The sequence below is a fragment of the Pontibacter sp. HSC-14F20 genome (genome assembly GCF_019599265.1).
Taxonomy (GTDB): Bacteria; Bacteroidota; Bacteroidia; order Cytophagales; family Hymenobacteraceae; genus Pontibacter.
In genome coordinates, this window is record NZ_JAHZTC010000002.1 from 173,015 (window position 1) to 288,357 (window position 115,343).

Sequence of the window (115,343 nt, forward strand, 5' to 3'; positions counted from 1 at the left end):
TGAGCGATCAGGCAAAAGTAAACCGTCGGGAAAGCAGGTGTGCTGCAAAAGCCATCGGGAGATAAGCTACCGTCAGATCCAGCACCGTAAACCAGACAGGGGAGGGAAGCATGAACACGCTGGCTATACCTCCGGCCAGGAAGAATACCCCGATGGCCATGGCAAACTTAAACTTATGTGTTGCGGCAATTGTGGCAGCCAGAAAAGCACCTGCCAGCGTACCGAGCGCGTGGGCCAGAAAAGGAAACAGAAAGTGCTTCGGCTCAAACAAATGCATAGTCGCCTGCAGCCCTTCAGAGGTGGTTACGTCAGCCCCGTTTGGAGGTGGTATAATAGTGCCACTCACGGAGATCAGAGCCATGTTAACAATACTGCCGACTACGATGCCTGCCATAATGGCCAGGATGTTGCGAAGGATGGGGTGCATAGGGTAGTGAGGTTAGGTATAGAGGTGAGTTGTTTTATACTTTATAACGGCTTTTAATTTTATTTATGGTTAAGCCTAGGCTTATCTATTTGTACATCTGGTAAGTTTCTGTGCTGCTGGTTTTCGCAACACCATAATCTTCGTCATCCCGGAAGTTCACCACACCTGATTTTATTGTTCTTTCATCTTCTCTAAGTTCCTGCGCTAGCTTTCCAATTTCCCTTGCAATTTGCTCTTTTTTAGCTGGACTTAAGTCATCAAATTTTGGGTCAATTAGTGATACAGTCAATTCATTATTGTTTTTGATGTTTATTTCAACTTCCGCTGTTTTATATTTTTCAGCGATAGATTTTTTAAGTTGATTCATGTATTTAAACTCTCCACTCATTTCTGAACAGCTGAATAAGGTAATTAGGAGAATCGTCAGAATTGCGGATTTGTATTTCTTCATTTTGATGATTTTAGCTCATTGGTAAAATTTAGAGGAACTAACGCCCAACGTTACTAATGTAGCAGAAGCCCGAAGCGTAGCAAGGTTAAGGCTGAACTGGGTTGGAGTTTGTGTTGTTTTTATTTTTTTGCCCGTCCCACATTTCCTGAATCCGGCCCCAGCATTCAGTAGCCCATTGCTTCAACTGGTCAAGTGTTAGAGATTCATCATTGCAATCAAAGATTTGGTAATCTGTTGCTGTTAAAGTCAATTCACCACCAGCAATTTCTTTAGAACTATTGCAATGAAGCACATAAGTAACTGGTCGGGAATAGGTATAGCTTTGAACTTCAAGCCCCAACTTCCCCATTGTCTGAGGGGCGTTTGTTGTTCTTTTCTCAGTTTCTCGAAGTGCAAGAGGCTTCAATTTGCTGGCTTCATCATCTTTGAACAGAAAGTACTCACACTGTAGATTACTACACCCTGACAACTCAACTTTTATTTGGTATTCCAATACGGCAGGGTTCCATACCTGTCCCCAAGGAATCACAAACTCCAAAGTCAAAGCTTCCCTGTCTTTGCTCACACTCTTTATTTCTAAGTCGTGAAACATTGAAAACAGTTCTTCTATTTCTTGTTGTCTATTCATGATTCCAATACATGCTGACGGCTTTGCCTAATAAGGTTTACGAGGTAGAGACTAAGCATAACTTATAGGCTGGGCTGGGCGCAATTTTTTATTATTTATAGAGCAGCTAATTAATCCCGCTGCAAATAATATTGCACCTCCTACAAATGGGAAACCTGCCCCGACTATATCTTCAAGAAGTGGAGAAAACAAAAATGGCAAGCAATAAAGCATTCCTAATGCTCCTAGAGCCATTGAGATACAAGAGCCAATCAAAGCTAATTTCTTCATTTTCATTTGTATAATCTGTTCTACATTTCTTGTTCCCACTACTTTTTTTCTTAAATCTTCCGTGTTGAATCTCGCATACTGGTCGATTTGCCAGTTCTTTATCGGTTGAGAAGCAAATCCAGTTTTGAAGTCTTTATAGAATGTTTGCCATTTATGAGGAAGTAGTAAGAATCCGTATTAGAAGATAGCAAGACTTGGGATTGAGATATTACCATTGCCTATCATAAAAGCCTGCATTCTTATTTCGTCAACCGGACTCATTTTGTAGTCCAGAAGCACGTGTTTAAGATCGTGAGATTCATAACCAGGGACAAGCCTTAATTTATTTTTGGATAAGCACTCGGCAATATCCTTTCCTAGCATCCCTTTTTCTAACTCATGAAGCTTATCTACTTTCTTCTGATATTTTTCAATATTACTGAAGCGCTCAATTAACCAAACAGATAAGTGAAAAGAGAGAGTAATTATTAGTTGAGGAAAGTTAGATATCTTCTTCATTTCTCTTGTTTAAAATTAGGCCTGACAAGTGTATAACAGGAGTACCTACTCCTGCTATCTGCGCTATGTTTAGAGTAGTGTTTGCCTTTGAATCAGGGCAGAATATAATGAGCCTCCGTTACTTTTATCTAGCTAATATAGGGATTTGCTATTGATTATCTAGTGGGCTCCCGATTTGTCCGACACACGAGTGTCATGCTCTTCAGTCTTGCTGCTTCTGTGCCCGAGCAGTGTCCGGATATACCTCAGGTTGTTGCCTGCTCCAAAAGATGTGTGGCAAAAAAGTACCAGAGTGTGTGCGGTGTGACCTTAGCCTTGTTACCGGTCCGCTCAACGTATGTCCGGAAGGCCGGACTAAATTAAGAAAATCAAGGTATAAGACCACCTGCTCAGGTATAGCCCAACAAAAAAGCCATACCCTTTACAGGTATGGCTTTTCAATTACTCAGGTATAGGGTATAGCATCTAGGCTTCCGGCATCAGGCGTACCACCATCCCGTCGAAGTCGGATTTTATGCGCAACTGGCACGAGAGCCGACTTGTTGGGGTGACGTGTGGCAACGTTTCGAGCATATAGGCCTCGTCGTCACCAGGCTCGGGTAATTCACCGCTTTGCAGTACCTCCACGTGGCAGGTGGCGCAAATGGCCATACCACCGCAAATGGCGGGTACGTCCAGCTCGTTCGCTTTCATCACTTCCATCACCGAAAGGCCCATGTCAGTAGGTGCCTCCAGCGTCACGCGGCTACCGTCGGGCAGCTCCACGTGTATGTTAATCAGTTCCTCCATTAGCTTAGCTCCTGTATGCCGTTTACAGTGGTGTACTTGAGCACAAACTTCTTGTCCGGATAAATAACATTGTAAGCACTCTGAGCCATCAATGCCGATTCGTGGAAGCCGCACAGAATAAGCTTAAGCTTGCCCGGATAAGTGTTGATGTCGCCGATGGCGTATACGCCCGGTATATTGGTAGAGTAGTCTACGGTGTTCACCACAATGGCGCCTTTTTCCAGTTCCAGTCCCCAGTTCTCGAGCGGACCAAGCTTCGGCACCAGTCCGAAAAGCGGAATAAAATAGTCGGTCTCGATCTGATGCTCGGTCTGGTTGTCGATGAGTACGGTCACGCCGTCCAGTTTGCCATTACCCTGCACTTGCGTCACGTTCGACTTCAGCAGCAATTTTATCTGCCCTTCTTCAGCCAGGGTCAGCACTTTTTCAGCAGATTCCGGAGCTCCCCTGAAGGTAGAGCCACGATGAACGAGCGTCAGTTCTTCAGCCACACCAGCCAGGTATATCGCCCAGTCCAGGGCAGAGTCGCCGCCGCCGGCCAGCACCACTTTTTTACTGCGGAACAATTCCGGGTCGCGCACCATGTAGGTCACGCCTTTTCCTTCAAAGCTTTCGAGGCTTTCGATGGCTGGTTTGCGCGGCTCAAAAGAACCTAGTCCGCCAGCAATGGCTACTACCTTGCAGGCAATTTCAGTGCCCTCGGATGTGCGCACAATGAATGATCCGTCTTCCTGCTTTTCGAGTTCTTCCACACGCTCTCCCAATGTGAAAGTAGGGTGGAAAGGCTCGATCTGCTTCATCAGGTTATCTACCAGCTCACCGGCCAGTATCGACGGGAAACCAGGTATATCGTAGATCGGTTTTTTAGGGTATATCTCGGCTAGCTGTCCGCCTACTACTGGCAGGGCATCTACCACGTGGCAGCGCATCTTGAGCAGACCCGCCTCAAATACAGCAAACAGGCCCACCGGACCTGCGCCCACAATACATATATCAGTTGTTATTCTGTCCATTTAAAATTGTCTTTTGATCAATCAATTTTCTACCGTAAAGATACGGCCCTGTGTTAAGCATCCATAGCAATTTCTATTATAAAATGGGGCGACTCACAGCATCAGCCGTAAACCGCCCCATTCCTGCAGAACCAGATGTGATCAAATAAGTGCTTTGTCCAGCATATCGCCCAGGTCGCTCACGCCTAAGGTGAACATGAACAGTACGACAGCCAGTATGATTTTAACCACCACAGGTATAGCGAAGCCCAGGTGTCGCTTCAGGTATAGGTTAGCAGGCGGTAGATAGACCAGCGAGAGCAACAGGTATACGAGACCGGGAACGGGGTGCACCAGCACCAGGTTCAGGACACCAACTGCTGCGACTACCAGGCCGAAAAACCAGCCGAGTAGGGAATAATTTAAGGTATGTGCTCTCATAATGTTATTGTTTAACTTCCTGCAAATGGGGTTCCGAAAATACCAACAGCCAACTCTGCCCAAATGAGGAAGAAGGCCAGTAGAATGAGCCCGATGATGACGAGCCGGGATTCGGTATTTCTAACTTTCCGGATCACCAACTCAGCCATAAGTCCGGTACTAAGCAACAGGATGCCCATGATTACAAAATCACGCAGATCCCATTCTACTTCGTTGGTGAATTGCATGGCGATGAACGGGATGAGGAGCAGAAACGCTACTGTGAGCACAATGCTGATTAATCTTTTGTTTTGCGTTACCATATCTGTTTTTGTTTATGATGAAAATGCTTTGTTTTTCTGAATTCTGAAAAGTTAAAAGTCCAGCAGCATCAGGTCGATCTTATCAAAAAGTTCGGCCACACCCAGCGCCGACCAGATGATAATAATCCCTATGAAGATTCTGACAACCAATGGGATAGTATAGGCCGTTGACTCTCTCAGAACAGCAGCCATAGGAGGGAAGTAGGCAAGTGATAGCAGGATAATAAACAGACCATAGCCGGCATCGTTGCCCCAGAAAGTATTGATAAAACCGATCGCCAGAAAGAGGAAGCCAAACAGCCAGCTGAAGATACTTCCGATATGCAATGTTTTTTCCATAAGGTGTTTTGGTGTTATGATGAAGAGAATTTTAGGACTGCTTATTCGAACCCGAAAATGAGTGGAAAGAGGAACACGACCAAGATGGTCCAGATAAAGTACACCGGAATGTAGAGCACAATGGAACGCCCGACCTCGGTAATGGCAGCCTTTCGGGTGGCTGCTTTAAAGAGCATGACTGTAACGATGAGAAGGTGAACCAGCATGAGCACATTTCCGCCCATCACAGCTACTCTGTTTGGCGTAATCCCCCATTCCGAAATCCGGAAGGAAATAGCCGACAGCGCGATGCCATTCACGACCACCGTCACGACTGAGAGTAGCAGCAAAACCCACACACCCGAAGCATTGCCTGACCGGTTTGAGCTCTCAGCCACCGAGAAGAAAATCAGGGCCATCACCCCGATCAGGAGCACGTTGAACAACAGCAGAAACTCCCGGTCGTTGTAAGGGTCCTTGCCAGAATAGATGATGGCCCCCAGGTAGATGATCAGCATCACCAGCACCAGCGGACTGAAAATCTTGGCAATCACCGGCGACACTTTGTTCACCAGTTGCGGGTTGTTCTGGGTCAGGTAGGCCGCGACGATGGGAACAGCCGGCAAACCAAAGGCTACAATGTATTCAAAGTAAAACTCCTCGATCCGGAGCCCGATCAGCGCAAACAAGCCAATCGTTATACCTGTCATCATGCCACCGGCTATCACCAGCAGCGCCGACATTACTGCCAGGTCGCCGTTGAAGCGCAGGTAGCTGAGGCGCTTGTCGGCCAGGTGAAGTTCGTTGCCGGTGAATGAAACCCCCAACAGGACCCATAGTAATAAAGGCAAATGAATGCAACCCAGCACCAGGGTGTCGCTCTGGTTGTCGGGTAGTAAGTTGATGTAAACCAGGCAAACGGCCGTGATGCCACCGATAAAAGCGATTCGGTTCGCCGGTAGGTTGTTCCGCCAGGCGAAGTAGGCCATCAGGGGCGGCAGCACAAAAAAGCTGAGGTTACGCGGGTAGTAAAACGCTTCGCTGATCGGGAAAATGGCGGGCAGCTTAACGAGTATACCTGCTACAAGCGCCGCAATCACCACAAACAAAAATTCCCGGTTGAAGCGCCAGAAAACATCCTCTGCTTCGTAGTTCAGTCTTTCGTGCCAGAAGCCAGCCAGCGCTGTATCCTGTACCTGCGGGTAAATGCCGCTGAACTCCTGCTTAAATCCTGTCTTGTTGGACCGGTACAGCTTCTCCAGCTGCCCGGGGTTGTCAAGGTGCGATAGTATTTGCTCTTTCATAGGGTTATACCTGTAATGTTTTTTATCGGAATAAATGCAGTGAAAAGGTCTAGTCCCACAGCGTACCGGCCAAACCTAGTACAGAGCCGAGCCAAAGACCTACCACATAAATCAGCACACTCAGCACCACTGCGATGCCCTTGTGCAGGCCGAGACTGCGGTGATAATGGAGGAGCATGTAGTTAATAAAGCCGCCAAGTGCACCAGCCATTGTAACAACGAAGAGTGGCCGCAGCATCCACAACTTCCCCCAGGCCGGGTCTGGAGATTGGACACCCGCCAGAAAAAGTGCGATGAGGGCTAATCCGAAGGCGGCGCCTGTCAGGGCGCGTCTACCTGCTGCAGCGGGCTGTGCAGGTTGGTTTTGATATTCATTTTGCTGTACCATGTTACTGCTGTGTTATAGTTTATACTTCTTTTTATTAGTTATTAAAGTACTTTGAACTTCAAAGTAAAGCGACAAAAAAAATTAATCGCTCTGTCTGTTGTTTAAAATCAATTGTTCCAAAGCATCCAGGTGACTTTTGAAAGCTTCCCGACCGGCATCCGTTGCGTGGTAGGTGGTGTTGGGTTTACGGCCAACAAACTGTTTTTCTACTTGCAGGTACCTGGCTTCTTCCAGCGCCCGCAGGTGACTGGCCAGGTTGCCATCGGTCAGTTGCAAGGTTTCTTTCAGGGTATTGAAATCCACCCTGTCGTCCACCAGCAGCACCGACATAATGCCCAGTCGCGCCTTGCTTTCGAAGGCTTTGTTTATATTTTCCAGATACTCTTTCACCGGTCTGCTAGCGTTCGTATTTAAAGTACACCAGCGCGCCATACACTATGTGCAACATGCCAAAACCCACGGTCCAGAGCATCAGGCCATAGCTGACATATACACTGGCAATCAAGCCGATAATAATCTGTATGATGCCCAGGTAGCGAATATCACCTAAGGTATACTTGCTACCGTTGAGCAGGGCCAGGCCGTAAAAAACCAGCATGGCAGGTGCTACCAGGTATAAGATGCCATGGTAAAGCAGGACAGTACAGAAAACACCACCAGCAGCCAAAGGTATAGCCAGGTTCACCAGCAAACGCTTCGACTGGTTGTCCCAGGTGCGTTGGTTCTTTTTGCGGGCATTGCGCGCCGTAAAATAAGTGGCGGTACCAAAGGCCAGCACCAATACCCCAACCGCTACCGCCAACACAAAAAAGATATTCTCACGACTGAATTTACTGGCCAGATCGTTGTAATAATTGATGTTGTGCTGCGTAAAGTACCACTTTACCAAAGCCGCACCGGCAAGTGCCGACAAGCCTGCAAATACGCCGGACAATCCGCTCAGGGAGATAAAGCGGGAGGAGCGATCCATGATGCTGCGGATCTCGTGCAGGGCTTGTAACTGGTCTTGCTGTTGATTCATTGTAAAGTACTTTGAGTTTCAAAGTTAATACGGGTTTACGTAAAGTCAAGCCCTGAGGCTAAATATATTCTTAAAATATATACCAGGTAGTAAGATTTCTGCTCAGGGGCTGTAAAATTGGTTGGGAGATAAGATATTGTAATTTGGAAATCTACTCAGTCAGGTATAGCAAAACGGGAGTTTAGTGGTATGAATGCGCTTTCGATGTTCCCTGCGACCACCATGTCCGAAGGAACAGTTTTAGGGATGACCACACCTAGCTGCTCTTTTAGACATCCAAATCACGAAGCTTTCTATAGTTGATGTCCACAACCCCGTGTATTACTAGGCGATTCGCGCGGGTCTGGAGTCCCGCAACAGTTGGGGGTAGGGGCCCTCTATTAAATTCGGATTGATAAATTCGAATCAGCTGTCCCTCTCAAAAAAACTATAGCTGCCCGAGTCAGCTATACCTGTCCTGAAAGTAAGAGGCATTGTCCATACACTCAGGTATACAGTCAATGCCGTGCAGGTATAGCCTGAATTTTGAGGATAGTTATTTCTCCATTTCTTTCTGTTTAACTGCTTTTTTGCCCTTTTCTGACTCCCATAGGGCCACGAAGGGTTCTTCATCTGCAGCCCAATAACCCCTTTTCATGAAGCCGGTATTAAAGCCAAAAGCCGCCTTGCCGGCAGCATCCATCGACAGGATACCCCGGTCTCCCTTCAGTTTATCGGCATGTAACTCAATGGCTTTGTCAGTGGCCGCATGCAGGGAGTTGCCAGCGTATTTCATCATGGCGTATACCTCGTGGGCCAGTACGCCGCGCATAATCGCCTCGCCTTCGCCGGTACAGCTGACGGCGCATACTTTGTTCGCTGCAAAGGTGCCTCCGCCGATAATGGGGGTATCGCCCACACGGCCCTTGAGTTGGTCCGTCAGGCCACCGGTGGAGGTAGCTGCAGCCAGATTTCCGTTTATGTCCAGGGCGACAGCGCCCACAGTGTCACTCATGGAACCGGGCATGGTCTTCTTGACCTCTAATCTCTTATGCTGTTTCTCCCGCCAGGCTTCGTCTTTTTCCGGTGTCACAAAATACTCCGGTCCTTTTAGTGGCAGGTTGTTAGCGAGGGCATATTCTTCGGCACCCGTTCCTACGAGCAGGCAGTGGTCGCACTTTTGCAGGATAACTTTTGCCAGGGTAATAGGATGCTGCACATAACGCACACCGCCAACAGCTCCAACCCGCAGGGTATTACCGTCCATAATGGCGGCGTCAAATTCGTTTTCTCCGCGTTGCGTCAGGCTGGCGCCACGCCCGGCATTAAACACCGGGTTGCGCTCCATGCTGTTGACAGCCGCTTCTACTGCGTCCAGGGCGCTACCGCCTTTTTCCAGCACATCATACCCATCCTTCAGGGCATCTGCCAGCCCCTGTCTGTACAGTTTTTCGGTTTTTTGGTCAAGCTCGCTGTGTTTTATAGATTCTGCGCCACCGTGTATGGCTATCGCAAATTTTTTCATCGCTGTTCTGTTGTTGAGTAAGTTTTGCAAAATCAGTCGTTCTGCACAAGGCATCTACGGGAATTGCGGAACGGCTGTTAGGTTTTGTATTTTTAATAAGTGTCTTCTTCCAGTGAAGACTGGCGCCTATGCTCGATAATGCGAAAACTCTCCACCATTTTTACTGACTCCGGAATGTCTTCCGAAAAAAGCGCGATGAAAGCTCCCTCCGGAGCATATTCCATAGCATGTGCCAGGGCGCGCGTTTCCTGGTTTATCTCCATGAGCTTCATGTCCGGCTTCACAGCCACAATGCCCTGCTTGATCAGGCTGTTGATCTCTTGTCCGGATTTGCCGCGCAGGTCCTTGTCCTGCCGGATGATAATCTCGTCGAAAGTCTCGGCGGCAATCCGCCCAATCTGCACGGTGTCTTCTGGGAGGCGGTCTCCTATACCTGCTATGATGCCAATTTTATAACTGGCGTGCACATTGTCTATAAAATCGGCAATGGCCTCCATACTCGCGATGTTGTGGGCATAGTCGATGAGCACTTCGTAGCGGGGCAGTTTAAACAGGTTCATGCGGCCCGGCGTGGTTTCAGCAGAAGGTATAAAAGTGCGCAGCGCCGTCCTGATCTCGGCTATTTCGAAGTGGTTGATATACCCGGCCAACGTAGCAGCCAGCACATTCTGAATATTGAAACGTGCCCGGCCACCAAAGGTCAGCGGAATGTCCGCCACGCGGTCTACCCTGATCTTGTAGGTGTTTTTGAAGATGGAAATATACCCGTTCTCGAGCACGGCCGCCAGTCCGCCTTTGCTGATGTGCTGCAAAATACGTGGGTTGTATTCGTCCAGACTAAAGAAAGCTACTTTGCAGGAAAGACCGGTAGCCATTTCAAATACCAGGTCATCGTCCGCGTTGAGTACCGCAAAACCGTTCTGACAAACCGTCCTTGGAATCACCGCCTTTACTTCAGCCATTTCCTCTACCGTGTTGATGTCACCCAGCCCCAGGTGATCCGCTGAAACATTGGTCACAATACCGATGTCGCACTGCCGGAAGGCCAGGCCCGAGCGCAGCATACCGCCCCGGGCACACTCCAGCACCGCATAGTTCACCGTTGGGTCTTTGAGCACGAACTCACTGCTGTAGGCACCAGTGGTATCACCCTTAATGATTTTCTTGTCCTGTATGTAGATGCCGTCGGTGGTGGTATACCCTACCTGGTAGCCTTTGAACTTGAGCATGTGCGCTACGAGGCGGGTGGTAGTGGTTTTGCCGTTGGTACCCGTAATGGCCACTATAGGTATACGGGTCGGGTTGCCGTGCGGAAATAGCATGTTGATGATCGGTTCGGCTACGTTGCGCGGCAAACCGTCGGTAGGGGAGATGTGCATACGCAGCCCGGGAGCGGCATTCACTTCGATCACTGCTCCCCGGGTTTCTGTTAGTGGGATAGCAATGTCGGTTGTCATCACATCAATACCGCATACGTCCAGCCCGATAATGCCCGCGATGCGCTCTGCCATGAGCACATTGTAGGGATGCACGATGTCTGTTACATCCGTGGCAGTACCGCCGGTGCTGAGGTTGGCCGTGCTTTTCAGGTATAGCACTTCGCCATCTGGCAGCACCGATTGTAGTGTCAGGCCTTTTTCTTTGAGCAGACTGCGCGTATGCCTGTCTATTTTGATGTGCGTGAGCGCCTTTTCATGTCCTATACCTCGCCGGGGGTCCTTGTTGACTTCTTTAACCAGTTGCTGTATCGTGGAGATGCCATTGCCGGTGACCATGGCCGGTGTGCGTTTGGCGGCCGCAATGAATTTGCCATTGATGACGAGCAGGCGGTAATCGTCGCCTGTGATGAACTGCTCTGCCATCACTTTTTTAGAATAGCGTTGCGCTTCTGTCAGCGCCCGCTGCGCCTCTTTCCAGGTATGGATATTGACGGTAGCACCTTTTCCCTGGTTACCGTCCAGCGGTTTTACGACCACCGGATAGCCCAGCTCATTTACCGCAGTTTCAAGTTCATCGGCGTCACTCACAATGCTGCCCTGAGGAACCGGTATGCCGGCATCTTCCAGAATGAGCTTGGTGGCGTTTTTGTTACCGGCATTCTCTACAGCGAAAAAAGAAGTGCGGCAGGTCATGGCCGCCTGTATGTGTTTCTGGTGTATGCCATACCCCAGTTGGATAAGACCGCTGCGGTGATTGTTGATATAAGGTATACCTCTGCTTACCGCTTCCGACACAATGGCCTCTGTGCTTGGACCGAAGTACTCATCCTCGCGAATCTGGTGAAGCCTGGCGATGTCCTGCACTATGCTGGGTTTCTTGCCTTTGGCCATCAGCTCAGCTATGCGTACCGCGGCGTGGGCGGCATATTCTCCGGCCCGCTCCTGCTGGTAAGAGAACAGCACATAATCTACACCCGGTGCTGGCCCGGCATAGCGCCTGCCATAACCACTGTCCATACCGGCCAGCGTCTGAAGTTCGAGGGCAATGTGCTGCACTACCTTGCTAAAGGTAGTGCCTTCGCGAACGAGTCTGAAAAAGCCGCCGGGTGTTCCTTTTGACGAGCGATGCTCATACATACCCGGAAAAAGCTTCTCCAATCGCTCCTGGAAATTTGGCACTTCATTGGTTAGTACATCCTGTAACCCTTCCAGATCGAGCTTCAGGACAATAATTTTAGGATGCTTGATAGACCAGTAGTTAGGTCCACGCATGATCCTCAGTTCTAGTATTTTCATTTGCTTTCACACTTCAGGTTTGAACCTGTGTCAACAGGTCGCAGGCCACAAGGGCTATGCATAAGATTAGTACGGATTAACAGTGGTTTGGGGGAACTCCGGAGGATGAAATGAACACTTATCTCTTTAAATATGAGTAGTAGTTACGCCTACCTGGTGCAACAAAAGATAAGTACCTACTAGCCTACCGTATTAGTACGCTTTTTTGAGTTAATGAGTGTTTTGAGCCCGTTAACCTAAGAACCCTTCTTCACCTTCATCGTTTAATTAGTGCATTCATTGTATAAAATTATATTCAATAAATCATATTATTATATTAAGCTTAAAGCTATGGCAAGAGATTATCAGGATGACTATGGCAGAGGGGGGTTCCGCTCACAAGATCGTGACCGCCCTGACCACGTGGAGCGTGGTTTTTTTAACCGTATGGGCGAAAAGATCAGCGGCGCCTGGGAGCGGATAACCGGAGATGAGGACGTTCAGAGTTATAGAAGCAATACACATCGGCCTTATTCAGGGGAGCGTGACCGTGGGGGATACCGTTCTTCGCCCTACAGCTCGGACACTACGGGAAGCCATGAGCAGGGCAGTCGGTATGGGCAGTCACAGTTAGGCAAATATAGCCCGCAACGTTCTGAAGACAGCAGCTACGGCGGCCCCTACTCATCCGGACAAAGTGGAAGCAGCAGTGGTTACAGCGGCCGTATGTCTGATTATGGAAACTCATCTCAGCAGCGTGGCCAGGCAGGGGGCGGAAGTGGTTATGGTAGTTTGCAGAGGTATGGCTCGGCGTCATCGCAGGATGGCAGTTATGGGCGCAGCGGCTCTGGTTCCAGCGGGGGAGAGTTTGGCGCTTCTTCGTATCCAAACCAAGGCAATGCACAGCGCAGTTACGGCAGCTCATCTGGTTACGGAGATACATCTGCAGGCTACGGGCGAAGTTCCATGGGCTTCCCGCGCGGCTCTGACTATGGCAATGGCGGCTCCGGGTCTATGGGAGGCGGTTACTTCGGAAGTGGGGCAGGACCCTGGAGCGGCGGACCTTACGGAGACACTGGCACAGCCGGCTACAGTCAGCAGCGTGGTTCTGGCAGCAGTTCCGGGCAAAGCACCCAAAGCAGAAGTGATTCCATGAGCGGCTACAGCAACTCCGACTACGAATATTCCCGACAGGAGCAGCTGCGCCGGGGGCAGTCAGACCAAAGCTACGGCAATGACTGGAACAGATAGCAAACTACGCTTATATTAAACCAAAAAGGGACCGCTGCAGGCGGTCCCTTTTTGGTTTACTTGGCTATCATCTGTCTGGCGTCTTCTACTGTGTCCGCTGACCTGATCAGGCGGTCCAGGCCCAGGATCTCAAATACGTTCCGGATCTTAGGAGGCATGTTCACCATGACCAGTTCCATCTCCTTTAGTTTGCAGGCTTGGAAAGCGGCCAGCAGCACACCAAGCCCAGCCGAAGATATGTAGGTTAGCTCACTGCATTCAATCAGCACAAAGCCCGATGAGGTAGCAATTGCCTCTTCCAGTGCATTGTCGGCATATACAGACGAACTGGCATCAAGCTCTCCCTTGAATCGAAGCAATGCTCCTTTGCCAATTGTATCTGTCGTAGCGTTAAAAGTTTCCATCTATCGTTGTTTTCCTGTTCTACCGATCTCCGTATTCCGGGCTCCTGTGTCCGTTCAGAGAACATTGATTTTGTTATTGCCTCTCATACGCAAAAATGCAATTCGGGCTGTCCTGCTTCAGGGGGTTGTGCCTTTCTAAAGGTATAAGAAAATCTGTCCCTATAAGCTTTGCGTACTTTTACTAGTACATCTTGTCCTTTGTTTCTGGTTAGTTCCGTAGTAAATACGTATACATATCAGTAGTAAATACTGAATTTTTACTATTGCATCAAATTTAAGTTAAATGTAGGTCAGGTGCGATTGTACATTCAGTTATTTATGATGAAAATTGTTGACAAGTGGGTGCGATAAGTTAAATCACCATTCCACCGGATGCACTACATGATGACTACTTTACAACGTATCCGGTTTTTTCGCTCCCATCCTTAACCTTGGAATTGCCGGACAGAAAGGTTAGTAAAAATAACCTTTGAACCAAACTTAAAACATGATAAACCTAATAATCACTGATGACCATAAAATAGTACGGGATGGCCTGAAAGCACTGCTGCAGGACCACAGTGCCGTGCGTGTGGTAGGTGAAGCTGCCAGTGGCAGCGAATTGCTTGATCTGTTGCCTCAGGTGGAGGCCGATATTGTACTGATGGACATCAGCATGCCAGGTATGGATGGCTTCGATACGGCTGCCCATATTCTCAAACGCTACCCTGAACTCAAAATAGTAGTCCTTTCGATGCTGAGCCACGAAAAATACGTGAACCGCATGATGGAACTCGGCGCATCGGGTTATATTCTGAAAAACGCAGGTAAGGACGAACTGCACTGTGCCCTGCAACTCATTGCACATGGATGTCGCTACATCAGCCCGGATGTAACACTGGAACTGCTTCGCAAAATAAAACACTTGCCAGGCCACCTGCAATCCCCAAACGGAAACGGGGATGAGCACCGGGAGCTATCCAAGCGTGAGCTCGAAGTGCTGTCTTTGATCGGGGAGGGCTATACCAATGCCGAAATCGCTGAAAGGTTATTTACCAGCAAACGCACTGTCGAAACTCACCGACAAAACCTGCTCGACAAAACCAAGTCCCGGAATACGGCTGCGCTGATCAAGTTTGCCCTGCTGCGGGGCCTGATAGCATAAGCAGTCAACGTCACGACATCAGGCAGGCGCATTTATCAGAAGGCACTCAACTGTCAGGTAAATCTTTCGGTTCTTGTAATGCACGCGGGCTATGGTAATTTCGTATCTTGAAATGAAACCATAGCCCTATCGCGCACATGAACCAAAACCGAAGCGTCGCACGACTGCTGTATGCTGAAGAAATAGACATGGGCGGCATGCCGCTTCGGCAGCCCTTGCCCACCGGTCAGGTAGAGCAGCACGATCCTTTTCTGCTGTTGCATCACCATACCACTACCGTCCTGCAGTCAGATTATCTATACAAATTAGGGGTAGACCCGCATCCGCACCGTGGTTTTTCGCCGGTTACGTTCGTGTACCAGGGCGGCGTGCACCATCGTGACTCCAGGGAGAACGATAGTGTGGTATATGCCGGTGGCACCCAGTGGATGAATGCCGGACGCGGGATCGTGCACAGTGAACGCCCGCCGCTTGAAATGCAGGAGCAGGGTGGTGTGCAGGAGATCGTGCAGGTATGGGTGAATACACCAAAGGCACTTAAAATGGAGCAGCCGGCTTATTTTGCTTTGCAAGCTGAAGACACCCCCACCACTACGGAAAATGAAGGTCGCGTGCAGATTGCAGTGGTGGCTGGAAATTACAAAGCCATTACGGGGCCGGTTAGCACCCCAGGCCCCGTGATGGCGCTCCGCCTCACGCTGCAGGCCGGAGGCCAGTGTGCTATACCTATACCTGCTGATCACAACGCCATGCTATACCTGCTGGACGGTCAGGTTATGCTCGAAGGCTACGGTCTGGTTGATGCTCTAAACCTGGCTCTCCTGAACCAAGATGGCGAAACCTGCACCATAACCGCCCACCAAGACACGCGTCTGTTGTTCCTTTCCGGAAAGCCGCTGGATGAGCCACTGGCCATGCACGGACCTTTTGTGATGAATAATCAGACCGAAGTCATGCAGGCTATGCGGGATTACCAGATGGGTAAGATGGGGATGCTGTTCGAGTAATTGCCATTAACCACTCCGCACAAAGTGACTTCACCCGTACATCATTCAATGGAGCAGGCCTGTCCGGGAAGGTTGACAGAAGTGTTGCAAATGGAGAATATGGACAAAATGAAGATGAGTAGATTCGCTATAAAAACGGCTCTCCTACCTGGGAGGGCCGTTTTTGTTTCTATCCGGCGTGTACATCGGAAATAAACTGTATCACTTTGGCTATGTTATAAGTATATTGTAGTTAAGCTTTTTCGAGCGGGTAACCCGGTGCAGTCCTTTTAGGATAGAGCACTGTGGTTGCGACCGACCGAAAGCAGCATATAAGCAGTAGAACAGGCGATACGTTAACAATTGTGTATTTCGTTGTTCACTGCTTTTATTGTACTACGCAGCAGAATTGCTTATCAGTATCCTGCAGAATCATAAACCAGTAGCAATTACATATGAAAGCATACAGCAAGTGGTATCATCCATACGAGATCAACGAAAAGTATCAGAAACGTGTCGCCTATTTCAGCATGGAGTTCGGGATACACCAAGCGCTCAAAACCTATTCGGGTGGCCTTGGTTTTCTGGCGGGTTCGCACATGCGCAGCGCCCACGATCTGCGCCAGAACATGATCGGTATAGGTATACTCTGGAAATACGGCTACTATGATCAGGTTCGCAACGATGACCAGACCATGCGCGTGCAGTTTCAAAAGAAGTACTATACCTACCTCGAGGACACGGGCATTATGGTGACTGTAATGGTGAACGGCCATCCGGTAAAAGTGAAAGCGCTGGTGCTGCGCCCCGAAGTGTTTGGCACGGTGCCTATGTATTTTCTGACGACAAATATACCTGAGAATGATCACCTGGCCCGAACCATCACCTTTCATCTCTATGATAAAGAACCATCGACCCGTATTGCGCAAAGCATAGTGCTGGGTATAGCCGGTGCCAAGGTGGTGGAAGAACTGGGTGGTGCCGATATTTATCACATGAACGAAGGGCATGCCTTACCACTGGCTTTTCACCTGCACGAGAAATTCGGAAACACCGATGATATGCGAAAGCGCATTGCGTTTACGACCCACACCCCCGAAAAAGCCGGTAACGAAGTGCACGACATTCACCTGCTCTACAACATGTCTTTCTTCAACAACACATCACTGGAAGAGGCGCGTCGTATGACGGGGATGCATGGCAATTTCTTCGATTATACCTTGGCAGCCCTGCGCATTGCAAAAGTAGCCAATGGGGTATCGCAGCTGCACGGCCAGGTGGCCCGTGGTATGTGGTACGAGAGTGGCAATGTGTGCGAGATCAAGGCGATCACCAATGCCCAGAACGCCCGTTTCTGGATGGACAGTGGCATGCGGCAGGCTTTGGAACGCGATGATACCCAGGCGCTGGTGCAGCGAAAGGCAGATATGAAACAGGAGCTTTTTGACACCGTGGCAGACCAAACCGGCAAATTGTTCCGAAAAGATGTGCTCACAGTGGTATGGGCGCGCCGCTTTGCTGCCTACAAACGTGCTGACTTACTGGTGCACGACATTGAGCGGTTTTTTGACATGCTCTCGCAGACAGACCAGCCGGTGCAGGTGATCTGGGCCGGTAAACCGTACCCGTTTGATGAAGGTGCTGTGAGCGTGTTTAATAGTCTGGTAAACCTTTCGTACCAACGCAAGAACCTCGCCGTGCTGACGGGCTATGAGATCGGCTTGTCCCGCAAACTGAAGCAGGGCGCTGATGTGTGGTTGAACACACCCCGCCGTCCGCGCGAAGCTTCTGGTACGAGCGGTATGACGGCTGCCATGAATGGTGCCGTGAACTTGTCGGTGCTGGATGGCTGGCTACCGGAATTTGCCCGACACGGCGAAAACAGCTTTGTACTGCCCATAGTGGACAATAGTCTGTCGGATGCCATGCAGGATGAGATTGATCATAAAAATCTGATGAGCATTCTCGAGAATGAGGTGATACCGACTTATTACAAGGACCGGGGCAAGTGGATGAACATTGTGAAGCAGAGCATGCGCGATGTGATGCCGTTTTTCGACTCAGATCGGATGGCGCATCAATACTACGAACTCATGTACTAATTGATTTTTAGAAAAAGGAATACCTGACAAAGGATTATAGTCTATTGATGAATAAAAAGAGCTGCTCTATACCAGAGCAGCTCTTTTGCATATTGGAATAAAAGGTCTTTTGTCTAAAAACTCCTTTATCAAAAAAAGTCTGATTCCAATTATCTGCCAAATCGGGTTCCAAAGAAGTCCCCTTGTTTCCAGCTTGGTCGCTGCGCTGCGTTGGCTACCTGGTAGCTAATCAGGAAGTTCAGCTGTACATACCTTTTGCCGGCGTTGAAATCGAAGGTACTGGTGATTTCGTCCTGTGGCAGGTGGTAGTGTACCTTGCGCCATTGCTCTACCTGCTTGTTCAGGTTGTTTTGTCCGTCTTTGGTCTTGTTGCCATACTTAATGTGCAGGGCAGGTATACCTTGCATCACAAAGCTGTACTGGTCACTGCGGATAAAACGCATTTGCTCTGGCTCCGGATCATCTTCAACCGTCATACCTAAATGGTTCGCAGCTGTGGCTACTTCATTTTCCAGGGTAGAGTGGTTCGCTCCCAGTCCTACAACCGACAAAAGCGGCGCAATGATCGTTGGCATATCGGTGTTGATGTTGGCCACGATCTGCTCTGCCGGCACGGTCGGGTAACGGGCGAAATAGGCGGAACCCAACAGGCCCATTTCCTCGGCAGTTACCATAACAAACAGTACAGAACGCTTCGGTTTTTCTTTTAGTCTGGAGTAGATTTTCCCGATTTCGAGCACACTGGCCACGCCGGAGGCATTGTCGTGGGCGCCGTTGTAGATGGAGTCACCGTTTACGGCACGACCTATACCTACGTGGTCGAGGTGGGCGCTGTGCACCACATACTCGTTCTGAAGCTGCGGGTCAGATCCGGTTATTTTGCCGATAACGTTGTGGCTTTCAAAATCTTTGTAGTTGGAGGTATAGCTGGTGCGCAGTGTGCGGTTAAGTGGAGCAGAGGCAGGTTTACCCTGCTTCAGCTGCTCGCCAAGCTTAGCCATTTCTATACCTGTTCCTTTTAGCAGTTGCTCAAAAGTGGCTGCGTTGATATTGCCCAGTACCCGGATTTTGTCAGAAACATAGTTGCGTGATACAGCCACTTTACCGTTCGGGTCCATGACGCTATACGTACCGCGCGCCAGGTTTGCGACACCAGCTTTCGGGTTGTCCGTTGCCACAATCACGCCCACGGCGCCTTTCTCGGCAGCGATCTTTAACACCGTCATCATGTCGCGGCTGTAGGCCGACACAGTAGAAGGGAAACTGGCAGGAGCGCCGCGCATGACCACCACAATTTTGCCGGTCACGTCTATACCTGCGTAATCATCATAACCCAGGTCAGGTGCGCTGATGCCGTAGCCGGCAAACACAAGCGGAGCCTCCACACGCACCTCCGGCTCTTCGGCATGCGGGTAGATGGAGAAGTCTTTGCCATAGGTCAGTTGCAGTTCGCTCCCTGTGGAGTCGGCAATGGTCATGCTGGCCTCTTTGCCGGGGAATGACTGGCGCAGACGTACCAGTTGCAGATAAGTGCCATTCTCACCACCGGGTTCTATACCTGCCTTCTGGTAATGCTCCACTACATAATCCACAGCCATCTGGTAACCTTCGGTGCCGGGCTTGCGACCTTGCAGCCGATCATCAGCCAGGTACTTGATGTGGGCTTTTATGTCATTGGTCTTTACCTTTTTAAGAGATTTTTCGGCAGGCTTGTCGAGTGCCAGCGACTGGGCGGAGGCGCTCCCTTGCAGCAGGAGGCCACATGAAAGAGCTAAAATCAGAAAGCGTTTCATTCAGATCAGATTGGTTGTGTCACCAAATATAAGAGAAATGCAGCATAGCGCCTACCCTATACCTTGTCTACAGGTATAGGTAGGCCGGTATGCGGTTATTTTTTTTGATTTTTACGATGCTCCATTCTGCGCAGGATCAAGGTCAGTATCGTGAGGAGCAACAGAAAAAGAAGCAGACTCAGCATCTTCATGCCCTTACTGTTTGGCGTTTGCTCAGTGGGAATCTGCGCATATGTTACTCAGCTTTGGCTTCTTCCTGATGCACGAGGTAGCTGGTCAGTTTGTCCCACTGCAATCCCTGAAAACCGGCCCAGCCACCCTCTGCGATCAGGGTATTGAGCACGGAACGGTCGCCGGATTCTTCGCCCTGGTTGTTGATGTATTCGTTCTTCCCGATTTCAGAGCCAATCAGTCTGGTGCCCTGCAACTCTACCCGAAAGGTACTGCTGGCCTCTTTGGTGAAAAAATGCTCGGTAACTTCCTCTTTGTTTGTAGGCGGGTTGGGTTTCTCGCTGGGATGTACCATAAACTCAGCCAGGTTATCCTCTATGCGGATGCTGGATATATTTACCCAGTTCGTTACATTAGAGGCAGGCAGCGTGATCTTTACGAAATAGCCCATCTCCGGGATCACAGCCGTCGTTTTCCGCCCCCGATCGTCATGCAGTTCGAAGGTGGAATTGATGCCCTCCAGATTAGACCAGAGGTTCACATTGAAAAGCTTCTTTTTTGATTCCTCAAAAGCCGCCTGCGCACTGGCCACGTCCGGGTAGTCCTGCTCATTCTGGTAGACTTTATCCTTGGCTTCCTCGCCCTTCAATACTTTAACTTCTTCTTTTACTTTATCTATTATTTTCTTGATACCCATAATCAGATCGATTTTACCGTGTTAATTGAACAAGGTATATACGTGATGCCCGCCATATTTAGCAGGAGGACTGCATTAAATTTCTTTAGTTAGATGACATTTTTTCAACCCCCGGATAAAAGCAACAGAGCGCCACCTGCTCTAGGTAGCGCTCTGTTTTGTGTAACTCCTGCCGCAGCTCAATATTTGGAAAGTTTTAGTTTGCCGGTCCTTCCCTGGCCGTCGGTGCAGTACAGCATGTAGATGCCTTTGTTGAGTTTAATATCCCTGAAATCAAGGTGCAGGCTGTTCTCTGAGACTTCCGGTATTGTACTTGTCCTGTACACGAGCCTGCCCGCCATGTCGTAGAGCACCAGCTCCTGAACAGTTGTCATACCCTGCGGCAGTTGTAGTGTAAGCTCGTCTCGGAAAGGATTCGGGTACGCGCTGATCTCCCGTTTGAGCGGTGCATCCCGGACTTCTGAAATTGCCTGAGCCGAGGCTGTGGCTATACCTGAAACAACGTAAGGAGAGAGCCTGTTGCCAGGTATAGGCCGTTCGAATGTACCATTCGGGAGCTGCCAACCTACTGCCAGGTGGTCACCGCCGCCACCCTCCAGATGGATTGCTTCAATGTAATAGCGCTTGCCAGCCTCAAGCGTGATCTTAGCAGACTGCTGACTCGGCGACTTCAGCCATTCGCGCTCATACGTCCAGCCTGGCACCGAAGCGATGCGCACCTTTTGGGCCGGATTTTCGGATGTGCTCAGGTATAGCTCGGCCACATCATCTCCCGCTATCCAGAAGGTATACTGGCCGGTTAGAGGAGCGGTCACATAGCCTCTGATCTGCTGCCCGTAATTAGTGCCTACATTAACCGGCGCCTCGAAAACAGAGAGCTCCGAGGTACTGGTCGGGGCAGTGTGGACCGGTACTACACTTACACTGCTGCCATGCACATTCGCCCAATAGTGGCGTGTGATTTTACCGGCAGTTGTTGGCGGCGTGCTGCCAAAAGGAGAGAGTCTGCTGCCAGGTATAGGCCGCTCTAACGTGCTGTTCGGGAGCTGCCAACCAACGGCCAGATGGTCACCGCCGCCACCCTCCAGGTGCAGGGCCTCAATGTAGTAGCGCTTACCTCCTTCTAAAGGGATCTTAACCGATTGCTGCCCCGGCGACCTGCCCCATTCCCGCTCGTAGGTCCAACCGGAAACGGTGGCAATGCGCACCTTCTGAGCAGGATTGTCTGTTGTGCTCAGCCACAGTTCTGCAAAGTCATCGGCTGCGATCCAGAAGGTATACTGACCCGACACCGGCGCTGTCACATAACCCCTGACACGCTGACCATAGTTTGTACCCACATGGGCAGGCGCTTCAAAGCTGATGATCTCGCTCACGCTGGTAGGTGTGGTGCTGACAGGTATAGCCGCCACGCTGCTGCCGTGTACGTTTGCCCAGTATTCTCTGGTGATCTTACCGGAGCCGGGGATGTCGCTGCCTCCAGTAATGTTGACCGTCACAGGGTTGGAGGTGGAAGTATGCCCCTGATTATCGGTGGCTTTTGCCGTAATGCTGTAGCTGCCCGCCGTTGTGGGCCGCCAGGTATAGCTGAAAGGTTGTGTGCCGGAACTGCCGATGACAGTGTTGCCGGCCAGGTACTCAATTTTCGTCCAGGTGCGGGCCAGGTCTGTGAAAGTTACTTTCAGCTCCACATTGCTGCCTGCTGCAAAAGAGGAGTTGTTGGCAGGCGACGAAATAGCAACTGGTCTGATCGACGAGGTGCCACAGTCGGGGTACAGGTCAACGAAAGTGGCAGTAGACAGCCCCGCAGCATCTGTTACCTTCAGGTTGATCCGGTAAAAATAAGTTTCCCCGTCGCAACCAACCGGTGTGATGGTGGCAGAGGTGGACGGGTTGGTGTCGACTGCTTCGGGGTGGGTATGGGTATTGTGATGCAGTTCCGTCTGCCACTCGTATTTCAACTGGGCTGCCGTGTGCTCCCGGTCTGTTACATTGGCTGTCAGCTTGTATACCGTGCTTTGCGTCATCGGGTATTTTGTGCTGGCGGCTGGGCTGGTGATCTGCACGGTAGGCGGTGTGTTGTTCAACGAGATGTTCAGATTGGTTGTGGTACTCAGGCCTCCTGCATCTGTCACTTTCAGCACCACCTGGTAAGAGGCAAGGCCAGATGCGTTAAAGGTATGGCTCGGGTTAGCCTCTGTAGAGAAAGCGGTTCCGTCCCCGAAATTCCACTCATACCGGAGCGCCTGTCCCTCCGGATCGGAAGAGCCCGAACTGCTGAACCTGACGGTGAGGGGACTTGGACCAAAGAGTTTGTCAGCTGAAGCCACTGCTTTAGGAGGCTGATTGGTGCCCGCGCCGTAGCTGATCTTGCGCAATTGTGCCGCGTAGTTGATGTAGTAAAGTCCACCCGATACCGGGTTAGTGGCTATGGCTACCACAGCGGCTCCGTTATCAACAAAGTTGCTGATCGATTTGGGATTATCTGATGCATCAAACGTGGAGGACTTGATCCAGCCCCCTACATAATCACCAAAAAAATAAGTGTTCTTGTACTGCGCCGGAAAATCATTGCCGGTATACCAGATGCCCCCCGTTACAGAGCCACCTCCAAACTGCGGTCCGGAGACAGGAGAGTTCGCCGCACCGATGTTCACCACCGTGGCATCCTCGCCTGTGAAAGTGCCGGTACGGGAGCCACCGCCTTTTTGCACGTGCAGCCAGTCAAAAGCCGGACGGGCATGTACAAATAACCTGAAGCTGGAAGCAGGTATAGTTACATTCCAGTTGCAGGGGTTGCCGAAGTAGGGTTGTGTGGTGCGTCTGGGTGGCAGGATGAGTTCCCGGTACAGGAAATACGGCTGGGTACAGCTACCCTGCCCGTATAGTGGGTTCTGGGCCGTTTGCGTGTTATATACCAGCCGGTGGTAGTGCCACTCCTGTTGCTCCAGCCCCTCATAAATGGGCCAGCCGAAGTTCATGCCCGGTCTTGGGGCAACGTTTATCTCTTCGTAGTTATACCAGCCCACATCCCCAATGTACAGCGTGCCGGGATTACCAGCACCGCCTGAGCCTGGTTTAATTGTAAAACGGAAAGGGTTTCTAAAACCAAGCGCCCATACCCGGGAGGCCGGAGACCGTGGGGCAGAAGAATTGTAGAAAGGATTAGAGGATAGTCCGTTACCGGTTGCCGGGTCTATGCGCAGAATTTTGCCATTGAGTGAGTTGACCTGCTGTGCCCGGTGGGCGCCAATATTGTCACGCTCTGTTATAATGCCGTCCCGGAGCGCCTGGGGCACATACGTGTCGTTAGGGTTGGCGGGGTCATAGCCTGTGTCTACGTAGCCAGCCGAGCCCGCATCACCGGTCGAAACCAGCAGGGAGCCATCTTCCCCAAATACCAGAGATCCCACCCCATGGCCCATGTAAAGTATAGGTATACCGCTGGAGATGGCCTCGCCGATCAGGATCTTGCGGGTACTCAGGTCGGTTGTCTTGCGGTTGTCTGAGGAGCGGGCAGTGTAACGGGTCAGGCGACCGATGGTGGCGTTGTTATACTCATTGGCTGAAGCGCTGTAGCTGCCGGTGCCGTGGTAGAGCAGGTGGTGCCTGTCGACCACATAAAGCAGGTAGAAATAGCCATTGGAGTCAAAATTGGGGTCCAGCGCAAATCCCAGCAGACCATGGTCCACCCAGTTGCCTACCTCTTCGCTGATGTCGATCAACGGCACAGGAAGTTTCTGCCCGTTCTCCACGATCCATACCTTACCAGCCTTTTCCCAGACATAAATCCGGTTTCCGTCTTTTGAAAAAGTGAGGCCTACGGCAGCATCCCAGGTGCCACCTATCTGCACGTTGGTAAAGCCTGAAGGCTGGGCATGCAGTGTGGCTGAGATTAGTAGCGAAAGAAGCAGGTATAGGCTGATGGTGTAAAACCTGAAGTGATGTAGAGTGGAGGAGGTATACCTGATGTGCAGACGCAATCGGGAGCAGCCTCTGGAAAAGACGCTGTGTGTGTAATCCTTGTTCATAAGGTAAAAATTAGGGGTAATCGTAATGGTATGTAGGCAGGTGCAAAACGTATACCGGCGATTCTGAGGGCATCGTATTGCCAGTGTTATACCTGACAGCGGTCAGGGTAGGAGCGTAGGGAGCGGCAGTTCTATTATAGTCATCATACCACCACTTCAACAGTATACTTATATCAGACTATATATTTGAATAGTTTAAAATACTATTCAAATAACTATAATAAATACGCTGTTATGAGTCTATTGTTTCAGCAGCAGGAGGCAAAAAAGAAGCCCTTCCACCAAAGGCAGAAGGGCTTGCAGGGGAAGGGTTTAGGTATAATCAGAGATGCTCGGAACGCTACCTTCAGGTATAGCGGAATGTAGGTTAAGATCGAGCTTGTTTTGCTGGTGCTTCTCCTTCAACCAGTGGTGTTACGTCCTCGTCCTCTTCCAAAGACCAGCCTGTTTTGAGGCCGATGATAAACCAGGCCAGGGCCAGTACACCACCCGCAAAGATCGTGTCACCGATCACACGCAGCCAGCGCAGGATGTTCATGGTGTCGGTCTGCATGAACTCCATGGAGCGGGCATACCACAGGCCGTACTCTACACTCGCCCAGGTCTGCATCAGACCGATTGGCAACACGCTGATCAACACCATCAAAATCAGACCGATGTTAATGGACCAGAAAGCGAAGCTGATCACACCGTCTTTCCAGCGGCGGCGGGCAGACAGGCCTTTGAGTACGAAGAGCATCAAACCGATACCCAGCATACCGTATACCCCGAACAGGGCGGTGTGGGCGTGCACTGGAGTCGTGTTCAGGCCTTGCATGTAGTAGAGCGCAATCGGCGGGTTGATCACGAAACCGAACACACCGGCGCCTATCAGGTTCCAGAAAGCCACGGCCACAAAAGAGTAGATCGGCCATTTGTAAGCTTTGATCCAAAGCGTGAGTTTACTGATCTGCAGGTTATGGTAAGCCTCAAAACCAATCAGCACCAGTGGCACTACTTCCAACGCACTAAAGGTCGCACCCAAGGCCATTACCGCAGTCGGTGTACCGCTAAAGTATAAGTGGTGGAAAGTACCGATAATACCGCCAAACAGGAAGATGATGGTCGAGAACAGTACCGTAGCCGTAGCCATTTTGGTGTCTAGCAGGCCCATGCGTACGAACAGGAAGGCGATTACCACGGTAGCGAACACTTCGAAGAAGCCCTCTACCCACAGGTGCACGACCCACCAGCGCCAGTACTCGGCAATGGCCAGATTAGTGTGTTGCCCCCACATCAGGCCAGCGGCGTAGAAAATAGCAATGGCCGCTGATGAGATCAGGAACATACCCAGCAGGTGGCGTCCTTCTACGTCGTTGCGGAAGGCAGGCAGGATGGCGCGTACCATCAGGGCCAGCCACAGGAACAAGCCCACCAGCAGGAAGATCTGCCAGAAGCGACCTAAATCCACATACTCATAGCCTTGGTGACCGAACCAGAAGTTCTCAGTATAGCCTAGTTTCTGCATGATGCCGTACCACTGACCAGCCAATGAACCCGCCACAATGATAAGCAGGCAGACGAACAGGAAGTTTACACCCAGCTTCTGGAACTTTGGCTCATGACCCGACACGGCAGGAGCTATGTACAGACCAGTAGCCAGCCAGGAAGTCGCGATCCAGAAGATGGCCAGCTGTACGTGCCAGGTACGGGTGATGGAGTAGGGGAGATATTCCGCCAGCGGGAAGCCGTAAAGCGCCTGCCCTTCCACACCATAGTGCGCCGAAACAACCCCGAGCGTCACTTGCACCAGAATTAAAGCGGTCACAATCCAGAAGTACTTCAGCGTAGCCTTCATGGAAGGGGTTGCGGTTAGTCCCAGCAAGGGGTCCTGCTTCGGCAGTTTGGAGTGGTCGATCTCTTCTTCTTTGTTAGAAGCATAGTAGTAAGCCAGCATCCCTACCCCCGCGATCAGGATGATCACCGAAAAACCCGTCCAGATAATGAGGTCGGAGCTGGGTTCATTGGCTACCAGTTTCTCTGCAGGCCAGTTATTGGTATAGGTAATTTTTTTGCCCGGACGTTCCGTCACGCAGGCCCAGGAAGTCCAGAAGAAGAAGGTGTTTAGCTTCTCCATGCGCACCGGGTCCTCCACGGTGTTGTCCTTCATGGCATAGGCGTCGCGGTGTTTGGCCAGCGCCGGATCGTTCATGAACAAACCAGTATAGTGCATGCCCACCTCTGCGATTGCTTCCGCTCTCAGGTCCGAGATGGTCAGTATACCTGTCTCCGGGTCGTAGGTGTTGGCTCGGATCTGCTTCTGCAGACGGGCCTCGAGCATGGCTTTTGTCTCTTCGTCCAGGTCGTCATAGAGCACACCTTTTTCCTGCTGCGCCCAGTAATCCAGGAAGTACATGGCCTCTTTGTGCAGCCAGTCGGCGCTCCAGTCTGGTGCTATGTAGGCCCCGTGGCCCCAGATTGATCCTAATTGCTGGCCGCCCGTGGACTGCCATACGTTCTGCCCGTCTTTGATGTCATCTCCGGTGAAAAGCACTTTACCGGATGTGGTGACTACCTTGTCAGGTATAGGCGGCGCCTCTCTGTATATCTCGATACCGTAGTATCCGAGAACGGCGAAGGAGCCGACAATCACGGCAATGAACCCCAGCCATAAGTTTCTGTATTTCATAAAAGGTAAAAGTTTGAGTGGTTTATGTAGAGTTAAAATTGAAATTCAAGAAGTGTGGCCTGAATAGTCATATTTTCAGAAAGCTCGCTGACGATGAAAGCTCTATCAGGTTCATGCTCCACCATGCCCTGCCTGCTCAGCGGTTGCCCCAGCACACACACATTATACCAGCAAGCCGTTCCATGCCATTTCCGCTTCGTTGATTTTTGGACCATCGCAAAGGTCTTACCGGGTAGCAAGTAGAAAAATGACATAGGTCATTAATAAAAGATACAAAAGTCTTCTATTAAAATACAAGCTGGAAATATCTTTGTGCAGGGTAGGAAATGCCATGCAAGCTATACCTGAAACACTCTCATTATTATATATAGAGTTTCATTAAATATTAATTCATGAATAAATCAGAGAAATCGCAGCAATCCGGTAGTTCGCATGATAAAGCCAGTGACAAGGCTTTGCTCACTACGGATCTTACAGCCTTAGCCCGCGGGCTGAAGGAGGAAGAGAACTGGCAAAAAATCGGGCGGGGCTCCAGGACGATCTTTAAGTCGGACACGTTGCGGATCCTGCTGAACGTGATGCAGGCAGGCTCTGAAATTAAAGCCCACCAGGCACCGGGCCCCATCAGTGTTCAGGTGATCGAAGGCCGGATCAGCTTCAACACGGAAGCCGAGTCTGTGGAACTGAGCAAAGGGCAAATGCTGACACTGCAGGCGCATGTGCGACATAGTGTAGAGGCGCTTGAAGAGACAGCTTTTTTGCTGACGGTGTCTCCGCTTCCTGCAAGTGTTCAGTCGAAGTAAAAAACTTAAAAGAATTTAGAGGGCAATGGCATGCTGCCATGCGGAAGCAAAAAAGATGACGAAGGTCACTATTAAAAGAGATAAAGGTCTTTTATTGAAGAACACCCAGAGAATACCTTTGTACTGTAAATGAAAGCCAAACAATACCAATTAAACAGAAGTTCGGCACCCGGAAATGAGAGCACAAAACCATAGGCTAACACAGGGAACGGACTACTATTTTACTAAACAGATAAACATCATTTAACTCAAAAAACAAAATCCAACCATTATGAAATCTATCAAAACCGCTGCTTTTATTTTCCTGGCTGCTCTGGTATTCTATAGCTGCTCTTCTGACAACACCACCACTACTGAAACTAAATCGGAGTCTGGCCTGGCCCATCAGGCACCTCCCGCTGCTGTAGAAGATGACGGAAAAGGTATAGGACCCATCTCGTCAGTAGAAGTTGGAGCTGAAATAGACGAAGCACTGGCTGCTGAAGGTAAATCCATTTTCGAAGGCAAATGCTCCGCCTGCCACCAGTTGTCTGACCAGAAAATTGTAGGACCTGGCCTGCAGGGCGTGACAGAGAAACGCAAGCCGGAATGGATCATGAACATGGTGATCAACCCTGAAGAAATGACCAAGAAAGATCCGACCGCCAAAAAGCTGCTGGCAGAGCACTTAACTCAGATGACCAACCAGAACATCAACGAGGCCGATGCCAGAGCTCTACTGGAATTCTTACGTCAGAACGACAAAAATTCTTAATCAAAAAAAAACAGCAAAAACTATAATCATCATGAAATCATTATTCTCAACCATCAAAAAAGCGGCTCCTGCCGCGGCCTTTACGCTGGCACTGGCCGGCGGCGCGGCCCTGCAGGGTTGCAGCAGCGGACCTGGCGAAGGTAGTGCCACAGCTGCTGGTGTTGCCTCAGACGCTGCGCAGGCAGTGTATGTAGCACCGGGCAAGCATGACGAGTACTACTCTTTCCTGTCTGGCGGTTTCAACGGACAGATGTCTGTGTATGGACTTCCTTCCGGCCGACTGCTGAAGATCATCCCGGTGTTCACGCAGCACGGTGAGAACGGCTACGGCTACAACGAAGAGTCGAAAGCCATGCTCAACACTTCACATGGTTTTATCCCTTGGGATGACCTGCACCACCCCAAACTGTCCCGTACAAACGGTATGACAGACGGTCGCTGGCTGTTTGCCAACGGTAACAACACCCCGCGTGTAGCCCGTGTCGACCTGTCTACTTTCGAGACTGTAGAGATCATGGAGATTCCAAACTCTGCCGGTAACCACTGCTCGCCATACCCAACTGACAACAACGAGTACGTGATTGCAGGTACACGCTTCTCTGTGCCACTCGACATGAAAGGCGGTACAGCTGACGTGAGCATGGACGAGTACAAGGACAAGTTCCGCGGCTCTATCTCCTTTATTAAAGTTGACCAGGAGAAAGGCGACATGGAGCTGGACTTCCAGATTCTGGTACCTGGTTTTGACTACGACTTGGCAAACGGTGGCAAAGGCCCGTCTTCTGACTGGGTGTTCTTCACCACTTATAACACAGAGCGTGCCGGTACCCTGAAGGAACTGGGTGCATCGCAGAACGACCGCGACTACCTGGCTGCTGTGAACTGGAAACTGGCTGCCAAGTATGCCGCAGAAGGCAAGGCGAAGGAAATGCCAGCTTACTACTATCACAACAAAATGGACAAGGATACACACATTGCCAAGTCTACTATCAAGAAGACGGTTCGCTACCTGCTCCCGGAAGATTGCCCGGGCATGATGTACCTGATTCCGGCACCTAAGTCACCACACGGCATCGACGTGGACCCAAGCGGCGAGCACATGGTAGTAAGCGGAAAACTGGCTGCCACCATCCCGGTGTTCTCTTTCTCTAAAATGCAAAAGGCGATCGAAGACAAGGCCTTTGACGGTGAGATCAACGGTATCCCAGTGTTCAAATACGAGTCTGTGCTGAAAGCAGAAGTGCCGGAGCCAGGTCTTGGACCATTGCACACCGAGTTTGACGGAAAAGGCAACGCCTATACCTCTATGTTCGTGTCTTCTGAAGTTGTAAAATGGAAACTGAGCGACTTCACTGTAGTAGACAGAATGCCGGTTTACTACTCAGTTGGTCACTTGATGATCCCTGGTGGTGACACCCACACACCGGACGGCAAATACCTGGTAGCCATGAACAAGATCACCAAAGACCGCTACCTGCCAACTGGTCCTGAACTGGCACACTCTGCCCAGTTGATCGATATCAGCGGCGAGAAAATGCGCATGCTCCTGGACTTCCCGACCGTAGCTGAACCGCACTACGCACAGGCCATTAAAGCGGAGAAAGTAGCGCCTAACAGTGTGAAATTCTACGACCTGGCCAAGAACAAGCACCCACATGCGGTGAAGAAAGAGGCTGACGCCAGCGTGACCCGCGAAGGGAATGTTGTAAGAGTGAAAATGACGGCCATCCGTAGCCACATGACCCCGGATAACATCGAAGGCGTGCAGGTAGGCGACACCGTACTCTTCCACGTGACCAACCTCGAGCAGGACTGGGACGTACCGCACGGATTCGCGGTGATGGGCGCCAACACAGCCGAAACCCTGATCATGCCGGGCGCGACACAAACGCTGCGCTGGGTACCGAAGAAAGCCGGTGTGTTCCCATTCTACTGCACCGACTTCTGTTCTGCACTCCACCAGGAAATGCAAGGCTACATCAGAGTATCTCCTAAAGGCTCTCCTGTACCAATTTCCTTCTCAACAGGCAAAAAGAAGCCTGCCGCTTAACCAACTGGGATAAGCCGGGCAATACAAAAGCGGAGGTTGCCCAAAGCAGCCTCCGCTTAATTTTTAATTTTCACCTTAAAATAAACAAGGATGAAAGCTTACCTCAAAGTGCTGATGATGATAGCCTCGCTGTCTCTCGGTTTATTATTCCTCTTCCCGATGTGGAAAATCTACCTGCTGGCTCCCCAGTATCCCGAGGGGCTGGAGATGCACATCTGGGTAAACAAAATTTCAGGTGATACGGACGGAGCGCTCCAGAACTTCAATATTCTAAACCACTACATTGGTATGGAGCCAATCCACGCAGACTCGTTCGCCGAACTTAAAATCATGCCTTACATCGTCATCTTCTTTATGGTGACAGGTATACTGGTAGCCCTGCTGGGCAAAAGAAAACTGGTTCTTTCCTGGGTTGTGCTGCTGATGATAAGCGGCGCCGTAGGTATAGCCGACTTCTATATGTGGCTCAATAAATTCGGCACCAACCTCGATCCGACTGCCCCGATCAAAGTACCGGGTATGACATACGTTCCGCCACTGCTCGGAAGCAAAACGCTGCTCAATTTCGACGCCTTGTCGCTGCCTGCCTGGGGTAGCTTAGGCATAGGGCTGGCAATATTACTGGGAGGTCTGGTGTACTTCTTCAGCCGCAGTACAGTGCAAGTGAAAAGTGCAAAAAAAGTGATGGCATGAAATCACTAAACTTATACCTGAGTTGCCTGGTGCTGTTGTTTGTGCTCCTGCTGGCAGGTTGCCAGGTAGAGCCACAACCCATCGCCTACGGCGAGGTAAACTGCGCCCACTGTCAGATGACAGTATCAGACAACAGGTATGGCGCTGAGATGATCAATGACAAAGGCAAACCGTTTTACTTCGACTCAGCCGAGTGTCTGGCCCTGTACCTGGACCAGAATCCGGATCAGGCAGAAAAAGCGGCCTATGTGCTGGTAACAGATTTCACTAAACCCGGTGAACTGATGGATGCCCGTAGCGCCAGTTTTATACAGAGCAAAGAGCTCCCAAGCCCGATGGGCATGTACCTGACCGCCGTGGCAGATGAAGCCACAGCTACCAGAATGCAACAGGAAGTAGGCGGTCGCCTGCTGAACTGGGAACAGGCCATGACAAGCGTTAAAAGCAATGAGAAACCTGAGTAAATTTCTAATAGTTTGCACCGCATATGCTTTGGTGTGCCTGCTGGGAAGCCCTGCTGTTTTCGGCGACACACTAAAGGTATGCACCACCTGTAAGTACCATTCCGTGAAAGAAGCCGTGCGCCAGGCGAAAGCCGGCGACATTGTGCTTGTGGATGGCGGCGTGTACAAGGAATCAGGTATAGAGATCACCCAGCCTATTAGTCTGATCGGGCGCAACAACCCCGTGATCGACGGCCAGAACAGCGGCCAGATCATTACCATCAAATCTTCCAACGTGAAACTGGAAGGCTTTACAGTGCAAAACGTGGCCGTGAGCTACATGCGCGACGACGCTGCCATCCGGGTGGCCGACCGCCAAAATATCCAGATACTGAACAACACGGTGCTCAACACCTACTTTGGCATATACCTGCAAAACGCCGACAACAGCGTGGTGAAAGGCAATATAGTGAAAGGAGAGAACACCGGAAAGATAGAATCATCGCTGGGCAATGCCATACATGTGTGGCGCACTGACGGTGCCGAGATTAGTAACAACAGGGTAGAGGGACACCGCGACGGCATCTATTTTGAGTATGTAACCAACAGCCAGGTGCACGAAAACATCAGCGAGCGCAACAACCGCTACGGGCTGCACTTTATGTTCTCGGACGGCAACGTGTATACCCAAAATATTTTCCGGGAAAACGGGGCCGGTGTGGCAGTGATGTATACCCGCAACATCCGGATGGAGCACAACACCTTTGAAGATAACTGGGGCGCAGCCGCTTACGGACTGCTGCTGAAGGATATCTCGCAAAGCGTTATCCTAAACAATACCTTCCGCAGAAACACCACCGGCATTTACATGGAAAGCTCCAGCCGGCTCGACATCACCAGCAACGATTTTGACCGCAATGGCTGGGCCATACGCCTGTTGTCGAGCTGCATTCAGGATACTTTCCGTCTCAACAACTTTACCGGCAACTCCTTTGATGTGAGCACCAACGGCAGCCCTACCATGAACCTGTTTGAGCACAACTACTGGGACAAATACAACGGCTATGACCTCGACAAGGACAAAGTAGGAGACGTGCCCTACCGGCCGGTGAGTCTGTACTCGATGCTGGTAGAACGGGTGCCGCCATCGGTTATGTTTATGCGCAGTTTTATGGTTGACCTGATGGATAGTATCGAGCGGGTACTGCCGAGTTTTATACCTGAGAGTCTGGTCGATGAACGGCCTTCAATGAAGAAAATAGATCATGATAGCGATAGAAAACTTGTCCAAAACTTACGGTAAGCTGACCGTGCTGAAAGACCTGACGGTACACTTTGAAGGTGGCCGTGTGGTGTCCATCATTGGCCCTAACGGGGCAGGCAAGACCACCATGAGCAAGTGCATTCTGGGGATGGTACTGCCCGACAGCGGCGACATCAAATTTAACGGCGAAAGTGTGCTCAGGAAGTACGCTTACCGCAGCCAGTTCGGTTACATGCCCCAGATCGGCCGCTACCCCGAGAACATGAAAATCCGCCAGGTGATTGAAATGGTGCGCGACATCCGTAAAGGTGCCGCTTCTATAGACGAAGAATTAATAGGCTTGTATGGCCTGAAAGATATGTATGATAAAAGGATGGGTGCGCTGTCGGGCGGCACGAAGCAAAAAGTGAGTGCGGCACTGGCTTTCATGTTCGACCCGCAGGTGCTCATCCTTGATGAACCAACCGCCGGCCTTGATCCGATTTCGGCGGAGATCCTGAAGTGTAAAATCCTGAAAGAAAAGAAAAAAGGCAAGCTGATCCTGATCACCTCGCACATTATGAGCGAAGTAGAAGAGGTGGCTGACGAAGTGATGTGCCTGATGGATGGAGCAGTGAAGTTTCACGAGACAATTTCCGGTATCAAACACCACACCAACGAGGAGCGCTTGAGCCGCGCAATTGCCAAAATTATGAACGAGGAGGACTAAACCATGAACAAGCTCATCAAGTACGTGCTCTATGACATTGTGCGCAACAAGATCATTGTCGCTTATACGCTGTTTCTGCTGCTGCTCTCCATCGGTTTGTTTCACCTGGGCGGCAGTCCGGATAAGGGCCTGCTGAGCCTTTTGAACCTGGTGCTTCTGACGGTGCCTTTGATCAGCATCGTCTTTGGCACCACCCACTTCTACAACTCCTACGAGTTCATGGAATTGCTGGTCTCCCAACCTATAAAGCGCAGCAAGATCTTTCTGAGTGAGTACCTGGGCGTGTCGCTCTCCCTTTCGGTTGCCTTCGGGATCGGGGTAGGCGTGCCGGTGCTCTTGTTTGCTCCCGGCGCCACCGGTTTATTCTTGTTGCTCACGGGCATCTTTGTCACCTTCATTTTTGTGGCCCTGGCCTTTCTGGCCTCTGTGATTACACGCGACAAGGCCAAAGGCATCGGTATAGCGCTGCTGCTCTGGTTTTACTTTGCGTTGATCTACGACGGGCTGGTGCTCTTTGTCCTCTACTCCTTTGGCGACTATCCGCTGGAGAAGGCGACCCTGGTGCTCACAGCCCTCAACCCGGTGGATCTGGGGCGGGTGCTGGTGCTGCTCAACCTGGACGTATCGGCGATGATGGGTTACACAGGGGCTCTCTACAAGAGCATCTTTGGCAGTGGCTGGGGCATTGCCATTGCCTTTGCCGTGATGGTGCTCTGGGTGCTGCTTCCGCTGCTCAGTGCCAGAAGGGTCTTCCAGAAAAGAGATCTTTAGGTATAGCAGTCCGCCGTAGTAGATGGGAACATTGCTATTTTTATAAACAAAAGAGCGCAGGTCAGTCGGCCTGCGCTCTTTTGCTTTTACGAGTCAGGATTTTCGGGCGGCGACAAGAACGGGTGCTCAACCACAGCGCGCTACCATAGCTAAGAATTATACAAAAAATGGAAAGCATTGAAAATGGGTATATACTTCACTGTCCGCGCCTAAAAAAAACCGGATAGGATACGGTGCGTACACAAGCCAAGAATGTTTAACAATACTCACCTTAAGCACCAAAAACTATGGCAAATCAGTCCCAACCATTAAACACATTACTGCATGGTCTACTACCGAAGTCTGTCAGATATGGTATAGCAGCCTTGTTCTGCGGCACTTTGCTTTTTAGCTGTTCATCAGGAGACAATGAAAATAAGACTGCCGAGTCGCAAGAACAAACCGGCCTGGCGCACCAGCAGGAGCAAGCGCCTGTAGAAGATGACGGCAAAGGTATAGGCCCTATTTCTTCTATTGAAGTAAGTGCAGATATAGATGAAGCCCTGGCTGCTGAGGGAAAAACGATATTTGAAGGCAAATGCTCCGCCTGCCACCAGTTATCTGACCAGAAAATTGTAGGACCTGGCCTGCTGGGCGTGACAGAGAAACGCAAGCCGGAATGGATCATGAACATGGTGATCAACCCCGAAGAAATGACCAAGAAAGATCCGACCGCCAAAAAGCTGCTGGCGGAACACTTAACTCAGATGACCAACCAGAACATCAACGAGGCCGATGCCAGAGCTATACTGGAGTTCTTACGCCAGAATGACCTGCAGGCACAAGGAAAATAATCTAAACCCCAAATATCATGAAAGTACTAAACCAGAAATTAAAAGCAATAGCACCCCGGCTAGGCTTTATGCTGACGCTTATTGCAGGTGTGGTACTGCAAGCATGTGGAGGAGGAGACGAGAGTAAGAAATCGGACACAGTTGATTCTGATGCCGCTGCTGCAGTATATGTTCCACCAGGACAACACGATGAATATTATTCTTTTCTATCCGGAGGCTTTAACGGGCAGGTTTCCGTCTATGGTCTTCCTTCGGGCAGGCTACTGAAGGTTATACCTGTATTTACCCAGTTTGCTGAAAACGGGTATGGTTATAACGAAGAAACAAAGCCAATGCTGATGACATCGCACGGTTTTATACCTTGGGATGACCTGCACCACCCGAAACTGTCGCGCACCGACGGCATGGCAGATGGCAAGTTCCTGTATGTGAACGGCAACAACACGCCTCGGGTGGCGAAGGTAGACCTGACGACTTTTGAGACCGTGGAGATCATGGAGATTCCGAACTCTGCTGGTAACCACTGCTCACCATACCCCACCAACAACAACGAATACATTCTTGCCGGTACCCGTTTTTCTGTTCCTCTGGACATGAAAGGTGGTATAGCCGAAGAAAGTATGGAAGATTATAAAGACAAGTTCCGCGGCTCAATTTCTTTCATCAAAACAAATGAAGATGATGGCCACATGGAGCTGGACTTCCAGATATTGGTACCTGGTTTTGACTATGACCTGGCAAACGGTGGCAAAGGACCTTCCGGTGACTGGGTATTTTTCACGACCTACAACACAGAGCGTGCAAACACTCTGAAAGAACTGGGTGCCTCTCAGAACGACCGCGACTACCTGGCCGCGATCAACTGGAAGCTGGCAGCCAAGTATGCTGCCGAGGGCAAAACACATGAGATGCCGGCCAACTATTACCACAACACGATGGACCACAATTCTCATATCGCCAAATCTAACGTGGTTAAAAAGGTGCGTTACCTGCTGCCGGAAGAATGTCCGGGTATGATGTACCTGATTCCGGCACCAAAGTCGCCGCACGGTATTGACGTAGACCCAACCGGTGAGTACATGGTAGTGAACGGAAAGCTGGCCGCTACGCTCCCTGTTTTCTCTTTCTCTAAAATGCAGCAGGCTATTGAAAACAAGGATTTTGATGGTGAAGTAAACGGTATACCTGTGTTCAAGTACGAATCTGTACTCTATGGTGAAGTACAGGAACCCGGCTTAGGACCGTTGCATACCGAGTTTGATGGCAGAGGAAATGCTTACTCAACTATGTTCGTTTCATCTGAAGTGGTGAAGTGGAATGTGAAGGACCTGAAGGTGTTGGATAGAATGCCGGTATACTACTCGCCGGGTCACCTGATGATTCCGGGTGGAGATACAAAAGAGCCGGATGGCAAATACCTGGTGGTAATGAACAAAATTACCAAAGACCGTTACCTGCCAACCGGACCAGAACTGCTGCACTCCGCCCAGTTGATTGACATCAGCGGCGATAAAATGAGGATGCTGCTCGACTTCCCGACCCTGGCCGAACCGCACTACGCACAGGCTATTCAGGCAGATAAAGTGGCACCTAACAGCGTTAAGTTTTTCAAACTGGATGAGAACACCCACCCGGAAGCTGTGAAGAAAGAGGCTGACGCGAGTGTGACACGGCAGGGCAGGACAGTGAAAGTGAACATGACTTCCATCCGAAGCCACTTTACGCCAGATAATATTGAAGGGGTGCAGGTTGGTGATACGGTTATTTTCCATGTGACCAACCTCGAGCAGGACTGGGATGTACCGCACGGATTCGCGGTGATGGGGGCCAACAATGCTGAAACCCTGATCATGCCCGGCGCCACGCAATCGCTGCGCTGGGTACCGAAGCAAGCCGGTGTGTATCCGTTCTACTGTACGGACTTCTGTTCTGCACTCCACCAGGAAATGCAGGGCTATGTGCGGGTTTCACCGAGAGGATCTAACGTTCCTATAAAATTCTCGACCGGCCAGAAGAGACCGGTTCCTCCGGCTCAGGCAAGTGTAAACTAAATCAGCTGATACAACTGGACAGCGGAGTTTGTTAAAACCAGGCTTCGCTGTTCTTTTTATACCTTCAAACTAATCAGAAAGGATGCGCATATACCTGAGAGTACTAATGGTAGTGGCAGCATTGTCACTCGGCACACTGTTTTTCTTCCCGATGTGGAAGATATACCTGGAGGCACCACAATATCCCGAGGGACTGGAGCTGCACATCTGGATAAACAAACTGGGCGGAAGCTCTGAGAGCGTACTGCAAAACTTCAATATCCTGAATCATTATATCGGGATGGAGCCCATTAATCCGGATTCTTTTGCCGAACTCAAATACATGCCTTATATTGTTATATTCTTTATGGTGACGGGCGTGATTGTGGGGCTGCTGGGTAAAAGAAAGCTGGTGCTGTATTGGGTTATTTTGCTGGCCATAGCGGGTGCTGTCGGAATCGCTGACTTCTACCTCTGGCTGCACAAGTATGGTACCAACCTCAGTCCGAATGCTCCCATCAAGGTGCCGGGTATGACCTATATTCCACCACTGATTGGGCCCAAGGAACTGCTCAACTTTAACGCGCTGTCGTTGCCGGCCTGGGGGAGCCTGGGCGTCTTCCTGGCTTTAGTAATAGGCGGACTCGTATACCTGTTAAGCAGGCGCAAAGTCAATTCCACTTAATCCAACAATCTTTGACATGATAAACAGAACAACCCTTTACACACTGAGCCTCCTACTTGTACTTCTTGGAGCGGCAGCTTGCTCAGTGGAGCCAAAACCTGTGCCCTATGGTGAGGCGAATTGCACCCATTGCCAGATGACCGTGTCAGACAACAGGTATGGCGCTGAATTAGTCAACGACAAAGGCAAACCGTTTTTCTTCGATGCGGCCGAGTGCCTGGCATCTTACGTAATAGAACAGCCTGAAGTAAGTGATAAGGCTGCATACCTTTTAGTAACAGATTTTACCAATCCGAATACACTGATCGAGGTAGAGAAGGCGCATTTCCTGCAGAGCAAGGAGCTGGCCAGCCCCATGGGTATGTTCCTGACGGCTGTGGCAGATGAGGCTACTGCCACCAAAATGCAGCAGGAGTATGGAGGCCGCCTCCTGAACTGGGAAGAGATTAAAGAAGCTGTCAGAAATAATGAGAAACCTCAGTAATCGTATTGTAGTGTGGCCGGCATGCGCATTTGTGCTGCTGCTGACGAGCCTGCAGGCTTTTGGTGGAACACTGAAAGTCTGTACAACCTGCGCCTATACCTCTGTGAAACAGGCCGTGCGCCAGGCAAAAGCCGGCGATGTGGTGCTCGTAGATGGCGGCGTATACCTGGAGTCAGGTATAGAGATCACCCAACCCATCCGCCTGATCGGGCAAAATAACCCCGTGATCGACGGCAATAACAGCGGGCAAATCATTACGGTGTCTTCCGACAACGTAACGGTACAGGGCTTCACGCTGCAAAACGTGGCCACCAGCTATACCCGCGACGATGCTGCCATCCGGGTCAGGCAGCAGAATAACATCCAGATCCTCAACAACACCATCCTGAAGACTTACTACGGAATATATCTGCAGTACTCGGACGGCATCATCATCAAAGACAATGTGGTGAAAGGGGAGAACGTTGGCAGAACAGAGTCGTCGCTGGGCAATGCCATCCACGTGTACTATACCGATGATGTGCAGATAATCGGGAATGACGTGCAGGGCCACCGCGACGGGATATACCTGGAAACCGTGAAAAACAGTACCGTAGAGCGTAACACCAGTCACCAGAACAGTCGCTATGGCCTGCACTTTATGTTCTCGGACGGCAACGCCTATACCCATAACACCTTCCGCAGGAACGGGGCCGGTGTGGCGGTGATGTATACCACCAATGTGCGGATGGAGTATAACGTTTTTGAGGATAACTGGGGGGCTGCCTCTTATGGGCTCCTTCTGAAAGAGATCAACAACAGTGTCATTTACAACAACACTTTCCGGCGAAACACCACCGGTATCCACATGGAGAGCTCGAGCCGCCTCGATATCAAAAACAACGATTTCGAGCGCAACGGCTGGGCGATCAAATTAATGACCACGTGTATAGACGATACGTTCCGGTTGAATAACTTTACCGGCAACTCTTTCGACATTAGCACCAACGGAAATGCGCAGCACAACTACTTTGAGCACAACTATTGGGACAAGTACACGGGCTACGACCTCGATAAAGATGGTGTAGGGGATGTGCCTTACCGGCCGGTGAGTCTGTACTCGATGCTGATCGAACGGGTGCCGCCCTCAGTTATGCTGATGCGTAGCTTTATGGTAGACCTGCTGGACAACATGGAAAGAGTATTGCCGAGTATAATCCCACAAAACCTGGTGGATGAGCACCCGCTAATGAAGAAGATAGATCATGATAACAATAGAGAATTTAAACAAAACCTACGGCAAACTGCAAGTGCTCCGTGGCGTGAGCGTTGAGCTCGATAAAGGCAAAGTAATATCCATTATAGGCCCGAACGGGGCAGGTAAGACCACCATGAGCAAGTGCATTCTGGGGATGGTACTGCCCGACAGCGGCGACATCAAATTTAACGGCGAGAGTGTGCTCAGGAAGCACGCTTACCGCAGCCAGATCGGCTACATGCCCCAGATTGGCCGCTACCCCGAGAATATGAAAATACGGCAGGTGATTGAAATGGTGCGCGATATCCGCAAAAAGTCTGCCGTTGATGATGAGCTGATTGGTCTGTACAGGCTGGAAGAAATGTATGATAAAAGGATGGGTGCGCTGTCGGGTGGGACGAAGCAGAAAGTGAGTGCGGCCCTTGCCTTCCTTTTCGATCCGCAGGTACTGATTCTGGACGAGCCGACCGCCGGCCTCGACCCATTTGCAGCCGAAATTCTGAAAGGCAAAATCCTGAAAGAGAAAAAGAAAGGCAAGTTGATCCTGATCACCTCGCACATTATGAGCGAAGTAGAGGAGGTGGCTGACGAAGTCATGTGTCTGGTAGACGGCAATGTGATGTTTTATGAAACGATCTCTGAACTGAAGGCACAGACGCAGGAAACCCGCCTAAGTCGTGCGGTCGCTAAAATAATGCGTGAGGGATACAAACCATGAACAAGCTCATCAAGTACGTGCTCTACGACATTGTGCGCAACAAGATCATTGTCGCTTATACGCTGTTTCTGCTGCTGCTCTCCATCGGATTGTTTCACCTGGGCGGCAGTCCGGATAAGGGCCTGCTGAGCCTTTTGAACCTGGTGCTTCTGACGGTGCCTTTGATCAGCATCGTCTTTGGCACCACCCACTTCTACAACTCCTACGAGTTCATGGAATTGCTGGTCTCCCAACCTATAAAGCGCAGCAAGATCTTTCTGAGTGAGTACCTGGGCGTGTCGCTCTCCCTTTCGGCTGCCTTTGGGATCGGGGTAGGCGTGCCGGTGCTCTTGTTTGCTCCCGGCGCCACCGGTTTATTCTTGTTGCTCACGGGCATCTTTGTCACCTTCATTTTTGTGGCCCTGGCCTTTCTGGCCTCTGTGATTACACGCGACAAGGCCAAAGGCATCGGTATAGCGCTGCTGCTCTGGTTTTACTTTGCGTTGATCTACGACGGGCTGGTGCTCTTTGTCCTCTACTCCTTTGGCGACTATCCGCTGGAGAAGGCGACCCTGGTGCTCACAGCCCTCAACCCGGTGGATCTTGGGCGGGTGCTGGTGCTGCTCAACCTGGACGTATCGGCGATGATGGGTTACACAGGGGCTCTCTACAAGAGCATCTTTGGCAGTGGCTGGGGCATTGCCATCGCCTTTGCCGTGATGGTGCTCTGGGTGCTGCTTCCGCTGCTCAGTGCCAGAAGGGTCTTCCAGAAAAGAGATCTTTAGGTATAGCAATGTATTGACCGGGAATGTATACAACAAAAATCCCCGTCTTGCGCAAGGCGGGGATTTTTGTTGCTGTTATGCTATTGCTGATTTGACTGTTGCGGAGTCGATATCGTGTCAACTTCGAAGGCTGCTGTATCGTCCTGCATGTCGAGTTGGGGGCTTATCTCTTCGCCTGAACCAATCTCTACACTTTCATCCGTCGTTTCGGTGTTGCGCGTGTCTGTTTCCCGGGCGGTGTCGCGCGTGGTGTTGTCAGAGTTGCAGGAAAAGAAGAATATGCCGGCAAAAATTATAAGTGTCTTTTTCATAGTCGTATGTATTGTTGTAAAGTCATTAAAACGAGTATAAAGCGTGTTCGTTTCAAACTATAGTGCTGATAATCAGATACAACTTTGTGATAAACGCATAAAAAAACCGCCCCGTCCGACTGGTTAAGGCCAGGGACAGGGCGGTTTTGAATTAGAGCGAACTGAAATTACGCGTTATCGGTTGCGTACCATTCTGCAAAGGACTTTTCTGTTTCCCAGAGCTTGAGGCTGTGCAGGGCCACTTCTTCCGGCAATAAGTGCCCTAACCGCTGCTTGAAATCGATCAGCATATTCTCGCAGGTCGGCTGAAAAGGCGTGAGCACCAGTTTATGATCCAGTTGGCGCAATGCCTCAACCAATTCCTGCGGCGCGTCCTGGCGTAGCAGGAGCGCATGGTCAATCGGGTCGATGAGTGCTTCCTGTACAATCTTTTTCAGGTTCTTAAAATCCATCACCATACCATCATTCGGGTGTGACTCGTCCACGATGGGCGTGCCGATAATCGTTACTTCTAACCGGTAAGAATGTCCGTGAATGTTTCGGCAACCGCCCTGGTAGTTTTGCAGGGCGTGTGCGGCTTCAAAGGTAAACAGACGGGTTAATCGTATTCTGCTCATGTGCTGTTATATCTTCTGATTTGCCAGTTGCAGCTGGTCTTCGGCCTCCAATAATTCATCCAGTAACAGCACACGCTTCTCGAGTTGATCTTTGAAAAGCGTCGGCACGAGTTCTTTGTAATAAGCTATACCTTGTTGTAGGTTTTGCCAGAAACTCTGCAGGTATTTTTCCTGTTTATCCGTCATGGTTTCCTGCAGCTCGGCCTTCTTGTTTTTCCAGTATTGCACATACATGTTGAGCTCGTTGATAAACACATGCGGGCGATAGGTGTGGTTGAGCACATTTACACGGCCGTAGATATGGTCGACCATTTCCTGCAGTTTAAAAATGTTGGAGAAATAAGCCAGGTTCGGTCCCGGGCAAATGGCAACAGGACGAGACGCAACAGCTTTGCGGGCTATACCTAATTTTACCAATGCCGTGTTAGCCAAGCCTTCGCAGAGGCACTCTTTTTCAAGCACTTTGGCTTCTCTTGCTTTGTATTCTGTTTCTGTCAGCCCCAATCCCTGCAGCTCCACCAGTTTGTTGCGCTGGTATTTGCGGGAGGCGGTGCAAATCGGCTCTTTGGTAAACTCTGTGTTTGAAACCAGGTGCTTCTTTTCGCAAGGACTGCCCGGCTTGCCACGCTCGATGCGCGCCAGCGTGAGTGCCTCAGAACTGGTGCCACGCAGGGAGTTGAACGGTACACCAAGCGGCGAGATCGGACTCAGGTATAGATCTTCTTTTTTCGCACGGGCCAGCTTCTCCATGGTTTCGGCGTCGACTGTCGTGGCTTCGGGTACGAGCAAAAACGGCGTGCCCCAACCGGCAGCATCCATACCATAATGTTCCAGCAGAAAGTTGTGCTCATCTGATGTGCCGATGCCTCCCTGCACGGTGATGTGTGTAACAGGCGCTTTTTCAGGTATAGGATTGCCTTTGGCCGCAAGGCTGTTGCTGAACAAGGTATAGAGCTCGTCCTGCATCCCCTGCCGATTTTGCTTGAACTCTTCCAGGATTGGGCCGAGCAGATAACCGTCCGTTGAGAAAGCGTGGCCACCACAGTTCAGACCAGACTCAATGCGGAACTCCGATACCCAGATGCCTTTTTTAGCCAGTATCTTGCCCTGCACAAATGCCGAGCGGTAATCACTTACCTTGATCACCACCTGTTTTTCCAGGTAGCCGTTCTTGTCCGGGAAAAAGCACGGGAACTGCTCCAGGTAACTGTAGAGGCGCATGTTCATACCTGCTGAGAAAATAACCGAAGCGTGCACCGTGCTTTTTGCAAATCCACGCAGCGCGGCCAGCGCGTCGGAGTACTCGGTCGGCAGCGGGTTACCGTCTTTGTCGTAATTGGTTTTGTCGAGCTTGGTCATGATGTTCACATCGATGCTTCCGGGCACCACGGCTTGGCGCAACTCATCCTGCATGATCTTCTTCAGCTCCGGATTGCTGGTCTGCAGCATTTTTCTGTACATCGCTTTCAATGGTGCATTGTCGGGCAGCAACAAAAAATATTTGGTCAGGCGCGACTCCGAATCAAAGGTCTCTTCTTTCAGCGACTGTACCTGGAATTTTACAATGCGGTCGGCCAGGTTCAGGTAGGCTGTGATGCGACGGGCGCGGTAGTCTTCTTCTTTCTGCGAGATCGGCGTGAACGGCTCCTGGTATACCTGGCTGTAATACTCACGCATCTGCTCAATCAGGGTGTCATCGCTGAGCGAGACTACAGAAGAGATTCCATACTGCGCCACTTTCATAGGCGAGTCGATGGAAAAGGCCAAACCCATAACCGGGATGTGGAAAGTGTGCGGTGTGTTTTTAATCATGAATGAAAGTGCTGTATCGGTTTGATTTTGTTTTACTTTATATGCTTTCGGTCATTTCTACTGTAGAGAGTTAGTTTATAACCCCCGCCGTTTCATTTCCGCCTCCAGCAAGCTCAGCTCGCGGCCCATTTGCCCGGCGATCGAGGTGTTTTCCTCCGCCCGGCGAATCATGTAAGGTAGGGTAGTGGCCACATCGCCGTAAGGCAGGTATTTGGAAGCATTGAAACCGGCGCTAGCCAGGTTGTAGGTCAGGTTGTCGCTCATGCCGTAGAGTTGAGAAAAGTGAATGCGCTTGTGGTGGTCGGCTATACCTTGTCGGTTAATCTGGTTGACAAGGTAGCGCGTGCTGGCCTCGTTGTGCGTGGCCGCGCACAGTTCAACGCGGTGCAGGTTTTGCAGACAGATATCGATGGCCCCGTCAAAACTGCGGTCGGTGTCGGCTTTGATGTGGAAGACCGGACTTGGATAACCATGCTCGGCTGCACGTTCCTGCTCTTTTTCGATGTAAGCTCCGCGCACGATTTTTATACCCAGAATCACATCATATCCTTCGCTTCTTTTAAGCAGATCGGTAAGGTAGGCGATACGGTCGGTGCGGTACATTTGCAGCGTGTTGAACACGACGGCACGGCGCTCGTTGTAGCGCAGCATCATCTTTTCGGCCAGCTCGTCCATGGGTTGCTGCAGCCAGCTTTCTTCCGCATCGAGGTATACCGTAATATTGGTTTCGTAAGCGGTCTTGCAGATCAGGTTCAGTCTGTTTTCGGTACGCAGGAAAGCGGCCTGTTCTTCTGAAGTCAGTGTTTCGCCTTCCTGCACTTTCTGGAAAATCTCGCGGGAGCCTAAACCTGTCAGCTTTACGCTGATGTAGGGAATCTCACCGGTTACTTTTGCCAGCCGGATATTACGCATGATCTCATCGAGCACATGGTCGAAACCGGATTCGTCTTCCTTGGCTTCGGCGGCGTAATCGAGCACGGTGTATACCCTGGCGTTGGCCATGCGTCGGATGGCGCGCTGGGCCTGCTGTGCTGTTTCGCCCCCACAGAAGTGGCTGTAGATTGTTTTTTTAACCAGACCTTTGATCGGGAGTCCCAGCTTGAGTGCCCAGACCGAGGCCATACCGCCCAGCTTCACCAAAGTGGGTTTGCCCATCATCTTGAAAAGAAAATGCGCAAGTTTAAGCTCTTTGTCCGTCTTGTTGCTGAAAGCGATCTTCAGGTCGTTCGGGTCGAAAACGCTTGTCTGTTGTATGATTGTCGTACTCATATATGTTGCAATTCTTTGGATTTAAGTGTTTCTGATTCAGGTATAGCTTTTTGATTAGCCAGCAAAGTGCGGAGTATCGGTACAGCCATCAGCGCAACGCCCACGGCTATACCTGTGCCCGACACCGCAAAGGCCACAAACCAGGGCTGTAGCGCCTGCATGATCTGTGCATGCGGCATCTCAGGCGACTGCACTTCCAGTACTGCCTTGCCCAAACCAGCTCCGATCAGAGCCACCCAGAACACCACCAATGACCCGTTGCTCAGGTATAGCCCGCGCATGATCGACTTTTGTGCAGCAGTGCTGAAACGGCCGTAAAACCGAATGCAGGCATAAGTGGCCGAAGCGAGCAATAGCATGGTGTTGATGCCGATGGTAGCCCCCATGGTGTGCGCTACCGTAATGTGCGTGCCGTGGGTATAGAGGTTGATAGCCGGCACCGACATGAGGATGGCCATAAACAGGTTCAGGAAAATCCAGCCGTCTGCTACAATCAGAAAACGGTAGGGCAGGAGGGCGGCGTTTTTACGGGCTTCGGAAAGGCTGCTGCGCCAGGTCCAGATAATCCTGCCGAGGATCAGGAGCTCGGTCATGCTCACAATATAAGCGGTGTAGCGGATGGTGCTGCTCACGGGCAGGGCGTAGATGTGGTGGCCCCAGTTGAACATCAGGTTGAAAAGCCCCAGGAAAAAGAAAGCAAAGGTAAGCGGCTTTCGGGCCAGGCTGTCGTCTCCGCTCAGGCGGGTCATCACGTAAAAAGCGCCGCCGTTGATGAGCATGTTCCAGGAGCCCACCAGCGAACCATAGGACTTCCACTGCACAGCCATGTCGCGCACCAGGTGGTCACCGAAGTAAGGCAGCACCCACAGGTAGGACTCCGTGAAAGAGAGTATAAAAAACACGATTCCCGACAACCACATCCAGCGGTAGATCGGCCAGGGACCTTTTGTTTTTTTGATATGGCGGTAGAAATGCACACCCAGCAGCACAAACGAAATAGCGATAGGTATAGCCAGCACAGGCGGGTACTCCCAGTACTCACGCCCCCCGAAAATACCCGCCACGTAACAGCCCATAATGGTAATCGCGGCCGTAAACAAAAGCAGATAATGCAGGTGCCCCAGGGTATAGCTTCGGATGGTTTTGGAAGAGCCGGAGGTATAGAAATAGAGTCCGCCAATGGCGGCAAAAAGTATCCAGAAAACAACCGATGATACATGCAGCGGGCGAAGCTTGGTGAAAGGCAGCAAGTCGCGCAGCTCCTGCGGAAACAGGTATAGCAGGCCACCCAGCACACCAAAAAATACGCCGGCCAGCAGAAACACCAGGCCCGTAGCCAGAAAGAGGGAGCCGAGTCGCCTATTCATGATTGGTGGTTTTCAGGTGAATCTGTCCGAAGCCGTCTATCCGGAAATGCTGGCGGGAGGCTTTACCCGTCTGGTCGGCGTGCTCCAGAAAAGCAACCAGTGCGGTGAGTTCCGTTTCGCTCAGTTTGAAGTTGGGCATGGTGCCCGTACCACCCTGCATAATGGCTTTGGCATAGGGTGCGCCTTTCTCCGAAATCACGTTGGTGAGGTCAGGACCCAGGTAGCCGCCCAGTCCGTAGAGCTGGTGACAGGAAGAACAGTTGTGTTGCTGCCAGAGCCCTTTTCCCTGAATCGCCAGGTCCTGTTTGCCATCCAAAGGCACAGCAGGCACATCGGCCACATAAACGAAACCAGTGAATAAAAGGAAGGCTATAAAAAGGCTGGCGTAGATGCCAGCTTGTGCGTGAGGGCTACCAAATATCCGGTGCAGCATGGCAGGTAAATTTGAGCTTAGTTGAAGGCACAAGTTAGTGCTGTTACTACACCCCGGAAATGAGTATCGTTAGTCTAAATAGTGACATAGATCATTTTCTGTGTATTTGTTTTTACAGCAGGTATTTGTCTTGTTAAATATTGTATGTGAGTGACTTAAGTCATTTTATAATGTGGTAGGTATGGCTAGACTTGCAGTAAAATTAAACTACTCGTCATATGAACACCCCAGATATACTTACTCCCGAACTGATCAACCCGCTGACTTATCAGAGTTTTAAAAAACTGGTGGATACCCTCGTGGCAGAAAACCAGACGACAGGCCCTGAGCAGACCGAAGAACGCATTGCTTATACCAAACTCAACCAGCAGCGCATGAAGCGGGTGGAGAAGCAATTTAAGATCGATCCTGAACTGCTGGCGGCCCTGCAACAGCCGCGTTCGGAGTGGCATTGGGTGGTGCTGGTGGAGTCGTGGTGCGGGGATGGCGCGCAGCAAATACCGGCATTTGCAGCCATTGCAGAGGCGGTTCCTACCATCGAGCTGACGATTATCCTACGTGATGAAAATCCGGCCTGGATGGATACCTGCCTCACTAATGGCAGCCGCGCTATACCTAAGCTGATCTGCTTGGATGCCGAAACCAACGAGCGCCTCTTTACCTGGGGACCAAGGCCGCTGGCCATACTCGAGCAGGTGCTGCGGTTTAAGGAAAAAAATCAGAATGCGACGAAAGAGGAAATAGGTACGCTGGTGCATACCCTGTATGCCAAAGACCGCAGCCAGTCGCTGCAGCAGGACCTGCTGCGATTGGTGCAGATGGCTATACCTGCAAAAGGGGAGGAGCAGGTGCTTTCTTGAAGTATACCTGACAAAGGCGTTCTCGACAATGGACTCAGTTTGTATGATTAAGAGCTAGACCTCGCGTACAGTCTATAAACCGTAATCTCCTTTGTCAGGTAACATTAGCGTCGTTTGTCTTTTGTCAAAAAAATCCATTGTCAATCAATAAATAAACGTCTTATGAAACTGATGATCATTGCTATTTTCCTGGCCAGTTTAACCTCCATGTGCGGCACTGAGCGCGACCTGGAAACAGAACATACTGAAGTGATGCACGAAGAACAGGTCCTGGCCCTGAACGGTACCGAACGCTGGAAAGCCGACGAGCCAACTAACCGCCACATGGCCCAGTTGCAGGGTATGGTGCAGGAGTTTAACTTGCAGGCCGAAAACAATTCGGCAGCAGCTTATAACGATCTGGGTACTTCGATGAAAGCAGAAATGCAGGAACTCTTTAAAGACTGCCGCATGAAAGGCCCTGCTCACGACATGCTGCACGTATACCTGATGCCATTGGTGGAGGATGTGAATATGCTCGCTGAAAATGATGAGCACGAATCTGAAACAGCCTTTGCGCGTGTAAGTGCGCGGCTACAGGAATACAACCAGTACTTTGAATAAACGATGACCGAAGTCAGTCAAAAGCCACAGCAGTTACCACAAACAGGACAGGATACCCTGGTGCGGGCACGCATCGCGCTGGGGTATTCTGTCCTAGTGGCAATGCTGGGGCTTTTTTTGCGCTGGCTGATGGTGTCGCCTGTGACGGGCGTCAACTTTAAATATTTCCTGCATGCGCACTCGCATGTGGCCTTGCTGGGATGGCTCTACTGCGCCTTTTTTGCTGCCTTGCTTTACATTTTTCCGGTGGCTGCCTCTGCTGATCGCAAGTCGTTCCGATGGCAGTTCTTTCTGACGCAGGTATCGGTGCTGGGTATGCTGTTTACCTTTCCGGTACAGGGCTATGCGCTATTTTCCATCATCTTCTCGACGATGCACATTTTACTCAGTTACTGGTTTGCCCGCAGCTACTGGAAGCATGTGCAACTTAACGTCGACACCGGCACACACGCCACTTCCCTGAAGTACATCGGGGTGGCTCTGCTGTTTATGGTCGTGTCTTCCATCGGTCCCTGGGCCATGGGGCCGATTATGGCGAAGGGCACCATTGGCGGTGAACTCTATTACTCGGCCATCTATTTCTACCTGCATTTCCAGTACAACGGCTGGTTTACCTTTGCCGTGCTCGGGCTTTTGTTCTGGTTTCTGGAGCACCACCAGGTATACTTCAACCGCAGCTGGGCCATGCGGGCTTTCTGGTTACTGGCGCTGGCCTGTCTGCCGGCCTATGCGCTCTCGGTGCTGTGGACCAAACCGGCGGACTGGGTATACGCCATCGGGTATGTGTCTGTGGCGATGCAACTGGGGGGCTTGCTATACCTGACAAAAGTGGTGCGGCAGGTATGGGTGGAGGCGTTGCTTTTGCTCAAGCCCTGGGTTCGTGCTTTGGTAGGTATGGCACTGGTATTTTTTGTGCTGAAACTGGCCCTACAAACCGCTTCTGCCTTTCCCTACATGGCGGACCTGGCCTATAAACTGCGCTACTTCATCATCGGCTATTTGCACTTGTCGCTACTCGGTTTTGTGTCGCTGTTTGTGCTGGCTTTCCTGTTGCAGCAAGGGCTCTATCAACTCGGCCGATATGGCGGTATCGGGTTGACGCTTTTTCTGGCAGGCTTCTTCTGTACGGAATTGATGCTGTTCGGGCAGGGCACTTTGCTCTGGCTGGGGCTAATGGCTTTGCCGTCTTTCAACTGGCTGATGTTCTGGGCGAGTGTGCCGATGCCGCTGGGGTTGGCGCTGTTTTTTCTGGGGCAGCGGGGGCTACAACTACCTCACCGCACTATCGCATAAACATTTTGTTAGCAACATGAGCCCTTCTTCTCACAAATGTGGTCGGTCGTTACATTGTCGCTATGGTGTCGCGGAGTAGAATTAATTGTCTCGCCATCGTCATAACCTGCCCATGAATGTTTTACCTTTTTTACTCTACTTTTAAAACCTTTACAGGTTCAATGTGCGCCGCTCGAATGGTTTGGGACAGGACAGTCAGAAGCCCGACTATGGCAACCAAACCAAAGCCTAGACTTACATTTATAAAACTTAATTCAACAAGACTGCTGCCTAAATCTTGTCTAATTAAATCACCGCCAAACAAGCCAGCCGGAACACCAATTAGTCCGGAAATAAAAATAAGAATGCCAAAATTTTTGGTAACTGTCCAAACCAGTTCTATGTTGCTCGCTCCCATTACTTTTCTTATACCCAGTTCTTTAGTTCGTGTTTCTACGGAGTAACTTGCTATACCTAAAATGCCCAAACCAGCGATTATCATCACGATAAGGGCAAAGAATCCGAAAAAGCTTATTCTTTCTCCACTGCTTGAATAATCATCTCTTAAATTCTGAAGATTTGCTGTTTTCTCAGGAAAATGGTTGTTCCATAAGGATTGAATGGCTTGGGTCGCTTCCAATTCTGTATTTGGAATTATTTTAATGGTCAAAGCGGCTATTTCATTTGGCAAATACCGATACACTAAAGGGATTGTCTCGCCAATAATTTCATTGGGCATGATGCCAATGACTTGTACATAGGCAGAATCCAATGCGAGCGTTTGCCCCACTAAAGTCTCCGATTCAGACTCCAATAATTTTGCGGCAGCTTCATTCACTAATACATATTGCTCAGTACTTTGGGGTATATCTTTAGGGAAATTCTGCCCCGATTTCAAGCTGATACCTTCTGTTTCAATTGTTTTTGGGTCAATACTTACGTAATTCATTTCCAGAATTTTATCCTTTAATGTTACAGAAGATTTGCCCATTTTCATCGGTTTATAATACCAGTTAGTAGCCAAGGTCGTTTCTACCTGGCTTAACTGGCTTATTTCGTTTTGCAGGTTTTCATATTTTTCACCTTTCAAATCAAGTGTCAGGACATTGGGTGACAGGGTTGAGCTAATGATTGCATGGTTTTTTATTTCATAATCGGCTAATATGACAACCAATATCATTAGCATGATAGTCACTGAAAACTGTACGACAATCAAAGCTTTGTAAATGGCAACACTCTGAAACAGCTTAATATTCTTCATTTTACGCAAAACCTGTATAGGCTGAAACGCTGACAATAGCCATGATGGAAGTGCCCCTGCGACTAAGCCTGTGATGACAGCGTAGGTTAATAAGCCTAATATTAAGTATGGATCATAAGAAAACGCTATATCCATTTCTGGTAGGTAGTGCATTAAAATTTCAACACATGGCACTGTAAACAACAAAGCAAACAGGGCAACAAGGGTCGATTCTATTAAAAACTGACCAATAATTTGGCCTCTTGTTGCGCCTATCGTTTTGCGAATACCCACTTCCCGCGCTCGGGAGAAGGCACGCGCCAATGTCAAGCTGATGTAGTTGAAAGCAGATAAAAGGGTTAAGGCTAGAATTAAAAATAGCTGTGTTTTTATACCCGTCCAATCGACGCCCGCATTGTAGTCATTCTTAATATCTTTGTTTCGGGGGGTAATAGCCTCTATGGATTGGGCCAGAAATTGAAGATTGCTCTTATCCAATTTCCGATTATAGTTTTGGAGCGTGGTGTTGAGCTGCCTTAAATCATCTTCTGTTTTTAAGCGGGCATAAATGGCGACACTCTTGAAGTCTCCCCAATTTTGTGAAATATCAGGGATTGCTCCTTTTTTTTCAAGCATTACAGTAGCATTAATAGAAAGCATTGCCTCAATGGGTAGATGTGTTTCTAAAGGCGGGTCCTGGATAATTCCCTCAACGGTATAGGAGCCTAAATTTTCAAATTGAACAGTTTGTCCTAAAGCATTGGCGTTGCCAAACATCTTTACCGCTGTTTTTTCAGTTAAAAAAAGTGAAGTGGGTTTATTGCTAAGGCTTTGTGCATTACCTGACAACAATTTAAAGCCAAAAACATCAAAAAAAGAAGGCTCCGAAAATTTTATGTCAATAGGTACATCACCACCGTCAGTTTGCAGGTTATATTTTCCTGCCAGGCGTACTTTTACTGTTTCTTCAACAAAGGAGACGTTTTCCACTTGAGGTGCCAACGGCAATGGAGCTGTTGCCCATTTGGTTTGTTCTCCCTCATTTGTTTCCTGCGTGAGTATCCTTACTAGTTGATTTAATTCCGGATGAAAATGGTCTGTATCGTAAGTGGCTTTTAGGCCTGTAAAAAGAACAACACCAACCGCCATACTAAGGGACAAGCTCAGGATATTGACCAATGAAAAAAGTTTGTTTTTCCAGAGTATCCGTATGGCGATTTTTAGATTATCCTTTATCACGACGTAAAATGTTTTGAATGAAAAGAGGCTACATACTAAAGGAGATCCCTCTCAATTTGGTGTTACTTTTATAAGCTTATCTCGCTAATACTATGCTTTATGCCCCTTCAGACTTAAGTAAATGGGTTTGTAGAAGTAAGAATATGAATGATTTAGAATAGCAACAACTAAATGTGATTAAATACCCTAAAAATGTGATGAAACCTATGAATGTGCAGGATTAAGGAAGCCCATATTGCACAATAGACTGAAAAGTACTTACAGCCGGAGACTGAGGCACTTACTTTATCTTAGTGGGTGTTGGCCTTACCAAAATAACTGGCTACCTGCACCTGTCCTTACTCGGTTTGTGTCGCTGTTCATGCTGGCTTTCCTGCTACAGCAAGGCCTCTACCGATTCGGCAGGTATGGCGGTATTGGGCTGTCGCTTTTTTTGGTCGGCTTCTTTTCTACGGAATTAATGCTGTTCGGGCAAGGCACTTTGCTCTGGCTGGGGCTGACGGCTTTGCCGAGTTTCAACTGGCTGATGTTCTGGGCGAGCGTGCCGATGCCGCTGGGGTTGTTCTTTCTGGGGCAGCGGGGGTTGAAGGTGAGTGGGGTGATTGTCCTAATCTTAATACAGAGCGTTCTTCTTTTAGAATAACCTACTAGAAAACGTATGTTATATAATTAACTCAAGTTGCGTGATACTTCACGGGTTATAAAAAAATCTGTTCTGCCAGCGGCTGCTGTACGTTTTAAAGTTTGCGAACCTCCTAAACCGTAACAGCCATGACAGAACAGACCATTACAATATACTGCTTCATCGACGATTTCTTCCATGCCGTTGGCAGAAAAGATGATGCGCATTGCAAAATAAATGACGCCGAGCTCCTGACCACGGCTCTGCTCTCAGCCCGCTACTTCCATGGCAACCTGTGCTCGGCCTACGGCTACATGTAGGCCCACCACGGGGTGAGAAAGATCGACAAGTCGGGCTTTACCCGCCGTCTGCACGGCCTCAAGGAGCAGTTGCTGGCCCTTTTCTCAGCCCTGGGGCAAAGTCTGAAAGAGCTCAACACCACCTGCGCTTACCTGATCGACTCCTTCCCGGTGGCTGTGTGCGACAACATCCGCATCCCCTGCTGTCACCTGCTCCAGTCAGAGGCCTATAGGGGCAAGTGCGTCAGCAAGCGATGCTACTTCTATGGTTTCCGCATCCAGGTCATCACCACCTTGGACGGGGTGCCGGTCCAGTTCTACATTCATGCCGGCTCTTTTGCCGACATCACCGCCTTCAAAGCCATGGAACTGGACCTGCCCCAGGACAGCCAACTTTATGCCGATGCCGCCTACACCTGCTATGAGGTGGAGGACCTGCTCGGGGAATGCGAGCAGATTGAGCTCCGCTGCTGCCGCAAATCCAACAGCAAGCGCAAGGACGAACCACATATAACCTTTCTCAAGGATTACTACCGAAAGCGTATTGAAACCACTTTCTCAGGCATTACCGGCTTCTTCCCTAAGAAAATCCATGCCGTCACAGCCGAAGGTTTCATCCTAAAGCTCATCCTCTTTATCTTCGCCTATACCCTAGCTCAGGTCATTGACTAGCTCGCAACTTGGGTTAATTAGGGTTAGAAGCTTTCTTTATTTTCAATTAAACCTTTTTCGGTAGCCCAACTTTGGAGTTTCTCAAGTCTTAGCTTTACCTTTTCTGGTAAGTGCTCAATGGTCTGAGCATGGTAGATAGTTAATCTCTGCCTCTTGAAATTTTCAAATCCCTGCCCCTCTATTTGAAACTTGTCCATTTCAATAATTTGGTTTTCTATATCTTCTTCACTCAAGTCAGGGTGGTTATTTACCCACTCAAGGAAGCTTTTAGTTTCAGTATCATTTAAGGAAATTTCATCTAAAACTTTTAAATAACCATCAGGGAGATATTGGGTCAACCTATCTCTATTAGTGTAGATATATCCTTTAGTATGGACGTAGTTGTGCAAATACGCAAGATTAAGTAACCTTTCTTTAATATTTAATTCGTCTTAAAATTTTTTAATGTTATTGTGTCTGACAAGTATTTTCCAAATATCTTGTATTCTTGGTGTATCTGCTTCTTTTATATCAGCAGACCTTCATTTCTTTACAATTATGTGTCCTGCATCATTTATGTTGTAATAAACTGATAAAAGACCTAGCTCAAGCGCACTTCTTAAAGAAGCCATTGCTTGCTTATAGAATCCAAAACATATTAGGTTAAAGGATATCTGTAACTCATCCCAAGATTCTTCATAAGGGAAATTATGACCTGACCAGAAGCTCTCCATGTTTGTTGGAATTACATTGTGAAGAGAATAGTACATCCATAAAAGTTCTTCAATTTTATACCTAGTATCTGGATTGAGGTTAATAAATTCTTTTGTCTTATTGTAGACCTCAATACTTTTATCTGGACTATATGCAAATGGATGGAGCATGTTAACTTTTGTTGCTAGTGGCTGCTACTTAGAATCCACTCAAATGTTTATCTACCATAGATAAGAAGATGTTCTTGACTGGGATAGTTAATTTTCAATACATTTCCTGTTGTACCCTGAATGTATTTAACGAAGCTAATATAGTTCTTTCTTTATAATAGCCACGTTCAAACATTAAACAAAAAAACAGGAGCGCCTATACCCAGACGCTCCTGTTTCATTTCCACTCAATTCAATCAACTACACCCCAAACTATTCCCACAGTTTAGGCATTTGTAGCAGGTGCCGGAGCGGATGGTGATGTGGCCGCAGACGTTGCAGATGGGGGCGTCGCCCATCATGCTGGCCAGCACTTGCTGAGTCTGCTCCATCAGCACGGTGCGGCTTTGGGTCATCAGAGTATAGCCATTGGTTTTCACATCGGTGGCCGGCTCGGGCTGGGCCGCTGGCGTGGCAACGGCAGGTATAGCCGGGGCGACTGGCGTGGCCGGTTCCAAGTTCTTCTCACTCGGCACATGCACGAGGTCTTCGCGCTTCAGGTACTCGTAGCCGAGGAGGCGGAAGAGGTAGTCGAAGACCGAGGTGGCGGACTTGATGTTGGGATGCTCCACGCGGCCCGCCGGCTCGAAGCGGGTGAAGGTGAAGCGGTTCACGAACTCTTCCAGCGGCACACCATACTGCAGCCCCAGCGACACCGCAATAGCGAAACAATTGAGGATGGAGCGGAACGAAGCGCCTTCCTTGTACATGTCGATGAACACTTCGCCGAGCTCACCGTTCGGATACTCGCCCGTGCGGATGTACACGGTATGGCCGTCAATCTTGGCTTTCTGGGTGAAACCGGTGCGCTTGTCCGGCAGCTTGCGGCGCTCCACCATGTGGGCGAGTTGCTTGCGGAACGGCTCGTTGGCGGCGTCTTCTAGAATGGCTTTGGCCGCCTGCAACACTTGTTCGGCACTAATGCTGTTGTCGGTCTGCGGTAATTCCGTGTCTGGTGCTTTGTCGGTTTCAGCTTTTTGGCTACTCGACGAGAGCGGTTGCGAAAGCTTGCTGCCGTCACGGTAAATCGAACAAGCTTTCAGGCCCAGTTCCCAGGACAGGTGGTAGCAACGGGCCACTTCTTCGCGGGTGGTTTCGTTGGGCAGGTTGATGGTCTTGGAGATAGCCCCGGAAATGAACGGCTGCACGGCGGCCATCATCTGGATGTGTCCTTCGGGCTTGATGAAACGCTTGCCCTTGTGCCCGCAGCGGTTGGCGCAGTCAAACACCGGGTAGTGTTCTTCGCGCAGGTATGGGGCGCCTTCAGTAGTCATGGTGCCGCAGATATAGTCACTGGCTTCTTCTATCTGTTGGTAGGTATAGCCCAGCGCGCGCAACAGGTTGAAGTCAGGCAGGTTGTAGAGTTCGGGCACAAAACCAAGCCGCTGCAGACAAGCTTCTCCCAGATTGTACACACTGAACAGCGAGGCCACATCATAGGCTGTCAACAGGCCCGCTTCCAGCTGCTGGATTTCCTCTGGCGTGAAGCCTGCAGCAGCTAGTGACGTCTCGTTGATGTGAGGAGCGCCCTTGAACGTGGCGTGGCCTTTGGCGTAGTTCACGATGGCCTGCATTTCGGCTTCGGTATAGCCCAGTTTGCGCAGCGCGGCAGGTATAGACTGGTTGATGATCTTGAAATAACCGCCACCGGCCAGCTTCTTATACTTCACCAGCGCAAAGTCCGGCTCTACGCCCGTCGTGTCGCAGTCCATCAGCAAACCGATAGTACCCGTCGGGGCGATAACCGTGGCCTGTGCGTTGCGGTAGCCGTGTTTCTGGCCCAGTTCCAAGGCTTCGTCCCACGCAGCGCAGGCGGCTTGGTGCAGGTAGTCGGGGCAAAGGGCAGGGTCGAGCGGCTGCGCAGGTATAGCCAAACCTTCGTAGGCTTCAGGCTGGTTGTGCGCAGCCGCACGATGGTTGCGGATGACGCGCAGCATGGCATCTGCGTTAGGCTTATACTTCGGAAAAGCCCCCAGTTCAGCGGCCATCTCGGCAGAAGTCGCATAGGAGGTACCCGTCATAATTGCGGTCAGCGCGGCGGCTACGGTGCGGGCTTCGTCGCTGTCGTAAGCCAGTCCCTGCACCATCAGCAAAGCGCCGAGGTTGGCATAGCCGAGCCCGATGGTACGGTAATCGTAGGAGCGTTGCGCCACTTCTTCGGAGGGGAACTGGGCCATCAGCACCGAAATTTCCAGCACCATCGTCCAGAGGCGGCAGGCGTGGCGGTAAGCGGCCACATCGAATGTCTGCGTGGAAGCATCAAAAAAGCGAATCAGGTTGAGCGAGGCGAGGTTGCAGGCTGTGTTGTCGAGGAACATGTATTCCGAGCAGGGATTCGAGGCGCGGATAGGTCCTTCATCGGGACAGGTATGCCATTCGTTAATAGTCGTGTCGAACTGCAGTCCCGGGTCGGCGCAGGACCAGGCCGCGTCGGCTATCTGGTCCCACAACTCGCTGGCAGGTATAGATTGCATCACCTTACCCGTAGAGCGGGCATGCAGGTGCCACGGTTCGTCGTTTTGTAAGGCCTTAAAGAAGGAGTTCGGTACACGCACCGAGTTGTTCGAGTTCTGGCCCGACACGGTGTGGTAGGCTTCCCCGTTATAGTCCGAAGGGTAACCCGCCGCAATCAGGGCCGCCACTTTTTTCTCTTCTTCTTTTTTCCAGTTAGTGAATTCCACAATCTCGGGATGATCGAGGTCGAGGCACACCATTTTGGCCGCCCTTCTCGTCGTACCACCCGACTTAATCGCTCCTGCCGCACGGTCGCCAATTTTCAGGAAGGACATCAGGCCAGAAGAGCTGCCACCGCCGCCAAGCGCTTCGTCTTTGCCCCGGATGCTGGAGAAATTGGTGCCCACGCCGGAACCATACTTAAAGATGCGCGCTTCCTGCACCCACAGGTCCATGATACCGCCTTTGTTCACCAGGTCATCATCCACCGCCAGTATAAAACAGGCATGCGGCTGCGGACGTTCGTAGGCCGAAGTCGATTCTTTCAGCTTCCCGGTTTTGGGGTCTACATAATAATGTCCCTGTGCTTTACCGGTTAATTTATAAGAGGAGTGGAGGCCCGTATTGAACCACTGCGGTGAGTTAGGCGCGGCATACTGCCCGAGGAGCATGTACACTAGTTCGTCGTAAAAAGCCTGCGCGTCTTCCTGTGTCTTAAAATAGCCATTCCCTTCGCCCCAGCTTCTCCAGCAGTCGGCCAGACGATGCACCACCTGCTTCACCGATTTTTCTGCTCCCGTGCTGCCATCTGGCTGCGGAACACCCGCTTTGCGCAGGTACTTCTGGGCAAGTATATCAGTTGCAATTTGCGACCAGTTCGCGGGCACCTCCACGTCTTTTATCTCAGCTACGATGCCGCCGGAAGGGTCGCGGATAGTAGAGGACCTTTTTTCATAGTCATACAAGGTATAGGGGCTCTCACCCTGCCGAGTAAAAAAGCGATGGACCGGTAGGCCATCGCTTTTTGCTTGCTCTTTTTTCATAAAATAGTTGTTGGGTTAAAGGTATGATTCTCAGTTGCTTAACTTTCGTCAGAAGCTGCTGTAAATGGTTTGATAAATATATCAGAAAAATATTTAAGAAAAAAAGACCTTTTTATCTTTTATTTTGTTCTGCCTGTATATACCTTTACATCGGCAATCATTTATAACAGAACAATTCAACAAAAAAACACCATGGAAACCATAGACAAATTAGACGTAACTGTACTGGAACCACGCATGAAACACCCGACCATTTTCCAGTGGTTTGATAAACTGAATGGCGGCGAAGCTTTTGTGATTCACAACGACCACGACCCGAAGCCACTGTACTACCAGTTGCTAGGTGAGCGCGGTAATATCTTTAAGTGGGAGTACCTGCTGCAGGGACCGGAAATATGGGAAGTGAAAATCTCGAAACTGACTCCTGAAGAAGGAGAGACAGTAGGCGAACTCGTAGCCAAAGACTACCGCAAGGCGCAGGTGTTCAAGAAATATGGCATCGACTTCTGCTGCAACGGCAAAAAATCACTGAAGCAGGCTTGCGAAGAAAAAGGTATCAGCCAGGAGCAACTGGAGTACGAACTCAACGCCATGCCAGAGAAAACTGCCGAGACCTCGCGCGGTAACGAATACGACAAGTGGGAGCTGGGCTTCCTGGGCGACTACATCGTAAACATGCACCATAGCTATGTGCGCGAGGCTATACCTGCGCTGTACGAATATACTACCAAAGTAGCCCGTGTACACGGTACCCGTCACCCCGAGGTGATCGAAGTAGCCAAGCACTTTGTGAACGTAGCCAACGAGCTGGAATCTCACATGCCGAAAGAAGAGCGCGTGTTGTTCCCGTTCATCAAGCAGATGGAAGAAGCGAAGAAGAATGGCGTGAAGCTGGACCGTCCGGCCTTCGGCAGCATCCAGAACCCGATCAACATGATGGAGATGGAGCACGAATCAGCCGGTGGCGAAATGGAAGCTATCCGCAAGTTGACAGATGACTTTACCCTGCCAGCCGACGCCTGCGCCACGTATAGAGTAATGTTCTCAAAACTAGAGGAATTCGAGAACGACCTGCACCGCCACATCCACCTGGAGAACAACGTGCTGTTCCCGAAAGCGCTGGAACTGGAGAAAGAAGTGTTGAAGTAACAAGGATATCAGGGCAGGCTGTGGAAGGAACCGTGGTCTGCCCCATTACCCCTACGGGCAAAGCCCACCACAACTATGACAACTGCAACCAAACCACTGAAACGAGACAAAAGCCTGGTGCCGCTCTCCCGCGAACACCACTTCGGACTGCTGTTCTGCTGGAAACTGAAGCAAGGTATGGCCAACGGCACTTCTTTTGAGCTGATGCGCCAGTACACCGATTATTTCTGGAAAAACATTCTGAAAGCACACTGCCAGGAGGAGGAAGTGATCGTGAAAAGACTTTTGCCCAAAGATGATGTGAACTCTATCAGAATACATGAAGAGCATCAGCTAATCGAAGCCATCATCGGCCTGATCAATAAGCAAAAGAATCTGAATACCTCTCTTATTGTAACGCTGCAACAGGACCTGACCGACCACATCCGTTGGGAAGAACGCGAGCTGTTCCCCTACCTGCAGACGGTGGCCGATCCGGAGGAACTGGCTGATGTGGGCCGGTTGCTGGAGCATGACCTGCAGGAGCCGTTGGACGAGTTTTTGCCTGCTTTCTGGGAAAATAAAAAGGTAAGTTAATCATGGAACTGTCTGCTACCACCCGAATCTCAACTATACTGCGGGAGAACCCTGCGGCTATAGAGGCCATCGTGTCGATCAACAAGCACTTTGAGAAGCTGCGGAACCCCGTGCTGCGCAAGGTGCTGGCTTCGCGGGTGACCATCGCCGATGCTGCCCGCATTGGCAAGTGCCGGGTGGAGGATTTCTATGAAAAGCTGGAACCGCTGGGCTTCAGCATCGCATCAAAACCAACTCACAGCAAAAGGGCTATACCTATGGAAAACGATGTTTTGGAAAGACCCGCTTTTATGGCGAATCTGAAGCAGGAAGATACCCTTGTGCTGGACGTTCGCGACACCATCGCCAAAGGCGACGACCCTTTTCTGCAGATCATGGACGCGGTAAACAAGCTAAATCCCGAACAGGTGCTTTGCATAGTCAATACCTTCGAGCCAATTCCGCTGATCGCTATCATCCGCCCCAAAGGCTTCGAGTACTATACCGAAACGCTGGGGCCTCACCTGGTGAAGACATACTTTAAGAAACAAAGCGCAGGGGAAGAGGTAAAAGTAAATCCAACCGTTATCGAGGAAAACTTCGATGAACTGTTGGCCAGGTATAGCGGCAAGCTGCAGCCAATGGACGTGCGCCAGATGGAGATGCCGCAACCGATGGTGTCTATACTTGGTGCCCTGGAAACGCTGCCGAAGGACAAGGCGCTGTATGTGCATCACCGCAAAGTTCCGCAGTTTCTGCTGCCGCAATTAACGGAGCGAGGATTTAAGGTAAGTATAAAAGAAGTTGGGCCGAACGAGGTGAATTTGCTGATATACAGGTAGGCCTTGTGGTGTATTAATGCTGTCAATTTAAATGACTTTTGTCATTTCGACCAGCGGGAGAAATCTGGATATTGTGAACAGGAATTAATGTTTTCAGATTTCTCATTGCATGCGAAATGACAATGAAAGAAGTGAAACAACTAACAACCAACAACCATACGCATGAGCGCCGCAACTGTTTCTAATTCACCCTCCAAATGGCTTGTGCTGCCGCACTACGCTTTCGCGGCGGTGTCGTTTGTGGTGCTGTGCCTGCTGCTGGTCTTTTCAACCGATGCTTTTGGCGGGCATTATTTCCACCCGAAACTGCTTACCCTCACGCACGTGGCGGCGCTGGGCTGGGCAACCATGATCATCTTCGGATCGGTTTATCAGCTGCTGCCAGTGGTGCTGGAGGTACGGCTATACAGTGAAAAGCTAGGAACCTGGGCCTTTGCTTTACTATCAACCGGTACTATCCTGCTCACCATTTCCTTTTGGAATTTCTGGGTAGGCACCATCATGCACATAGCGGCTTGTCTGCTGTTCATATCGTTCCTGCTCTTTGCCTGTAACGTTGTGCAAACTGCCCGGCAGGTGAAGAAATGGGGGATAGAGGCCGATTTTATGGTCACTTCGGTGGTATGGCTCGTAGCCACAGGGCTGGTGGGCGTGCTGATGGTTTTCAACTTTCAATATCCTTTTCTGCCACAGGACCATGTGCATTATCTGCAACTGCATGCGCACATAGGTATGGCGGGCTGGTTCCTGCTCCTGATCGTAGGCGTGGGCTCTAAACTGATCCCTATGTTCCTGCTGGCCCACCCTGAAGATACCCGCAGCCTGAACTGGAGCTATTACCTAATTAATGGCGGGCTGGTACTTTTTGCGTTGGATCACCTGTTTCTACACACCGGTTTCTATGCGCTCTATGCGCTTATGGTTGTAGCAGGTATAGCCTGCTTCCTTTACTTCCTCTACCAGGCTAAATGCCTTGGAAAACGGCCCGACCTGGATTTAGGTATGAAGCAGACATTTGTGGCCCTGACGCTGCTGATCCTGCCCATCGTGCTCGTGTTTGTAGTGACGCTGCAGCTTGGACTGCCGCAACGCCTGCTGTCGGCGCTATACCTGGTGTATGGGCTTTCCATCTTCTTCGGCTTCGTGTCGGCGCTGATACTCGGGCAGACCTTTAAAACGCTTCCCTTTATCGTCTGGATGCACAGTTACGAAGATTATGTGGGCCGTTTCAAAACACCTATGCCGAAGGACATGTATAGCGTAACATTGCTGCGCTGGCAGAATATCGCCTATATTGTCGGGCTGGTGGGTTTACTGGCTGGTGTGTTGCTGGCCGAGCAGACTATTATTTTGGTGGGGGCGGTGCTCTTGAGTATTGCGGCGGTGCTGTATGCCGGCAACGTGTTTAAAGTGCTGTTGCACAAGGTGAAAGATTTAAAACCATTCGGCTATGAAAAGGCAGCAAAAGGAGCAAATTAATGAAAACTCAAGACTCAGAACTCGGGACTCAGAACTCAATGAACTTATGAAAACGCAGGAACAGGAGCTCGTCAACGAAGCGTATGAAGCGCTCAAGTACATCATCGACCCGGAGATCGGCATAAACATTGTCGACCTCGGACTGGTATACAAAGTGACCCTGAAGGAAGAGGAGGAGAAGCTGCAGGTAGAATTGACGCTCACTACACCGGGCTGCCCGATGAGTGGTACGATCACGACAGCAGCCAGGCAAATGCTAGACAAGCGCTTCCCGAACCTGGATATAGAAGTAGAACTGGTATGGCTTCCGCCGTGGACGCCGGATATGATAAGTGAGGAAGGCATGCGACAATTAGGAAATACCTGATAGTTTTGCGTTCCGTTTTAAGATAAGGTTATGCTTTCGAAAACAACAGAATATGCCTTGCGATCCATCGTGTACATTGCGATGGCTGACCAGGAAAACAAGCGTGTAGGCATCAAAGAAATAGCGAACGAACTGGAGCTGCCCACCCATTTTATAGGCAAGATCCTGCAGGATATGGTGCGCAAAGGCGTCATTGCCTCTGTCAAAGGCCCCCATGGCGGTTTTTTCCTGCATCGTCCGGCTAATGAAATCAGCATACTGGAAGTAGTAAGCATAATAGACGGACTCGAGGCCTTTAAAAAGTGCGGAATGGGTATGAAACAATGCTCCGACAAGCACCCTTGTCCCCTGCACGACGAAATCAAGGTATACCGCAACCACCTGTTGCAGGTATTCCGCGAGAAAACGATACAGAGTCTGGTAGATGATGTGCAGACCGGAAAATATTTTATTAAAAATCAACCCGAAGAAGTGCTGAACGGCCAAGCCCGCGGCATCGCTTAAACAACCCTGAAACATACAATGACAGCGTCCCTGACACAGGGTGCCTTCTCTGAAAAATTCAGAGCCATGCACCCTTTTGCCCAAACCGAAGAGATTACCGCCCTGCAGGAGGTGGTAGAAGAGATCCGGGAATTGAAGCGCGAGAAGAACGCGGTGATCTTATCGCACTTCTACATGTCGCCTGAGTTGCAGGTGCACCACAACGACGGAGGTATAGCCGACTTTGTGGGTGACTCACTCGGTTTAAGCGTAGCCGCCAAGAGCGTGGAAGCCGACAACATCATTTTCTGTGGTGTGAAGTTTATGGCCGAAACCGCCAAAATCCTGAATCCGGCCAAGCAGGTTTTGTTGCCGAGTTTTGAGGCAGGCTGTTCGCTGGCGGAGAGTATAACAGGTGCCGATGTGCGCAAACTCAAAGCGCAGTACCCGGGCGTGCCGGTGGTGGCCTACATTAATACTTACGCCGAGACCAAAGCCGAAGCCGACATTTGCTGCACCTCCCGTAATGCAATGGACATTGCCCGTTCCTTTGATTCCGACCGCCTGATTTTCCTGCCAGACCTGTTCATGGGCCGCAACCTCCAGACCCGCATCAAAGCCGAGACCGGCAAGGAACTGATCCTGTGGGAAGGCAAGTGCGAGGTGCACGAACAGTTCACGCCGCAGCGCATCAACGGACTTAAACTGATGTACCCCGAGGCGCAGGTGCTCGTGCACTGGGAAGTGCCGGACGATACCGTAGCCGATGCCCTGACCGGTGCAGGTGGGGTAGTAGGTAGCACATCAGACATTCTTCATTTTGTGGGTGAAAGCAAGTCACGGCAGTTCATTCTGGGCTCGGAGTGCGACCTGGGTGCTACTTTGCGTGGTATGTATCCGGAGAAGGAATTCATCGTGCCTTGCATTAAGTGTCCGCACATGAAAAAGATTACGGTACAGCGTACGCTGCAGGCCTTGCGGGCCATCGGCACAGAGGCAGAGCGTATGTATACCGTGGATTTAGACCTGGACATTCGCCAGCGGGCTTTGCTGCCGATTGAGCGCATGTTGAAATTTACCTAATTGAAAATGAAAGCACCGGATTTTGACTTCGTGGTGTTAGGCAGTGGTGTTGCGGGGCTCACGTTTGCCCTGCAGGCCGCTGTCCATGGCCGCGTACTGGTGCTCTGCAAGGCTAACTTTTCCGAAACTAACACTGCCTACGCGCAGGGTGGTATAGCCGTCGTCCTCGACCCAACCGACACTTTCGAGCAGCATGTGCAGGACACATTGGAGGCCGGTGCCGGACTCTGTGACGAGGTAGCTGTGCGTTATGTGGTGCAAGAGGCGCCGGCTGCTATACGCTGGTTGCAAGGTATAGCCGTAGGTTTCGACAAAGCAGCATCAGGCGATATGGCCCTCGGGCTGGAAGGTGGCCACAGCCATCACCGCGTTGTGCATGTAAAAGACCATACGGGCCGCAGCGTGCAGCAAGCGCTGGGAAAAGCGGTGCGGCGTCACCCCAACATCTTCGTGCAGGAACATCAGATGGGTATAGAACTACTCACCGATACCAGCAGTACAGGTACGTTTTGCTATGGCGTACAGGTGCTGGATCTGCACACACAGGAGGTGCGGTCTATACCTGCACAAGCGGTGGTGCTGGCCACTGGCGGCTCCGGTCAGGTATACCAATATACCACCAACCCAGGTATAGCCACCGGCGACGGACTGGCCATGGCTGCCCGTGCGGGAGCCGATATCCAGCACATGGAGTTCTTCCAGTTTCACCCGACTGCTTTATATCAACCCAACGGCGAAGTTTTCCTGATCAGCGAGGCGCTGCGGGGAGCGGGAGCGGAGCTGGTTTTGCCGGACGGCAGCCGCTTCATGCACCTGTATCATCCGCTGGGTTCTTTGGCCCCCCGCGACATTGTTGCCCGCGCCGTACTCACCGAAATGCAGCGCCACCAAAGTCCCTGTCTATACCTGGATGTACGCCATTTACCTGCCGGCAAGGTTTCCGAAAACTTTCCTTCTATTTATCATAAGTGTACCACTATTGGTATTGATGTCGAAAAGGAGCTTATACCAATTGTACCGGCGGCGCATTACCAGTGTGGCGGCGTGAAAACAGATCTGAGTGGGCTGACCTCCATTGACCGGCTTTATGCGATAGGAGAAGTGGCCTGCACGGGTCTGCATGGAGCAAACCGGCTGGCCAGTAACTCGCTGCTGGAAGGCGTAGTATTTGCGCAGAGTGCCGCAGGGCATATAGCGCATTTGGTTCCTAAGAAATTGGAAGCTATACCTGTAAGCTTAGAAAAAAATGACGTGGGCGAGTTGTGGTATGGGATGCGGGAAGAGATAGCGCGAAATCGCAACAGACTGCAAAAGCTACTATGGGAACAGGCCGGCATTGTTCGATCAGCAATGGGTTTGCAGCGATGCCAGACCGAACTCGAAGATTTGCAGCGCAAGGGGAGAGGTATAGCCTACCTGACAGGTATACAACAGGAGGTACTGGAACTGCAGAACCTGATCACCGTAGCCGAACTCATAACCAAAGCCGCATTGGCCAGACAGGAGAGTGTGGGTGGTCATTTCGTCACGAATACTCGTCCTGACAAAAATCGCACTCCGTACAGAGCAGTTTTAAAAGATATTTCTGAAACAGGTATACAGGCACTTTTTTGAGAATAGGGCCGTACTGCTTATATTTAGGAAATTAAACACACTTGGAAGAGTACGAAAATTCATCTAATCAGCTTTTAGACAATGCGTCTCGACTGAAAGCCATTATCGAAACAGCAATCGATGGCATCATCACCATCGACCGCAGGGGCGTTGTAGAATCCGTTAACCCGGCGGCGGCGCATATTTTTGGCTATCAGCCCGAAGAGATAATAGGTAATAATGTGAGCATGCTCATGCCGGAGCCAGACCATAGTCTGCACGACAAATACCTCGACAACTACCACCGCACCGGGGTAGGGCAAATCATCGGCAAAGGGCGCGAAGTACTGGGCAAAAAGAAAGACGGCGTTGTGTTTCCGTTTCTGCTCAGCATCAGCGAAGTGAACTTGCACGACAAGCAGATCTTTACCGGTATCATACACGACATCACGGAACTCAAAAAAACAGAGGCCGCGTTGCGCGAAAGCGAAAGCCGCATCAATTCCATCATCCAGACTGCTGTAGACGGTATCATTACTATCGACACACGCGGTGTGATTGAAATGATCAACCCATCGGCCTGCAGGCTGTTTGGCTATGGTGAGTCGGAGGTAATTGGCCGCAAGATCAACCTGCTCATGCCAGAGCCGGATAAGAGTCTGCATGACAACTACATGCACCACTACCACGAGACGGGCGAGAAGCGCATTATAGGTATAGGCCGCGAGGTAACCGGGCTCAAAAAAGACGGTACCATCTTCCCGCTATACCTGAGCATCAGCGAAGTATACCTGGCCGACCGCAAGGTATACACCGGCTTCATACACGACATCACCCGACAGAAAGTAACCGAAGAGCGCCTGCGCCGCTATGCCGCCGAACTGGAGCGAAGCAACCGCGAGTTGCAGGATTTTGCCTACGTTTCGTCGCACGATTTGCAGGAGCCTCTGCGCAAGATTCAGGCCTTCGGTGACCGACTCAAAATGAAGGAGTACGAGAACCTGAGCGATCAGGGCAAGGACTATGTGGATCGCATGCTCAACGCAGCCAGCCGGATGCAGAACCTGATCAACGACTTGCTCACTTTTTCAAGAGTTACTTCCAAGTCCAAGCCTTTTGTGAAAACAGACCTGAACCAGATTGCGCGTGACGTGATCTCGGATCTGGAAATTGCCATAGAACGCTCACATGCCAAAGTGGAGGTAGAGCAGCTGCCGGTCATTCAGGCAGAACCTACGCAGTTGCGCCAGCTGCTGCAGAACCTGATCAGCAATGCCATCAAGTTCCGCAAAGATGAAGTGGATCCTGTGGTGAAGGTATACGCCAAAGAAGTGCAGGTAAAAGCGCATATGACCTCCACGCCGGGCGACGAACTGGTGGAGCTGCATGTAGAGGACAACGGCATTGGCTTTGAGGAGAAGTACCTGGACCGGATCTTCAATATCTTTCAACGACTGGAAGGGCAGAAGTATGAGGGCTCCGGTATAGGGCTGGCCATCTGCCGTAAAATTGCGATCCGGCACGGAGGAGACATCACAGCCAAAAGTAAGCCGGGCGAGGGTACGCATTTTATTGTTACTTTAGCAAAAACTCACCTGAAGGAATAAACGCCAATGAAATCGAATAGACCTATTGTGATACTGATAGCCGACGACGACGCCGAAGATCGTATGCTCATTAAAGAGGCGCTGGACGAAAACCGACTGAGCAATGCGATACAGTTTGTAGAAAACGGCGAAGAGCTGATGGACTACCTGCACAACCGCGGCAGGTTCACCGATAAGGAAAAATACCAGACACCGGGCCTTATTCTGCTTGATCTGAACATGCCGAAAAAAGACGGTCGCGAGGCGCTGAAGGAAATAAAAGCCGACGAACACCTGCGCGTGCTGCCCGTGGTGGTACTCACTACTTCCAAGGCCGAGGAGGATATTCTGCGTACCTACGATCTGGGCGTGAGCTCTTTCATCACCAAGCCGGTCACTTTCAGCTCGCTCGTGGACGTGATGCGCACCCTGAGCAAGTATTGGTTTGAAATTGTAGAGCTGCCCAAACCGTAGGTTTGAGTCGCGAGTTACGAGTCGCGAGTTTTTTAACTCAGAACTCGAGACTCAGAACTCAGAACTCTCAAACCCCCAAACTCCCAAACTCATAATATGCTTGACAGAATACGTGTTTTGCTGGTGGATGATGATGAGGATGATTTCATCATTACGCGGGATATTATGGATGATATACCCGGGCGCAACTACGTGCTCGAGTGGGCGCCTTCCTTTAGCAAGGCAATCGATATTATCAGGGAGCAGCGGCACCATGTATACCTGGTCGATTTCAGGCTGGGTGCGCATGATGGACTGGAGCTGATCACAAAGGCCGTGAATGAAGGAATAGCAGCACCCTTTATTCTGCTTACAGGGCAAAGCGACCGCGAAACCGACGAGAAAGCCATGCGGGCCGGCGCCCAGGATTACCTTGTAAAGGGCACTTTCAACCCTTACGATCTGGAGCGTTCGATCAGGTATAGTATTGAACACGCCAAGAGCCTGGCCGAAATTCAGAAGCTGAACACCGAGTTGGAACAGCGTGTTGAGGAGCGCACACAGGAACTGGCCGCAGCTATACAAAACCTGGAGAAGGCGAACCGGACGCTAAAAAAGGCACAGACTGAAATATACAAGGCACTGCAAAAGGAGAAGGAGCTGCACGAACTCAAGTCGCGCTTCGTGACCATTGCCTCGCACGAGTTCCGCACACCGCTCAGCACGGTTCTTTCCTCCGCATCGCTCATTACAAAGTATAAAACTGCCGAAGACGATGAAAAACGCCTGAAGCACGTGGGGCGGATCAAGTCGGCGGTGCATAACCTGACCAATATCCTCAACGACTTCCTGTCGATCAGCAGGATGGAGGAGGGGAAGATCAACAACGTGCCAAGTACCTTTGATCTGCAGGGCTTCTCGGCAGAAGTGGTCGACGAAATGCAGGGCTTCCTGAAAGAGGGGCAGCGCATTGATTACCGGCACGAAGGTACGCAGCAGACGGTATACCTGGATAAGCAGCTCATGCGCAATGTCATGATCAACCTGCTCTCCAATGGCAGCAAATACTCAGGAGAGGATAGTACGATCTGGTTTACGACATCCATCCAGGAAGGGATTATTACCCTGGAAGTGCGCGACGAAGGCATCGGTATACCTGACGAAGACAAAACGCACTTGTTTACGCCTTTCTTCAGAGCGCAGAACGTCACCAACATACAGGGAACGGGTCTGGGGCTCAACATCGTTAAAAAATATGTAGAAATAATGGGTGGCGAGCTGCGCTATGAAAGCCAACTGGGCCACGGCACCACCTTCACCATCATGTTGCCATATACCGCACAGATATGAAAAAGATATTACTGATTGAAGATAATCAGGAGATACGGGAGAACACAGCCGAGATCCTGTCGCTGGCCAACTACCAGGTACTCGAAGCTCCCAATGGCAAACTGGGTGTTGACCTGGCCAAAAAAGAACACCCGGACCTGATCATCTGCGATATCATGATGCCCCAGCTCGACGGTTATGGCGTGCTGCACATGCTCAGCAAATTCCCTGAAACGGCCAGTATTCCCTTTGTCTTTCTGACGGCCAAATCAGAGAAAGAAGACTTCCGCAAAGGCATGAACCTGGGAGCGGATGATTACCTGACAAAACCCTTCGATGATGTGGAGTTGCTGGACGTGGTGGAGATGCGCCTGAAGAAAAATGAGATCTTGAAGGCTGAGTTTCAGCGTAACGTGCAGGGCCTCGACAATTTTATACAGGAAGCAAAAGGGTATGAAGAGCTCAACAAACTGATTTCTGAAAACCGCCGTGTGACGGTGTTCCGCAAAAAGCAGCATCTGTTCTCGGAAGGCAATTATCCAAGTAACCTGTACTTCCTGAACAAGGGCAAGATCAAGACCTACAAATCGAACGAGGAAGGCCGGGAGTACATCACCTGCCTCTACAAAGACGGTGATTTTATCGGCTACCTCGATTTGCTGGAAGAGAAAGCTTACCGCGAGTCGGCGATGGCGCTCGAGGATTCCGAGGTATACATTATTCCGCGCGAGGATTTCTATACCTTGCTCTACCAGAACCGCGACGTAGCGGGCAAATTCATCAAGATCCTGTCAGACAACCTGGCCGATCGGGAAGAGCGTTTGCTGAAACTGGCCTACAACTCGGTGCGCAAGCGTGTAGCAGAGGCATTGCTGTTCGTAGAAAGGCAATACAAAGAAGACCCGAACTACAAGTCAGAAGTATCGATCACGCGCGAGGATCTGGCCAGTATTGTGGGCGCTTCCAAAGAGACGGTGATCCGTACCCTGGCTGATTTTAAAGACGAGCACCTGATCGACACCCGCGGCAGCAAGATCACCATTCTGAATGCACAGAAACTGGAGCGGATGCGGAATTAAGAGAAACATTGACATTTCTCCTGCCTGAAAGTGACGAAAGTCATACTTTCCGAACCCAGGTTTTAAGAAATTTGCATTGTATCTGAGAGAAAGACATGCAAAACCAGTTTAAAGCCCTTACATTATCTTACAAGCAAGCACCTATCGCCGTACGTGAAGCCGTATCGCTCAACGAAATCGGCTGTCGTAATCTGCTCGATAAGATACGCGAGTTTACCAATGCGCAGGATGTGATGGTGCTTTCTACCTGTAACCGTACGGAGGTCTACTACGCCGCTGCACAAGACCTTTCCCGCGAAATCATCAAACTGATCGCAATTGAGAAGGGCTTTATCGCAACAAAAGAGATTTCAACTTATTTCCAGCACATCACCGATCACCAGCAGGCGGTACAGCACTTATTTTATGTGTCGCTGGGGCTGGAGTCGCAGGTGGTGGGCGATATGCAGATACTGAATCAGGTGAAAAAAGCCTACCAGTGGACAGCCGATGCTGATATGGCCGGTCCTTTTCTGCACAGGCTGATGCATACCATCTTCTATACCAATAAGCAGGTATTCAACCAGACCGCCTTTTTTGATGGTGCTGCTTCGGTATCGTACGCTACGGTAGAGTTGGTAGAGGAGCTTACCAGAGGGATGGTTGATCCGCGTGTACTCATGATCGGGGTAGGGGAGATCGGCGCCAATGTGTGCGACAACTTCGGAAAGTCGAAGATCAGTAACGTGGCCATCGCCAACCGTACGCATCACAAAGCTTTGGAACTGGCGCAGAAAACCAATGCCCGTGCTATTTACTGGGAGAATGTTTGGGAAGAAATGGCGAATGCGGATGTGGTGATCTCGTCTGTGCCAGGCGACTGCTTTTTTATAGGACAGACTGATGTGGCGAAGTTAGGTGAAAATGCTCCCCAGTTCTTTGTAGACCTTTCCATGCCGCGCAGCATCGATGCCGCGATCGAAGCCCTGCCAAACACCAGGGTATACAACGTAGACAATATTCGTAACCGAGCCACCGAGGCGCTGGCCATCCGCATAGCTGCCATTCCTCAGGTTAAGGAAATTATAACAGAAGCGCTGGCGGAGTTCAGCACCTGGACCCGCGAAATGGCCATGTCGCCGGCCCTGCAGCAGTTCAAAAATCGTCTGGAGGAAATTCGTCAGCAGGAGTTAGCCCGCTATACCAAGAAACTGGGCGATGACCAAAAAGAGCTTGTGGAAGCCATCACCAAAAACATCCTCAACAAGATCGTAAAACTGCCTGCCCTGGAGCTGAAAGCAGCCTGCCAGCGTGGTGGGTCGGAGGCCCTGCTGGAAGGATTGAGCGCACTGTTTAACCTCGAAAAACAGGAAGCCTAGGCTATACCTGTCGGTACTTATTGCTAGTTTATGGGAATTGAAAAGATCTTCAGAATATCCGGCACCCTGTAGCGCGATTCCCGCTGATCCTGCAATATTTTTTGTCCATACCTGAAATTGGCTTTAGCATCCATGGCGGGCATATCCCTAATCGATTTGTAAACGAAAGGAGGAGGTATAACGGGTAGTTGATCTTTAGGATCTTCAGGAAGTTTGGTGCGCAAAACGGCTTGTCTCAGATCATACTCTGTTGCCCAGGGCATCACATCCACAGTAGGCAACTTATTCTCTTTTCTTTCGAGCACAATTTTTAGCGTCAGCTGGCCTTCAGTGGTCTCCAAAGGAACAGCCAGGTATAGCTTTTCATAACCGAGGGCACCAAAAACTACCGTATCGCCTGCCACAACTGGCATTGAGAAATAACCGCTTTTGCGGGTATACGTCCCTCTTTTGGTGCCCGGTACATACACGGCCACGCCTTCCAGAGCTGTGACGCTATCGCTTGCATATACCATACCTGAGAACTGAATCACCTGTTTGTCTATAGGCAGACTGTGCTGCCCCAGTGTTGCAGTGCTAGCCAGAAGTAACAACAAAAAAGTAGCAGCGGAGACAACCAGGTTTCTTTTCATAGTGCGCAGGTATAGCCAGAACCGTTACTGCCTCACCGTGACATAAGCCGCCAACCGGCCACCTAGACCTTTTTCCCAGTCGCCCAGGCTGGCTTTCCGGGAGTAGAAGCTGCCACCGAACGCAGCCCCGTAAATAAAGATGTATTTCTCGTGCTTGCTGTAATCGGGCAGATACTCTATACCTAAAAAGAAATCCTCGTCCACCACCAGGCCATACTGCTCAAGCGGAACCGTGACCCAGCCCTGCGTAAGCGGCAGCCGCCTGATGACGCTCTTCTCGACCAATCGCTCGCCCGGCATACCTGCTGTGTTCTTATACAGATTGATGCGGAAAGTAGCAGAATCGAGTTTGATGCTGCGCAGGTATACCGTGGCAGACAGAATTTCGGAAGTTTTATTGTTGAGCTTGATAAACTTGCCCAGTTCGGATATGTCCTCTGAGTGAACAGTTTCAGCAGAGCCATAGAGAAACGGATTGCGCGAAGTAGTACCGATTTTTTTTATTTTAGGCGCTTTGCTGCTGATGACGACTTCGTGCAATGCGGTGGTTTTTTCGGTGAGCTCGAAGCGGGTGTTACGGTTAGAAAGGATAGAAGAAACCGGTAGCGAAAGCTCGTTGTGCCCAATAGCAGAGAAAGTGAGCGTGTCCTGCCTGTTTTCTTCTTTCAGATTAATTTTGAAGCTGCCGTCCGGCCTGGTTGCCGTGCCGATGTTCTTCTTTTTGATGCCGATGTTGACGTAAGGTATAGCCTGCTGCTGTGCGGCGCTCTGAACGGTACCACTTATCTGAAAGCCTTGTCCAAAAGTGATGCTGGTTGTGAGCAGCAAGAAAAACGTGATAAACAGTCGGGTCAGTTTGTTTTCTGGCATCGTTTGAATCTCCTGGAGGTTTTAGCTAGTTAATCCCTTTTTAGGTATAGCTGTTATCTGGAAGATTCAATTTTTATAACAGAGGTTGCAAGCGCCAGGGAAAATTTCCCAACAATGGATTGGGAGGAGAATTTAGTGCTTCGTCATTTATACCTGATTAAGGTAGACACAGGCGATAGCTCAGGTATAAACGCATTAACTTGCGCAGGCACCCTGCCAGAAATTGTTTCGAATGGTCACTATATGTCTCATCATACAATATAGCTCCTCATAAAATGCCCACTCGATCAGATCTAAATGAGCAGAGGGTAGTTGCTTGTTCTTGTCTGATGTGGATTAATCGCCTGAGAGTAATAGTTGAATGGCAGTAAAACTATTCATTGGAAAATTAAGTGCTCACTTATTTAGGTCGGAGTTCTAGCAAATAAGCTAATGTAATTGTGATATTGGTATTTCTGGCGGAGACAACCTGTTGCCTTTTAGTCATAATGTTGTTCAGACTCTGTGTGATTCTTGCTTCTAACTGTAAGGTGCCGAGTGCAGAGGTGTGCTGCAGGCCTGCCCCTAAGGTGAGACCCACGAGCCAAGGCTTTTCAATCTCATTCTGGTAATAGCCATCATGCTCCTTGTCTGAGATAGCTGGTATGCTGTCACGGTTCGAAACAAGATAGCTGATAGCAGGACCAAAGTTGGCTAGATATTTAGTGTTTTTATGCCCCCATATAGCATGCGTCATAAAAGGTAGCTCGATGTAATGGAGTGACCGGGTATAGGTAGTCGCAGAGTCAATCTTATCTGACCAACCACGCTGTACCCAGTTTAGCTCCACCTGTATCCCCATCATTGGTTCATTCTCATTCACCCGTACTGCATGCTTGAGTAAAAGGCCAGCAGTATAGCCAGTTGCCCAACCCTGGTTTTCAGAAGGATCGAAGCTAAACGAGGAGAAACTTGAGCCACCCTTTAGCCCGACACCAGTGTAAGCGGTAGAAGGCTGCCGAACCTGGGCAGTGCAAAAGCCGATAAGTATAAAATTGAAGATAAGCGATAGTAAAAATAACCTCATGAAGTAATGGTTAACGTTTATTTAGAAACATATCCACCTAGCACTTCCAGTTCCTGGCCTTTCTCGGGTCTGCCAGCCAACAGAGGCATGGCTTGTGCGATGAGTTCTTTCACACCGGGCACCTGAAGGGAGATGTCGTGTTCTTCTTTGCTGTCCCATACCTCAGTGACCCAAACGGCATCAGAACCGGCGCTTTCCTGGCTTACCAGGTATAGCCGACAGCCTTTTGCCTTTGCAACCAGCCTAGAAGCTTCCAGGAGAATCCGGGCAAGTTGTGTGCCATTACCGGCTGTCGCCTCTAGTTTTCCGTGCAGACCGTATTTGCTCATAAGTCAGGTATAAAAGTGGAAAATATGTTACTGCTAAGCCTATGGAGTAGGAGATGTAGCCATTAAATATAGAAATTTTCTATGTATTTGTGATTCGATAACTTAGGAAGTGCCATCTATTATGTTTCTTTCAGCAGACATGTTCCAAATTATCCCTGCTCCTGCACGGCAATCCGGGAAAAACAGTTTATTTTAAAGCCAGTTACTATCAAGCCCAGCACGAAAAAAACACTTCTGCCCCTCATGTATAAACTGGTGCTATACCTGAGTTTAACCGGAAGCATAACCATAACTTCCTGTGCCGGTAACAGACAGGGAGCAGGCACACAAACCAACATGATCGAAAAGATACTTGCATCTGAGCCCGGGCGGTTCAAACATATACTCAACAATCCGGAGCAGTACCGGGTGCAGATTCTCTACACCCAGATCGACCGCGATGAGCAGAACCAGCCGCACTTCACTTCCTATACCTATCGTGTTAACCCGCAGGAGTATTTTTATCCGGCCAGTACCGTCAAGCTACCGGGCGCGGTGGTGGCGCTCGAAAAATTCAACGATCTAGGTATAGACGGGCTCGACAAGTACACGCCCCTGCAGGCCGACAGCGCCTATCAAGGGCAAAGCCCGGTGCGGGAGGACAGCACCTCGGCAGACGGACAGGCCACTATTGCGCACTATATCAAAAAGCTGTTCCTGGTGAGCGACAACGATGCTTATAACCGGTTGTATGAGTTTGTTGGTCAACAGCAGCTCAATCAGTCGCTACATGCGAAGGGTTTTAAAGATGTGCAGCTGGTGCATCGGCTCAGCATCTCTTTGAGCCCTGATGAAAACCGCCACACCAATCCGTTCAGGTTTTATAAAGACGGACAGGTAATTTATGAGCAGCCCCTGGTCAGTAACCAGACTCCTTTCACGCAGGCGAAATTTGATGAAATGCTGGGCAAAGGGCACATTGCAGGCGACAAGTTGGTGGACGGCCCGATGGACTTCACGGTTAAGAACTATATCTCCATAGAAACCCTGCAAGGTATCCTCAAGAGTGTGTTGTTTCCGGAGGCAATGCCAGCGGAGCAGCGCTTCCACCTGACAGATGATGACTATACCTTCCTTTACAAATACATGAGTATGATGCCACGGGAGAGCGATTTTCCGGCTTATGATCCGAAGAAATACCCGGATGGCTACGTGAAATTCCTGCTGTATGGCAACTCAAAAGCACGAATACCTGAAAATATCCGCATCTTCAACAAAATTGGCAATGCCTATGGCTTCCTGATCGACAACGCTTACATCGTGGACTTCGACAAACAGGTAGAATTCATGCTGACTGCCGTTATTCTGGTGAATGAAAACGGGATTTTCAACGATGGCAAGTACGAGTACGAAACAGTGGGCTATCCATTTATGCAGCACCTCGGCCGCGCCTTCTACGAGCACGAACTGAAACGCAAAAAGCAATACCTCCCCAACCTCGACAAATTCAAGCTGCAATACTGATGGGCTATACCTGATTCTCCGGTGTAAAAAGCAAGCCACAAGAGTTTTCGGTAAAAGCCCTGCCAGGTATAGCGATCATCCATTGTGGTAAATGTTGCTTCAGTAAAGTCATTCAGTTTACCGACCATTTCTAAACACAAAAAAGCAGCAGCCGATCCACCCCGATCAACTACTGCTTTTTCACTATCGGAAATTTAAGTCAGCCCTAAACTCCCAAATTCTTTAATTCCCAAACTCTACTGGTCCCACCACAGTGGCTCTGACAAGGCAGGCGAAGCAGGTGTGTTCGGGTTTTTGCTGGTCTCTCCCTGCGGATAAGCGATTCTGCGGATAAAGGTCGTCAGATCAGCGTTGGCAGGCAGGTCAAAATCGGCGTACTGGTAGTTGTAGCGTCGAGCATCGGTCCAGGCCTCCGCATTCAGGTACGTTACGACATACTTCTCCTTGAAGATCAGGTCCAGGGTGAGGTTGGCAGCGCCCACGCCTACAGCGGGGTTGTTCAGGTAGGCATCCCGCTCTGCGGCAGGCACACCTACTTTGTCCATGTGCGCGCGTATACCTGCCAGGTAAGCCGTATAAGCCCGCTGTTGGTCACCTGCTCTGAAAGCTGCTTCTGCTTCAACAAACTTCATCTCGGCATATGAGGCAATGGTAACAGGCGAAAGATCTCCGGTGAGGGGAGAGTTGCGGGAAATGTATACTTCGTCGCGTACCGTGTTGTTCCGCGGACCTACGTTGCCCACACCGTTGGGTGTGCCGATGTAAGGGTCAATGGATAGAGTAATGTCAGTACGGTCAGTGATGCGTGGCAGGCGCGGGTCCACCACACCATAGGTGGTGCCGTTAAGATGGTTGACAAATTGCTCCGATAACCAGCCACCCAGCACAAGGGATGCATTGCTGCGTGCAATGGCAGCCCATGGGTTTATGTCAGAGAACACCGCCATTTCTGCGTCATCTTCGTTGGACTGGTATGAATTTTCAACAGCACTCAGCACAGCCCCCGGATTGTAGGAAGGTTGTTTGCTCACCTTATTGAGTAAACGAGCCTTAAAGGCATTGGCCGTCCGGATCCACTTGGTTTTGTCACCCCCATGAATCAGGTCATCTTCTGCGCTTAATTCCACCCGCGAATCGGTTTTGTTCAGTTCTGCTATACCTTCATCGAGCAATCGCAGTGCCTCAGCATACAGATCTTGCGATGAGTCGAAGCCAGGGGTCAGCGTACTGTTGTCAAAGGCCTGCGAATAAGGACCATCGCCCCAGTGGTCTATAATCAGGTTGAGGTGGTAGGCCATCATGATGTTGGCAACACCTACATAATCAGAGGCGCCTTCATCCTGGCCCCGCTGTTTCATATCGTAAATGTCAGCCATGGCCAGGTAAATCGCGTCCCAGGAACCCGTCAGGTCTACTATCTGGTAGGTATCGGTGGCATTGCCTGTCACGGAGCTGGCCAGGTACTGCACATAAAAAGCAGTGGTAGCCGCCACACGCTGGCTGTTGAGGCCGGTTTTGTGGGTTGTGGTGGAGAGCATGGCATTGAGCGGCGGACTCGACACCAGGTTCGGGTTGTCGTGCAGGTCAAAGTAATCTTCGCAACTCTGGAGTCCAAGCGAAGCCCCTGTCAGGAGCAGCGCCATTGCATATCGATATAGCTTTTTCATGATCATTTTTGGGTTTAGAATCCGACATTGAGCGTAAACAGGTAACTTCTCACAGCCGGGTAAGTGAAGCCGGCAAAGCCGTCCACGTTACTGCCGCTTGGGGTGGCACTGTTTTCCGGGTCAAAACCCAAAAAGTCAGTCCATAGGATCAGGTTGTTACCGGTGAGACCCACCGAGCTGTTGCGGATGAAAGTGTTTTCAAACCAGCTGTTTGGCAAGGTATAGTTCAGTGTGAGCGAGCGCAGGCGCACCCAGGTAGCATCCTCTACAAAGTTCTCAGAAACGCCCCGATGGAATCGTCGGTAAAAGCCATCGCCGTAGTTCACGCCATCCGGACCCATGCCCTGACCCAGCCATACCTGTTTGGTATTGGGTGTGCCGTCGGCCAGCACGCCTTCAAACACCTTGGTCTCGTTGCGGTTTTCAGTATACTCGGCTATACCGAAGGCGGAGAAGAAGTTGTCCATCTGGTTGTAGCGTTCGTGTCCTACGCGGGCATCAAACAAGCTGGTTAAGCTCAGGTTCTTATAAGTAAAGGTATTGGTAAGGCCACCGATCCAGTCAGGCTGCGAGTTGCCCAGAATCTTTTGGCTGGTAAGTGGCGCGCGCACCGGAAAACCATCTGCACCGATCACGATCGGGCGGTCTTTGTCGATAAACAGTGGATCAGGCTCTTCTCCGGGACCGTAGTAGCGCTGCCAGTGCGATCCGTAAATGTTGCCGAAGGGCTGGCCAGGTATAAGTTTCATGGTAACGGTAGAACCTACATAGCCAAACTGCGAGGCATACGGAATCTCGGTGAGGCCCTCACGGATGCTCAGGATCTTGTTGCGGTTAGCGGAGTAGATCAGCTTGGCATCCCAGGTGAAGTTCTCTGTGCGGACAGGAGTTGCGTTCAGCACCAGTTCTACCCCTCTGTTGCGCATTTCGCCGGAGTTCACAGCCGCCCGCACAAAGCCAGTGGACGAAGCCACATCGATGTTGATGATCAGGTTCTTGCTGAGGGAGTGGTAGTAAGTGAAGTCAAAGCCCAGTCTGTTGTCCAGGAACGCCATCTCCAGGCCCGCTTCGAAGGTATTGGTAAATTCAGGTTCTAGGTCCTGGTTGCCGAGCAGGGCTGCTCTCGTAAAGCCTGTAAAGCCGGTTGGCAAACCTGTGTAAGGAGCAAAGCCGGAAGAGGTGGCATATTCGATGGCGTCTTTACCTATACCTGCATACGACAGGCGCAACTTACTTTGGTTGATGAAAGACGGCAACTGAAGGTGGTCGGAGAAGACATAACTCAAACTCGCCGATGGATAGAAGAAAGAGTTGTTTGGCTTGCGCAGGGTTGATGTAATATCTGTACGGCCAGTCAGGGTCAGGAACAGGAAATTGCGGTAGTCCACCGACGCCTCCCCGAACACACCCATCAGGCGGTAGTCAGACTGCGTTTGCGTGGAGCGGAGAAGCCGGGCGTTGCGCAGGTCAAAGTAATCGAACACGGTCAGGTTATCACCCTCCACGCCAAAGCCCTTCACTCTTCTGTCGTACAACTCATGGCCTAATCGGAAAGTAGCGTTAAAATCCTCACCGAACTTGGTGTTGGCAGTGGCCAGGAACGAAGAGTTGATAGTACGGAACTTGGTAGTATACTCGTATACAAAGCCCTGTTCGTTGTCTTCATATACCCGCTCGTCAGCAACTCCTCTGGGGCCGGGTGCTGTGCGGGTGCGGTCGTCGGTATAGTTGTCCAGGCCGATACGGTAGCTCAGGTCCAGCCAGCTAACAGGGCTATACCCCACATGAAAGCTCCCGATAAAACGGTTCACATCGTCTTCCATGCGGTTGGTGGCAGCGCCATACACAGGGTTGTCGTTGCCGTAGCTCTGCATGGTGCCATCCGGCTTGCGGTAGTCCTGCACATCCCAGCGCGGCGACCAGTAGCTCAGACTCTCATTGAAACGGTCGGCGTTGTAGCGGAAACCACCTGAGTTGATGTAGTTGAAGTTAGCGCCGGACCGTACCTTGTCGCTGATCTTGAAGTCGGTGTTGAGACGGGCAGAGAAGTTTTCGTAATCGGTAAAAGGTAGCACCCCCTCGTGTCGGAAATGCGAAATCGATGATAGAAACGTGATGGCTTCGGTGCCTCCCGAGAAGGAGAGGCTGTTGCGGTACTGGTGGCCCGACTCGTAAGCATCTTTAAAGTGATTGTGCAGTTTCTCCGGGTGGGTAGGGTCCAGGCGGCGGCCTTCCTCCACAGTTGGTCCCCAGGAAGGCCAGAAGCTGACAGGATCGTACACACCGGTATATCCTTGGGTATACGTGTCCTGTATTTCCGGAAACTTGTTCACTTCCTCTATACCTACGGTGCCGGTATAGTTAACGCGTAACTCTCCTTGCTGTCCGCTTTTAGTTGTGATCACGACTACACCGTTAGCGCCGCGCAGGCCGTACAGGGCAGTGGCAGCGCCACCCTTCAACACGTTAATGCTCTCTATATCATCGGGGTTCAGGTCAGTAAGGCGGTTGCTCATACCTCGCAGTTCGGAACTTTGCCCAAAGGTAGACGTGCTGTTGTCCATAATTACGCCATCGATCACGAACAGTGGCTCATTGCTTTTATTCACGTCAATAGAGTTAATGCCCCTGATCTGGATCTTGGTACCCTGACCCGGCGCACCCCCCGTACTCGAGATGGTGGCGCCCGCTACTTTGCCCTGCATCGCATTCAATACGTTCGGTTGCCGGTGCTCTGTTAGCTCCTTGGCCTGCACACCCTGCGCTGCGTAGCCCAGGGCTTTCTTTTCACGGGTAATGCCCAGGGCTGTTACCATTACTTCGCCGAGTTCCTGTGCATCGGTATTCAATGTCACATCAATTGTTGATTGGTTGCCCACGGTCACTTCTGTGGTTTGGTAACCCAGAAAGCGAAACACGAGTGTCGCGTTGTTGTCGGGCACCTGGATCTGATAGCTGCCTTCGGAGTCGGTAGCCACGCCGGTGGTGGTCCCTTTTACGGCTACACTAACGCCCGGCATACCCTGGCCTGTGTCAGAGGCGGTTACGCGTCCGCTGACTTGCCGCTGCTGTGCCCAGGCACCTGTGGCGCCAAGCACAAATAGCATCAATAAAATGAGTGTAAAGGTGTTCTTCATAATGATCACATTTAGTGCATCCTATAATTTATTTAAAGCGCAATGACATTCAGGTAGTCAGGATATCGGGCAGTTTAAGTCAGCACCAGCCCGTTTATGATAATCCGTCAGGTATAGTCTCTCGTGACATTTCTCTGGTGTTACCAGGGTTTGGGCTACAGTTAGTTAGCTAATTAAAATGGCTTGGTTTATTAATGTATGTTATATGAATAAATTATAAAAAAGTTGCCTTTTAGAAGATGAATACGCAGATATAGGAAAGCAACAGTGATAAAATATGCTGCTAAATGCAAGTTTCGGGTATAACCCGATCAATTTTGGCAAAGAGAGGAAGCTTTCCGGTTGTGGAAAAGGAAGTGAATGTGTTGGTATATATATTACAAAATACCGGAACGTTTGTGCCCAGGACCAAGCCAGGCAACTTCCATGTGAGTTTTAGCACTCCAAACAGATTGATGCATATACCTTGTCAGGTGTACGTCTGCTCATCTGTTAAATCAAGAGCAACTGTTTCGGATCAATTAAGTCGATCTTCCTGACAATCTATACCTGAAAGAGCAGGTCGGATGGTACCAGTACCCGCTATCCCGTTTTGAGTAAAAGGGTATATGTAGCTTGGTATACCTGACAGGTGCACAAAACATAAGATAGACGTGTTCAGCGGCAGGGTGCCCTTATTGCGGATTTTACGTATAGAAATACATGGAGATCATTATCATCGCATCGGTACTCATCCTTTATGCCGTTGGCTACTTTGTATATTACATGTACGGCAGGGATAGAAAGAACAAGCGCAAAAGGAAGTTCTACGATCACTTATGGCCATAAAAAAACAGGCCGCCCCATGGTATAGGGCAGCCTGTTCTGCATATTGGTGGCTGTTAGGCGCTGCTTACACGTGTGCTTTCTTTTGCAGGGCAGCAACCTGATCGTTCAGTTCTGCCACCAGGTTCATTTCTGTCTGCAGCTCACGCTTGATCTTGATCTCGCGCTCACGGGCATTTTTCTTGAAGTCGGCGAACTCGCGGTCAATGTCGTCAAATTCTTTCTTCTTCTGGTCGGTCACCTTCTTGCTGCTCTTAAACTGCGTATAAACCACACCCAGTGCAATAAGTAACAGGGCAATAATAGCTGTGTTGATGATCACGTAAATCTGCTTGTGAATCGGAATGCCCAGCACGTGCAGGTTGTTCACTGCATCTTCACTCTGCTGCACGGCAGCTTCTTTTTGAGCGTTATCGAGCTTCAGGGCTTCAATTTCCTTTTCCTGCTCGGTAATTCGTGCCTGCGCCGTCTCCAGATCCTGACGGGTTGCGTTCAGTTCCTTCACTTGCTTTTGCTCCACATCTTTGATCGTGGCCTGCACACTTTGCCAGAATGAGTTAAGAAGGCTGACATTCACTACCTTATACTCTCTGTTGCCTTCCATGTAGGAGTTGGATTTGCTTTTGAGATCGTTGAACTGCCCGGTTAAAGGGGCAGCAGACTTGTTCTCATTTTTAGCCGTTCCCTGTGCCTGCACTGCTGGTGCTGCTGTAGTCAGCACAATCAATAAGGAAAGAAAGAATGCTTTCATGTTTTTTTGAATAATGGTAAAAGTTGAATTGCGGTAAATATAAAAATAATATTTTTTTAAGAAAGTCGAATGGCTGATTTTATGCTGTAAATCCAAAAACCTTTTTACACTAACTTCAAAAGTTTATCTTTTATTGCCAAAATGCTCTCAAAAAGCTCGGACCTGTTGCACGGCCGGTCGTGTGCGTGTGTTGGCTTTTCATGCAGGGTTAACACGCGCCATTCTGTTAAAGTTCTGAGTGTTAGATGTAATTGGATGATCAAGGGGCTACCACACTACTGCCAGCGTAAAGGCCAGCACGATAATCGGGAAGATATAATGCTGGTAAATGCTTGCCAGGCGGCTTTCAGTGTTATGCTTCTTGCGCTTGACAAATCGCAAAATAGAAGTGCCGATCAGGGAGGTGATCATGACATAAGTGAAAATAAAGATTTTGTCTGAAATAGTGGCGAACTCCATTTCCGGTTTGTAGGCTGAGAAGTAGAGGGCAATGGAAGCGAGCAGCGACGTGACCTGTATTGCCTCGAGAGTTTCGAAGCGGAGCAGCGGTATAAACACAGAAAAATAAGTGATGATCAGGATGACGAGCAGTGGGGTGAAGACCTTCAGAAAAAAATCGATACGTGCCCTGGAGAGCACATAGGTATAGTTGAATTTATAAAAAGGGATGGTGTGGCGCGATAGCTCAAAGGTGTTGACAGAGCTGATAATGTCATGATCGAATCCTACGTAATGGGCATTATAATTCCAGCCTTTCACCTGGAATGTTGTGTCGCGGGAGGCGGGATGGGAGGGTTGCACCAGAAAAGGCTGCAGAGCGCTGGCCGGCTGAAACGAAATAGAAAAGCGTTGTCTGTCAAACGGGTATTGGCGCAGGTCAGGCTCGAAAATAAACTTGCCGGATATTTTGTACAGGTAATTATACAGGGCCATATCGCCGGGCACACTGCGCTGACGCACCAGTTTAATATCCAGCAGGTAGTCGTGGCTGGTTTCGCTGCGGGCAGCATTCGTAAAGTCCAGCTGGTCAACCGAGAATCGGGCTGCTGAGGTCACCTCCAGGTAAAATGAAGCATAGAAGCTCCCTTCGATATCGCTTATCCGGTTGATCTGCACCAGGTCCATGTGGGTATAGAGCACAGGTATGTTGTGCAGGGTATCTTCCAGGAACATGTACTGCCTTGGCGCCAGAATATGCTGTGACGCATTGGGTGGTTTCCAGGCAAGCAGCACATCTCCGGCAATGGCTTTTTCAGGCGTGAAGTACCAGTCATCGAACCAGCCCCTGTAGATGCGCCCGGCTCCCATATACTGCTGCATGCCCTGGTTTATGAGCTCTCTGATAGGTATATTGACACTGTCAACTGCACCCGCCGATCGGGCAGCCTCCACCAGTATACCGATGCTGTCAGCAAGGCGGGCTCCAAAACTGAGTTGCAATTCCAGGGTCTGTCCATACCTGATCTCTTTTTGAAAAGTCGGAATCTGCTCCTGCAGCCGCAGGTTCAGGGTACCCGGTATACCTACTACGTTGAGGTCATATAACTCGCCGGCCTGCTGCCCGTCGGTTTGGGAAGCCACAAAACCCAGGTCGCCCAAAGCTGTGTAGATGGGCATGGTGAGGCCACTCTTCCGGAGTTCCTGTACAAGGTATGAGGTAATTCCGCTTTCGAAAGAGAGCACCAGAAAATCAGCGTTATCGGTACGCAGTGCCTGGCTAAGCGAGTCGATGTCAGCAGCGGTATAGTGGTGGTCTCCTGCAAACCACTGCTCATGCACAAGCGCCTTATCCAGGTTCTGACTCACTACTTCCTGCATTTTACCGAAAATCGCGATCGAGTATAAATCTGCTGCCTTGCCAACAAATGCCGGACGATCGTAATCTGCCAGCAGCTCCCCAAACACAGAAGCCACGTCTACGATACTTCGTTCCGCTGTATACATCGTAGGGTACTCGCTGAACAGTGGGGTAAGGGCAAAACCGCCGACGAAAGGAATACGCGCTGGCCCAACTAGCTCTGAGATAGCTTTGGAACGGGTGGAACTCCAGCAACCTACATAACCGATGAGGTGTTTGTCGTTCATGGTTTCGCGCACTACCTGGCGGGCCGTTTCAGAACTGCCCTTGTCATCCAGGTATTTTACCCGCAGTTCGCGCCCCTGCACACCGCCCTGCCGGTTTACCTGCTCCAGTTTTTTGCTGATGATCAGTTTCACAACATCTGTATCGCCCGCCCTAAGCTCGATTGTATTGAGGATCACCCCGATAGTATAATACCCGCGCAGCCGGTTGTAGCTCGTAAAATGTTGAAATACCAGGTAGAGCACCAATAAGAGCCCTGCTAGCAGTACGATTGTTTGTTTAGTAGAAAGGAGCTTTGTGCGCATGCACAGCGATGAGAAATCCGATACAGGTATAGCAGCAGGTATGGCATGGTGCGGACCATGATGCGGTGTGTATAGTTATATACGGTTTTTTCAGAGGGAATGCTAACGCGGTTGTTCGGCTTCAGGTTTTCTGGGTTGCCAGGGGAAACGCCCTTCGAGCTCTACCTGCAGCGACAGGCTCAGAAAAGTACGAATCAGCACGACCAGGCCAAGTGTGAGCACACGTTCCAGGGAAGGCTCTGTCACCACAGTGGCAATAATGTCGGCGGCAACCAGTATTTCCAGCCCCAGCAGAATTGCTTTGCCGAGTTCGTGGCGCAACAAAATGTAGGAGCGGTGGGAATTGTGGCGGAGCGGAAAAATAAAGCGGAAAAGCGCAATGGCAGCCCCGATCGCTATGATCAGGACTCCAATTGCTTCGATGGCACGGGCAGCGTATTCTATGTACAGCCGAAAGTCGTGCATGTGAGGTATTATTTTTTGTCGGTTTCCGGGTACCAGTTGCGCAGGCGTACGTCTATCTTTTTATCTCCTTCGTTTACCTTTCGTTTAAAAGCTTCCACATCGCTCAGCCCGTCCTGACCCCGGTAGTGATACGGGTATACGATGGCTGGCTTAAACTCGAGCACCGCCGAAGCAGCCTGGTCGATGTCCATGGTATAGGGCAGGTTCATGCAGACAAAAGCTATGTCGATGTTGCGGAGAGCCCGCATCTCGGGTATGTCTTCGGTGTCGCCTGACAGGTAGACGGCTTTATCGGCGAACTGCAGCACGTAGCCATTGCCACGGCCTTTGGTGTGGCGGGCGTCCTCGGTTTCGGGCAGGTTATACATAGGTATAGCGGAGATGCCTATACCTGACTGCTCGGTTTTCTGGCCATTATTCAGCACCACCACCCGGTTTTTGTAACTGGCAGGGAGCTTGTCGGCTACGGCCTGTGGCACTACAAAGGTTGCCTTGCTGGTATTCAGCGACTCTAGCGTTTTCATGTCGAGGTGATCGCCGTGGATGTCGGTGATAAGGATAAGATCGGGTGTGGCTATACCTGTAAATACTTCTGCTCCGCCATAGGGATCTACGTAAATGGTTTTGCCGCCCCATGTCAGGGCTACAGTGCCGTGCAATACGGGCTGAATGGTGACCGGGCCTTTGCTCGTTTCAATTTTATCGGGACTATTTTTTTGTTGCGCCTGCACACTTAAAAACAGCAGTACGCCTGCCAGCATGAGCATGGATTTTAATTTCATAGGTTTAATTTTTTCGGTTAATTTTTCGTTTTGCTTTAAAGGAATCGTAACAGGTAGTCGGGCCTTTGGTTTTAACAGAACCTTTTTACTGTGCTTTTTCCAGTTTTTTTAATTCACTGGTCAGGTAGGTTTTGGGCAGAAAGGTATGGCCGATGAGCACACCCTCTATGCGCTGGGTATGAGAAACATCCTGCAAAGGGTTGCCATTGAGGAGCAGCAGGTCGGCAGCAGCACCCACTTTCAGCACACCAATGTCATCGCGCTTCAGAAATTTGCCTACGTTAACCGTGCCAGTTTTAAGCGCCTCATAAGGGCTGAGCCCGGCTGCTACCAGGTATACCAGTTCCTTGTGCGTGGAAATGCCTGGTACGTTAAACACCTGCGGCGCATCGCAGCCCAGCAGCAAACCAACCTGATTGTCGTTGCAGGCTTTGATGAGTTTCCGGCGGAGCTCCACATACCTGTCAAGCGCAGCAGCAGCGTAGCGCGGATCGGCCATTAGTTTTTGTTTGGAGGCCACCCAGTTCTGCACGGTTTTAGGGTTCATGTATCTCATCTCCGGCTTTTTGCCCAATACTTCAGGCGACTCGGCTGCTGATATCCAGCGTTCGGCAAGTGCCTGTGTAGGCACTACCCAGATGTTTTTTTCCCGCAAAGCGTTCATCAGTTTAGGTATACGGGTGGTATCTGCCTGGTCTGCTATGTACATGGCAAACAGGCCAGCCTCCTGCTCAGCTATAGCCTCCAGTCCCGGCACCAGACTTTCGATGAAACCATCCATGTGATCGATGGAAGCGTAGCCCGCTTCAATGGCCCGCCAGACACCTACCTCGTAAGACACATGGCCCGCAAAAGGCATCCTACTCTGGTTGGCTGTGCCGGCGATGGCGGCAAAGGTCTCGGGAGTGAGTCCTGGGTGCAGTTTCAGGAAATCGTAGCCTGCCTGCTTTTGCTGTTTTACCATGGCGACACCGGCTTCCGGGGTTTTAACACTGTTGCCATTCAGCGAGGGGCCGGAGGTATAGAAGCGGGGACCGATCAGTTCACCGGATTGTAATTTGCTGCGCAGCTCGAGGTGGCGCGGATGCCCCAACATACCCCGTATAGTGGTGATGCCGTGCAGCGAAAAAAGCTGCAGTACCTCTTTCATCTGCTCCATATTATCGACAGGGGGCACGTGCGCGTGCATTTCGGCCAGGCCGGGCATCAGGTACTTTCCGGTGCCATCCACGATGTGCGCATTTTTGCTGTGCTTTACCTTGCCGGGACTTCCAATGGCTGTTATCTTTCCATCTTTTACCACCACTGTCTGGTCCTCGATCACCTGCTCCTTATCCATCGGAATGATGTTTACGGACCGAAACACTACTTCGCGGTCGCGGGAGCTAATGGGCTGCTGTGCTAAAGCAGGGTATAGGTTCAGGAGAAGAAGCAAGAGTATGAAGTAAGCTTTCATGGGGGAGGGGCGTTTGGGTATACCTGTTTCGTTAAACTAAAACTTCACTGCGTTATACTACTGTAAGCTTAAACGTAAAGTTTTCGGATAAGTAGATCAACCGCCGGTACTGTTATTACTAAAAAGCAAAAGCCACCAGATCGGGGACCGGTGGCTTTTATACCTGAGGATATTCGGTCTGCTATACCGTAAAGTAGGCTTCCAGTGCCTGCAGGGTGTCTTGGGTGGTTTGCATGTCCTGCACAACTTTTCCTTTTTCCAGAATAACAATGCGTCTGCAAACCTCTGTTACGTGGCTGAGGTCGTGGCTGGATATAAGCATGGTCATGCCGTGTTGCTCGTGCAGGTTGCGAAGCAAATTCTTAAGCCTGATCTGCGAGGTGGGGTCGAGGTTGGCGAAGGGCTCGTCCAGGATCAGGAGTTCAGGGTGCGAGAGTGCGGCGGCGGCTATACCTACTTTTTTCTGGTTTCCCTTCGAAAAGTCGCGGATGTATTTGCGCTGCTGCAGAATCTCGCCATTGAACAGGTCCATAAATGGTTGCAGCCGCTCCTGTATGTCGCCGGTAGATAAGCCATGGAGGTCGCCGATAAATTTAAAGTACTCTTCTGGCGTGAGGTAGTCTATCAGAAATCCCTCGTCGAGGTGCGAGCCGGTATAGTATTTCCAGGCATCGGTATGCGCTACCGGCATACCTTTGGAGGTAACCACCCCGGTGGTAGGGCGCACCAGGTCCAGCAGCATCCGGAACAGGGTGGTTTTGCCAGCTCCGTTGTTTCCCACCAACCCAATCGTTTCGCCGGGCGCCACATGCAGTGTTTTTATGTCCACGACGGTGGTGTCGCTGTATGCTTTTACGAGATCCTTTACTTCAATCATATTCATTTCTTTTCAGGTATAGCTGAATGTTTTTTGTCTTAATTATTAGTGCTGTCTGTAGCCTGCGGCCAGGATATATTTTCTGTCCTCGAGTCGCTTGGCCATCATACGAAGCAACTGGCGGTGGAAGGCAATGCCCAGAGCTCCAATGAGAGCGATGGCAAAAATTCCCCACTGCGGAATATCCATTAGCGAGAAAGGCAGGAAAATAGCAATCGGCCCCAGCACCATGGGCAGCATCATCACAAACTTGGATGCCCCTACGCCTTGCCAGTTAAAGGCAGAGCCACTGCTCAGGTCGAGGCGTTCTTTGTTGAGCGCTGCAAAGTAAAGGATCAAGATGCTGTTCACGCCAATGTTAAAGACGCAGCTTGCCAGGTTGATCAGAAGCACTTTTGTGCCAAAAAAGCCATAAGGGAGCGTGAGTACGGTGACCAGGAGTACGGAAGGCACAAACATGAGGTATTTCGCTTTCACGTACTGGTACATCGAAATGGGTCTGGTAAGCAGGGCATCGAAGTGGCTGCTTTGCCAGCCGGGTACAAACTGACCGTAGTTGAACATCGGGCTACCCGTCACGAAAATGCCCACAAAAATGAGCATACCCCAGCCCTCCAGGTATACCTTGTTGGTATAGAAGATGAGGCCGTAGAACAGCATGAAAGACGAAATCGTGGCGATGGATTTCGGTCGTTTGTTTCGCCAGATCAGCTTTAACTCCAGCGCAATCAGCTTGCCGATATCGCCGAACCTGTTCAGGAAAGCCATGTCGTTTCCTTCTACCGAAGACACCTTTTTAATGAATATTTCCTCCGGGTAAAGGTGTTGCATAAGGTACCGGAAGTTGAGCAGGTATACGCCTGTCAGGCCCAGCAATGGCACCAGCACAAGCCAGGGCTGCTGCAGCAGAGCATCAAAAGCCACAGTAGAAGCCTGGCGAAGTGACAGCACCTGCATGTAGTCGAGTAAAATAAGGCCCCCCACCACAAGGGCGAGCAGCAGTGTGATTTTCGGGTTTGAAGTTAGCTGCCGCTTAAAGTAGATCAGGATAAAATTGTTGGTAAAGGTGAGCAGCAGCAGGGAAGCCAGCCAGACCAACGCTATACCTATGCCATGTGTCGGCACCACCGAACGCAGCATAAAAGGCACAAACACCAGCAGCATGAGCAGATTGAACACACTCGGTATGGAGCGTAACAGCACAAAGTGAACAAGTTTTTCCCGCTTCAGGGGCAGGTGCAGGTAGGGTTGGATGGCCAGCACCGGCAGGTCCTGCAGCATAAAGCGAGACACCAGGTCTATCAGAAAATAGAAGAGCAGAAAGCTGTTAAATGAGTCTACCGGGCTTTGGTTGGGGTAAAGCTCGGCTAGTATCTTATGGCTAAAAAAGCCAAGGGCGATAAAGACGAGGGCAAAATAAACGATGAGGAATCCGAGTATAATATTCACCACCAGGCTTTTCTGAAAAGCCGGGGATCGTTGGGCCTGCTTCCACTGCAGGTTGAGGAGAGTTCCAAACATAAGGTATAGGGTAAATAGCTTTTTAAATATTCTAAAAAAACCTTAAAAAGCCAAGCCCCATGTACCCAGGCAGCAAGAAATTATTGAACAGCGATAATGCTCACGTTGATTTCGTCTATAGCCCCTTTTTCTTCTTCGTCATAGATTATCTTGTCGATCACAATGCTGTTTCCTTCTTCAGTGCTTAAAAGAATGTCAATGAACTCGCCTACCCCGAAACTTCCTAAAGGAGCGTCGTGCATGCGGGCATAAATGATGGCATCCGGAGAGAAGTATTTACGGATAGGTGTTCGCCAGCGGTCGCGTACCTGCAGCGGTATTTCTTCGTTAAGCAGGCCGTTCAGGTATCCTTCCAGACTGGTTGGCTGAGGGTAAGCAGGCTGCACCGAACGTGATGGAGCGGGTTTAGTAGCCTGTGGGATATGTTTTGGAGGCGTTATTGTTTTCGTTTTTTGGGTGCTCGGTCTGTTGGTTGGTGTATCTGGTTTGGTCACAGCCGGAGTGTTCGCGGTGGTGGTTGAGTCTGTGATGACAGGCTTGCCCGGGACGTTGGTAGGTAAATCGGATTCAGCAGCCACTTCCTTGTCAGGTGCCTGCCATACCAAAAAGTAATAAGCAGTGCCCAGGGCAGCGGCCAGAATCAGCAAAAACAAAATAGGCCATAGCCAGGACCTTTTCTTATACACAATCGATTCAGCCGTGACATTGCCAAAGGTGCCGTATGATTTCCATTTGCCATATTCCAAATAGTAACTAGCTTCCTCTACGAGCACTTGTGCTGTGGGTCTCTTCTCCGGATCGGGGTGCAGGCATGCCCGCACCAGGTTGCTCAAAATACGGGAATAGGGATCAGGAATGATCGGGATTTCCGCTCCCTGACTCAGGCTTAATCCCCCATTACCCAGCCACGGTGTTTCGCCGGTGCACAACTCATACAAGCTCACACCGAATGCAAATATGTCGCTGGCACCAGCATGCACCGGGTGAGGACCAAATAATTCCGGAGCGGCGTAGGCGGTATCCTGCGCCAGTGGCGTACCGGTGGCGCGGTGCAGGAGGGTACGAAGTTGGCTGCTCAATGCAGGTACGGCTAAAAGGTAATTTCCCGGCGCATCCAGTATAAAGTTGTCCGGATTTATCTTCCGGTGTGACACAGAAGGTTGTTGTGTGTGCAGGTACTCCAGCGCACTACCTACTTGATAGATCAGCCGGGCAACTTCTCTTTCCGGGAGCGTAGCAGCCCGCGCCAGGGTATATTGTGACTGTAGCGGTGCTACTTCAAAAGGAATTCCCTGGTGTACGCCGAAATTAGAAGGTATAAGCAGATGAGGGTGCTGCAGCAAGGCCCGCTGTTCCTGTTCCCGTTGCAGCAACTCCAGACTGTGATGGTCGAGCCGGATGTGAGGCGCATACAGCCTCAGCGTTACCGGAGCCCCTTCTGACGTCCAGTCTTCTGCCTTCCAGACCTCTTCAACCGCTCCCGAGCTTAGCTGCTCCTTCAGTAAGTAATGTGTCGCAAAAATGCCGTTTGTTTCCGGTATACTCATAGAACCCATGTATTCACATGGGGTAATACGGGAATGCGGGGTTTAGGTGGTAAAACGTATGGAGGGAACATTAGAAACATACTGTATTCGCTCTAAACCTAGAAGATGGAGATGGTGCTCCAACAGGAACATGGTTTAAAATAAAAGAGGACACGCTTGTACATGCCCTCCTTCTCATTGTGCAACGGACCTTACTTGGCTAGCATCAGCTTAATCGATTTGTTCAGGGTATTGGTTTGTAGCTTTATAAACTACATTCCTTTTGATAAGTAGGTGCCATCTATCTCAAGCCTGTGGGTTTCTCCTGCAAGGGTACTGCCTTGCTTTTGTGTGGCCACTAGCATTCCTTTGGAATCATACAGAGTGACGGCGTAGTTACCTTCTTCCTGAAGTTACCTTTCCTGAATTACTTTCAGGGACCTTACAGACTTATTTGTCTGCAATGTGATCATGTATAGGCCACGAGATAAGTCTTTTAAATCTATTGTATTGAGTTCTCCGGCCAGTGCTCTTCCTTGACTGAGCTTGGCAATACGAGCACCTTTGCTATCATAAAGCAGGAGCTCATATTCGTCATCCTCCTGAAGCGTGAAGTATATAGTAGTTTTAGTAATGAAAGGGTTAGGGTAGACTACGAAGGACCTGAAAGACGATTCCAGATTTGGACATTTGACTAAAGAAGGAGTTCCGTTACTTATAATTACTCCGTACGCATGGGTTTTATTGGAAGCTAGAATAGCAATCTCTGACTTAAAAGATGCTTTGCTACTTGTAACATTGTCAAACCTACCAGTCATTAATGTCTGTTGGGGGCCAAAGTTTATATTGGATAGGGAAGTTGATTTATATAAGATATCTCCTCCACCCTCGATAGAGGAAAATATAACCAAAAGCCTGTTCAGTGTTTCATCAAGTAGTGCGATGGGCCGAGTCCCAAACTCTGAAACACCATACAAATTATCCCACTTTCCGGAGGGGCGTCGTACCAATAACGCTATGGTGGGGTATTGTGGCACATTATAGCTTGTTTTGACCACACAGTATAATGTACCGTCGCTTGCTACAGCGAAGTTGATATGGTCATCCGCCATACCTTTGCCGACATCAGAAACTGATTGGGAAGCTGGTAGTTCATCTGCTGACCACTGCGTGGGGGAGGCGCCATCTTGATGAGTTTTAAACCCAAACCTCTTCGCATTCTGATTTGACCAGAAAACGCCTATTTTTCCAGGTAACGCTACTACACTTGTAATGTCATCGTTTTTAACTCCTGAAGCCAGTGTAATAGGAGAACTCCAAGTCGTATAAGGGGCATCGCTCCAGCGTACGTTTATCTTTTTGACGGCATCAGAAGCTAGCCACATTCTGCCTCGGCTGTCAATATCGATGGAGGCAGTTTCTACTCCATTATCTAACTGTATCTCACTGGGGGCAGGCCTCTTAGACCAGCGTTTATAGGTGTGTTGAGATTCATCATATTCGATCGAAACCAGGTATGCTTTGTTGTTGAGAGACATGGTGGAATCCTCTGCTTCTTCCACAATGTTAGTGATCGGGGTGACTTCCTCAAATAGTAATACATGCACAACCTCATTTTCTACCTTGCAATCCGCTTTAGTCACCGTGCTGGGCGATAATGTTAGCACTCGCGTCCAACTATCATCATCGAGGCGCCACAAATGCGTGCCACTTGTGTCGGGCAATACAGTCCATTGTGTGCAGGCGTAGCTCCATACTTTAGACTGAGGTTTCTCACCCGTGTTTTTGGTTACAGCAAGTCTGGTAAGTTGATTTACAGAACTTAAGCCTTGTATTTCCTGCGCAGACAAGGCTAGAGATAAAAAGGATGCAAATAAAAATAATAAAGTAGTAAATCTATTCATAAAATCCCCGATATACTCACAGCCAGTATAGGATAAGTAGTTTGAAGGAACTTACCCTGCCGCTTAATACTATACTTATACCCAGTTGCTTATAAAAATTGCAGCTGTCCCGTTGGAATTCTATCAATCCCGCATGATGCATTTATAGGCTGCCCTGTTCGGGAGTATCCCTAATAGAGTATATATGGTAATTATTTAAATAAGTTGTATTAAGTGGGTATTAAATTCGTGGTTCAGGATATTTTTATATAAATATTTATTAGTACTAAAAGTAAATGATTCAGGTCACTGTCAGCACATCTGGTAGCCTGCACATTGAAGAGGGAACCAATATGCTGTTGCCGCTTTATTTTTTGAAGATTTTCTTCATGAAATTTTATAATACTATCAAAATTGAGTTTCATGACTTTATAATTTTTGAAACTATAAAGTTTTGTTTTAAGTGAAACCAGTTTGATGGCATTTAACTTGGCTGTCTCCGAATCTGCCGGCAAAAACAGCCTGGTAGCAAGAAGCGGGAGGGACTTCATGAAGTACGAACCTGCTATACGCATGCACATCAGCCAGAAGGTAATACTGCTGCGACATCCCATGTTTACATGTATACGGTAGGGCATGATTACTTCAAAGCACTTAGAGCCCTCAGATATAAACCTAGTGAAATAGTCCCAGTTCAGGCGAGTTGTGGGCATGAAATGCTTAAATTTAAGTTTGTCTTCGTACCAGATGCTATAACCTGCCATGGCGATGGCATAACATAGCTCGTAGTCTCCACCGGCTGTTAAGGTACCAGCCACTCTGTCGGTTAATAAAGGCCTAAAGCCCGCATGCAATAACGTTTCGTAGGCTGACTTCCGTATGACGCAACCTGCGCCATACACAAACTGCCTGCTTACTGGACCCGGTGTTTTCGCCTGCGGGCCATTTGCAAAGAAGCCGTGCCCGATCGCCCATTTAGGAGGAGGTGATTCAAACACTAGTTCGCCGTTTCCTCCCAGCACCCCAATTTCCGGATGTGATAGCATGAGCTGATAGGCCAGGTTCAGGTAATCAGGACAAAGCCAGTTGTCATCGTCACAGAACAAAACGAACTCATACTTCGAATGGCTCAATGCGAGTTCGCGGGCATAAGTCAGGCCCTGCCTCGGCTGGTGGAACAGGTGCAGTTGGGTGGGCTGGCCCTGTTTCTCCCACTCCTCAAGTACAACTTCGGAGGTATTGTCAGTAGAGGCATTGTCGACGACCAGTACTTCCCATTTTATGTATGAGCTTATGCGCTGGCTGGCAATGTGACGGATCGTTTCTGGAAGAAGCTTCGCCCCATTGTAAGTGCAAATCACAATCGTAATACCTAACCTCATTTCCTGTAGAATTTTAAAGTAAAATAAAGTTTTGCTGCCATCAGGTAAATAAGGGGGCTAGTGTGGAACTGCAGTGCGTTCTTGATATGAGCTTCAACCAATTGCTTGTTGTGCAGGCTGTGCCACAGCCGTGCTGCTATATTAAGCGCATAAGTAGCATAATATTTTTTTGAATTTTGGAGGATGGAATGCTTCTGATTTTCTGGCAGATGGTCTTGAATGAGTAGCATGGCCTTGTAGAGGTCCTGCAAGTGCTCCCCTTTCAAAAACTTGCTGTTGGTGATAGAAGTAGTGTGTTGCCTGTATTCTGCCAGTGTAAGTGGTGTGTAGGCCGTCGGGTAATGGCGCGCTATCCGGACCCACATCTCCCAATCCTCTCCATAATTCACGCCATAAAAAGCCCCTAGCTGCTCGTATACCTCTCTGCGCACTGTCATGGCAGCATACTGAATCAATTGTTTTTCACCGATCCTCGCCAGCCAGTCTGATAATATACCATCCTGTTTCATTTCAGGATTCTTTTGCGATACGACCTGACCCTGTTCGTTGATACTGCAATAGCCGCTGAAGGCAGCACCTGCTGTTGGAAAGCGCTCAAAGAGCTGTTTTATCCTGGTATAATAGCCTGGTCTGACCTTATCGTCCCCATGCAAGAGATGCACAAGTTTTCCTTTTGAGCGGTTAATGCAGGTTTCAAAGTTTCGAAGGCTACCAATATTCTGCGCCTGTCTGAAGTATTTGATGCGTCCCTGACCAACCTCAGCAACCAGCTTTTCAATATCTGCATCCGTACTGGCATCGTCTACTACCTCAATCTGCATTTCCGTTTCAGGTATACCTTGTGCCAGTACACTGCTTAAAGTGTCCCTAAGATAGATAGCACAGTTATGTACCGGTATCATCACTGACCAGGTAGGTCTGTGGTGTATTCCTTGAAGCGGCGCGATCTGGGGAGGAGAAGTAGGTATGCTAAGCATCAGATAAAAAAGTAATGGTAATGTAAATAGACTTCCCTAATGTTATGGTAATACGTGTTTTTGTGAAATCTAATAAGATAGAATATGAATATTTTAGTTAAATACTCAGTTTTTAGTGGGCAATAGTGCATTTCTATACCTGAGCTTGCTTTTGAGTACAGATTTAATGCTCCTTACCAAGCTGCGCACTGGTTCAATTCTCATTCGAAACCATACCTGACTATGGAGGGGAAGGTGTTGGATCAGAACTCTGATGATGAACTCCCGTTTATACCTAGCTGCCAGTTTCACGCTTTCTACTTCCAGATTAGGATTTTGCGTTTTCAAAATACACTGTGTTATATAATCGAGCTCCCGGATACAGCTTAACCACTGGCCCAAGTCCTGCTCTGCGATGAGTGGCGCAAAGTTATGCCTGTAGCATTGGATAAAACTGCTCGGGATTGTATAATGGTCGCCTACATAATAGCGAAGATTGCGTAGTACCTGCTGCTGCTGCGCCGACTCGTATTCTTCCTTCTTTAATACTTGGTGCAGGCTCTGATCAGTCACTCTATAGTCCAGCAAGACTTCGGGCAGGTTGTAGAATCTGTACTGCCGGGTGAGTTGCCAGAAGAGCTCAAAGTCTTCGGAGTAAGCAGCAGTATAGAGACCTACTTCCTGCACCGCTTCTTTCCGGTACATGACTGTGGGGTGGTATAACCAGCAGATGAAAGTCAGGTTATAGTAAACATGCTCACTCCTCATCTTGTCCTGCCTGATAAAATGGCCGTCTTCTCCTATCACCTTGACCATGGACGATACGAGGGCGCAATCCGGATTGGCCAGCATGTAGGTATACTGCACCTGTAGCCTGTTCAGATAACTGATGTCATCAGCGTCCATTCTGGCTATAAGGCTGGTTTTGGCCAGGCCTATACCTTTATTCAGGGTAGCCGAGATGCCGATATTCGCTTCGTTCAGGTATAGCCTGATGCGGGAATCATCATAGGATTGAATAATGGCCACACTGTTATCGTTTGAGCCATCGTCAATGATGATGAACTCAAATTCCCTGAATGTCTGTTGCAGAATGCTATCGATAGCTTCTGCCAGAAACTTCCCGGCGTTATACACCGGCATCAGAACCGTTAGCTTTGGTAACATCATCTGCCAATTGACTTTAATCTATTCTTAACAGCCCCTTTTACTTTGGAGGGAAAGGTGACCGCTGCAAAATATAGGCGCGGATAGCGGTAAGGTATAAGTGCTTTCTCCAACAAACGTGTTGTCGTGCTCTCTTCTCGTTGCGACTCGTGCAGATAGTCTTTCAACCATTCCAGGAAATAGCGACGAACTGTGTGGTAATGACCATCAGATTTTACCTTTTGTACAATAGAGCCAGTGTGCTGCCGGTACATATTCTGGCAGGCAGATGAGATGTATACCTTCTCCTGCAGGTATATTTTATGAAGGAAAGCCTGGTCTTCATACAGCTGAAACTCTTTCGTAAATGACTCCTCAAAACCTCCGGCCCGCACAATAGCTTCTTTGGTTAGCATAAGTCCTGAAGGGCATGGCGCAGCGCCTGTGTGAAGTGGGTACAAGTATGAGGTGAGCGCTCCGGGTGCATAAGCCCTGTCCTGAGGTGCGCCGACAGGTATAGGAATGTCCTGCTGATCCGGGTGCTCCCAGCTATACCAGTACAATGAGGCTTCTGCCACCATGGCAATCCCATCCTCTTTTTGATATAAAGCGACCTGTTGTGACAGTTTCCGGGGGAACCAGACATCGTCGCCATCCAGAAATGCGATCAGCTTACCTCGGGCCTGTTCTATGCCTGCGTTGCGGCTGGCACTCAGGCCTTTATTGATATGTTCCGGGTGCTCGTGATAGAAAATCTTACCGGGATAGCGTGCTGCATACGCTTGTGCCATAGCGGTACTATGATCAGTTGAACCGTCATCAACTAAGATCAATTCCCAATGCGTGTATTCCTGCTGCAGGACACTCTCGATGGCTTCACTTATGAACTTCTCTTCATTGAGGAAAGCTGTGATCACTGAGACAAGGGGGGTAGGGTTTGTATGCATAGCTGTGTTAAGTTTGTACCCATTTCTGGAGCGTTTTTGCAAATGCTACTCCTTTCATATCGCTCACCTGGAATCGGCCGATGCGGTGCTGGTGCGTTCGCTTGTTAACCGTGCTGCCTTCCGTGGTAAATGCAGCATCAAAAGAAGCAGCTTCCGCCGCCTGTAAGGTAGCCGTATTGTAATGCCCATAGGGGTAGGCCATAAGTGAGATGCGATTACCGGTCAGTTCCTGAAGTAAATCTCTGTTATCTGCCATTTCAGCCTTCTGAAAATCTAAGCCGTGATGCCCCAAAGCAGGATGCGTCACGGTATGCGCTCCAATGTCAAAAAGCTGCTGATTTGCCAGTTCAGCAAGCTGGCCTGTTGACATGCTTTTGAAAGCAGGCCGGTGTGCTACTTCCGATTTTGTCCAGTCCCGGACCTGTTGCAGCAGTTCCTGGATTTCGCTGTCCGGAAGTACCCGCATTACCGTCCATAATGTCAGAAACAGCTCGCTGCGCCTGGTGGTCGGTAGGGTAAGGCATGCTTTCCAGTGCATGTGCTGCTGCTGTAGTTCTTCCGACATTTCAGTTTCCTGGTTCAGGTCTGTTTTTATCAGCCCCCCTTTTACTTCCATGACAAATGTCGCAGGCAGATGCGCTGAGTAAAGTATAAGGTTTTCCAGTTCGTCCCACCAAAATTCCCGTGCTGTTCCTACGTTGCAGGATGTCACAAAGAAGGTAGCCGGCAACCGATATTTCTCCAGCAGCGGCTTTGCCGTTTCGTAGTTGTCGCTATAGCCGTCGTCAAATGACAGTGCGATCAGGCGCTTCCGGCGTCTTTTTTCTTTTGCTCTGGCGGCGAGCTCATGCAGGGGCACGACTTCTCCTGTCTGACTTAATACCTGTAGCTGTTCCTCAAAGTTTGCGGGACTGACAGCAAGGTCCCAGATGTCGGTTTCCGGTGCTGCTATACGGTGGTACATCAGTACAAGCGCTTTCGGCTCCAGGTAGTTCTGTATGAAGTGGCGGATCATAGGTATGCGCTATATCTTTTGAGCTTTCACAGTCACGATCACCTGGTAGTGCGGATCGTGGAAGTTTAATTTGGATGGCGGGACCTCCTGCAGGCCCATACCATACAGAAAAGCGGATGCCGTCAGCACATTGCCAAAAGTGCCTACACTAACTTGACTCTCCGGGAACGTTTCGTCCATGACTTTGCGCATTGATTTGTCTGTAAAAGCCCAGTACCATGTATTCTTCCATTCGCCATGATCAATCGGAGTAATACCCGGTACAGTCAGTAGCAAGACACCTCCCGATTTCAGGATCCGGTGGCAGGTACGGATTGCGTCTTTAAAGTCGTAGATCAAATGCAAGGTCTGGGTAAGGATGATGCAGTCAAACGTACTGTCAGGTATGTGTGGGGCATTGCTTATATCACCAGTATAGGTTGCGGTTGTGTTGGTCGAATCCACATGCAGTATATCGCTTTTCGTGACTTGCTTTCCTCCGAACTGCAAGGTATAGGCATTGTCGCCGATTTCGAGCACATTACCTTGTATATGCTGAGATTCGCTGCGAAGGAAACCCTCAATATAATGTCGGTCCACGGGGCCTCCCCGGTCATAGCCAAATTCTTTGCTGAAAGGTGTTACTCTATCAAAGTCCCCCAATGCCACGGCACCCGGAGCTGGAACATGGTTGTTGTACAGCCCTAAGCTGTGCAGCATTCTGAGTGTGAAGGCTGGCGCGTACTTTTTAACTTGAGCTCTGAACATAACTGTGTTTTTTTTCAGGATGTACTTATAATAAAGAGGCCGTCTGTACAACTTCAAAAGCTGAAGGTTTTCAGCGGAAACATTGCCTTTGGGTTGACGAAGGCTTTTCCATAATTCTGAGCAGTAGTAGCTTTTCCATACTTTCTGTCCCCGTAGGTAAGCCTTCTGCTCACTTTCAGACTTCAATTCTTTTCTCTGGCGATCCAGTACGTCCAGCACCCCTCCCAGCATAGCCAAGATGTTGTTTGACATATTAGCCGTGTGAATGCGATAGGCCGCGATATTTTCCTGGTGATGGAAAACCGGGTATTTTCTGGTTATCTTTAGGTATAGGTCATAGTCTTCGCAGTTCCGCAGCATGGTATCGTACTGAAACTCCGAAAACACCCATTTACGGAAAAGCACGGTCGATATCATGCCAATGTAGTTGCCCTGGAGTAAGTGCAGATAATGGTCTGTGCTGACCTGTGACGCCTCTTCTTTGACCAGGCCTTCCTCCTCATACACTTTACGGTGGGCTCCTGACACAAATGCAAGTTGCTCATGCCGCTGCAGGTACGACATATTGGTCGTTATGGCGCCTGGCAGGAGCCAATCGTCTGCATCCAGGAAAAGCAGGAAGTCCCCGGAAGCGTTCTTTATACCTGTGTTCCGGGCTGAAGACAACCCCTGGTTAGGCTGGTGTACATACTTGACGGCACGGTAGGAGTCTGCTACCTCCTTCGTAATATCAGTAGATCCGTCGTCTACCACCACGACCTCTACAGTTGGATAGTCCTGGGTGAGCGCACTCTCGATTGCTCCAGCCAAAAAGTGTCCTTGGTTGTAACAGGGTATTACAACGGACACCAACGGATTTAACTGAGAGCCTGTATTGCTCATACCTACTGTCTGAATTGCTGCCTGTTTTTGAAATAATAATTCAGTCCGGACAAAACACCGAGCATCTCTACAAAGAGTGTTTTGTGACGATAGCGGTAGTTAGGGAAGCCTGATTTTAAGAGTTGTGCATACTGCTTGGGCAATCGCCAGAACAAGTGCCTGATGTAGCCCGCCTTTTGTTGGCGTTGCTGGATCAGGGCAGCGGCGGCGTGCCCACGCATGTAGTAGAAAATCTGCTTTTTCAGACCTTCAATCTCCCTGCGGTGTTCATGATAAGCGATCGCCCAAGGGTTGTAGTGTATGGTATACCCCTTGAGCAGGATTCTGTACCACATCTCGGAATCGCCACTACAACCGGCCGCGCCCACATCCAGGAGCTCATCAAAATACCCTACCTGCTCAAATATCTCTTTTCTGAAGGCCATGTTTGCCCCGGCGCCGATCACCCAGACCGGCGGACCCTGCGATAAAGTAGCTTGAATAAAATCAGGCGTATAAAAGATGTCGGTGTAGCCACGGTTAAAACTCCAGTGCTTTTCAAAAATAAACTGCGCCTCGGTTTTTAATTCAGATGCGATCACGAGGCCTGTCATAGCTGCTATACCTGGCTCCTGAAAGGTCTTCCATACTTGGAAAGCCCACAAGGGGTGAACCGTGACATCATCGTCCACATAGGCAACGATCGGAGCTTGCGCTTCTCTAGCGCCCGTGTTTCTGGCAATATCAAGCCCTGGGCGGGGCTCCTTTATATAAGTTACCTCCCTGAATTGATTTACAACCTCTGCTGATGCATCATTTGAAGGGGCATTGTCAACGACAATGATCTCTACCGGGCGGCAAGGCAGGCTCAGCAGCATGCGCAGACAGTTCTGCAGTTGAGAAGGTCTGTCGTGGGTACAAATAACTGCTGCTATTGGCACCCTATCAGGTATAGCATCCTTTGAAACCGGGGGGAACAGGTTGTTCAGCCATGGTTCCAAAGTGTGTAAATCTTTTTGATAAATCCCCTCTTTCCAGGCAGTTGGAGACATATTCGCCTGATTCTCATAAAATGCTATGGCAGGCGAAATCGCCTTAATCAGTTTGTCGTGGTAGCTTGTCTCTGTTAAGCTTTGCTGCGGGGCTGTAAAAACATGTCCCAAAGCCCTGTCATGCCACCAAAAAACAAGGTAATTGCCTTGATCATGGGTGGTCAGAGAAGGAGCTGAAAGTCCTTCATGCAGGTAGATGTGGCTGATCTGATAGGGTAAATGGTTACGCATAGGGATGTTGTTTAAATGCCTTCTTGCGGAATCATGATCTCTGCCTGACGCAGCTGGATGGGAAACTGAGGGCGCACAGTGCCCCACCATTTGCCATACCACTGAATATTTTCACGGTAATCCTCCAGCTCAAACCTGAGGCATTCTTCATGGTAGTAAAGCGAAATGGAGGTGTCGCGCACGATGATAATGGAAACGTAATAGGAGCCGTCATTTAGAAAATTGCCGGGTATCGTGCACTCTCCCTCAACAAGGCCTTTGGCGCAGGTAACAGCCGGGGAGGGGAGGTCAAAAATGCATTCGCCGCCAGCTGTGAACAGATGAACGCCAATACTCAGGACGGACTCCTCCTGCATGTTCCAGAATTGAACCCTGACCGTAAGTGGTGTACGTATATCCAGTGGCGCGTCTAGGGATGCAAGCTGTGGCTCGAGCTCCACAGACCGGATACGCACCAGTTCATTTCCCGGTGCCTCGTCTGGTGATTGCCATACCTGCATCAGGTGGGCGTCCTGGGTGCTGGTCAGGTACTTGTTCACTATGGCGGCAGAAGGACCAAATGCCTGCATTTTGCCCTGGTTCAACCATACTGCTTTGTCGCACAGGTTTTTGATGGCCTGCATACTGTGGCTCACAAAGAGGATCGTTCTGCCCTCTGCCTGAGAGACCTCCCGCATTTTGCCAAGGCACTTTTTCTGAAAGTCAGCGTCACCTACCGCCAATACTTCGTCCACGATCAGAATATCCGGCTCCAGGTGGGCTGCAACAGCAAATGCCAGTCGCACATACATACCCGATGAATAACGCTTAACAGGGGTGTCGATAAACTGCTCTACCCCTGAAAAGGCAACGATCTCGTCAAACTTGCGCCTGATCTCAGGTTTGCTCATGCCTAATATATACCCACTGATGTAAATGTTCTCTCTACCGGTTAGCTCCTGGTGAAAACCCGTGCCCACTTCCAGCAAGCTACTTACCTTGCCCATGCCTCGTACCGTACCGTGGGTGGGGCGTACAATGCGGGAGATTATTTTGAGCAGGGTGGACTTACCAGACCCGTTCTTGCCAATAATGCCGATTGCCTCCCCGTGTTTCACCTCCAGGTTGATGTTCTGCAATGCCATGATGGTATCAGGCGATGCTTTGTGCAGGTATTCATGATTGACCTGAAAGAATGGATCTTCTTTTCGGAGTATGTTGGCAGTCCACCAGCGCTGCAAGTCCTGCCTGAACGAGCCGGTGCCGATCACGCCGAGGCGATACATCTTGTACAGGTTTTCTATTTCTATGACGGTTTCAGGCATGTGGCGCAGGTTTAGACTACATCGATCAGTTTATCTCCCTGCTTATTGAAAAGCAGCATAGACCCTGTAAGTAACACAATTGTAAAGGACAGGCTATAGATGAAATGAACCAGCGTTAGGGTGCCTTCCCCCAGAATAGACAATCGGAATAGTTCAAAGACAGGGGTGATAGGGTTTAGCTCGACTAACCAGCGCATGTTCTCCGGTACGGCTGCCAGGGGGTAGATAACCGGAGTTACAAACATAAGAAGCCGAATGCCCAGTGCCACAAGATTTGAAAAGTCGCGGTATTTGGCTGTGAGAATGGAGAACAGCAAACCCATACCCAAACTGATGCCTGCCGTAAGCAGGATAGCCACAGGGAAAGCTAAAGGCCAGAGCCCTGTCTGCAGCTGTAAATCAGTCGTGATGCTATAGTAAAAGACAATTGCCAGAAGCATAAGCAATTGCATAGCGAAGCGCAGCAACTGCGTGCCAATGACAGATATAGGCATGATGATACGTGGGAAGTAGACCTTACTGAAAACCTGAACATTTTCCTTGAATGTGCTGGCCGTGCCGATAAAGCTGTCGCTAAGGAAGTTCCAAAGCACTATACCTGCAGCATAGAATAGAACAGGCGGTAGAGTGCCAGTAGAAATGCCGGCAATTTTATGAAATACGATTACAAATGTTACCAGTGTCAGTGCAGGCTGAAACAGGATCCAGATAGGTCCTAATACTGTTTGTTGGTAGTTGAGTATAAAATTGCGCCTTACTAAACCAAAAAGCAGATGACGATATGACCAAAGCTCCTTAAGACTATGATTCCATATGCTGGTTCTGCTACCAATCTCCCATTCCCACTCCTGCGTAGCTATAGGCATATTTCAAATTTTTATAATAATATAACTATTGTTACTCTGATTTGACCAAAATGTTCTGTTTAGCCTTGACTATTTCAGATAAGCCTTCTATAATTTCTTGAGGTTTGTTATGTACTGTAAAGGATTACCCTATCTGTCTTTTCAGTATAGCTAAAACCACCTTTTACAAGACTTATCTGAACATTATTAAGAGGGCTACCTCCATAATTTGAATCAGCAATCCGAAAAAGATTCCCCACTGACTATAATAACCCGGAAGAGTTATTCGTTTAGTCCTAATCTATCTTATGTTATGGATTAGGGTGTGATTTGCACTAAAATATCTAGTTTGTTTTCATGATATAAGGTATTCTAAATCTAAAACCCATGATGTCTCTTAACAGATTGATTTAGTTATACATATAAGTCAATATTTAATTATCTGATAAATTTTATAATTGAAAAGTTATAAATTAAGACGAGGTTAAATAAATGGTTTTATATAGTGTATATGAAATAGTTACACGTTTTCTTGTGCTTAACTAATATTTTACAAGAAACTTAAGAGAAGTTAGAGGTTTTAGAGTTGTTGCGTTTTCATTTTTGGGATTAAGTCTTTTACATTTGTCAATCGCTATTAACGAAAATATTCAAAATGAATGAAGGTCATAAGTTCGTTAAGATTTAGCTACAAGAGGACGTAAAACCTTAAATGGAGGGTGTGTATGATAAGACTTTTAAAAGTAGGCAACTGATAATTGCCAGATAAAATTTTTGTTGAACTTACTAAAAGTGCTGGCTGCTAGTGCTTTATAGGGAAATATACTTAGCAGTAAAAATACAATTACCAATTATTAAATTTTCAACTTTAGCCAAAACAAGATGAAATTGAGATTCCGTAACATGATGCTGCCAATGCTGGCAGGCGCCCTAGCCTTTTCATGCGAGAAAAAAGAAATGGAAGAGCTTTCACCTTCCGCAGCCCTAAGCGCTGAAGCCTCGCAGAATGCGACGGCCAACCACATATTCGAAGAGACGTTTGAGGGAAGTAAAGCCTTCTCCGGACGCCACACCCAATTCGCCTCCACCTCTTACTCTTTCCAGATGGCGACTAACCCGGTGTTTCGGGGAGCTAAGTCTGGTCGTTTCGAACTGCGTAGCTCGGACACACAAGTAGCCAACGGCACGCGTGCCGAGGTGATCGTGGCCGACCCGGCCACCAACAAGGATCGCTGGTACAGCTTTGCGGCTTACTTCCCTGCCAAAGACTATGCCTCTGATTCAGGCTCTGAGCTGATCAGCCAGTGGTGGCAGACCTCAGGTAGCACGCAGGCTACCTCGCTGCGCGTTCGTCAGGACCGCCTGATTCTGCGCACTGGCAACAACGCCAGCTCCCTCAAGGAGATCGATCTGGGTAAGATTACCAAAGACAGCTGGCAGGAATACGTTTTCCACTTTATTCACTCTTACGGCTCTGACGGCCTGATCGAGATCTGGCGCAATGGTACCAAGATCCTTACTCACAAGGGCGGAAACATGTACGACACGAAGATGCCGAACTGGAAGATTGGTATTTACCGCGCTTCCTGGAACAGCGGCTCCACTTCGACAACCAAGCGTGTACTTTACTTTGACAACATCCGCGTGGGCAATGAGCGGGCCTCCTTCAACGAGATGTCCTCTTCTGGTAGCAACACTACTGCTCCAGTTGAAACTCCAACAGCTCCAACCGAGCCAACCCCTTCTCCGTCTCCTTCACCTGAAACCAACCCAATTGGAAGTGTGCCAGCTACTGGAGCACACAGCGTCATCTTGGTTGATGCTGGAACAGAGAAAGATGTGATGACCGTTAAAAACGGTGCTACGCTTAGTTTTAGTGAACTGCGCACCAGAAAGTTTAACTTCCGCTCTAACGTTGATCCCACTACAGTAGGTAGCGTAAAGTTTGAGTTGAAAGGCGCAATGAACCGCACGTATACTGATAATGCTGCGCCTTATGCGCTGTTTGGTGACGATGGAAGAGGTAACTACTATTTCGGTAACACCGCTATGTCAACTGGTAGCTATACCCTGACAGTTACACCTTACTCTGGCTCAAATGGTTCAGGTACTGCCGGTACTCCGGTAACAGTAAGCTTCAATATAGTTGAGTCTGGTTCAGGTTCGACAGCGGAGACCTCTCCAGTAGCACCTGCTCCAACTCCTTCTGGGCCAGTAACAACTCCTCCAAGCACTTCAACTTCTTCACAGATCTCAAGTCTGACACTGGTTGATGCGCATACTGAGAAAGACGTGATGCAGCTGGCTAACGGTGCCTCACTTAGCTTCAGCGCGTTAGGTACAAAGAAATTCAACTTCCGCGCTGACCTTAAGTCTGGTGTAGGAAGCGTGAAGTTTGAGCTGAAAGGCGCAATGAACCGCTCGTATACTGATAATGCCGCACCACATGCTTTGTTCGGTGACGATGGAAGAGGTAACTACTATTATGGTAACCTGACTATGCCGGCCGGAACTTATACCTTGACAGCTACGCCTTATTCAGGCAGCAACGGTTCGGGTACTGCAGGTACACCAGTGACTTATTCCTTCACTGTTAAGAACTAGAGTTTTCAGAATAATACCTGAAGTGGTATAATACTTTAAAGCAGCTGGCCGAAGGTCAGCTGCTTTTTTTATAAATGTATAGTTGACAGTGAGTTAATGTATATGGTGTCATGGTTTTGAAAAGTCCAATCTTGGTAACTGCTATATAGAACAGACAGGTTTTGTTACCACAAATGTTTAACATAGGCTGTGCTTAAGGGAGAGTAAAATTCAACATTCTGTCTATTTCAGAAAGCCTATTTTGAAATTTTCAATATAGAAACCAAGCATTAAAGAATTGGAAAGGATTAAAATTTAATAAACAATAATTCAATATGGATTTTCAATAGTTGTTTTTTTAAATATATAAAGTTACATGCAAAACAAGTGTTTTTATATAATTTAAATTATTATAAATCTGAAATAATTAAGAAAAGCACTTTTTTTGAGTATAAGCGCTTTCAAAAGTTGCTAAAAGTCCTTTACATTTGTGACTGTCGATTGAGAAAAATATCCAATTAATAAACGTTTTGCTTTCTATTGGATAAGAGCTTTAAAATATTGATCATTAAATAAATATGCTTTAATACGAGAGTGATCATAAGAGATTGGAGGTTAGTTTAAGTACTATTGCTTGATCTCGCTGATTTTAAAGGAGTGTTAATAGCCAAAAGAGGATTGTAACGATTGATTTTATAAAGAAAGTACCAGGATTAATTAAACTTTTAGCCAATTAAATTTTCAACTTTAGCCAAAACAAGATGAAATTGAGATTCCGCAACATGATGCTGCCAATGCTGGCAGGCGCCCTAGCCTTTTCATGCGAGAAAAAAGAAATGGAAGAGCTTTCACCTTCCGCAGCCCTAAGCGCTGAAGCCTCGCAGAATGCGACGGCCAACCACATATTCGAAGAGACGTTTGAGGGAAGTAAAGCCTTCTCCGGACGCCACACCCAATTCGCCTCCACCTCTTACTCTTTCCAGATGGCGACTAACCCGGTGTTTCGGGGAGCTAAGTCTGGTCGTTTCGAACTGCGTAGCTCGGACACACAAGTAGCCAACGGCACGCGTGCCGAGGTGATCGTGGCCGACCCGGCCACCAACAAGGATCGCTGGTACAGCTTTGCGGCTTACTTCCCTGCCAAAGACTATGCCTCTGATTCAGGCTCTGAGCTGATCAGCCAGTGGTGGCAGACCTCAAGTAGCACGCAGGCTACCTCGCTGCGCGTTCGTCAGGACCGCCTGATTTTGCGCACCGGTAATAACGCCAACTCTCTTAAAGATATTGATTTAGGCCAGATTACCAAAGACAGCTGGCAGGAATACGTTTTCCACTTTATTCACTCTTACGGCTCTGACGGCCTGATCGAGATCTGGCGCAATGGTACCAAGATCCTTACTCACAAGGGCGGAAACATGTACGACACGAAGATGCCGAACTGGAAGATTGGTATTTACCGCGCTTCCTGGAACAGCGGCTCCACTTCGACAACCAAGCGTGTACTTTACTTTGACAACATCCGCGTGGGCAATGAGCGGGCCTCCTTCAACGAGATGTCCTCTTCTGGTAGCAACACCACTGTTTCAACGCAGCCAACTGAGCCTGCTCCAACGCCAACTGATCCAAGCGCTATAACATCTTCTCAGGTTGCTGGTATCACGTTGGTAAATGCTAGTACAGAAAGAGATTTGATGAAGTTGACAAATGGTGCTGCTTTTAGCTTTAGTGCTTTGGGTACGACGAAGTTGAATTTCCGCGCTGATTTGAAGTCTGGCGTAGGTAGCGTAAAGTTTGATTTGAAAGGTGCTAAGTCGCATTCTTACATTGATAACGCTGCACCACATGCCCTCTTTGGAGATGATGGAAGAGGTAACTACTACTATGGAAACTTGACGCTGCCAGCAGGCAACTATACCTTGACTGCTACTCCTTATTCAGGAAGCAAAGGCACAGGAACAGTAGGTACGCCGGTAACATATAGTTTCTCAATCAAGAATTAATACTATGCTATAATGCCTGATTCAGGCACTATTATAAAAGAGCAGTTGGCTTATTTGCTGACTGCTCTTTTTTTTATGAGTTGTGCTCGATATAGTATGTTTAGATCTATTCTTTTTGCTCACTATACATCAGTGACTATATTCTTTACGCAATGTTATCTGTATCCAGGCTTCTTAAAGTGCAAGATTAGATGGCGACCTGCTTATAATTCAAATTCTAGGCTCTAAAACTCTAATTTTTCTTTTTTCTTGTTAGAAAGAGCTTCGTAAATAAATATCTACTCATTTTATTTTACAAATATCGTTCACCCTTAAAAAAGGGTTGTTCGCTAATAAAAACGAAAAGTTAGCACCCAAATCTCTAGAATTAAGTATACTCAATATAAAATTCATATAAAATAATAATTAATAATATTATTTGTGATGTAACATTTATTCTATAATTACTTATATATATAGAAAGAGCTGTTAAGCCTAGAAGATTTAAATTCTGAGAGTTGAGGAATGTTTAACTATTACGTTGTTAAGTCTATGGAAAAGAATATACCTACAATACCAGTTAGTGCCTCATACAGAACCATTTTTTACACGCTAAAAGTATGGGGTATTTAAGGACACATAATCAATACAAGTTTATAATGGCAGTTGAAAAGGCAGTGGAATAGAAGAACTTACATTCCAAAGTAGCTTAGCTTGCCTGCTTCCCCAATAATTTCACCACTGACATAGTGCATCCTAATTATTGTAGAGAAATCTGCCTACATGTATGTTGCTCATTTGATTTTAGTTTAAGATTATGATTAAATCGAAACAAAGACTTCCCTTACTGTATCTTGGGGCGGATATGTTCAAAATCGTGCTCATATCATGTATCGTTTTCTATTTTATCTATGATAAGGAATATCAGCAAACGGCCTGGGTTGTGCTAATTGGTTCCGTGTTTACTTGGACCTTAATTAGTTACTGGGTAAGGTTGCAGGAATCTGAACTATATAAATATAATAGGATGAACCTGCAGGTAGTGAATTATATTAAAATCTATATCCTGCTAATTGGTTTTGTTGTTGCCTTCTATACATTCCTTCCATTTTCAATTGAGACTAAGAACATAGTAGCAGCTATTTTGCTGGGTTTCCCCATACTTGGTATACCTATAAATATCCTTGTAGTGAATACGATTGACCATTTGCGCAGTAACACCGGCAATACCAAGTATACGCTTGTAGCAGGTATAGGAAATATGGCCGGCAATGTTGAAAAGCATCTCCAGCGTCAGAATAAGTCACAGGTTAAGTTGCAAGGATTTATTAATTGTAGGAATGAAGAATGTGTGGTGCCGCAGGATAAGGTAGTAGGGGACCTAGATCATATAAACGAATACCTGCAAAATAATACGGTAGATGAAATCGTCATAACAATACCGGTAAAGGTTTCTAAGAAAGTCAAGAGCATAGTTGCTGCCGCAGATTATCACGGTGTGCGTGTTAAGTATATACCTGATTATCGAGAGCTATTTGGAGATAGCTATAAGGTAACAAGGTATGGCGAACTGGATGCCATTAACGTAAGGCAACTCCCACTAGATGAAACTTATGCCTTCTTTCTGAAAAACAGTTTTGATAAGATTTTCTCCGCCTTTGCGCTTGTAGCATTATCACCTTTATTTATGGCTGTGGCCCTCATGATTAAGTTGGATTCACCTGGCCCTGTGTTCTATTGTCCTATCAGGATTGGAAAAGGTGGAAGGCCATTTAAAGTATTTAAGTTCAGGAGTATGCGTGAGAATGATGCGGCAACAGGTGGGGTCATGTCTACTCAAAAAGATGACCCAAGGATAACCAAGTTGGGAAGCATTCTTAGGAAATATAGTATCGATGAGTTACCCCAGTTTATGAATGTGTTGCTGGGAGACATGAGTGTAGTCGGACCGCGACCCCATAGAAGTTTTCTGAATCAGAAGTTGCAGCAAAGTGTAGACAAATACATGATCCGACACTATTTCAAACCTGGCATCACAGGATGGGCACAGGTAAATGGCTGGCGAGGCCCAACCGAAACAGACGAGCAGCGCAAGCAGAGAACGATGCACGATTTGTGGTATATGGAAAAGTGGTCACTCTGGCTCGATGTCAAAATAATCTATAGAACCATCTTCAGTAAAAAGACACATAATAGTGCATACTAAAATATCCTGTGCTTAGGATGAAATAGTGAGGGAAATAAGGATATGATGAGGGGATATGTAATTGGGCTGATTGTTGTTAGTCTGCTTGGGTGGAGTGTTCTAAGACATGGTCACTATTATCCTTCCTTATTACAGGTCCCTAACTGTATAGGTTTTTCATTTCTGCAGAATCAAGTAGCCAGATTAAATGCCGGTAATAGTATTACATATCGGCAAGTGCAGGCGGATGAGTCTTTAAGAAACTACCTGCTTTTTGACGAAACGTTTGAAGGTATTGATCCATTTGGATCAGCTATAAATCTGCAGACTAACACAGAACATGGCATCCGGGTAGTAAGTGATCCGGTAAACAAAAATAACAAGGCTGCTCGGTTCGAACTGCGTGCATCAGATCCAATGATACACAGGGGAAAGCGGTCTGAGTTGTTTGTAGTCGACAGAATAGCTGCTAAGGAGATGTGGTACAGTTTCGCCGTGTTATTTCCGAAAGATGGCTACGCTCCGGATTCTTCCAATGAATTGATCAGCCAGTGGCATCAAGAAGGAAGTCCTCCTATTTCGCTACGTACAGTAGACAATGTTATCTACCTCCGTGTGCGACACGACTCAAATGCTGATAAGTGGAAAATCATGGAGGTGGCTCCCTTGACGAAGGATGTCTGGCATGAGTTTGTTTTTCATATCATCCATTCTGCGGGTTCAGACGCATTGTTAGAGGTATGGCATAATAACCAGAAATGCGTAACTTATAATGGACCCAACCATTTTGAGGATAAAAAAATGCCTTATTGGAAAGTCGGTGTTTATAAAGCGAAATGGAACAAGAGCAGAACTGTATCAGACACAAGAGTAATTTACTTTGATAATATCAGGGTTGGAAATGAGTTGGCGTCCTATGAAACGATGCAGCCTTCGTGGAAGAAAATTTATAGGGCGAATGAAAAATAATGATTCAGGGTGTTAGCTCTGAATTTCTGCTCGACTTTTTTGAGCGTATTATATGTGCAGCTTATCAAACTACTAATATCATAATGGTATTCCCATGGAACTAAGTATCAGAAACGTATTTACAAGTCTGTTGGCAAATCTGTTGATAGTATGCGGATTTGTTCGTAGGGCTAAAAAACGAGCGATGAAGGGAAATCACATTTTAGCAATGTACTTTCACAATCCTTCAAAAAAAGAGTTTGAGTCATGTATCAAATGGCTTAAAACTAATGGATTTACTTTTCTGAGCCCAGATGATTTACATAGTATCATAACTGAAAACCGTCCGCTGCCAAAAGGTGCAGTGCTCATAACGGCAGATGATGGTTGGAGAGATAATGAGTCAAATTTGGTAGCTGTAGCGGATAAACACCAGGTGCCAATCACCATTTTTGTGTCCACGGAGGCCGTGGAAGAAGGTGCTTATTGGTGGTCATACCTCGATAAAGCCAAGGATCTTAAGATCAATATACCTGCCAAGTCTTCTCTAAAATTGATAATGAATGATAAGAGAGTGGCTCTTATTAATGAAATAAAGCGCCAGGCAAAAGTAGAGAGACAGGCAATGACGGTTGAGCAGATCCAAAAGATATCTAAATCGAAATATGTTACCATAGGGGGGCACACTCATACGCATCCGATCCTTGTCAATTGTAGAAGAGAACAGCTTTACAACGAGCTTGATGTGTCAAAGCAAAAGCTCGAAGCATGGACAGGTAAAGAGATAAAACACTTTGCATATCCAAACGGAGATTTTAGCGAGCGTGAGATGCGCGCGCTTAATGAGCTTGGGTATAAACTAGCATTTTCAAGTGAGCCCCGTCAGATCGGCATCGCTGAGTTAAGCAACCCCTACTGTTTGCCACGTTTTGGGTTGCTAGAGGGGGCATCGCTGGCAGAGAACATTTGTCGAATGACAGGAGTCTGGAAACCTTTGATGCTTAAATTTAGATTACCGGAACTGGCTAAAGATGAGAATACAACAATTGAGTCGCCGGTTTACCGTAGTAATAAGAGCGAAAGCCTTCTGACGTCCTGAATAGATCATTCTGCATTGAAGTGACCTCACTCATAAGGTGCAGCTATGAAAGGAATCGGTAAGAACGAATGCAGCAACTCCAATGCTTCCTGGGTTCTCTTTGTTAAAGGGGATTAATCTAGCGTTATAGCTTCTAGTTTTACGCTACTTGATTTTTAGATACTATCAGGATCGCTATCCAATAACCTTACACCAGCAAAGGCAGGAGGGAATATTCTATTGGAATGACCAGCTCGTTAAATAGCCTTTTTATTAGATTGAGATTGATGTAAAATTCTTTAATGCTTTTTCTTTGCAATTCACTATCTGAGTAGGAGGTATATACTTGTTCCTGTCATCAAGAATTGTAATAATTTGTTCGACAGCTTTTTGAATTTCTTGAGTGCTGTCTCCAATCCTATACGCTTCGTTATATCCCACGCTTTCCAGAAAGTCTGCACACTTTCTATGGTACTCAAACAAAAAGAAGGGAACATTTCCGAAACAGGCGAACATGGAAGCATGCAGCCTTACAGATATGACCAGGTTACATTCCAGTACCTTGTTATAGATATAGGATGTGTTAGGGTTATAGGGTATGAACTCTATATTATCTACTTGGTGGGCCTTAAGAAAATTAATGATGGAAGCTGTAATTACCTTATCGCCTACAGTTGAATGGCCATTAAACTCAAAAAATCTGAGTTTCGTGTTGGTAATTTTGGTGACCTCAAGCAATAGCTGCTTAAGGTATGTCTCTCTTTGCACTTCCCTATCAAGCTCGGTAAGGCCTCTATATCTTTCAAAATAACAAGCGCTTATACCTATTGTTTTTTCCTGGGTTTGATGTCCAGTGACTCCTGAAGAGTTGCCGTAAATCATCGGTAGCAAAGCTGCCAAGTCAAAAGCATTTATTGGTTTGTAAGGGAGGTTATAGCTTAAGGCAAGTTGGAATGAATATTCATCTCTCAATGCCAGAAAATCCAGCCTCCTCAAATATTTAACTACAGCTCTTTCATCTTCCGCATTTTTATAAGGGCCCAACGAAACTCCAATTGCCCCTAGTTTAAACGAACTGGAAAGAGCTTTCTTCAAAATTGCTAAGTTACGGATATGAAATATCTTCTGAGGTTTTTCAAAAGTTGAGCCACCTGAAGATATAACCGCATCCGTTTTTACTAGCTGGATTAGCTTTTCCAGTACATGTTGACCGGGGAATATTTTTTTTTGAAAGCAACTTGCTTCCTGTTTAATCTGAGGTAGAGCTTTCGCTAAAAAGAAATTATTGGTCGTATTCCAATAAGTAGCAGCTCCCCATGCGCTAACTTCTATAAACGCATCATCACCTGTATTCAGCTGACCATAATAACCATCGAAAATAATTTTGTTGGTTGTTGGCTTTGATGTGAAGTGCGTAAGGTTTTTATGTTCCAAAATTGCATGCGAGCTCATAATTTGGCTAGATGTTATAGTGAAGTTTTACTTTGGAAATCACTTTCTTGGCTGGTACTCTAAAGAGTTCCCTTTCGTAGTTGTTAAGCCCTTTCCACCAAATTGCACTTAGGTATAGGAAGGAAAAAATAAGTACTTTAGTTACCAAAGAGGTAAAAGTATCTATTGGTGATAAATAGTTTAAAAGTACTCCCACTGGTATTAATCCTACAATCGGAAGGGACATAGAACCTATCTCTTTCCAGAAGCGGGGTATATCGATATTAACCCGCTTATAGTAGTAGATATTCATAATAAAGATATTCCCCACAATAAGGGACAAAGAGGTCCCGACAGCACAACCTATACCCCCATATAATTTAGCCAATGGAATGCTGATTGCCAGACTTGCCGTAGCCACCAAAATGTAAACCATAGACCGGAATTTATGCTGATTCCTAGCCTGTAAAATAGAAATGCCTAAGGTCTGAATCAAGGGCACGGTAAGGGGGATCATCAGCAGAACGGCAATCAGATAGGCATCAGCATAATCAGCACCAGCCCAAAGTACAATAAAGGTTTTCCCGAACAGAATGAAAACACATAATACGAAGGCCATGACGATAAACTGTACCCTGCCTGTCCGGATAAAGAGATCTGACACTTCCTTGTCTGGTATGTTGCGTGCGACCATAGCCGTTACTTTGGGCAAAAAAACACCTGAAATGGCAGTTGATAAGCTCATGTAGTACATCTGCAATTGCACGGCAATGGCATAGACGGCTACCACAGCAGTACCAGCCACAATACCAAGCACAAACTGGCCGGTGCTCCAGTAGATCTTGTCAACCACTACGCCCAGAAATATAAAGAAAGAGTAAGTGGAGATTCCTTTTAGCACGGCCCACTCCATCTTTCTGAAATGCAGCTTAATCTTAAGTTTTGTAAAGCAGTACCAGCTATTTACAAGCAGGCTGATGATGTTCAAAGCAGTGATGATCACTACAATCCCAATTGCTTTGTATCCCATTAATAATAGTGGAATCATCAGACAGGGAGTGATCAATGCCCG

At 49.1% G+C, this 115,343-nt stretch carries 103 protein-coding genes (1 of these 103 cut by a window edge); 45 read left to right on the forward strand and 58 right to left on the reverse strand.

What is annotated here, in order from left to right; genetic code table 11:
- Positions 1-7: 7 nt before the first annotated feature.
- The 16 genes from K3G39_RS03360 to cphA form a co-directional block, all read right to left on the reverse strand.
- The gene (locus K3G39_RS03360; protein ID WP_220624759.1) at positions 8-427 is read right to left on the reverse strand and encodes a hypothetical protein; all 420 of its coding nucleotides are present in this window, start codon (positions 425-427) and stop codon (positions 8-10) included.
- An 85-nt stretch (positions 428-512) separates the two neighbouring features.
- Positions 513-878, reverse strand: coding sequence for a hypothetical protein (locus K3G39_RS03365; RefSeq protein WP_220624760.1), 366 nt, complete (start codon positions 876-878; stop codon positions 513-515).
- Positions 879-963: 85 nt separating this feature from the next.
- Complete coding sequence (locus tag K3G39_RS03370) at positions 964-1,506, reverse strand: hypothetical protein (protein ID WP_220624761.1); 543 nt, start codon at positions 1,504-1,506, stop codon at positions 964-966.
- Positions 1,507-1,557: 51 nt separating this feature from the next.
- Positions 1,558-1,782, reverse strand: a complete 225-nt coding sequence (locus K3G39_RS03375; RefSeq protein ID WP_220624762.1) for a hypothetical protein — start codon at positions 1,780-1,782, stop codon at positions 1,558-1,560.
- A 171-nt stretch (positions 1,783-1,953) separates the two neighbouring features.
- Complete coding sequence (locus K3G39_RS03380; RefSeq protein ID WP_220624763.1) at positions 1,954-2,274, reverse strand: hypothetical protein; 321 nt, start codon at positions 2,272-2,274, stop codon at positions 1,954-1,956.
- Between the two features lie 465 nt (positions 2,275-2,739).
- Positions 2,740-3,063, reverse strand: coding sequence for a 2Fe-2S iron-sulfur cluster-binding protein (locus tag K3G39_RS03385; protein WP_220624764.1), 324 nt, complete (start codon positions 3,061-3,063; stop codon positions 2,740-2,742).
- Positions 3,063-4,076: an NAD(P)/FAD-dependent oxidoreductase gene (locus K3G39_RS03390; protein ID WP_220624765.1), complete on the reverse strand. Its 1,014-nt coding sequence runs from the start codon at positions 4,074-4,076 to the stop codon at positions 3,063-3,065. Before K3G39_RS03390 ends, K3G39_RS03385 begins: the two co-directional genes overlap by 1 nt.
- Before the next feature lie 141 nt (positions 4,077-4,217).
- Positions 4,218-4,496, reverse strand: coding sequence for a hypothetical protein (locus K3G39_RS03395; protein ID WP_220624766.1), 279 nt, complete (start codon positions 4,494-4,496; stop codon positions 4,218-4,220).
- Positions 4,497-4,507: 11 nt separating this feature from the next.
- Complete coding sequence (locus tag K3G39_RS03400; protein ID WP_220624767.1) at positions 4,508-4,798, reverse strand: hypothetical protein; 291 nt, start codon at positions 4,796-4,798, stop codon at positions 4,508-4,510.
- A gap of 51 nt (positions 4,799-4,849) precedes the next feature.
- A complete protein-coding gene (locus K3G39_RS03405) occupies positions 4,850-5,137 on the reverse strand; it encodes a hypothetical protein (RefSeq protein WP_220624768.1) in 288 nt (95 codons plus the stop codon).
- A gap of 41 nt (positions 5,138-5,178) precedes the next feature.
- A complete protein-coding gene (locus K3G39_RS03410) occupies positions 5,179-6,420 on the reverse strand; it encodes a hypothetical protein (RefSeq protein ID WP_220624769.1) in 1,242 nt (413 codons plus the stop codon).
- A 49-nt stretch (positions 6,421-6,469) separates the two neighbouring features.
- A complete protein-coding gene (locus K3G39_RS03415) occupies positions 6,470-6,808 on the reverse strand; it encodes a potassium transporter KefB (protein ID WP_220624770.1) in 339 nt (112 codons plus the stop codon).
- A gap of 81 nt (positions 6,809-6,889) precedes the next feature.
- Positions 6,890-7,198 carry a transcriptional regulator gene (locus K3G39_RS03420; protein WP_220624771.1) on the reverse strand — a complete coding sequence of 103 codons (309 nt, stop codon included), beginning with the start codon at positions 7,196-7,198 and terminating at the stop codon, positions 6,890-6,892.
- Positions 7,199-7,205: 7 nt separating this feature from the next.
- Positions 7,206-7,829 (reverse strand): hypothetical protein, encoded by a 624-nt coding sequence (locus tag K3G39_RS03425; protein ID WP_220624772.1) that lies wholly within the window; start codon positions 7,827-7,829, stop codon positions 7,206-7,208.
- 535 nt (positions 7,830-8,364) lie between these two features.
- Positions 8,365-9,333: an isoaspartyl peptidase/L-asparaginase family protein gene (locus tag K3G39_RS03430; RefSeq protein WP_220624773.1), complete on the reverse strand. Its 969-nt coding sequence runs from the start codon at positions 9,331-9,333 to the stop codon at positions 8,365-8,367.
- Positions 9,334-9,425: 92 nt separating this feature from the next.
- On the reverse strand, positions 9,426-12,068 hold the full coding sequence (cphA, locus tag K3G39_RS03435) for a cyanophycin synthetase (protein ID WP_220624774.1): 2,643 nt from the start codon (positions 12,066-12,068) through the stop codon (positions 9,426-9,428).
- 330 nt (positions 12,069-12,398) lie between these two features.
- Between cphA and K3G39_RS03440 the strand changes: the two genes are divergently transcribed.
- Positions 12,399-13,298 (forward strand): hypothetical protein, encoded by a 900-nt coding sequence (locus tag K3G39_RS03440; protein ID WP_220624775.1) that lies wholly within the window; start codon positions 12,399-12,401, stop codon positions 13,296-13,298.
- A gap of 56 nt (positions 13,299-13,354) precedes the next feature.
- On the opposite strand, the gene K3G39_RS03445 is transcribed toward K3G39_RS03440, so the two are convergent.
- Positions 13,355-13,702 carry an STAS domain-containing protein gene (locus tag K3G39_RS03445; RefSeq protein WP_220624776.1) on the reverse strand — a complete coding sequence of 116 codons (348 nt, stop codon included), beginning with the start codon at positions 13,700-13,702 and terminating at the stop codon, positions 13,355-13,357.
- Between the two features lie 487 nt (positions 13,703-14,189).
- Here K3G39_RS03445 and K3G39_RS03450 point away from each other — a divergent pair, with 487 nt between their 5' ends.
- The 3 genes from K3G39_RS03450 to glgP all read left to right on the forward strand — a co-directional run bounded on the left by K3G39_RS03450 (position 14,190) and on the right by glgP (position 17,934).
- Positions 14,190-14,846: a response regulator transcription factor gene (locus tag K3G39_RS03450; protein ID WP_220624777.1), complete on the forward strand. Its 657-nt coding sequence runs from the start codon at positions 14,190-14,192 to the stop codon at positions 14,844-14,846.
- 137 nt (positions 14,847-14,983) lie between these two features.
- Positions 14,984-15,853: a pirin family protein gene (locus tag K3G39_RS03455; protein ID WP_220624778.1), complete on the forward strand. Its 870-nt coding sequence runs from the start codon at positions 14,984-14,986 to the stop codon at positions 15,851-15,853.
- Between the two features lie 434 nt (positions 15,854-16,287).
- Positions 16,288-17,934, forward strand: a complete 1,647-nt coding sequence (glgP, locus tag K3G39_RS03460) for an alpha-glucan family phosphorylase (RefSeq protein ID WP_220624779.1) — start codon at positions 16,288-16,290, stop codon at positions 17,932-17,934.
- A gap of 149 nt (positions 17,935-18,083) precedes the next feature.
- On the opposite strand, the gene K3G39_RS03465 is transcribed toward glgP, so the two are convergent.
- The 5 genes from K3G39_RS03465 to K3G39_RS03485 form a co-directional block, all read right to left on the reverse strand.
- Complete coding sequence (locus tag K3G39_RS03465; RefSeq protein ID WP_220624780.1) at positions 18,084-19,727, reverse strand: M28 family metallopeptidase; 1,644 nt, start codon at positions 19,725-19,727, stop codon at positions 18,084-18,086.
- A gap of 235 nt (positions 19,728-19,962) precedes the next feature.
- The gene (locus K3G39_RS03470; protein WP_220624781.1) at positions 19,963-20,595 is read right to left on the reverse strand and encodes a hypothetical protein; all 633 of its coding nucleotides are present in this window, start codon (positions 20,593-20,595) and stop codon (positions 19,963-19,965) included.
- A 179-nt stretch (positions 20,596-20,774) separates the two neighbouring features.
- Positions 20,775-24,626, reverse strand: a complete 3,852-nt coding sequence (locus K3G39_RS03475) for a PQQ-dependent sugar dehydrogenase (protein ID WP_220624782.1) — start codon at positions 24,624-24,626, stop codon at positions 20,775-20,777.
- Between the two features lie 367 nt (positions 24,627-24,993).
- A complete protein-coding gene (locus K3G39_RS03480; RefSeq protein ID WP_220624783.1) occupies positions 24,994-27,294 on the reverse strand; it encodes a nitric-oxide reductase large subunit in 2,301 nt (766 codons plus the stop codon).
- A gap of 32 nt (positions 27,295-27,326) precedes the next feature.
- A complete protein-coding gene (locus K3G39_RS03485; protein ID WP_220624784.1) occupies positions 27,327-27,548 on the reverse strand; it encodes a hypothetical protein in 222 nt (73 codons plus the stop codon).
- Positions 27,549-27,686: 138 nt separating this feature from the next.
- On the opposite strand from K3G39_RS03485, the gene K3G39_RS03490 reads away from it, so the two are divergent.
- From K3G39_RS03490 to K3G39_RS03560, 15 genes are all read left to right on the forward strand, one after another.
- Positions 27,687-28,097: a cupin domain-containing protein gene (locus K3G39_RS03490; protein ID WP_220624785.1), complete on the forward strand. Its 411-nt coding sequence runs from the start codon at positions 27,687-27,689 to the stop codon at positions 28,095-28,097.
- A gap of 271 nt (positions 28,098-28,368) precedes the next feature.
- Entirely contained in the window at positions 28,369-28,851 is a 483-nt protein-coding gene (locus K3G39_RS03495) for a cytochrome c (protein ID WP_220624786.1), read from the forward strand.
- Positions 28,852-28,882: 31 nt separating this feature from the next.
- Positions 28,883-30,901: a Sec-dependent nitrous-oxide reductase gene (gene nosZ / locus K3G39_RS03500; RefSeq protein WP_220624787.1), complete on the forward strand. Its 2,019-nt coding sequence runs from the start codon at positions 28,883-28,885 to the stop codon at positions 30,899-30,901.
- A gap of 90 nt (positions 30,902-30,991) precedes the next feature.
- On the forward strand, positions 30,992-31,594 hold the full coding sequence (locus tag K3G39_RS03505; protein WP_220624788.1) for a hypothetical protein: 603 nt from the start codon (positions 30,992-30,994) through the stop codon (positions 31,592-31,594).
- Entirely contained in the window at positions 31,591-32,058 is a 468-nt protein-coding gene (locus tag K3G39_RS03510) for a nitrous oxide reductase accessory protein NosL (RefSeq protein WP_220624789.1), read from the forward strand. Before K3G39_RS03505 ends, K3G39_RS03510 begins: the two co-directional genes overlap by 4 nt.
- A 103-nt stretch (positions 32,059-32,161) precedes the next feature.
- Positions 32,162-33,340, forward strand: coding sequence for a nitrous oxide reductase family maturation protein NosD (gene nosD / locus K3G39_RS03515; protein ID WP_370627189.1), 1,179 nt, complete (start codon positions 32,162-32,164; stop codon positions 33,338-33,340).
- Complete coding sequence (locus K3G39_RS03520) at positions 33,303-34,010, forward strand: ABC transporter ATP-binding protein (protein ID WP_220624791.1); 708 nt, start codon at positions 33,303-33,305, stop codon at positions 34,008-34,010. The genes nosD and K3G39_RS03520 overlap by 38 nt, the downstream gene beginning before the upstream one ends.
- A gap of 3 nt (positions 34,011-34,013) precedes the next feature.
- Positions 34,014-34,781 carry an ABC transporter permease subunit gene (locus K3G39_RS03525; protein ID WP_220624792.1) on the forward strand — a complete coding sequence of 256 codons (768 nt, stop codon included), beginning with the start codon at positions 34,014-34,016 and terminating at the stop codon, positions 34,779-34,781.
- Between the two features lie 287 nt (positions 34,782-35,068).
- Positions 35,069-35,614, forward strand: coding sequence for a c-type cytochrome (locus K3G39_RS03530; protein WP_220624793.1), 546 nt, complete (start codon positions 35,069-35,071; stop codon positions 35,612-35,614).
- A 17-nt stretch (positions 35,615-35,631) separates the two neighbouring features.
- Complete coding sequence (gene nosZ, locus K3G39_RS03535; RefSeq protein ID WP_220624794.1) at positions 35,632-37,665, forward strand: Sec-dependent nitrous-oxide reductase; 2,034 nt, start codon at positions 35,632-35,634, stop codon at positions 37,663-37,665.
- Between the two features lie 82 nt (positions 37,666-37,747).
- The gene (locus tag K3G39_RS03540) at positions 37,748-38,329 is read left to right on the forward strand and encodes a hypothetical protein (RefSeq protein ID WP_220624795.1); all 582 of its coding nucleotides are present in this window, start codon (positions 37,748-37,750) and stop codon (positions 38,327-38,329) included.
- Positions 38,330-38,345: 16 nt separating this feature from the next.
- Positions 38,346-38,813: a nitrous oxide reductase accessory protein NosL gene (locus K3G39_RS03545; RefSeq protein WP_220624796.1), complete on the forward strand. Its 468-nt coding sequence runs from the start codon at positions 38,346-38,348 to the stop codon at positions 38,811-38,813.
- Positions 38,797-40,125 carry a nitrous oxide reductase family maturation protein NosD gene (locus K3G39_RS03550; RefSeq protein ID WP_220624797.1) on the forward strand — a complete coding sequence of 443 codons (1,329 nt, stop codon included), beginning with the start codon at positions 38,797-38,799 and terminating at the stop codon, positions 40,123-40,125. The genes K3G39_RS03545 and K3G39_RS03550 overlap by 17 nt, the downstream gene beginning before the upstream one ends.
- The gene (locus K3G39_RS03555) at positions 40,058-40,768 is read left to right on the forward strand and encodes an ABC transporter ATP-binding protein (RefSeq protein WP_220624798.1); all 711 of its coding nucleotides are present in this window, start codon (positions 40,058-40,060) and stop codon (positions 40,766-40,768) included. The genes K3G39_RS03550 and K3G39_RS03555 overlap by 68 nt, the downstream gene beginning before the upstream one ends.
- Complete coding sequence (locus K3G39_RS03560; RefSeq protein WP_220624799.1) at positions 40,765-41,532, forward strand: ABC transporter permease subunit; 768 nt, start codon at positions 40,765-40,767, stop codon at positions 41,530-41,532. The genes K3G39_RS03555 and K3G39_RS03560 overlap by 4 nt, the downstream gene beginning before the upstream one ends.
- Before the next feature lie 80 nt (positions 41,533-41,612).
- On the opposite strand, the gene K3G39_RS03565 is transcribed toward K3G39_RS03560, so the two are convergent.
- The 6 genes from K3G39_RS03565 to K3G39_RS03590 form a co-directional block, all read right to left on the reverse strand.
- Complete coding sequence (locus K3G39_RS03565) at positions 41,613-41,843, reverse strand: hypothetical protein (protein WP_220624800.1); 231 nt, start codon at positions 41,841-41,843, stop codon at positions 41,613-41,615.
- Between the two features lie 167 nt (positions 41,844-42,010).
- Entirely contained in the window at positions 42,011-42,460 is a 450-nt protein-coding gene (locus tag K3G39_RS03570) for a 6-carboxytetrahydropterin synthase (protein WP_220624801.1), read from the reverse strand.
- A 6-nt stretch (positions 42,461-42,466) separates the two neighbouring features.
- A complete protein-coding gene (locus K3G39_RS03575; RefSeq protein WP_220624802.1) occupies positions 42,467-44,272 on the reverse strand; it encodes a hypothetical protein in 1,806 nt (601 codons plus the stop codon).
- Positions 44,273-44,347: 75 nt separating this feature from the next.
- On the reverse strand, positions 44,348-45,541 hold the full coding sequence (locus K3G39_RS03580) for a proline dehydrogenase family protein (RefSeq protein ID WP_255593887.1): 1,194 nt from the start codon (positions 45,539-45,541) through the stop codon (positions 44,348-44,350).
- Entirely contained in the window at positions 45,538-46,908 is a 1,371-nt protein-coding gene (locus K3G39_RS03585; RefSeq protein ID WP_220624803.1) for a cbb3-type cytochrome c oxidase subunit I, read from the reverse strand. Before K3G39_RS03585 ends, K3G39_RS03580 begins: the two co-directional genes overlap by 4 nt.
- Complete coding sequence (locus tag K3G39_RS03590) at positions 46,901-47,341, reverse strand: cytochrome c (protein ID WP_220624804.1); 441 nt, start codon at positions 47,339-47,341, stop codon at positions 46,901-46,903. The genes K3G39_RS03585 and K3G39_RS03590 overlap by 8 nt, the downstream gene beginning before the upstream one ends.
- Before the next feature lie 218 nt (positions 47,342-47,559).
- On the opposite strand from K3G39_RS03590, the gene K3G39_RS03595 reads away from it, so the two are divergent.
- The 3 genes from K3G39_RS03595 to K3G39_RS03605 all read left to right on the forward strand — a co-directional run bounded on the left by K3G39_RS03595 (position 47,560) and on the right by K3G39_RS03605 (position 50,097).
- Entirely contained in the window at positions 47,560-48,201 is a 642-nt protein-coding gene (locus tag K3G39_RS03595) for a thioredoxin family protein (protein ID WP_220624805.1), read from the forward strand.
- A 162-nt stretch (positions 48,202-48,363) separates the two neighbouring features.
- Positions 48,364-48,804: a hypothetical protein gene (locus tag K3G39_RS03600; protein WP_220624806.1), complete on the forward strand. Its 441-nt coding sequence runs from the start codon at positions 48,364-48,366 to the stop codon at positions 48,802-48,804.
- A 3-nt stretch (positions 48,805-48,807) separates the two neighbouring features.
- Positions 48,808-50,097, forward strand: a complete 1,290-nt coding sequence (locus K3G39_RS03605; protein ID WP_220624807.1) for a hypothetical protein — start codon at positions 48,808-48,810, stop codon at positions 50,095-50,097.
- A gap of 130 nt (positions 50,098-50,227) precedes the next feature.
- Here K3G39_RS03605 and K3G39_RS03610 read toward each other — a convergent pair whose 3' ends face one another.
- On the reverse strand, positions 50,228-52,555 hold the full coding sequence (locus K3G39_RS03610; protein ID WP_220624808.1) for an FtsX-like permease family protein: 2,328 nt from the start codon (positions 52,553-52,555) through the stop codon (positions 50,228-50,230).
- Positions 52,556-52,904: 349 nt separating this feature from the next.
- On the opposite strand from K3G39_RS03610, the gene K3G39_RS03615 reads away from it, so the two are divergent.
- From K3G39_RS03615 to K3G39_RS03620, 3 genes are all read left to right on the forward strand, one after another.
- On the forward strand, positions 52,905-53,198 hold the full coding sequence (locus K3G39_RS03615) for a hypothetical protein (protein ID WP_220624809.1): 294 nt from the start codon (positions 52,905-52,907) through the stop codon (positions 53,196-53,198).
- A gap of 128 nt (positions 53,199-53,326) precedes the next feature.
- Entirely contained in the window at positions 53,327-53,497 is a 171-nt protein-coding gene (locus K3G39_RS20740; protein WP_255593889.1) for a hypothetical protein, read from the forward strand.
- Between the two features lie 12 nt (positions 53,498-53,509).
- Positions 53,510-54,148: an IS982 family transposase gene (locus K3G39_RS03620; RefSeq protein WP_370627190.1), complete on the forward strand. Its 639-nt coding sequence runs from the start codon at positions 53,510-53,512 to the stop codon at positions 54,146-54,148.
- 23 nt (positions 54,149-54,171) lie between these two features.
- Here K3G39_RS03620 and K3G39_RS03625 read toward each other — a convergent pair whose 3' ends face one another.
- The 3 genes from K3G39_RS03625 to K3G39_RS03635 all read right to left on the reverse strand — a co-directional run bounded on the left by K3G39_RS03625 (position 54,172) and on the right by K3G39_RS03635 (position 58,547).
- Positions 54,172-54,486, reverse strand: a complete 315-nt coding sequence (locus tag K3G39_RS03625) for a hypothetical protein (RefSeq protein WP_220624810.1) — start codon at positions 54,484-54,486, stop codon at positions 54,172-54,174.
- A 183-nt stretch (positions 54,487-54,669) separates the two neighbouring features.
- Positions 54,670-55,011 (reverse strand): hypothetical protein, encoded by a 342-nt coding sequence (locus K3G39_RS03630; RefSeq protein ID WP_220624811.1) that lies wholly within the window; start codon positions 55,009-55,011, stop codon positions 54,670-54,672.
- Between the two features lie 236 nt (positions 55,012-55,247).
- Positions 55,248-58,547: a vitamin B12-dependent ribonucleotide reductase gene (locus tag K3G39_RS03635; protein WP_220624812.1), complete on the reverse strand. Its 3,300-nt coding sequence runs from the start codon at positions 58,545-58,547 to the stop codon at positions 55,248-55,250.
- 192 nt (positions 58,548-58,739) lie between these two features.
- Between K3G39_RS03635 and ric the strand changes: the two genes are divergently transcribed.
- From ric to hemA, 13 genes are all read left to right on the forward strand, one after another.
- Positions 58,740-59,696, forward strand: coding sequence for an iron-sulfur cluster repair di-iron protein (gene ric, locus K3G39_RS03640; RefSeq protein WP_220624813.1), 957 nt, complete (start codon positions 58,740-58,742; stop codon positions 59,694-59,696).
- Positions 59,697-59,771: 75 nt separating this feature from the next.
- Positions 59,772-60,272: a hemerythrin domain-containing protein gene (locus tag K3G39_RS03645; protein ID WP_220624814.1), complete on the forward strand. Its 501-nt coding sequence runs from the start codon at positions 59,772-59,774 to the stop codon at positions 60,270-60,272.
- 2 nt (positions 60,273-60,274) lie between these two features.
- Positions 60,275-61,093 (forward strand): DUF2249 domain-containing protein, encoded by an 819-nt coding sequence (locus K3G39_RS03650; protein ID WP_220624815.1) that lies wholly within the window; start codon positions 60,275-60,277, stop codon positions 61,091-61,093.
- Positions 61,094-61,255: 162 nt separating this feature from the next.
- Positions 61,256-62,572, forward strand: coding sequence for a cytochrome C oxidase subunit I (locus tag K3G39_RS03655; RefSeq protein WP_220624816.1), 1,317 nt, complete (start codon positions 61,256-61,258; stop codon positions 62,570-62,572).
- Between the two features lie 46 nt (positions 62,573-62,618).
- Positions 62,619-62,939 carry a metal-sulfur cluster assembly factor gene (locus K3G39_RS03660; RefSeq protein ID WP_220624817.1) on the forward strand — a complete coding sequence of 107 codons (321 nt, stop codon included), beginning with the start codon at positions 62,619-62,621 and terminating at the stop codon, positions 62,937-62,939.
- Positions 62,940-62,969: 30 nt separating this feature from the next.
- Positions 62,970-63,443: an Rrf2 family transcriptional regulator gene (locus tag K3G39_RS03665; protein WP_220624818.1), complete on the forward strand. Its 474-nt coding sequence runs from the start codon at positions 62,970-62,972 to the stop codon at positions 63,441-63,443.
- Between the two features lie 18 nt (positions 63,444-63,461).
- Positions 63,462-64,505, forward strand: coding sequence for a quinolinate synthase NadA (nadA, locus tag K3G39_RS03670; RefSeq protein ID WP_220624819.1), 1,044 nt, complete (start codon positions 63,462-63,464; stop codon positions 64,503-64,505).
- A 6-nt stretch (positions 64,506-64,511) separates the two neighbouring features.
- The gene (gene nadB / locus K3G39_RS03675; RefSeq protein WP_220624820.1) at positions 64,512-66,119 is read left to right on the forward strand and encodes an L-aspartate oxidase; all 1,608 of its coding nucleotides are present in this window, start codon (positions 64,512-64,514) and stop codon (positions 66,117-66,119) included.
- A 41-nt stretch (positions 66,120-66,160) separates the two neighbouring features.
- Entirely contained in the window at positions 66,161-67,705 is a 1,545-nt protein-coding gene (locus K3G39_RS03680) for a PAS domain S-box protein (protein ID WP_220624821.1), read from the forward strand.
- A 6-nt stretch (positions 67,706-67,711) separates the two neighbouring features.
- Positions 67,712-68,158 (forward strand): response regulator, encoded by a 447-nt coding sequence (locus K3G39_RS03685; RefSeq protein ID WP_220624822.1) that lies wholly within the window; start codon positions 67,712-67,714, stop codon positions 68,156-68,158.
- 96 nt (positions 68,159-68,254) lie between these two features.
- Positions 68,255-69,487 carry an ATP-binding protein gene (locus K3G39_RS03690; RefSeq protein ID WP_220624823.1) on the forward strand — a complete coding sequence of 411 codons (1,233 nt, stop codon included), beginning with the start codon at positions 68,255-68,257 and terminating at the stop codon, positions 69,485-69,487.
- Positions 69,484-70,545 carry a response regulator gene (locus K3G39_RS03695; protein WP_220624824.1) on the forward strand — a complete coding sequence of 354 codons (1,062 nt, stop codon included), beginning with the start codon at positions 69,484-69,486 and terminating at the stop codon, positions 70,543-70,545. Before K3G39_RS03690 ends, K3G39_RS03695 begins: the two co-directional genes overlap by 4 nt.
- 95 nt (positions 70,546-70,640) lie before the next feature.
- Positions 70,641-71,903, forward strand: a complete 1,263-nt coding sequence (gene hemA / locus K3G39_RS03700; protein ID WP_220624825.1) for a glutamyl-tRNA reductase — start codon at positions 70,641-70,643, stop codon at positions 71,901-71,903.
- Positions 71,904-71,926: 23 nt separating this feature from the next.
- Here hemA and K3G39_RS03705 read toward each other — a convergent pair whose 3' ends face one another.
- The 4 genes from K3G39_RS03705 to K3G39_RS03720 form a co-directional block, all read right to left on the reverse strand.
- Positions 71,927-72,535 (reverse strand): carboxypeptidase-like regulatory domain-containing protein, encoded by a 609-nt coding sequence (locus K3G39_RS03705; protein WP_220624826.1) that lies wholly within the window; start codon positions 72,533-72,535, stop codon positions 71,927-71,929.
- Positions 72,536-72,559: 24 nt separating this feature from the next.
- The gene (locus K3G39_RS03710; RefSeq protein WP_220624827.1) at positions 72,560-73,405 is read right to left on the reverse strand and encodes a carboxypeptidase-like regulatory domain-containing protein; all 846 of its coding nucleotides are present in this window, start codon (positions 73,403-73,405) and stop codon (positions 72,560-72,562) included.
- Between the two features lie 400 nt (positions 73,406-73,805).
- Entirely contained in the window at positions 73,806-74,471 is a 666-nt protein-coding gene (locus K3G39_RS03715) for a porin family protein (RefSeq protein ID WP_220624828.1), read from the reverse strand.
- Between the two features lie 17 nt (positions 74,472-74,488).
- Positions 74,489-74,800 (reverse strand): putative quinol monooxygenase, encoded by a 312-nt coding sequence (locus K3G39_RS03720; protein ID WP_220624829.1) that lies wholly within the window; start codon positions 74,798-74,800, stop codon positions 74,489-74,491.
- Positions 74,801-75,043: 243 nt separating this feature from the next.
- Here K3G39_RS03720 and K3G39_RS03725 point away from each other — a divergent pair, with 243 nt between their 5' ends.
- Positions 75,044-76,303: a serine hydrolase gene (locus K3G39_RS03725; RefSeq protein ID WP_220624830.1), complete on the forward strand. Its 1,260-nt coding sequence runs from the start codon at positions 75,044-75,046 to the stop codon at positions 76,301-76,303.
- A gap of 236 nt (positions 76,304-76,539) precedes the next feature.
- On the opposite strand, the gene K3G39_RS03730 is transcribed toward K3G39_RS03725, so the two are convergent.
- Positions 76,540-77,970 (reverse strand): SusD/RagB family nutrient-binding outer membrane lipoprotein, encoded by a 1,431-nt coding sequence (locus tag K3G39_RS03730; RefSeq protein ID WP_220624831.1) that lies wholly within the window; start codon positions 77,968-77,970, stop codon positions 76,540-76,542.
- 14 nt (positions 77,971-77,984) lie between these two features.
- Positions 77,985-81,107, reverse strand: a complete 3,123-nt coding sequence (locus tag K3G39_RS03735) for a SusC/RagA family TonB-linked outer membrane protein (RefSeq protein WP_220624832.1) — start codon at positions 81,105-81,107, stop codon at positions 77,985-77,987.
- Positions 81,108-81,809: 702 nt separating this feature from the next.
- Between K3G39_RS03735 and K3G39_RS20745 the strand changes: the two genes are divergently transcribed.
- A complete protein-coding gene (locus tag K3G39_RS20745; RefSeq protein WP_255593898.1) occupies positions 81,810-81,935 on the forward strand; it encodes a hypothetical protein in 126 nt (41 codons plus the stop codon).
- 64 nt (positions 81,936-81,999) lie between these two features.
- Here the strand turns inward: K3G39_RS20745 and K3G39_RS03740 are convergent, their stop codons facing one another.
- From K3G39_RS03740 to K3G39_RS03825, 18 genes are all read right to left on the reverse strand, one after another.
- Positions 82,000-82,683, reverse strand: coding sequence for a hypothetical protein (locus tag K3G39_RS03740; protein ID WP_220624833.1), 684 nt, complete (start codon positions 82,681-82,683; stop codon positions 82,000-82,002).
- A 267-nt stretch (positions 82,684-82,950) separates the two neighbouring features.
- Positions 82,951-85,071, reverse strand: a complete 2,121-nt coding sequence (locus K3G39_RS03745; protein ID WP_220624834.1) for an ABC transporter substrate-binding protein — start codon at positions 85,069-85,071, stop codon at positions 82,951-82,953.
- Positions 85,072-85,173: 102 nt separating this feature from the next.
- The gene (locus K3G39_RS03750) at positions 85,174-85,536 is read right to left on the reverse strand and encodes a DUF1622 domain-containing protein (RefSeq protein WP_220624835.1); all 363 of its coding nucleotides are present in this window, start codon (positions 85,534-85,536) and stop codon (positions 85,174-85,176) included.
- 8 nt (positions 85,537-85,544) lie between these two features.
- Positions 85,545-86,318: an MBL fold metallo-hydrolase gene (locus tag K3G39_RS03755; RefSeq protein ID WP_220624836.1), complete on the reverse strand. Its 774-nt coding sequence runs from the start codon at positions 86,316-86,318 to the stop codon at positions 85,545-85,547.
- A gap of 85 nt (positions 86,319-86,403) precedes the next feature.
- Positions 86,404-87,774 carry an amidohydrolase family protein gene (locus K3G39_RS03760; RefSeq protein WP_220624837.1) on the reverse strand — a complete coding sequence of 457 codons (1,371 nt, stop codon included), beginning with the start codon at positions 87,772-87,774 and terminating at the stop codon, positions 86,404-86,406.
- Positions 87,775-87,955: 181 nt separating this feature from the next.
- A complete protein-coding gene (locus K3G39_RS03765; protein ID WP_220624838.1) occupies positions 87,956-88,651 on the reverse strand; it encodes an ABC transporter ATP-binding protein in 696 nt (231 codons plus the stop codon).
- 45 nt (positions 88,652-88,696) lie between these two features.
- Positions 88,697-90,172: a DUF5687 family protein gene (locus K3G39_RS03770; protein ID WP_220624839.1), complete on the reverse strand. Its 1,476-nt coding sequence runs from the start codon at positions 90,170-90,172 to the stop codon at positions 88,697-88,699.
- A gap of 80 nt (positions 90,173-90,252) precedes the next feature.
- Positions 90,253-91,719, reverse strand: coding sequence for a protein kinase (locus K3G39_RS03775; RefSeq protein ID WP_220624840.1), 1,467 nt, complete (start codon positions 91,717-91,719; stop codon positions 90,253-90,255).
- 392 nt (positions 91,720-92,111) lie between these two features.
- Positions 92,112-93,602 (reverse strand): T9SS type A sorting domain-containing protein, encoded by a 1,491-nt coding sequence (locus K3G39_RS03780; RefSeq protein WP_220624841.1) that lies wholly within the window; start codon positions 93,600-93,602, stop codon positions 92,112-92,114.
- A 233-nt stretch (positions 93,603-93,835) separates the two neighbouring features.
- Positions 93,836-94,963: a glycosyltransferase gene (locus tag K3G39_RS03785; protein WP_220624842.1), complete on the reverse strand. Its 1,128-nt coding sequence runs from the start codon at positions 94,961-94,963 to the stop codon at positions 93,836-93,838.
- Complete coding sequence (locus K3G39_RS03790) at positions 94,960-95,865, reverse strand: glycosyltransferase (RefSeq protein ID WP_220624843.1); 906 nt, start codon at positions 95,863-95,865, stop codon at positions 94,960-94,962. Before K3G39_RS03790 ends, K3G39_RS03785 begins: the two co-directional genes overlap by 4 nt.
- Positions 95,866-96,045: 180 nt before the next feature.
- A complete protein-coding gene (locus K3G39_RS03795) occupies positions 96,046-97,089 on the reverse strand; it encodes a glycosyltransferase (protein WP_220624844.1) in 1,044 nt (347 codons plus the stop codon).
- Positions 97,086-98,012: a glycosyltransferase family 2 protein gene (locus K3G39_RS03800; RefSeq protein WP_220624845.1), complete on the reverse strand. Its 927-nt coding sequence runs from the start codon at positions 98,010-98,012 to the stop codon at positions 97,086-97,088. The genes K3G39_RS03795 and K3G39_RS03800 overlap by 4 nt, the downstream gene beginning before the upstream one ends.
- A 7-nt stretch (positions 98,013-98,019) precedes the next feature.
- Complete coding sequence (locus K3G39_RS03805) at positions 98,020-99,027, reverse strand: polysaccharide deacetylase family protein (RefSeq protein ID WP_220624846.1); 1,008 nt, start codon at positions 99,025-99,027, stop codon at positions 98,020-98,022.
- Positions 99,028-99,036: 9 nt separating this feature from the next.
- A complete protein-coding gene (locus K3G39_RS03810) occupies positions 99,037-100,656 on the reverse strand; it encodes a glycosyltransferase (protein ID WP_255593900.1) in 1,620 nt (539 codons plus the stop codon).
- A gap of 2 nt (positions 100,657-100,658) precedes the next feature.
- Positions 100,659-101,918 carry a glycosyltransferase family 2 protein gene (locus K3G39_RS03815; protein ID WP_220624848.1) on the reverse strand — a complete coding sequence of 420 codons (1,260 nt, stop codon included), beginning with the start codon at positions 101,916-101,918 and terminating at the stop codon, positions 100,659-100,661.
- An 11-nt stretch (positions 101,919-101,929) separates the two neighbouring features.
- Positions 101,930-103,222 carry an ABC transporter ATP-binding protein gene (locus tag K3G39_RS03820; RefSeq protein WP_220624849.1) on the reverse strand — a complete coding sequence of 431 codons (1,293 nt, stop codon included), beginning with the start codon at positions 103,220-103,222 and terminating at the stop codon, positions 101,930-101,932.
- Between the two features lie 11 nt (positions 103,223-103,233).
- Positions 103,234-104,088 (reverse strand): ABC transporter permease, encoded by an 855-nt coding sequence (locus K3G39_RS03825; RefSeq protein WP_220624850.1) that lies wholly within the window; start codon positions 104,086-104,088, stop codon positions 103,234-103,236.
- Positions 104,089-104,949: 861 nt separating this feature from the next.
- Here K3G39_RS03825 and K3G39_RS03830 point away from each other — a divergent pair.
- The 5 genes from K3G39_RS03830 to K3G39_RS03850 all read left to right on the forward strand — a co-directional run bounded on the left by K3G39_RS03830 (position 104,950) and on the right by K3G39_RS03850 (position 112,861).
- Positions 104,950-106,671 (forward strand): polysaccharide lyase, encoded by a 1,722-nt coding sequence (locus K3G39_RS03830; RefSeq protein WP_220624851.1) that lies wholly within the window; start codon positions 104,950-104,952, stop codon positions 106,669-106,671.
- A gap of 815 nt (positions 106,672-107,486) precedes the next feature.
- Entirely contained in the window at positions 107,487-108,650 is a 1,164-nt protein-coding gene (locus K3G39_RS03835; RefSeq protein WP_370627191.1) for a polysaccharide lyase, read from the forward strand.
- A 796-nt stretch (positions 108,651-109,446) separates the two neighbouring features.
- A complete protein-coding gene (locus K3G39_RS03840) occupies positions 109,447-110,835 on the forward strand; it encodes an undecaprenyl-phosphate glucose phosphotransferase (RefSeq protein WP_255593903.1) in 1,389 nt (462 codons plus the stop codon).
- Between the two features lie 42 nt (positions 110,836-110,877).
- On the forward strand, positions 110,878-111,783 hold the full coding sequence (locus K3G39_RS03845) for a polysaccharide lyase (RefSeq protein WP_220624853.1): 906 nt from the start codon (positions 110,878-110,880) through the stop codon (positions 111,781-111,783).
- A 94-nt stretch (positions 111,784-111,877) separates the two neighbouring features.
- Complete coding sequence (locus K3G39_RS03850) at positions 111,878-112,861, forward strand: polysaccharide deacetylase family protein (protein WP_220624854.1); 984 nt, start codon at positions 111,878-111,880, stop codon at positions 112,859-112,861.
- Between the two features lie 252 nt (positions 112,862-113,113).
- Here the strand turns inward: K3G39_RS03850 and K3G39_RS03855 are convergent, their stop codons facing one another.
- Positions 113,114-114,292, reverse strand: coding sequence for a polysaccharide pyruvyl transferase family protein (locus K3G39_RS03855; RefSeq protein ID WP_220624855.1), 1,179 nt, complete (start codon positions 114,290-114,292; stop codon positions 113,114-113,116).
- A 7-nt stretch (positions 114,293-114,299) separates the two neighbouring features.
- A protein-coding gene (locus K3G39_RS03860) for a lipopolysaccharide biosynthesis protein (RefSeq protein WP_220624856.1) crosses the window boundary here: on the reverse strand, positions 114,300-115,343 show its 3' portion. The gene runs 492 nt beyond the window's last position; only the last 1,044 of its 1,536 coding nucleotides appear in the window; its start codon lies beyond the right edge, outside the window; it ends in the stop codon at positions 114,300-114,302.

Coding starts and splice junctions, on each gene's coding strand:
- K3G39_RS03360 (WP_220624759.1), bottom strand. CDS start 427: ATGCACCCCATCCTTCGCAACATCCTGGCCATTATGGCAGGCATCGTA.
- K3G39_RS03365 (WP_220624760.1), bottom strand. CDS start 878: ATGAAGAAATACAAATCCGCAATTCTGACGATTCTCCTAATTACCTTA.
- K3G39_RS03370 (WP_220624761.1), bottom strand. CDS start 1,506: ATGAATAGACAACAAGAAATAGAAGAACTGTTTTCAATGTTTCACGAC.
- K3G39_RS03375 (WP_220624762.1), bottom strand. CDS start 1,782: ATGAAAATGAAGAAATTAGCTTTGATTGGCTCTTGTATCTCAATGGCT.
- K3G39_RS03380 (WP_220624763.1), bottom strand. CDS start 2,274: ATGAAGAAGATATCTAACTTTCCTCAACTAATAATTACTCTCTCTTTT.
- K3G39_RS03385 (WP_220624764.1), bottom strand. CDS start 3,063: ATGGAGGAACTGATTAACATACACGTGGAGCTGCCCGACGGTAGCCGC.
- K3G39_RS03390 (WP_220624765.1), bottom strand. CDS start 4,076: ATGGACAGAATAACAACTGATATATGTATTGTGGGCGCAGGTCCGGTG.
- K3G39_RS03395 (WP_220624766.1), bottom strand. CDS start 4,496: ATGAGAGCACATACCTTAAATTATTCCCTACTCGGCTGGTTTTTCGGC.
- K3G39_RS03400 (WP_220624767.1), bottom strand. CDS start 4,798: ATGGTAACGCAAAACAAAAGATTAATCAGCATTGTGCTCACAGTAGCG.
- K3G39_RS03405 (WP_220624768.1), bottom strand. CDS start 5,137: ATGGAAAAAACATTGCATATCGGAAGTATCTTCAGCTGGCTGTTTGGC.
- K3G39_RS03410 (WP_220624769.1), bottom strand. CDS start 6,420: ATGAAAGAGCAAATACTATCGCACCTTGACAACCCCGGGCAGCTGGAG.
- K3G39_RS03415 (WP_220624770.1), bottom strand. CDS start 6,808: ATGGTACAGCAAAATGAATATCAAAACCAACCTGCACAGCCCGCTGCA.
- K3G39_RS03425 (WP_220624772.1), bottom strand. CDS start 7,829: ATGAATCAACAGCAAGACCAGTTACAAGCCCTGCACGAGATCCGCAGC.
- K3G39_RS03430 (WP_220624773.1), bottom strand. CDS start 9,333: ATGAAAAAATTTGCGATAGCCATACACGGTGGCGCAGAATCTATAAAA.
- cphA (WP_220624774.1), bottom strand. CDS start 12,068: ATGAAAATACTAGAACTGAGGATCATGCGTGGACCTAACTACTGGTCT.
- K3G39_RS03440 (WP_220624775.1), top strand. CDS start 12,399: ATGGCAAGAGATTATCAGGATGACTATGGCAGAGGGGGGTTCCGCTCA.
- K3G39_RS03445 (WP_220624776.1), bottom strand. CDS start 13,702: ATGGAAACTTTTAACGCTACGACAGATACAATTGGCAAAGGAGCATTG.
- K3G39_RS03450 (WP_220624777.1), top strand. CDS start 14,190: ATGATAAACCTAATAATCACTGATGACCATAAAATAGTACGGGATGGC.
- K3G39_RS03455 (WP_220624778.1), top strand. CDS start 14,984: ATGAACCAAAACCGAAGCGTCGCACGACTGCTGTATGCTGAAGAAATA.
- glgP (WP_220624779.1), top strand. CDS start 16,288: ATGAAAGCATACAGCAAGTGGTATCATCCATACGAGATCAACGAAAAG.
- K3G39_RS03465 (WP_220624780.1), bottom strand. CDS start 19,727: ATGAAACGCTTTCTGATTTTAGCTCTTTCATGTGGCCTCCTGCTGCAA.
- K3G39_RS03470 (WP_220624781.1), bottom strand. CDS start 20,595: ATGGGTATCAAGAAAATAATAGATAAAGTAAAAGAAGAAGTTAAAGTA.
- K3G39_RS03475 (WP_220624782.1), bottom strand. CDS start 24,626: ATGAACAAGGATTACACACACAGCGTCTTTTCCAGAGGCTGCTCCCGA.
- K3G39_RS03480 (WP_220624783.1), bottom strand. CDS start 27,294: ATGAAATACAGAAACTTATGGCTGGGGTTCATTGCCGTGATTGTCGGC.
- K3G39_RS03485 (WP_220624784.1), bottom strand. CDS start 27,548: ATGTCATTTTTCTACTTGCTACCCGGTAAGACCTTTGCGATGGTCCAA.
- K3G39_RS03490 (WP_220624785.1), top strand. CDS start 27,687: ATGAATAAATCAGAGAAATCGCAGCAATCCGGTAGTTCGCATGATAAA.
- K3G39_RS03495 (WP_220624786.1), top strand. CDS start 28,369: ATGAAATCTATCAAAACCGCTGCTTTTATTTTCCTGGCTGCTCTGGTA.
- nosZ (WP_220624787.1), top strand. CDS start 28,883: ATGAAATCATTATTCTCAACCATCAAAAAAGCGGCTCCTGCCGCGGCC.
- K3G39_RS03505 (WP_220624788.1), top strand. CDS start 30,992: ATGAAAGCTTACCTCAAAGTGCTGATGATGATAGCCTCGCTGTCTCTC.
- K3G39_RS03510 (WP_220624789.1), top strand. CDS start 31,591: ATGAAATCACTAAACTTATACCTGAGTTGCCTGGTGCTGTTGTTTGTG.
- K3G39_RS03520 (WP_220624791.1), top strand. CDS start 33,303: ATGATAGCGATAGAAAACTTGTCCAAAACTTACGGTAAGCTGACCGTG.
- K3G39_RS03525 (WP_220624792.1), top strand. CDS start 34,014: ATGAACAAGCTCATCAAGTACGTGCTCTATGACATTGTGCGCAACAAG.
- K3G39_RS03530 (WP_220624793.1), top strand. CDS start 35,069: ATGGCAAATCAGTCCCAACCATTAAACACATTACTGCATGGTCTACTA.
- nosZ (WP_220624794.1), top strand. CDS start 35,632: ATGAAAGTACTAAACCAGAAATTAAAAGCAATAGCACCCCGGCTAGGC.
- K3G39_RS03540 (WP_220624795.1), top strand. CDS start 37,748: ATGCGCATATACCTGAGAGTACTAATGGTAGTGGCAGCATTGTCACTC.
- K3G39_RS03545 (WP_220624796.1), top strand. CDS start 38,346: ATGATAAACAGAACAACCCTTTACACACTGAGCCTCCTACTTGTACTT.
- K3G39_RS03550 (WP_220624797.1), top strand. CDS start 38,797: ATGAGAAACCTCAGTAATCGTATTGTAGTGTGGCCGGCATGCGCATTT.
- K3G39_RS03555 (WP_220624798.1), top strand. CDS start 40,058: ATGATAACAATAGAGAATTTAAACAAAACCTACGGCAAACTGCAAGTG.
- K3G39_RS03560 (WP_220624799.1), top strand. CDS start 40,765: ATGAACAAGCTCATCAAGTACGTGCTCTACGACATTGTGCGCAACAAG.
- K3G39_RS03565 (WP_220624800.1), bottom strand. CDS start 41,843: ATGAAAAAGACACTTATAATTTTTGCCGGCATATTCTTCTTTTCCTGC.
- K3G39_RS03570 (WP_220624801.1), bottom strand. CDS start 42,460: ATGAGCAGAATACGATTAACCCGTCTGTTTACCTTTGAAGCCGCACAC.
- K3G39_RS03575 (WP_220624802.1), bottom strand. CDS start 44,272: ATGATTAAAAACACACCGCACACTTTCCACATCCCGGTTATGGGTTTG.
- K3G39_RS03580 (WP_255593887.1), bottom strand. CDS start 45,541: ATGAGTACGACAATCATACAACAGACAAGCGTTTTCGACCCGAACGAC.
- K3G39_RS03585 (WP_220624803.1), bottom strand. CDS start 46,908: ATGAATAGGCGACTCGGCTCCCTCTTTCTGGCTACGGGCCTGGTGTTT.
- K3G39_RS03590 (WP_220624804.1), bottom strand. CDS start 47,341: ATGCTGCACCGGATATTTGGTAGCCCTCACGCACAAGCTGGCATCTAC.
- K3G39_RS03595 (WP_220624805.1), top strand. CDS start 47,560: ATGAACACCCCAGATATACTTACTCCCGAACTGATCAACCCGCTGACT.
- K3G39_RS03600 (WP_220624806.1), top strand. CDS start 48,364: ATGAAACTGATGATCATTGCTATTTTCCTGGCCAGTTTAACCTCCATG.
- K3G39_RS03605 (WP_220624807.1), top strand. CDS start 48,808: ATGACCGAAGTCAGTCAAAAGCCACAGCAGTTACCACAAACAGGACAG.
- K3G39_RS20740 (WP_255593889.1), top strand. CDS start 53,327: ATGACAGAACAGACCATTACAATATACTGCTTCATCGACGATTTCTTC.
- K3G39_RS03630 (WP_220624811.1), bottom strand. CDS start 55,011: ATGCTCCATCCATTTGCATATAGTCCAGATAAAAGTATTGAGGTCTAC.
- K3G39_RS03635 (WP_220624812.1), bottom strand. CDS start 58,547: ATGAAAAAAGAGCAAGCAAAAAGCGATGGCCTACCGGTCCATCGCTTT.
- ric (WP_220624813.1), top strand. CDS start 58,740: ATGGAAACCATAGACAAATTAGACGTAACTGTACTGGAACCACGCATG.
- K3G39_RS03645 (WP_220624814.1), top strand. CDS start 59,772: ATGACAACTGCAACCAAACCACTGAAACGAGACAAAAGCCTGGTGCCG.
- K3G39_RS03650 (WP_220624815.1), top strand. CDS start 60,275: ATGGAACTGTCTGCTACCACCCGAATCTCAACTATACTGCGGGAGAAC.
- K3G39_RS03655 (WP_220624816.1), top strand. CDS start 61,256: ATGAGCGCCGCAACTGTTTCTAATTCACCCTCCAAATGGCTTGTGCTG.
- K3G39_RS03660 (WP_220624817.1), top strand. CDS start 62,619: ATGAAAACGCAGGAACAGGAGCTCGTCAACGAAGCGTATGAAGCGCTC.
- K3G39_RS03665 (WP_220624818.1), top strand. CDS start 62,970: ATGCTTTCGAAAACAACAGAATATGCCTTGCGATCCATCGTGTACATT.
- nadA (WP_220624819.1), top strand. CDS start 63,462: ATGACAGCGTCCCTGACACAGGGTGCCTTCTCTGAAAAATTCAGAGCC.
- nadB (WP_220624820.1), top strand. CDS start 64,512: ATGAAAGCACCGGATTTTGACTTCGTGGTGTTAGGCAGTGGTGTTGCG.
- K3G39_RS03685 (WP_220624822.1), top strand. CDS start 67,712: ATGAAATCGAATAGACCTATTGTGATACTGATAGCCGACGACGACGCC.
- K3G39_RS03690 (WP_220624823.1), top strand. CDS start 68,255: ATGCTTGACAGAATACGTGTTTTGCTGGTGGATGATGATGAGGATGAT.
- K3G39_RS03695 (WP_220624824.1), top strand. CDS start 69,484: ATGAAAAAGATATTACTGATTGAAGATAATCAGGAGATACGGGAGAAC.
- hemA (WP_220624825.1), top strand. CDS start 70,641: ATGCAAAACCAGTTTAAAGCCCTTACATTATCTTACAAGCAAGCACCT.
- K3G39_RS03705 (WP_220624826.1), bottom strand. CDS start 72,535: ATGAAAAGAAACCTGGTTGTCTCCGCTGCTACTTTTTTGTTGTTACTT.
- K3G39_RS03710 (WP_220624827.1), bottom strand. CDS start 73,405: ATGCCAGAAAACAAACTGACCCGACTGTTTATCACGTTTTTCTTGCTG.
- K3G39_RS03715 (WP_220624828.1), bottom strand. CDS start 74,471: ATGAGGTTATTTTTACTATCGCTTATCTTCAATTTTATACTTATCGGC.
- K3G39_RS03720 (WP_220624829.1), bottom strand. CDS start 74,800: ATGAGCAAATACGGTCTGCACGGAAAACTAGAGGCGACAGCCGGTAAT.
- K3G39_RS03725 (WP_220624830.1), top strand. CDS start 75,044: ATGTATAAACTGGTGCTATACCTGAGTTTAACCGGAAGCATAACCATA.
- K3G39_RS03730 (WP_220624831.1), bottom strand. CDS start 77,970: ATGAAAAAGCTATATCGATATGCAATGGCGCTGCTCCTGACAGGGGCT.
- K3G39_RS03735 (WP_220624832.1), bottom strand. CDS start 81,107: ATGAAGAACACCTTTACACTCATTTTATTGATGCTATTTGTGCTTGGC.
- K3G39_RS20745 (WP_255593898.1), top strand. CDS start 81,810: ATGGAGATCATTATCATCGCATCGGTACTCATCCTTTATGCCGTTGGC.
- K3G39_RS03740 (WP_220624833.1), bottom strand. CDS start 82,683: ATGAAAGCATTCTTTCTTTCCTTATTGATTGTGCTGACTACAGCAGCA.
- K3G39_RS03745 (WP_220624834.1), bottom strand. CDS start 85,071: ATGCGCACAAAGCTCCTTTCTACTAAACAAACAATCGTACTGCTAGCA.
- K3G39_RS03750 (WP_220624835.1), bottom strand. CDS start 85,536: ATGCACGACTTTCGGCTGTACATAGAATACGCTGCCCGTGCCATCGAA.
- K3G39_RS03755 (WP_220624836.1), bottom strand. CDS start 86,318: ATGAAATTAAAATCCATGCTCATGCTGGCAGGCGTACTGCTGTTTTTA.
- K3G39_RS03760 (WP_220624837.1), bottom strand. CDS start 87,774: ATGAAAGCTTACTTCATACTCTTGCTTCTTCTCCTGAACCTATACCCT.
- K3G39_RS03765 (WP_220624838.1), bottom strand. CDS start 88,651: ATGATTGAAGTAAAGGATCTCGTAAAAGCATACAGCGACACCACCGTC.
- K3G39_RS03770 (WP_220624839.1), bottom strand. CDS start 90,172: ATGTTTGGAACTCTCCTCAACCTGCAGTGGAAGCAGGCCCAACGATCC.
- K3G39_RS03775 (WP_220624840.1), bottom strand. CDS start 91,719: ATGAGTATACCGGAAACAAACGGCATTTTTGCGACACATTACTTACTG.
- K3G39_RS03780 (WP_220624841.1), bottom strand. CDS start 93,602: ATGAATAGATTTACTACTTTATTATTTTTATTTGCATCCTTTTTATCT.
- K3G39_RS03785 (WP_220624842.1), bottom strand. CDS start 94,963: ATGAGGTTAGGTATTACGATTGTGATTTGCACTTACAATGGGGCGAAG.
- K3G39_RS03790 (WP_220624843.1), bottom strand. CDS start 95,865: ATGATACCGGTACATAACTGTGCTATCTATCTTAGGGACACTTTAAGC.
- K3G39_RS03795 (WP_220624844.1), bottom strand. CDS start 97,089: ATGATGTTACCAAAGCTAACGGTTCTGATGCCGGTGTATAACGCCGGG.
- K3G39_RS03800 (WP_220624845.1), bottom strand. CDS start 98,012: ATGCATACAAACCCTACCCCCCTTGTCTCAGTGATCACAGCTTTCCTC.
- K3G39_RS03805 (WP_220624846.1), bottom strand. CDS start 99,027: ATGATCCGCCACTTCATACAGAACTACCTGGAGCCGAAAGCGCTTGTA.
- K3G39_RS03810 (WP_255593900.1), bottom strand. CDS start 100,656: ATGAGCAATACAGGCTCTCAGTTAAATCCGTTGGTGTCCGTTGTAATA.
- K3G39_RS03815 (WP_220624848.1), bottom strand. CDS start 101,918: ATGCGTAACCATTTACCCTATCAGATCAGCCACATCTACCTGCATGAA.
- K3G39_RS03820 (WP_220624849.1), bottom strand. CDS start 103,222: ATGCCTGAAACCGTCATAGAAATAGAAAACCTGTACAAGATGTATCGC.
- K3G39_RS03825 (WP_220624850.1), bottom strand. CDS start 104,088: ATGCCTATAGCTACGCAGGAGTGGGAATGGGAGATTGGTAGCAGAACC.
- K3G39_RS03830 (WP_220624851.1), top strand. CDS start 104,950: ATGAAATTGAGATTCCGTAACATGATGCTGCCAATGCTGGCAGGCGCC.
- K3G39_RS03835 (WP_370627191.1), top strand. CDS start 107,487: ATGGAAGAGCTTTCACCTTCCGCAGCCCTAAGCGCTGAAGCCTCGCAG.
- K3G39_RS03840 (WP_255593903.1), top strand. CDS start 109,447: ATGATTAAATCGAAACAAAGACTTCCCTTACTGTATCTTGGGGCGGAT.
- K3G39_RS03845 (WP_220624853.1), top strand. CDS start 110,878: ATGATGAGGGGATATGTAATTGGGCTGATTGTTGTTAGTCTGCTTGGG.
- K3G39_RS03850 (WP_220624854.1), top strand. CDS start 111,878: ATGGAACTAAGTATCAGAAACGTATTTACAAGTCTGTTGGCAAATCTG.
- K3G39_RS03855 (WP_220624855.1), bottom strand. CDS start 114,292: ATGAGCTCGCATGCAATTTTGGAACATAAAAACCTTACGCACTTCACA.